The following is a 115,343-nucleotide window of genomic DNA, read 5'->3' as shown; positions in this document are numbered from 1 at the left end:
AATCTTGAACCTTTGAAAAATCAACTTTAACGTTTTCAGCAGTAATACCGATTGATTCGGAATGAACTGCTGTTTCATAACGGTGACCTGCAGAAATTAATGCTTTAGATGGAATACAGCCCACATTTAAACAAACGCCGCCAATGTATTCTTTTTCAACAATCGTTACTTTTTGTCCCAGCTGGGCAGCACGGATAGCAGCAACATATCCTCCAGGGCCGGCACCGATGACTATAGTATCTGTTTCAATTGGGAAATCTCCAACGACCATTTTTTACGCCTCCATTAACAGTAATTCTGGATCGTTCAATAAACGTTTAATATGATTCATTGCATTTTGTGCAGTTGCTCCATCGATCATGCGGTGGTCAAAGCTTAAAGATAAAGCCAATACTGGTGCGGCAACGATTTCGCCGTCACGAACGATTGGTTTTTCGGCAATACGTCCTACACCAAGAATGGCCACTTCCGGATGGTTGATAACCGGTGTAAACCATTGGCCGCCAGCAGAACCGATATTAGAAATCGTGCAAGAAGCACCCTTCATTTCATTTGGAGCAAGCTTGCCTTCACGTGCTTTTCCAGCAAGTTCATTGATTTCATTAGAAATCGTAAACACTGATTTGCGGTCGGCATCTTTTACTACCGGTACTAATAGACCTTTTTCAGTGTCTGCAGCAATACCGATATTATAGTAATGCTTATGGATAATTTCATTTGTAGCGTCGTCAAGGGATGTATTTAATACAGGGAATTCTCTTAATGCGCTAGTTAATGCTTTTACGACATAAGGCAAGAATGTAAGTTTAATACCTTTAGCAGCCGCCACTTCTTTGAACTTCTTACGATGAGCAACAAGTTTAGTCACATCAATTTCGTCCATAAGAGTAACATGTGGAGCTGTATGTTTAGAATTGACCATTGCTTTAGCAATTGCTTTACGGATACCGCTCATTTTTTCACGAGTTTCTGGGTATTCACCTTGTGGAATTGGAGCTGCCTTAGGTGCTTCTGCCTCAGTTGCTGCTTCAGCTTGTGCAGTTGCCGCAGGTGTTGCAGCAGTTGCTCCGCCAGCAAGGAATGCATCAATATCACCTTTTAGAACACGGCCATTTTCTCCTGAACCGGCCACTAAGTGAATATCAACACCCTTATCACGGGCATATTTCCGAACAGAAGGCATCGCAATAATGTGGCGGTTAGGATCTACTACCGCCTCAGCGGCTGCAGCAGGCGCATTTTGAGCCGCAGGTGCTGCTTCCTCTTGCTTAGGTGCTTCCTCTGCATTTTCATCACCTTTAAATTGCAGGTTTTCATACCCTGGTGCATCAAATGTGATTAGAACTTGTCCCACTGTTGCAACTGTTCCTTCTTCTACTAATACTTCTAGAACAGTACCTTCTACTGGAGATGGGATTTCTACTACTGCTTTATCGTTTTGGATTTCGCATAGTACATCATCTTCTTGGACCTTATCGCCTGGTTTAATAAACCATTTGACTATTTCACCTTCGTGAATACCTTCACCGATGTCAGGCATTTTAAATTGAAATGACACTTGGATTCATCCTCCTATTGTAGTCTCTTAACGGACAAGTTTTAGGGATAAGGGAAACAGAGAATGTTTCTGTTTCCCGGCTAATTAAAAGGTTAATACTTTTTTAGCAGTTTCAATTACATCTTTATAATTCGGAAGCCATACTGATTCTGCTTGCGGGAATGGGAAAATAGTATCAGGTGCAGCCACACGAAGAACTGGCGCCTCTAAGCTTAAGATAGCACGATCATTAATCTCTGCTACTACATTAGCAGCTATGCCGGCTTGTTTTTGTGCCTCTTGAACAACAATTGCACGGCCTGTTTTTTCAACAGAAGCAATAATAGTCTCCACATCAATTGGGCTTACAGTACGTAGGTCAATAACTTCAGCGGAATAACCTTCTTTTTCCAACTCTTCTGCTGCTTTTAATGACTCGTGAACCATGGCGCCATAAGTAATAATAGAAACATCTGTTCCTTCGCGTTTAACTTCTGCTTTTCCGAGCGGAATAGTATATTCGCCTTCAGGTACTTCTTGACGGAATGAACGATATAACTTCATATGCTCAAGGAATACAACCGGATCATTGTCGCGGATTGCAGAGATTAAGAGACCTTTTGCATCATATGGCGTTGAAGGGATAACCACTTTCAAACCAGGTGTTTGAGCCATAAGTCCTTCTAAGCTGTCTGCGTGCATATCTGGAGTATGTACGCCACCACCAAATGGTGAACGGATTGTCACCGGTGCAGTGTACTTGCCACCAGAACGGAAACGTAAGCGGGCCATTTGGCCTGCAATTTGATCAAATACTTCAAAAACGAAACCAAAGAATTGAATTTCCGGAACAGGACGGAAACCTTGTAAAACTAGTCCGGATGCTAAACCGCCGATTCCTGATTCAGCAAGTGGTGTATCAAATACACGATCTTCGCCGAATTCTTGCTGCAATCCTTCAGTCGCACGGAATACCCCGCCGTTTACCCCTACGTCTTCACCAAAGACCAATACATTCGGATCATTACGCAATTCAGTCCGCAACGCATCAGTAATTGCTTGAATCATTGTCATTTGAGCCATGACTTACTTCGACTCCTTTGCTTGATATATTTCATATTGTTCTTTTAAGTTTTGCGGCATTTCTTCATACATAATGGACATTAAATCAGTAACTTTTTGTTTTGGAGCAGCGTCCGCTTGCTTAATAGCTTCTTTAATGTCTTCTTTTGCCTTCTCAATAACTTCTGTTTCTTTTTCCTCGTTCCAGAGTCCTTTCTTTTCAAGGAATTTACGGAAACGAACAAGTGGGTCTTTCTTTTCCCATTCGTTATCAAGATCTGCTGTACGATAACGTGTTGGATCGTCACCAGCCATTGTGTGTGGGCCATAACGGTATGTTAATGTCTCAATTAATGTAGGGCCTTCTCCATTAACCGCGCGCTCGCGTGCTTGGCGAGTTGCTGCATAAACAGCCAATGGGTCCATACCATCTACTTGAACACCAGGAATACCTGCTGCAACCGCTTTTTGAGCCAATGTTTTGGCAGCAGTTTGTTTTTCACGTGGAGTGGAGATTGCAAATTGGTTATTTTGAACGATAAAGATGGCTGGAGATTTATAGGCACCTGCAAAGTTGATTCCTTCGTAGAAATCTCCTTGAGATGTACCGCCGTCACCTGTGTAAGTAACCGCAACTGCTTTTTGGCCGCGTCTTTTCAATCCAAATGCCACACCGGCAGTTTGAACATATTGAGCACCAATAATAATTTGAGGATGCTGCACATTCACTCCCTCAGGAATCTGCATACCTTGGAAATGTCCTCTTGACCATAAGAATGCTTGAGACAAAGGTAATCCATGCCAAATGATTTGTGGAACATCACGATAGCCTGGAAGGATAAAGTCTTCTTTTTCAAGTGCGAATTGTGAAGCCAATTGAGAAGCCTCTTGGCCGGCAGTTGGCGCATAGAAGCCTAAACGTCCTTGACGATTTAAAGAGATTGAGCGCTGGTCGAGTATACGGGTATACACCATTCGGCTCATTAATTCTTGAAGCTGCTCATCTGTTAAATCAGGCATAGCTGCTTCATTTACGACCTCTCCTTCTTCATTAAGAATTTGAAGGGTTTGAAATTGATCTTCTACTGCTGCGAGAGATTGGTTTGGATCCTGCACAGCTTTTTGAGTTTTAGAAGCCATCTGGTCACATCTTCCTTTCTTTAAATGCTATATAAAAATAAATTTCACTAAAAAGTAGGTTACCCAAAAAATAAATTAATGCCTCAAATAGCAAAACGCCTTTTTTATTATTTCAAATTGAGCAACCCAGGTTTTTTAGGTTACCTTAGCAAAATCGCCTGTGTTAGTTTTTCACAGAATATGTAAGATAAACTAAAAAATCATTATACTGCCATCGTTTTTCTGTACTATTAATTTTCAAAAAATAATTAGTACAATTAATAAAATCTGTAATTGAGTTTACATCAACTATTTTTATTCGTCAAATACTATGCACAACATTTTTATATTAAATAACAGATTTAATTGTAATCGTTTCACCAAAACCTGTATCAATAAGATATTCTCATCTGTCTTATATGTAGATAAGCTTTTCCAAGGTAACAGGCATAAAAAAATCGACTCGAATTAAGTCGATATTTGTTAAATAAAAACGGTCCTATTATAGTCCAGCCTGTTTATAAAATGCCAATTTTTTCTTATTAAAATCCTCAGTAAGATTATTAAACCTTTCCTTCGCTGCATATACCTTGTTGTAGGATTCATTTACTTTATTTACTTGGTCTTCTAACTCGGTCATGGGTATATTCTTATTTTTAAACATTTTATATAACTGAATATCATTTTTCACGGAGGTCATATACTCTTTATAAAGTGTATCATGGGCCTGATAACGTTCCAGCATGGTCTGATATAATTGGTCCGCCGATTTTCTTAAACTGGATTCGTCAATTCTCCCTTTAATTGACTTTACTTTTTCAAATGTTTGTTGCGATTGTTTTAAACTCTTTGTTTCCTTTTCAAAATATTCTTTTCTCTCGTCCGCAGAATCGATTGCCTGGTCGGAAAGCTTCGCAATCCTGTCGTATTCTTTCATGCCGAGTGAAATAATTTCATCGTAATAGCTTTTTTCTTTGTTCTCCAAATTAATAAGCGGTCTTTGTTGGTCTTCAAACGTTTTCTCCTTTGAAACCACTTGCTCTAGCACATCATGCATTTCTTCGGCAGGAGTCTGTTTCTGGACACATCCCGTCAACATAAATAAAATCATTAATAAATAAATCAGGAATTGCTGCTTACATCCGGACATTACTTTCCCTCCCCAAATTGAATTAACTGCCCTTGTTTATGACTTTGAGAATGTCTAGCTCCACAAGGAATGCTTCGGCTTCATAGACATTGCACGAAGAAAAAGCGTTAGCATTTTCGAGGAGCGCCCTTGCGCCGACTACTAAGGAAAGCTTCCTGGAAAAGGCTTTGCAGGAACAAGCGTTTTGTGCTTGTTCCGAGGGCGCTTCCGCTTTTCTTATTTATCTGATAGACTAATGATGCAAATTATATATATTGTTTCTAGAGGTGAATTACATGATAACAATGGACGATATTATTCGCGATGGACACCCCACTCTAAGACAAGTCGCTGAAGAAGTAGCAATGCCACCGTCTGAAGAGGATAAAGAAATACTTAAAAGCCTTTTAGAATATGTAATCAATAGTCAAGATAGAGAAGTTTGCTCTCGATATGGATTACGTCCAGGAATCGGCCTTGCCGCACCACAGATTAATGTATCAAAACGTATGATTGCTGTCCATTTAACAGACGAAAAGGGCGTGCTCTATAGCTATGCCCTATTTAACCCGAAGATTATCAGCCACTCAGTTGAAAAAGCTTACTTAGAATCCGGGGAAGGCTGCTTGTCGGTGGATGAAGCCATTCCTGGTTATGTACCAAGGCAAGCAAGAATTACAGTCAAAGGCATCAATCTAGATGGCCAAGAGGTCAAGCTTCGTTTAAAGGGGTATCCAGCAATATGTTTTCAGCATGAAATAGACCATTTAAACGGCATTATGTTCTATGACCATATTGATAAAAACAATCCTTTTAAGCGAATCGAAGGTGCAATTGCAATTAACAGATAGCAAATATGGGCTGGCTCATCAGGAGTCAGCCCTTTTTATTTAGGCCAGTTACTTTCTTCCATGATTATCCATGAGAATATCAGCTTTTTCGCCATATAATATTAATATATAAATCCAGATAAAAAAATTTTCTTCAATAATCTCTCATTGGTTGCTTTACATTGGACAAGGATTGATTAAAATAATAAGTAAGGAGATGATCCACTATGTTAAAGAAGCTTAGGAAAAAGCTCTTACGACAGTGGAAAGATTTGCTTAGAAAAAAATCAATTGCTTAATTTTTGAGCCCTTCTACTTGCGAAGGGCTCCTTCATTATTGTAAATTCAAAATAATAGCTTACTTTTTACATACTTGATATGACAAAATCAAAGGTTTCCTAAGAAAATAATGAAAAAGATGCAAATGTTTTATATAATAGAAAAAGTTATGATTGATTAAGGAGCGAAGTTATCATGATTTTTAAAGTATTTTACCAAGAAAGTGTTTCGGAAGTTCCTGTACGGGAAAAAACAAAAACCCTCTTTGTTAAGGGCGAATCCGTGAGAGATGTCCTTTCTAGAATTGGTAAGCTTAGTGTTAACGTTGAATATGTTCAAGAGGTAAAAGGAGCCCATTTGGAATATGAACAACAAAACGAAGATTTTAAAGTATTGGAGATTTGATAATTTATGAAATTTGTTAAAAACGATCAAACTGCTGTTTTTGCCCTGGGAGGCCTTGGGGAAATCGGCAAAAACACATATGGGGTGCAATTTCAGGATGAAATTATCCTAATTGATGCAGGGATAAAGTTTCCTGAAGATGAGCTATTGGGTATTGATTATGTGATACCCGATTACACCTACCTTGTGAAAAATGAAGAAAAAATCAAGGGCTTGTTTGTCACCCACGGTCACGAAGACCATATTGGCGGCATCCCTTATTTACTCCGTGAAGTAAATATCCCTATCTATGGCGGTAAACTCGCGCTGGGCCTCATTAAAAATAAATTAGAAGAACATGGTCTGCTTCGGAGCGCAAAGTTAATTGAAATTAAAGAAGAAGATGTCATTAAATTTCGTAAGACCTCTGTTTCTTTTTTCAGGACCACCCACAGCATTCCCGATTCCTATGGCATTGTGGTGAAAACACCACCTGGTCAAGTTGTCCATACAGGAGATTTTAAATTTGATTTTACTCCAGTAGGCGAACCAGCTAACTTAACAAAAATGGCTGAAATTGGTAAGGAAGGCGTTCTTTGCTTGCTTTCCGACAGTACCAATAGTGAGATTCCGGATTTCACCATGTCAGAGCGCAGGGTTGGTGAAAGTATTCAGGACATTTTCCGCAAGGTGGACGGACGGCTTATTTTTGCCACTTTCGCGTCCAATATTCACCGTCTCCAGCAAGTAACGGAAGCAGCGGTAGCAAATGGGAGAAAAGTCGCCGTTTTTGGCCGCAGTATGGAGGCCGCAATCAATATCGGGTTGGACTTAGGTTACATCAGAGCACCGAAAGACACATTTGTTGATGCATCTCAAATAAATCGATTGCCGGTAGATAAAGTCACGATTCTTTGTACAGGCAGCCAAGGTGAACCAATGGCAGCCTTATCCAGAATCGCCAATGGAACACACAGACAGATTCAAATCATTCCAGGGGACACTGTTGTATTTTCATCATCTCCAGTACCTGGAAATACGATAAGTGTCAGCAGAACCATTAACATGTTGTTTAGAGCCGGCGCCGAGGTAATCCATGGCAAACTAAACAACATCCATACATCAGGGCATGGTGGACAAGAAGAGCAAAAGCTAATGCTTCGGTTGATGAAGCCAAAATTCTTTATGCCGATTCATGGCGAATATCGCATGCAAATCATGCATAAAAAACTGGCTGTTGATTGCGGTGTCGCTGAGGAAAATGTCTTTATTATGGATAATGGTGAAGTATTGGCACTCTCTGAAAATACCGCTCAAGTAGCTGGCAAAATTCCATCCGGCTCTGTCTATATCGATGGAAGCGGTGTTGGTGACATCGGCAATATCGTCCTCAGGGACCGAAGAATCCTTTCGGAAGAGGGATTGGTTGTAGTGGTTGTCAGTATCAATATGAAGGAATTTAAAATCGCCTCCGGTCCTGACATCATCTCCAGGGGATTCGTGTACATGCGCGAATCTGGTGATCTGATTAACGATGCCCAAGCTCTCATAACGAAGCACTTGAATAAAATTATGGAACGAAAAACAAGTCAATGGTCAGAAATTAAAAATGAAATCACCGACACATTGGCTCCATTCCTTTATGAAAAAACAAAACGCAGACCAATGATTTTACCAATCATTATGGAAGTCTAGAAAAGAAAAAGCGGAAGGCCCTAGGGCTTCCGCTTTTCTTTTGTTACAGCATAAGAAAGTTTATCTAATCTTTGAGAATTGTCCAGCTTCACAAGGAAAGCTTCGGCAGCATAGGCATCGTAGGAACAACAAAAAGCGATAGCTTTTTTGAGGAGGCCAGTCGCGCACTGACCACTAAGGAAAGCTCCCTAGAATAGGCTTCGCAGGAACAAGCGTTTTGGGCTTGTTCCGAGGGCTCTTGCGCTTTTCTTATTCCATTACTTTCTTTTCAAATCGGTCGATGTCCGTGTCGGTTCCAATGACAATCAACACATCATTCACATGAATCATTTCCGATGCTAAGGGTGATACAATAATATCGTCCCCACGTTTAATGGCAACTATATTTAGGCCATATTTCTTGCGGATATCCATATCCATAATCGTATGACCGCCCAGTTTACGATTTGCGACAATTTCAACGATGCTGTGTTCTTCAGATAGCTCTAAATAATCCACCACATTGCTGGAGGTCATGTTATGAGCAATTCTTTTTCCCATATCCCGCTCTGGGTGGACGACAAAATCCGCTCCAATTTTCATTAGCACTTTTTCATGATAATCATTTTGGGCTTTTGCGGTAATATAACCGACTCCCAATTCTTTTAATATTAAAGTGGTTAAGATGCTGGATTGAATATCGTCCCCGATTGCCACGATGACATGGTCAAAATTTCGGATGCCAAGGCTTTTTAAAACCGCTTCATCTGTGGAATCCCCAACAGCAGCATGGGAAGCGATCATGGCAAATTCATTAACCCGCTCTTCATTTACATCAATTGCTAGAACTTCCATTCCTTCATCTGCCAAGGTCCGGCAAATGCTGCCGCCGAATCTGCCCAGACCAATTACCGCGAAACTTCTTTTCACCTAGAACTCCCCCAAGGTATCTGTTATTTCTTAAAGGATCTGTTAAATAGGGCTGTTGATTGTAGCGGAAACCGCCCACAACGCCGCTGGCATGCCAGGGAATCCCCTCGGTGCTCTCGGTGCTAGAAGCGCGCTTGCGGTGCCTCCCCAGCCCCGTACTACCTACCGTAGGAGTCGAGCTTATCCCGCTCTATCAACAGAGTTTTAAAATTTAACAATACCGTTTAACACAGCATCCTTATAAAAAAATTGTAGCATTCATTCTTCATTTTATATAGTTCGCTATCATTATTCCGATTTATTTCTATGTTTTCTTCTTCTATATATATATACTCCAGCCAACATTATGACGGCAATAAGCAGCAATACAGGCAAGTTTCCGAAAATGAATATAACCAGTCCTGACAATCCTGCCAATAACCAATTGGTACTGTTCATAAATTGCTGTTTCGTTTTTTCCCATGTATTGAGTTTATCCCCGTCGATATCCGGGACAACCACCTTATCCTCATAAAGGGTTATCATAATGGTGGAATAGGCGGTTTGATTCTCCAAAAATTTTATCTTGCCCTCAATGGTCTCAATTTCTTCTTGAACAGCCGCCAAATCCTCAGAAATCTTTAGCAAATCCTCCGTTTTGGCAGCTCCCTGCAGAAACGAAGTCAGCCGGTCTTCTACTACGCGTTTAGATTTTAATCTTGACTGTAAGTCCACATATTCTTCTGTCACGTCCTGACCGGTGATATTTCTTTGCAATACCTCCGCCGCTGTATCTTCGGCATCATGCAGAAAATCCTGAAAATGCTGTTCTGGGACCCTAATTTTAATGGTACCGCTTAACTGGTCGTCACCTTGTCTATTCAAGGTAGATTCTGCAATATAACCACCGTAGCCTTGGGCTTTTTCTTCCATAGCTTTAATCGTTTGATCAAAATTTTTCACCCTCAGCTGAAGATCTGCTTGATAGATGACCATTTGGTTCGGGACTTCTAAATTATTCTCCTGTTCCACCGTTTTCTCCGCCGGTTGGCCACTAGTGATGGAAGATTGTGCTTCACTGGCCCCTCCTGCTTTTGCTGAATCCATAGAGGCACTATTTTTCTCTTCCCCCCCTGCACTCTGGTCCTTACTGCTTGAACTGCAGCCAGCCAAGCAAATAAGCGCAATCAGGACAAATAGCCATTTTATTGCATTTTTTTTCATTTTTTATAGACCCCCAATTGTCCCATGATATATTACTTTTATCTATACCGACGGGTAAATTGGGGTAAGGTTTCAATAAAGATAAAAAACCGTATGATTCTTTGGTATTAAACACGTTTTCCTTTCATTGTGATAAACTTGGTCATGGTTTTTACTGCAATTTCAATAGCCTCTTCTTTCGGACTAAGTTTTGCATGGTGCAAGCCATATGGGGAATCGACACCGAGCCAAAACATAAATCCAGGGATTTCCTTTAGCATATATCCAAAGTCTTCACCGGTCATAGCCTCTTTACATACATGCAGCCGGATACCCGCTTCCTTATCAAGGAATTCCATAAACTCCCTTGTAAGCGCCCCGTCGTTATACACCTGATAATACATCGATCCATAATCAATCTTGGCCTCACATTCAAAACCGATTTCAATCCCGTTTACCAGTGCCTCTATTCGGTGTTTAACTTTTTTCATCGCTTCTGGGGACAATGTACGGATGGTTCCTTCCAGCCTTGCTCTTTCTGCTATGATATTTTGAACCGTCCCGCCGGTAATTTTACCAATTGTTATCACGGCGCTGTCTAAAGGGTCTATATTTCTGGATATTACGGTCTGCAGCTGACTGACAAGCGCACAGGCTGCAACCACCATATCATTTGTTTGATGCGGGTAGGCAGCATGTCCTCCCTTCCCTTTTAAATCTATAAACAATTCTGATGTGTTGGCGAATAATAAGCCTTCTTTAACAGCAATGGTTCCAACAGGATATTCCGGTGCCACATGGAGAGCAAAAATCATATCTGGCATCCACTTACGCAATTCTTTTGATTGGAGCATTGGCTCAGCTCCGCCAGGACCTTCTTCCGCAGGTTGAAAAATAAATAAAAGATCATCGTTAACTCGATTCTCAACAAAGTAAGTCAGTACTCCGAGCGCAATAGTCATATGGAAGTCATGGCCGCAGGCATGCATACGCAAATCGTGTTTAGAAGAGAATTCTAACCCAGTTTCCTCGACAATTGGCAAACCATCAATATCAGTTCGATAACCTATCGTTTTTTCGGGATCTGTCCCATGTACTTTAACCAATAACCCCGTTTTCCAGGTTTGAATGGAGATATGGTCCTGGGGTAAAGCTTGTATGTATGCTAATAGATAGGACTGTGTCTTAAACTCCTGAAATCCAAGTTCTGGAATTTGATGCAAGTCACGACGGATAGTTATTAAATCCTCCATTGAATAATCTCCCCTTTACAAAAGAAGCGTGGAATCATCCACGCTTGTCTGTGCAGCAAAATATAGCAATCTATTACAGCTGTCTTAGTTCTTGCATTATTTCTGTTTTAGATTTCGTTTTTTCATCAATATCCTTTATTTTCTTAGCAGGTGTACCTGCTACAACTGTGTATGGTGGAACATCCTTTGTAACAACTGCTCCCGCGGCAACCACGGAACCTTCTCCAACCGTTACTCCTTCAAGTACAACAGCATTCGCACCTATCAACACATTATCTTCAATAACAACCGGCTTAGCAGATGGCGGCTCAATTACACCTGCTAACACCGTTCCAGCGCCAATGTGACAATTTTTACCTACTGTTGCTCTTCCGCCTAGGACAACCCCCATATCAATCATGGTTTTCTCCCCAATGACAGCACCAATGTTAATGACTGCCCCCATCATAATGACTGCATTATCACCAATTTCCACTTGATCACGGATAATGACTCCTGGTTCAATTCGCGCATTGATATGTTTGGTATCTAGTAAAGGAATCGCTGAGTTGCGGCGGTCATTTTCTACGACATAATCCTCAATTTTAGCTTTGTTCCCTTCGAGTACTTCCTGGATTTCTGACCACTCACCAAAGACAATTCCTGTATTACCAGTAATAAAAGTTTTGGTGTTACTTCCAAACTCAAGCCCGTCCAATTCACCTTTTAAATAAACTTTTACGGGTGTTGATTTTTTACTATTTTGAATAAAAGAGATGATTTCATTAGCATCCATCATTTTCATAAAGAGTCCCCCCTAAATTTGTACTAAGGATACTTTAGCAAACAAAAGCAGTGAAAACAAGAAAAATGGCATGTCCAGGTTATGAAATAGAAACATATTCCTTAATCAGTTCCAAAAATGCCTGTACCTGCTTCAATTGAAAGGCCGATTCATACCCTAAGAGCCATGTATCCCGCTTTAACGGCTCGCTATTCTGATTAACAAGGGGAATTTTATATATGTCGGGTCCAGCCTTGGTTAAAGTCACCTGGGGCAGGATGGCATAGCCGATACCGTTAAAAGCCATTTGCTTGCAGGTTTCGATTTGGTCAACCACCACGGTTCTCTTTGGTGATGTTTTGAAATTTCTCATCCACCAATCTTGGATTTCTTGATAATAATTCGAATCGCTTTTAAATTGGATAAACGGCCTGTCCGTTTTCAGAACTTGTTCCGGGCTGGAAATTTCCCTGTCAACCAAAAATAACGGATCGCTGAAAAGGTGGATTTTAACCCCTTTCCAGTCGGGTGTGCCTCGAATAATACCGATATGGACTTGGTCATCATATAGACTGTTTAAGATTTCACTGCTCCATCCGGTCACAAGTGAAATTTTAACTTGTGGATAGGTATCAATATATTGCTTTAACACCTGCGGGAGCCAGTTCTGTCCAACGATGGAGGCGACGGCAATTTTTAGCGTTCCGGATATCCCCTCTTGCATGGAAAAGATAGTCTCCCTGACTTTTTCCTGTTTAGTCAATACTTCATTAACAAAATGGATGACATGCTCCCCGGCCGGGGTTAACGACAAGCCCTTTTGTGAACGAATAAACAATTTCGTCCCCCAATCTTTTTCTATTGTCTGCAGGCGTTGGGATAGTGCCGGCTGTGACACAAACAGCCGTTCCGATGCTTTGCGCATATTCATTTCTTGGGCCAACACGGACAATAGTTGAAACTCAGATAACGAGGACATGGAAACACTCCTTAAAAAAAGCACTGCAAAGCATTCATTCAGTGCCCTGATTTTTTTTTGGGATCCATAAGATGAGCAAAAAGCTTAATATGGCAAATGTAAAGACAACATAATAGACCGTATGTAAAGATAGGGTCAATCCATCCTGCAAAATAGCTCGAGCCGAATTTTTTAGCTCATTCCGATCTGCCGCTTTTAAAAGCGTATTGGCATCATCTATCGTTAACCCTGTCTTTTTTTGGATAAGGTACTGACTTAATCGAGTGTTCAGGATTCCCCCTAAAAGAGCCGCCCCAATGGTATTGCCCAAATTTCTCATAAACATATTGGAAGCTGTAGCAATCCCCCTTTGCTGCCAGCTGACGGAGCTTTGTATTGACACGATAAAGGCAGTAGAGGTTAGCCCCATTCCAATGCCGACTAAGAAGGAACCACATGCAGCCCAAACGGGTCCGGAAGTGGCCGACATCGTCACAAAGGCGAGGCTGCCGATGATTAAGAAAATCCCTCCAATGAGTGATGTTTTCCGGTAGCCAATGGCAACCATCATTTTTCCTGAAGTCGCTGAGGCTATGGGCCATCCAATCGACATCGTGGTCAGGGTAAATCCCGCGATAATAGGGGATTGCTCCATCACCCCTTGCACAAACGTCGGGAGGAAGCTCGATATCCCTATCAGCAGGATACCGGTTGCAAGCGAAGTAATATTGGCAATGAGGATGGGTCTTTGCTTCCAAATCGAAAAAGGCATTATGGGTTCACTGGCTCGCTTTTCTTGTAAGTAAAATCCAAAATAACCAATAAGCGCCAATCCAATTAAACCAAGGACCTGCAAAGAATCCCAGGAAAACCGGCTGCCTCCTTCCACGAGAACAAACATGAACGAAGAAATCGTAATGGTTAACAACATTGCTCCAAGATAATCAATCTTGTGTTTCTTTCTTTGCATATTTTCATGGAAACACAGCCACAATCCGGCCAAGGATAATAATCCAAGTGGCACATTAATCCAGAAAACATATTTCCAGCTCACGTACTGAACAAGCAAACCTCCCACTGCAGGTCCGGTAATGGCGGATATTCCCCAGACACTGGATAAGTACCCTTGAATTTTGGCCCGCTCTTCAGTTGAATAAATATCGCCCACAATAGTAGTCGCTATTGGCGTCACGGCACCTGCACCAAAGCCTTGTATGAGCCTGAAGATAATTAACCAATGCATGGACTTGGCAAAACCGCAGAGGATGGAACCAATCAGGAACATGATAATTCCAAATGACAGCACGGGTTTTCTGCCAAATAAATCAGATAGTTTTCCATAAATTAGAACTGTAACAGAATTCATTAACAAATAGGCAGAAAATATCCAACTGTATAGGGCAAAGCCGCCTAAATCCGCCACAATGGCTGGCATGGCGGTAGAGACAATGGTAGCTTCAATGGCCCCCATAAACATCGCCAGCATAACGGAAACCAAGACAAAAGGACGATTGGTTTGTTTATTTTGCCATTTTCCTTTAAATGAATTCTGTGCCGCTCCATCCATACTGATTCTATTCCTCCGCTCCTATTAAAAAATACAGCCTCCTGATAGGAGGCTTATCTTAAACTGATTATCGACTCATGCTTCTAAATAATTTATCAATATGATTTAAAACCGTGCTTCTTGGCAGAATTCCAGCAAAATAATCATCCTCCGTTTCAATGCACAGAAATGGATGATTAACTAACAGCTCTAAACATTTGTCAAATGGCTCCGATATTTTTACCCGCGGTATGGAAGTTTTCATGACTTCTTCCACACGTTTTTGTTCCAACTGTTCAAATTCAATTCTTTCTAAACCCAGGATTGAGTCCATAATAATCGGTGTGCTGATAAGTCCGTGGAGCTTGTAATGGGGATCCAATACCGGGATAGCCGTGTAACCGCTTTTAGTTAAAACCAAGAGAGCATGCTCCAAGTTATTCCCCATTTGGACATGTGCAACCCGTTCAGATGAAATCATTAAATCTTTTATTTTTAGCTCTAGAAATTCCCCGCTGGGAAGATTAATCATCACAGAAAACTCCTCATGTTTGTTTTTCTACAGACCTATTCTATCACAGATTTCGGGATTACGTTATTAAAATTAACAACAATTTCACGCAAAAAAGGAACCAAATCGGTTCCTTTTATTGAATCAAATCAAATATTTCGATGGTAATCATATCAATATTATCAAATTGATATCGTTTTGGCTTTTCCTTGTCGTTATACACTTCCAGTTCATATGTTTCCGTCTTCGGATGGTATGTTACCTGACACTTTCTTTCTCCGTTTACCTCAAAATACCGTTGGGTAGGTTCACCATTATTTGATTGTTCCTGAAGATTCTTCAGTCTTGTTAAAATACCTTGAAGTTGTGACATAACTCCTGCTCCTTTCAATCACAAACAAGCTTCATCTACTAATAGGTTTCTCGAGTTAGCCTGTTTCTATCCTAATGTATAAATGGTTTCCATGAGTTGGTACCATTTTAAAATAAAACGCCTATAAAAAGAATAAATTAATGAATTCCATTTGTCCAAGTATTTTTTTCATTGAGCTCAAAAAATAGGTCTCCACGCTGTGCAAGAGACCATTCAATAAAAGCTGTCGCTATAAAAAAATAATGAATAAGACTAATGCAAAGAAAATGCCATATGCAACAAAAACCGGATTTTTAATATAAACATTTTTTTGAATGGGCTTAGCGATTTGTGTATCCATATTCCCATCTGCCGTCTTGTGCTGCCTGCTGCTGACTAATGTAAATACTAGGGCAATGGCTAGAATACCTGCAATGACAATCGCTAAAGTCAGTTCAAACAGATTCATGAGTCATTCTCCTTTAACATAATTGTAATGTTAAAATGCCTCCTAGTGGTGGAAACTATGCAAATGGATGCTTACAACAACTCATCATGCTCGAAAAGGTAACGATATGAAATATCAATAAATAGGTAATTGTTTTCGTAAACAGGCAGCGAAAAAGTACGGACTGATTCCCCTGTCTCAATATCACAGTATAAATCAGACAATATCCCTTTTCTGTCATTTCTCATTTTAATGATTGTCTCTAAAAAGTACGGCCGCCAGCTCCAGTTTTTATTTAAATATTCCATCTGTGTGTGCCAGCTGTCATTCCCTTTAAACAAATTCCCAGATACTTGGAACCCATCTTCATCACAAATGTACATTCGAAAAGCCATTTCATCCAATTCTTTTGCAATGGCTTTCAGCAAATCCTCATGGTTTGATTTTTTGTTTTTCAGGAAAATTTCCTGCACCTTTCCCTGCAAAGTCTCGGCTGTTGAATAGACAGCCTCCAGTTTTCGCTTCTCATAAAGATTGAAATCATGGAATTTTTCTTTTAAACGATTTTTCAACAAATCATGTGGCACGAAATCATCAGCAGGCGGTGACAAATAGAAACCTTGGTAGTATCGTCCCCCGTTTTTCCAGGCGAACTGCAATTGATAGCTCATTTCAATATTTTCGAACAGAAGATCCGCTCCGATTTTTCTCGCCAAGAGCGAGATGGCGAACAGCACGTCATTAAAGTTTGTACCCGTTGAAGTGGATTTAAGAGCTTGTAAATTAATTTTTAATATGTCCGGTTCCAGCCGCCCAATCCGTGTAAAAGAATGGCTCTCTCGTCCCAGCCGGGAAATCGCTATTTTGATTCCGTATGTCCGGTAATAGTGCAGCAAATTATCGAATTGATCCAGGTCTCCCCGATAATGATAGTCCGATATTTCCAGAACGATCCTGGATAAACTCAATCCCCGTTTCTCAAATGCCAGAAGCTCATGCAAAAATGCCTCTCCGTGGTCAAACATTAACAAATCGGCATCCCGGTTTAGGAAAATTTTGATCTCTTCTTTTACCCCCAGAGCTTTCTCCAGGGCTTTTTTTACTAAAATCAAATCGACTTCATATTTATATTCGTCCGGTATTTGATCATCATTGAAAAATGGTCCTAAGCTTATTATTTCCCCATCTGAATTGTATCTTCCTAATACTTCATAGGCAATCACAAGCATTTCATCGGCACTAAATATCGGCTGGAAATAGGGAAAAACACTGTCGAGATTAGAGAGAATTTCTAAAGCATCCATCCCGGTACCCCCAAAAAAGATTTTCCTCATTATACCATACGCCAGGTAACCATTGCTCGTTCTTTGCCAAAAGAAAACCATTATAACAAGAAACCATCACTCAAACAATAAACCCAAGCTTTCTGGCGGGAAGCAGAAGTTCCTTTCTCCCGCCGGAGCTTATTAAAAGGAGGGTTGTCGTTGAAAAAGCTGTGGTTGGTTGCATCAATCCTTCCGATGTTTGGCTGCAGTCATTTTGATGAAGACGTGAAAACAAAAACAACACCAGAGCAAACGATACAAGAGGCCGGCTCGGTTACGAATAAAAATCCTCGCAAAACCATAGCTGACCTTGAAAACCAAGTCATACAAGTTAAGAACAACGGCACCGCCACACAATCAGTCCTCTCACCAGCAAAAGAGTCAGCTATGCTGGATGTGGTGTTAATCAAACAAAATCCGGAGTTAAGGTACGGCTGCGAAGTGACCAGTCTTGCTATGATGCTTCGATATGCAGGGGTAAACACGAATAAAATGGAACTTTATCGCATGATAAAAAAAGATCCAGACCCGCTGGTAAGGTCTAACGGCGATATCATCCGCTGGGGCAATCCCCAAGATGGATTTGTAGGAGACATGACAGGTAAAACAGCAGGTTATGCGGCCTTTGACGCACCAATGATCAACTTAATTAATCAAAAGCTTCCTGGCCGGGCCGTCAATTTAACCAATCAACCATTTGACCAGCTCCTCCAGCACGTATCCAATGGTTACCCTGTTGTGGTTTGGACCACAGGCGATTACCGGCTTCCGGACCGCTGGGAAGAGTGGTATCATGGAAATGAATACATTAAGACACCTCTTGACTTGCATGTTGTAGTGTTGGTCGGGTATGATGCCTCTCATGTTTATCTAAACGACCCGCTTTCAGGCAGGAAACAAGCAAGAGTCAATAAGAATCAATTTATTGCTTCCTGGAAAGCTATGCAAAGCCGTGCTGTCAGTTACCGATGATTTTAATGCCATTCCATAAAAAAAGAGCATGCACACAGAGCTATTCTAATTCTGTATGCATGTTCTTTTTAAATTTGGAATAAAAAACATATAAGACCATTTTAGTTGTAAAACAAAAAACTAAAGGGAGGTTCGTGAAAAATGACCCAAAATTGGACAAGAAGAACTCTCTTAAAACGATTATTCGGGGCCATACTGGCTGCTCTCGGTCTGGGTTCAGGGGGTTTTTTTTATGCCAATCGAATTGAGCCGTCCCTGCTTAAAATACAAAACCTGCAAATGAATCACCCGTTAATCCCAAAAAGCTTCGACGGGGTCAAAATTGTCCAATTCAGCGATACGCACTTAGGCTTCCAATATACCCTCCAGCAGTTTGACAAATTAGTGGAAAAAATTAATCAACTAAAACCTGACCTCATTTTCTTCACTGGGGATTTAATGGATGAACCCAACAAGTTTACCCAACTCAATGAACTAATACCAATATTAAAAAGACTGACAGCCCCTTTGGGGAAATACTGCATTTTCGGCAACCACGACCATGGGGGTTATGGCTCTGAACTTTACCGCAATATTATGGAAGCCTCTAATTTTACCGTGCTATTGAATCAATCAAGACAAATCAGGCTGTCGGATGGGAGCAGTATTTGCTTACTCGGCATCGATGACGCTATGCTGGGGCATCCCGATTTTTCGCAAACCTTGAAAAATACTCCAAATCGTCAGTTTAAGCTGCTGCTGTCCCATGCTCCCGACCTCGCAGATACAGCCGCACACTACAGGATCCATTGGCAAATCAGCGGTCATAGTCATGGAGGCCAGGTGAAACTTCCCTTTACAGGGGCACTGGTAACCCCTCCCTTTGGACAAACTTACCCCGAGGGACTATATTTAATCGGTACGGGGCATCGGCTTCATCTCTATGTCAATCGTGGGATTGGGACCACCAGGCTCCCATTTCGATTCATGGCAATGCCGGAATTAACGGTATACACCATGAGGGCAGAAGAATATACAGGCTGATTACTGAAAAAGAGAGATTCTGGCGCTTTTTATTCAGCCTTTGTTAAAAATAGTTCCTCCAACTCATTTTCAGGAATAGGTGGTGAATAAAAATAGCCTTGAATTTTATGGCATCCTGCATTTAATAGGAGATCTTTCTGCAGCTGGTTTTCAACACCCTCGGCAATGACTTCCAGTCCCAGACTTTTTCCCAAATGAATAATGGTGGTAGTAATAGCGGCGTCCTTCTCATCGGTCAGGATATCTCTTATAAAAGATTGATCGATCTTAAGCCCATCAATTGGAAACTGTTTTAAATAACTTAAAGAGGAATAACCCGTACCAAAGTCATCCACTGCAATTGATACACCCAGTTTTTTTAATTTGGTCAAGATTGGGATGGTTTCATTTGTATCACGCATGGCCCCTTCGGTAATTTCTATTTCCAGTGAAGCGGGAGAAATTTGATACTCTTCAATTGCCCTCTCGATAAACGGGACAAGATTCGGCTGCTGAAATTGCTTTGGCGATATATTAATGGCTACACGGATATCGGTATACCCTTTATCATTCCAACGCCTTATTCGACTGCATGCTTGTTCAATCACCCAGTAGCCTATCGAAATAATGAGACCCGTGTCTTCCGCTAATGGGATAAAAACGCTAGGAGGAATATATCCAAGATCTTTACTTTTCCATCTTAAAAGTGCCTCGCAGCTTTTCACCTTCCCGTCCATGACATTGACTTGAGGCTGGTAGAACAAGCAAAGCTCGTGTTTTTCAATTGCTTTTCGAAGCTGTGTTTCCAAGGTTACCATATTGGTATAAACAGAATTCATATCCGTCCGATAAAATTGATAATGGGCTTTTCCCCGTTCCTTCACACGAAAGAGTGCTTCATCTGCATTTTTTATTAACATTTCCGCATCCTTGCCATCCAAAGGATACATGCTGATTCCGATACTTGGGGAAATAAAATATTCTTGAGAATTGAGGTAAAAAGATTGGGAGAAGACATTAAACACCTTGCTGACAAACGAGGTTACAGCCTGCCTGTTTGTTTGAAGCAACATAATATGAAACTCATCGCCTCCGGTCCTGTAAATATGGCAATGATGACTTTGAAACTGCGATAATCTTCCTGACACGCCTTTTAAAATTTCATCCCCCGCCAGGTGCCCAAGTGTGTCATTTAAGTGTTTAAACCGATCCAAATCAATGGAAATGAGTGCAAATACTTGTGTTCTCTTTGAAGGAGAGTAAATTTGAGCATTTAAATGCTCAAGCAAGGCCCTGCGGTTATACAATCCGGTTAATTGATCATGGAATGCCATATATTTAATCAATTCCATGCTTTTTGCTTGTTCGGATAAATCTTTTAAAATAACATAAAGCCCGTCGATTTCCCCATGAATAACAATCGGCGCCGTTTTGATATGGACAATAAGTCGCTGGCCCTTACTGTGGGTGATTTTACAATCCATGGATTCAAGCGAGTATCCTGAACAGGTTTTTTCTATCAGGCTTTTGATTTTATCCAGATCGGTGTCATGGATTAAATCATAGATTGATCTTGATGTCATCTGTTTTTCCGAATAACCGGTCAAGGCAGCGGCAGCGGGATTGGCCTCAAGAATTTTGCCTAGTGGATTAATTGTTAATATGGCATCCAAATTATTATCAACAATGGAACGATACCTCTGCTCATTTCGTGCAATTTTTTTATTCTCTAGCGTTCTTTTCGTGACATCTCTTGTCACCCCGACGACATAAGCAACATTGTTCACATCACTATTTATCGGGGTAAGGATGGTTTCACCGTAAACCTCGTTTCCGCCATGAATAAAGAAATGATCGTCAAATTTCACAATCTCTCCACTCTTTAGCACTTTCTCATACTTTCGTTGAAGGATATCCGCCCGATAATCCGGCAATACTTCTTGAAAAGTTTTTCCGATGGCCTCAATCGACAAGTTTGCTTTATGCATTCCAGACTCATTAATAAACATATAGCGAAAATACGGCCCCTCTTCCACTCTCATCACAAAAACCATATCCTTGATATGTTGAAAAATAATATCAAAAATAATCTTTTGTATTTGCGGGCCGAAATTTCCCGTTACCAGTTCATTTTTTAGAAACTCGTTCAAATGGTTCATCTCATTACCCTCGGGATTTTAAATTTGCTTTACTGAATATTTATTTCTTGATTAATATTTATATTTTACAATGAATTCGGAAGAATGTAATTAAGAATGAATGATTGATTATTTTACAAAAATTTATTACAATTTTGAATTATCGCAGGATAATATGGCTAAAATACCGTTAACACCAGAATAACACCATGTTTGATGTAAAAATTCTGGAGCAATATTTCTATTTTCATGAAAAGACGTTATAATATAGTTGTTCTTAACAAAAGAAAGGAGCCCAAATTTTGAATCCCGATCAGAGGCAGCCCCTAAATAAAACAAGTCTAACCATTGATACCCTCGCTCAAGCAGTCTTTACCGTGAATCGTCATGCCAAGACAGCACCAAACCCCAGATTTCTTTACAAACTTAAACAAGAATCATTAAAAAAATTAATACATGAAGGCAAGGCCAAAAAAATTGGTCTTCATTTTTCCAAAAACCCTCGAAACAGCCAGCAGCAGTCAGATGTTTTGGTTGAATGCGGATTGTATCTTTTCCATATTCCTCCTACCAAAACAGACTTTCATAACCTTCCCCATCTGGGAAAGTTAGATGGAAAGGTAAGAAACCCAAAAGCATCCCTATCACTTCATAGCGCTAAGGCTATTTTGCAATCTTATACAGGAATCACGGAACAGGATCAAGATCCAACAAATCAACGAAAAAAACAGCAAACCTATCAAAAACCAATATTCAAAAAGTTAGGAGAGAGATACTCTTAACCAAAAAATATTAAGAGAACTAATGGAATCATATCTTGAAACATAACAGTTGTTCTCTTTCGTTTGGTATTGATTCCTTTTTGAGTTTTCCTCATTTTTATTCCATCATAACTACTGCCTGGATGCAGATTCACTTCTTGAGAATTTTGTGAACGTTATCACAATTTTATAGACGGCTGGTTCACCCGGCCTTACAATAAAATTGTGGGTAAGGTTCCAACTATCTTTCAAGGGGTGTTTCAAAAATGAGTGGTACTGCGATACTTTTTCAGAAAGAAAATGTTACTTTTATCGAAGATATAGATGTATCCGTCTATGAAGAAATTAAAGAACAATGCGGCTGTACAACATGCAGCTGCAAATTGGAAAATAAAATAGTAAATTTAGGTGCGGCTTCTCCTGTTTTCTGGCATCCCGATGAAGTGGATTGGGATTACGGTTATTAAACTTGACATAAATCCAACCTTCGAACAGTCCCAAATAGCGGACTGTTTTTCATTTTTATGGTAGAATCTAATGCAGCAAGATACTGCTGTATTTTAATTCTATAGGTTGGGAAGGATGGACAACTGTTGGAGCATTTGATTAATAATCGAGTTAAAAATATTGAAATATCGGGAATCCGGAAATTTTCGAATATGGTCGCCAATGTTGAGGGGATGATTTCCTTTACCATTGGTCAGCCTGATTTCCCCACCCCAGAACATGTTAAACAAGCCGGCATAGCGGCAATTGAAAATGATTTTACATCCTATACACATAATGCTGGAACTATTGAACTGAGGAAGGCTGCGAGTGATTTTGTTGCCCAAAAGTATCATCTCCATTATACCCCGGAAACAGAAGTGATCGTTACGCTTGGAGCAAGTGAAGCAATCGATGTGGCGTTTCGAACCATCCTGGAAGAGGGAACGGAGGTATTGCTGCCGGGGCCAGTTTATCCTGGATATGAACCGGTTATCCGGATGATGGGGGCGGTGCCCATTCATGTGGATATTCGGGAACATCAGTTTCGATTTACCTTGGAAGCGATGAAACCATATATTACGGAAAAAACCCGCTGTATTGTGCTTCCCTATCCTTCAAACCCAACTGGTGTGAGTCTCAGTGATGAAGAACTAAAGGAGATTGCTGACTTTGCTAAAGGCAGGAACATTTTTATCCTAGCTGACGAAATTTACAGCGAGCTTACTTTTAACGGTGCTCATACATCCATTGCCCGGTTTATAAAGGAACAGACCATTGTAATTAATGGGTTATCAAAATCCCATTCGATGACAGGATGGAGAATTGGTTTCTTATTTGCCCCGGAAGCAATCGCTAAACACATATTAAAGGTTCATCAGTACAACGTGTCATGCGCTAATTCAATAGCCCAAAAAGCAGCCTACGAGGCGCTGACAGCGGGAATCAATGATGCAGAGACTATGCGGCAGGAATACCAGGCCAGAAGAGATTATGTGCATCAGCGATTGCAAGCGATGGGACTTGAAGCTGTACTACCTGATGGGGCGTTTTACTTTTTTGTAAAAATACCAGCTCGGGTATCATTCAACAGTTTTGATTTTGCTTTTGACCTCGCCCATAAAGCGAAAGTCGCCGTTGTCCCCGGAAGTGCGTTTTCCGATTATGGTGAAGGGTATTTCCGGATATCATTTGCCTGTTCAATGGCCAATTTGCAGGAAGGCTTGGACCGCATTGAAAAGTATCTCAAGAACATTTAAAACTCCTCGCATGGCGAGGAGTTTTTTTTTAAGGATTCATTCCTTTGTATTTACCGTTATTTTTGGCCGCTTTTTCCTTCTTGGCCTTATCGTGATGGATTTTATTCGCAGCAGCTGCTCCCATTTCATGGGCAAATTCTGAGTTTATGGCAGCTGAATCAAAACCTTTTTTGTTTTTTTGCTGTGGATCATTTTTTTTGGTACGTTTCGCCATTATCCATTCCTCCTATCTGTATATTAGTTTCAATTTGACAGGAGGTTTTTATGCTTTCCAATTTGTGCACTGCCATTTAGTTATGCCAATATTTATAAAGAGCCTGTGTGCCGCTATTCTCTTCCCCGCGTTCAGCCAATTGGTCATAAAGCGATTTTGCCAATGCCAATCCAGGTACTTCCATACCCATTTGTTCAGCTTCGTCCAGGGCAATTTTCATGTCTTTAATAAAATGCTTTATGTAGAATCCCGGCTTGAAGTCGCCATTTAACATCCTTGGAGCCAAATTGCTTAATGACCAGCTCCCGGCAGCACCAGTTGTAATGCTTTTTAACACCGCTTCCGGGTCCAAGCCCGCTTTTTCCGCATAAATAATCGCTTCACAGACCCCAATCATATTGGTCGCTATAGCAATTTGGTTGCACATTTTAGTATGCTGTCCCGCACTGGCTTTTCCCTGATGGACCATATTGGTTCCAAGCAGTTGAAGTATTGGCCGGACGGCCTCCACTGCCTTTTCTTCCCCGCCAATCATAATCGAAAGCTTGCCATCCCTTGCCCCGATATCCCCTCCGGAAACAGGAGCATCAATCGCGTGAATTCCCCGCTTACTCGCCTCTTCGGAAATTCTTGCAGCTAGAGATGGGGAGGACGTGGTCATATCAATAAAATAACTTCCTGGCTTTCCGTGAGGGATTAAACCAGTCTCCCCAAGATAAACTTCTTCAACATCCGCAGGATAGCCTACCATAGTAATAACGACTGATGCCTTTTCCGCTATTTCTTTTGGTGTTTCAGCCCAAACGGCTCCTCTTTCCAAGAGTTCAGCCGCTTTTTGTTTGGTCCGGGAGTATACCATTACAGAATAACCCGCATTCATGATATGCGCAGCCATGCTTTTTCCCATAACACCTGTTCCGATAAAACCAACTACTGTTTGTTCCGGTGTAAGCAAAATCATCGTTCCTTTCGTTACCATATTCTTTTTCATTTTAGCACTATAACATGAAAGAATGGCAAAAAAAAACCGGGCAAATACGAATGCTCCGGTATGACTGTCATCCCCCATTACAATTCAGAGGAAAAATTGGTCAAATATGCTCTGCCAAAAACTTCTTTATTGTTATACACCTCAATGGAAACTGCTTGGTTATTTTCGATCATGTCATGAATTTCATGAATATGTAAATCCTGTTTTAAAGGAATCGGCTCCATAAAGATATATTTTTCACTTTTGCCTTTGACATCTATATACTTTCCATTTAATACTTGATCTTCACCATAAACAATCTCTTGCTTCCCGATAGCCGCTGCCAGTTTTTCATCATGAATGGTTACTCTTACCTTGTATAATTGATGTCCCTCTATTATGTCATTGTTAATCCGAAATCTAAATTGGAGTTCATTGTTCTTAGTCAACAAGGTATCCGCATACCGGTTCACAATTAATTGATTGGAAAAGATATGACCGCATCCGCTAATTATAGCAGAAGAAGCAAAGACCATTAAGATAAGCAAAAAGATTCGAATATTGGCACCCAAGCTTACCACTCCTTTATATGTTACCATTGCCAAAAACTTCCGCTGATAAACATTAAAAGAGGTTAGACGCTTAAAAGGCTCAGATTGCTTTAACCATACCTCCATCGACCAAAAACGCGCTGCCTGTCATATATGAATTGGCATCGGATAAAAGGAATGCTGCAACATTAGCAAATTCCTCTGGTGTACCATATCGTTTCAATGGTATAGCCGACCTTGCCTGAGATTCGATAACCCCGATATCTACTCCTTGTTTATCAGCATTTATTTGATCGAGATGTTTTACCCTGTCCGTGGCAATCCTCCCTGGCGCTATCGTGTTTATTAGGATATCAAATGGAGCCAGTTCTGATGCCAGAGTTTTGGAGAGCCCAATAATTCCAGTTCTAAATGTATTCGATAGAATTAAGCCAGGAATCGGTTCCTTAATGGAAGAGGAAGCAATGTTGACGATTTTCCCGCCCCGCTGTTTTAAATATGGAAGAGCCTCTCTAATCATCCGGACATAAGATAATAGATTTAATTCAAACGATGCCTGCCATATTTCGTCAGACAATTCCTCAAATGCCCCAGCGGGCGGTCCACCGGCATTGTTTACTAGCATATCAATCCTTCCAAAGGTCTCCACGGTAACAGCTACAAGTTGTTTAATATCGCCAGGATTTGTAACATCCGCAACTTGGAATACCGCTTTTCCAATACCAATACCATTAAGCCTGTCTGTTCCGGCTTTCAATTTATCTTCCTCGCGCCCGGAAATAACCACGTTTGCCCCTTCCCTGACTAGCCTCTCAGCAATGGCAAACCCTAATCCTTGGCTTGACGCGGCAAGAATAGCCGTTTTTCCAGCTAGGTTCAAATCCATAATTGTTTCTCCTCCTTCTATGTCATGAGATTATTATACAATAAATAAGAAAGTGAAAAGCGGGACAGCTCCCTGTCCCGCTCTGTTTTATATCCGTTTAGAAGGTATGGGCAAGGTCTTTGGCTCGTTCAATGGCATTTGCCTTAATTTCCTCGGCCTTTTCAGGAACAGCATTATGTCCTTCGACAAACAATCCCTCCAAGTTGGGAATCCCAAAAAAACTCATCATAATACTGATATACCGGTGCCCCATTTCCAGTTCCGCTGCCGGCCCTTCTGAATAAAAACCGCCTCTCGCCTGGATATGTAATGCTTTTTTGCCTGTTAACAGACCAATGGGTCCTTCTTGCGTATATTTGAACGTCTTACCGGCAACTGCTACGGAGTCAAGATACGCCTTCATAATTGGTGGAAATGAAAAGTTCCATAAGGGTGTGACAAAAATGTATTTATCAGCGGCGACAAACTGGTCACTTAGCTCGTTTAACCTTCCGACTTTTGCCTTTTCTTCTGCCGAAAGGTCATCAAAGGCCTGCCCGGATCGGAGCTTTCCCCATCCGCTAAACACATCTGCATCAATATACGGGATGTTTTCTTTGTATAAATCAAGATGGATAATCTCGTCATTCGGATTTTCCTGTTTGTAGGTATCAATAAATGCTTTACCTACCGCCATACTGTATGATTGCGATTCATCATGAGGGTGTGCTGTAATGTACAATACCTGCGTCACTTGTTAAACCCCTTTCATCTTTATTGATCTAGTTTCCATTCTAGTTTGAAACGAATGTTTAAAAATTAACCGCAAAAAAGCATAAAAGCAAAATTTTTTTCGTTCTAATCAACAGAGTTTAATAAACCATACTATCGTTTAACTGTGCGAAAAAAATATTTTTTGCTACTTTTCAAAATATTAATGTTGCTAATAGGACTTATAGTGTATAATCATAGGCATAAAGGCCTTCAAGTCTTTGTTGCCTCTTCAATAAATGAGGAATAAAGTCAGGTGTTTGCATAAGTAATTTGTATCAAAATGGTACAATGGTACAAGATAAATCTATCTGGAGGTGAATTTAGCATGGAACAAAAACCATTCCATTATGATGGAAGTTTGCAGCCAAGTCCAACAGAAAACAATCATGCTGTAAATGAACCTTTCTTAATGACGGATGAAATGCGAAAAAATATTGGTAAGAATCCTTACTCTCTTGAAACAAACGAGTAATACGGACTGGGATGGATTTGTCAAACGGCAAATCCTTTTTTATTGCCCAAAAAAAGCGGACAAGACCGGCTGCAGGAGCCGGTCTTGTCCACTTTTCTCATTATAGTTTACTTGACTGCAGCATTGACTGCATCGATTACTTGGTCGGTGGTTTGCATATTAATGACTTCTTGAGCCAGTTTTTCCATTTCCGACTTTTTCAGATTCTTGATGAGTGAACGAGCTTTTAAGATGGATGTAGCACTCATTGAAAATTCATCGAGTCCCAGACCTAAAAGAATCGGAACCGCTGTTTCATCTCCAGCCATCTCACCGCACATGCCTGCCCATTTACCTTCTGCATGGGCTGCATCAATTACCATTTTCACCAATCGCAAAATCGATGGGCTATATGGCTGATATAAATAGGATACACGTTGGTTCATACGATCCGCGGCCATTGTATACTGAATCAAGTCGTTTGTTCCGATACTGAAGAAATCGACTTCTTTCGCAAATTGATCAGCAAGCACCGCTGTAGAAGGGATTTCTACCATAATGCCCAGTTCAATGCTATCAGAAACTTTTTGTCCTTCGGATAACAGCTTTTGTTTTTCCTCTTCTAAAATAGCCTTGGCGTCACGGAACTCCCCTAATGTTGCAATCATTGGGAACATGATTTTCAGGTTTCCATAGGTGCTAGCTCTTAGAAGGGCACGAAGCTGGGTACGGAATATGTCCTGTTCTTCCAAACATAAGCGAATTGCGCGGAATCCCAAGAACGGGTTCATTTCTTTAGGAAGGTTCAAATATGGCAATTCTTTATCCCCGCCAATATCCAATGTCCGGACAACCACAGGTTTCCCGTCCATTCCTTCCAACACAGCCTTGTAAGCCTCAAACTGTTCTTCCTCTGAAGGCATCTGGTCTCTACCCATGTAAAGGAATTCGGTACGATATAGTCCTACCCCTTCACCGCCATTTTCGATAACACCTTTTAAATCCTTAGGGGTACCAATATTGGCCACTAATTCCACATGGTGGCCATCCACAGAAACAGAAGGTTCATTCACCAGTTTTGCCCATTCAGCTTTTTGCTTTTCGAATTGGTCATGGACATTTCGGTATTCTTCCACTAATTCTGGAGTTGGGTTAATATGTACTTCCCCTTTAAGTCCATCAACAATGACTAAATCTCCATTATTAATTTCCTCTGTAGCTGTTTTGGTTCCAACCACTGCAGGAATCTCTAGAGAACGCGCCATAATGGCAGAATGTGAAGTACGTCCGCCGATATTGGTTGTAAAACCTTTTACAAATTGGCGATTCAATTGTGCCGTATCGGATGGTGTTAAATCCTCTGCTACAATAATGACTTCTTCTGCAATCATGCTTGGGTTTGGTAATTGCACGCCTAACAAATGGGCTAAAACACGCTTGGTCACATCGCGGATATCAGCCGCGCGTTCTTTCATGTATTCATTGTCCATTTGCTCGAACATCATGACAAACATATCTGCCGTTTCCTTAAGGGCAGATTCTGCATTTACTTTTTCTGATTGTATTTTATCTTCTATGGGTGTATTTAACTCTGGGTCGCTTAGAACAAGCAAATGGGCTTCAAAGATTGCTGCTTTGTCAGGACCAAGATCTACCTTTGCACGGTCACGAATCACTTCCAGCTCTGATTTTGCCTTCGTGATCGCATTACGGAAGCGTTCAACCTCGGCAGAAGGATTATCGATCGTTTTCTTATCGAAAGAAAGATTCGGTTCCACTAGACGGTAAGCTTTAGCAATAGCAATACCATTGGATGCAGCAATTCCGTTTAAAAAAGCCATTATTCAGCCAAACCTTCTTTTTTCAATAATTCCGCTAGGCTATTTAATGCGTCATCAGCATCATTGCCCTCTGCATTAATTTTGATATCTGCCCCTTTACCGATTCCCAATGACATTACACCCATGATTGATTTTAAATTAACTGTTTTCCCTTTATACTCTAAAGTAATCTCTGAATTGTATCTGCTTGCTGTTTGTACTAGCAATGTTGCCGGTCTTGCGTGAATGCCGGTGTCAGCAACCACATGAAATTGTTTTTCTGCCATTATCAATCAAACTCCTTTAAAATAAAATCAGCAAAAAGGGAATTCCTTTTTCTATTTTGGCTTTGATTAGCCATTTCATACAAGTGATAGAATAGCATTTTTCTACATGTCTCGACAACTAGAAAAGCTCAAAATTTGTGAATTAATGAGCGATAATCAATTTCTATTTATATTTTCCTAATTTTGGTACAAAAAACGTTGTTTTTGTAGAATTTTCAAAATATTTCTTCACTTATTTTGGCGAGCTTGCCTGTTTTTTATTTATTTTTTACGAGATCTTTCAATTGCTGTTTTAAGCTTAGAATTTCTTGCTTCATGATGGCTTGCTCTTCTACGGAGGCATGACCTCCGCCGTACCTGACCTTTTGATAAATTTCTTTTGATATTTCGGAACTTGCCACACCAATTCTCTCCCACCATTCGCCTATAGTTTCATATGGCAACCGGCCCAAATGGAGTTTTTCAGCGTATTTTTCCAATTCGAAAATCTCCCTTCTGATACTATCACCAGGGGGGATCCGCTTTTTACGGTTTCGAATAAGTGGGCGTGGAATGGTCTCTTGTAAGATTCCCACCGTGCTTATGGAATTACCCAGCTGGCGGGAATTCCTCCATTTCCTTTTTATCATAAAGAATACGAAAAAAGCGGCTATCAATATGAATAGTATGGTCAACAATTTTTCCGAAAAGAGAAAGGAATGATCAACATATTCCCCTGCTCCCCCCGTTAATTCAGCAGGCTTAGGATTAAATTGACTACTACCATGTTTAAATAGGCTTAATATAAATTGAATCAGTTCAAAAGCAGGGACGACAAGGATAGAAAACAGCCAAGCAACTGATTGTAAAATTCCAAAAAAGCCGATTTGAATCACTTTATAAAGGAAAGTGACCGACAAGCCAACCGACAACATAATCGCCATAAGCTTTGCAAAGTAAATGACAAATTTTGCTTTATCGTTCATAATCGTAAGCCATTTATTCAAAAAGCCGCCAAATAAGACCAAAACCAGTTGATAAATAAGAAAATAAATCAGATAGCTCTGATATGGATAATTTTCCATACTTGAATAAATAATGGCCATCATACCCATTAAAAAGGAAAGTAACAGTATTAATGCATGGGTGTGACGGAAAAGATCTTCATATAATGAAATCCCCCGCCAATAAATAAACAAAGCTAAAAGCGCCAATATAAACAGTGATAGCCCCGTCAGGTTCCCGACAATGAATATAGCAGGAATAAGCAAGAGAAAGAAAATATATCTTGCTTTAGTTTGCATTTTCTCCAAGGCGACAATAAAAGCTACGAAACCGGTAACACCTATAGCCAGAAAAGCAATGATTGGCGGTAATTCTTTACTATTGATAAAAAGTAGGAAGAGACCCAGAATACAAGTGGATAATTCAAGATTGAATTGATAGGTTCGAAGGGCAAGCGCTTTTATCATGGGACTTGCCTCCCTTGCCCTATCCTTAGCGGTTCAATACGCCCCTGCCCATTTTCAATTAGCAGCTCAAATAGCTGGACCCCTTTTTGAAATTCTCTAAATAACAAGGGATTGGTCTCTTCCGTCCTGATGCCGGCATGAATCAATACTGGCTGGCTGGCCATGTGGCGCTGGTGAAACGCCAGCATTGCCTGATAAGGGATGCTGGTACTGTATGTACTAATCGATGCTAAAATCTCAAGAACTCTTTGCAGATGCTCTTTCCCTTCTGCTTTAGGCAAATAAATAAACGGGACTCTTCCGGAGGTCCGCACGTTTATGCATAGCGTATAAGCGATGTTTCTATGAAAGGCAAAATAAGCAAATTCAGCAATGCTGCTCAAGTAGGCTTCAAGATTCCCTGTTATGGAATGGCCATTAGAAATATTAAGGGCAATCATTGCTCCGTTTTCGGTTATCTTTTCATATATTTTAGTTTGAAGAGTTTGCCTTTTGGCCGTCGCCTTCCAGTGAATTTGATTAAAGCTATCCGTAGGGACATAATTTCTGGTTCCAACGTGGCCAAGTCGATGCTCATAAATAGATTGGGAGGCCGGATTTTCCCCTTGACGGACCGAAATCTGCTCCTTCAATCCTTTAACGGGAATAGGATTGGGATAAACGACCGCTTGCTGATTGATAAACGACTCAAACTCTAACCTGGTTTCTCCAAAACCAAACAAACTTGGTATATTCAGTTCAAGCTTCCGGATTTTTGCGATACCTCTGGCTTTAGCCGTAAAAGGGACAACAAGCTCCTTAGTTTGGCCTGTAAAGGCAGAAAAAGGAACAGAAATCTCGTGGTTCCGCAGGCTAGGGCTTGTACTGACCCCTTCAGGAGCCACAAAACAGTCAAAGCTGATTCTCAATTCGCCTTTTAAAATAGGAACCCCCTGATTCCGGAATATGAATCTCCATTTCCCTTTTTCATCAATAAACAACCGGTATTTTTCATTTGAATTATCAAATTCAAACAAATGACCCGCTTTTTTAAGGTAAACACGATTGATGATGACTGCCGAAAGAAAAAAGACAGCCAGAAACAATACTAGTTTCGATTGCATATACAGGCTGATGAGGATCAGGAGAAGCGCCACAGCGATGATTCCGGAAATTTTCCCCTCCTCTATTACATATTTGTTCCATTTCATCCAGTTGCACCTGCTTCAACCGGAACAGGAATCGAACCGATAATTCCTGTAATGACTTCCTCAGGCGTTTTCGTTAACGCTCCTTCAATCGACAGATGGATCCGATGGCCTAAAACAAAAGGAGCCACGTATTTTACATCATCTGGAATTACATAATTTCGTCCGTTCAAAAAGGCTTTTCCCTGTGAAGCCCTCATTAACGCCAGTGTTCCCCGTGGGCTAACGCCCAGTTCAATATCATGATGATTACGTGTTTCTCTGACGATAGCCAAAAGATAAGCTTCTATATCCTCAGAAATCCCGGTTTCATTTACAGCGATTTTTAACTCTTTCACTTCATTAACGCTAAATACCTGGGATGATTCTTCCTTTCCTTGCTTCCCGCGGTGAATCTGCATCATTTTCCGCTCATCCTTATAGGCGGGATAGTCCACTTTAAGCTTCATAAAAAAACGATCCATTTGGGCTGCAGGCAGCGGAAACGTTCCTTGTTGGGATTCGACGGGGTTCTGTGTGGCAATCACCATAAATGGCATTTCCAGCTGAAGCGTGATTCCATCAATTGTTACCTGCTTTTCTTCCATTACCTCTAACAAACTGGACTGTGTTCTAGGGGTCGCCCGATTAATCTCATCTGCCAGCACCACATTGGCCATAATAGGACCTGGCCGCAATTCAAACTCTTGTATCTTCGGATTAAAGAACTGAATCCCTGTAATATCGCTTGGCAGAACATCCGGAGTAAATTGGACTCGGGAAAATTGCCCGCCAATAGCGGCTGCAAAGCTTTTAGCCAGCATGGTTTTCCCTGTTCCAGGAACACTTTCCAGTAAAATATGCCCGTCGAATAATAAAGCAATGGCCATCAATTCTATTTCCAATTCTCTACCTACGATTACTTTGCCTATTTCTTGTTTTAATTGATTTATTTTTTCGGTTAGCAGCATGCATTCAACTCCCATGTTATAGTTCCGTATCCCCATTTTAACAAAATTTATGAATATTCACATACTTCTAGTCACAAAAAACAGGACCTTTCAACCATGGTCCTGCTAGTCAACTCCTTTGTTCCTTCATATATTGGTATAAGACATCGCCATTCCTCTGGGCAATCCCCCGAAAATGTTTAAAATCCATACGTTTAACCAAGACTTTGCGAAAATCCATAAAATCCTCATTTTTAACATAGTACTCGGAAAGTTCCCCTGTCATTAGCCTGTCCAGTACATCCTTAACCAGGTCTTCCTTCACATAAATGCCCCCTTTCCTACTCGTTATTGTAACTTACAAAAGTTAGGGAAGCCATAAAAAAAGCAGTCAAATATCCCTAAATAAATGGTAAGGCTTACATCTTCATCATAAAATAACTGTAAGAATTAGCGAAATTGTAAAAAAATATCCCTTTACGAATAGAAAAAAATGGTGCAAACTGTTACTTAACAGTTAAAAGATTGATATAAAAGGAGAGAGGCAATATGAAAAGAGCAGAAGTAGGGGACATCATAGAATTCCGTGGCGGCCTTCAAGGAATTGTAGAAAAAGTAAACGAAAACTCAGTGATTGTTGACTTAACATTGATGGATAACTATCGGGATTTGGAACTGGATCAGCGGACAGTGGTCAATCATAAAAATTATCGGGTTATTAAAGAAAGCGCTTTTAACGGCTAAAAGTGTAATAAAATACTAAACACAACAACAGGCCGGCCCTGAAAGTCAGGGGCCGGCCTGTTGTTGTGTACAGGACTATTTTTCTTGTTCAGTTTCCTTGGCCAGTTGTTTAAAGGATTGCACTTTTCCATGAGGCTGCTGATCCTGTTTTCTTATTGCCCACTCTCTTTCTTCCTGACTCTTCGACTTACTCAATGCTTTCACCCCTTCGATGGATATTTTTTTGTCCATGCTTTTACTATCTAAGTATTTGGTTAAAATGGAGAATGAATTCATTTTCTTTTTATATATAATTTGCTAAAATGTATTTTATTGATTTTTAAAAAGGAGCTGACTATATGAGAAACCTGTTCCTTGACTTCCGTCTCATCATCGGTATTCTCCTTGCCCACTTACTCATATATTTTTCTTTTCATGATAAGTCGATATTCTGGTATATTTTTTCCGGCTCCATACTTATTTTAATAGCCTATGCCATGTATCAAGGAGAGGTAGACGACCAATTATCCTTTTTCCGATATTTCCTGCACGGACTAATTTCAGGGTTACTATTGTATTTCCTATTTTGGTTAGGCATAAAAGTAATGCATATGATCCATTTGCCAATTACCAGAGACATTCAGCACCTGTACCGATCGTATGCCCCATCGATTTTTTGGGAGTACTTCGCCTTAATTTTAGTAGCGGCACCCGGTGAGGAACTATTTTGGCGCGGGTTTGTCCAAAAAAAACTAATGAATTTTTTCACCCCTGGTTGGGGAATTGTCATTGGATCTGTGCTGTATACATCCGTCCATCTGTACTCCGGTTCCATTTTGCTTATGCTTGCTGCATTCCTATCTGGCTTAGCTTGGGGTTTTCTATATTATTGGAAAAGCAGCATGCCGCTTTCCATTGTCTCCCATATTGTTTTTGACATCATGATTTTTATTATTTTGCCTTTAAATTAAAACAGCTGCCTAAATTTTAGGCAGCTGTTTTTTAATTGTATCTCCTGTTGGTGGAAATGGCTTCATCCAGAGCAAAATAAAGAAGGTCATGCATATGTAACCAAATAAGGGATAGAGATAGGACAATAACGTGCCATAGTTTACTAGACTAATAAGGTAAGACACCGTAAAAATGGCAGTGACTGAAACCAAGGCGGGTACCTGCTTATATTGTTGCAATTGCCTGTCGAGTCCAAATACGTTTCCAATGACAGAAGTAAAAATCTCTCCGTAAATAATTAGGATAAAAATGCCGTACAAATACGGGGCATGATTTTTCATAATAATGGCCATCGGTATTTGGTATAATTCCACATTTGGCAGCATGATTAATGTAACGTGGCTCCCAATTAAGATGAGGGTTAATGCCAGCCCTCCCAAAATACCTCCCCATTTAATGGTCCAATCATCCTTTACCTCAGTTGCAATTGGCACCAAAACAGCCTGCGCCAAGCCTAAATTTAAGGCAGCATATGAAAACGGGGATATCACCGTCTTCCAGCCATCCTCCGCATGGGGAATATACAAAAACTGATGCATGAAATTCGGCATTTTCAACGATAAAACCATAAGGAACAAACTAAAACCAATCATTAATGGCACCACAAACGTGTTTACCGCAAATAACCCCTTCGAGCCCAAAAGCATGACCATATATGAAAGCAAGATAGTCAAAAAAACACCAATATTTTTTGAGAGGCCGAGCTGCTCTTCAAAAACCGCTCCTGCTCCTGAAAGCATTACCGCACTTACTCCAAGGAGCATGACTAGCATAAATAGATTGATCACTGAACCTGCCCACTTGCCAAATAAATAGTTATTAAACTCTTGATACGATTTTGCCCCGATATGGGCAGCTGTCCGCATCAGCTTCGAACCAAGCATGACTAACAGATAGCCGCTCATCAATATACTAATGAAGCCGAAGAAACCAAACCGCGAAAAGAATTCAACGATTTCTCTTCCTGTGGCGAATCCAGCTCCAACAACTGTTCCGACATAAACTGCTGCAATTTGAAAGGCCTGGTTCCAGTTCTTTCTCACACCATCTCCCCCTTATCATCAATATATGAATCATGGGACAAACAATGACGAGCTTTTTCTTAATTGGAAATAAATTCTTTAGGCAAACCTCTTGAAAGTCAAAATAGGTCAGAGTATACTATAACCATAAGGTCAAAGATAGTCAAAGTCAAATTGGTAAAAGCTAAATAACAAGGAGGTTATGATTATGCTTTGTCAACGATGTCATCAAAATCAAGCAAATGTACAATTAAGAATGAATGTTAATGCCCAACAAAAAGAGATTATCCTCTGCCATGATTGCTATGGGAAAGAAAAACAAGCATTAGGCGCTGGAATGGGAATGAATTTCAATCCATTCACCGGTTCCCCACTCGAAGACTTATTCCACAACATAGCTAAAGGTGGGGATCAAGGGGTGGCAGGACAGTTTCAGCCACAAGCCGGTCCTAACTTTTCTCATGGAGGGTTTATCGACCAATTCGGCCGTAACCTAACACAACTGGCGCAAGCAGGTTTAATTGATCCTGTCATTGGCCGTGTTAAAGAAATCAAACAAGTCATTGAAATTTTAAATAGAAGGAATAAAAATAATCCTGTCTTAATCGGTGAACCAGGGGTTGGTAAAACGGCCATTGCAGAAGGCTTGGCCACAAAAATAGCAGAAGGCGATGTACCGGCAAAACTGCAAAATAAGCAGGTTTATTTGCTAGACGTTGCTTCCCTTGTTGCCAATACTGGTATTCGCGGTCAATTCGAGGAAAGAATGAAGCAATTAATCACCGAATTACAAGAGCGGAAAAACATTATCTTGTTCATCGATGAAATTCATTTACTAGTTGGTGCCGGGTCCGCCGAGGGCTCAATGGATGCAGGCAATATACTAAAACCCGCTCTTGCCCGCGGTGAATTGCATGTAGTCGGTGCCACGACATTAAAAGAGTATCGTCAGATTGAAAAGGATGCTGCCCTTGAACGGCGCTTCCAGCCGGTTCATATCCAAGAGCCTAGTGAAGGTGCTGCTATTGAAATATTAAAAGGACTGCAGAAAAAGTATGAAGATTTCCATGAAGTGACTTTTTCAGATGAAGCTATCAAGGCTTGCGTCCAATTATCACAACGATATATCCAAGACCGCTTCTTACCAGACAAAGCGATTGATCTAATGGATGAAGCTGGTTCTAAATTAAATCTCACATCTGATTACAAGAGCAAGGAACATATTGAGACACGCCTCAAAGAAATCGCTTCGGAAAAAGAGGCTGCGCTGAAACAGGAGAAATATGAGCAAGCCGCAAAACTTCGGGATGAAGAGGCAAAACTCGAGAAAGCCTTAAACAATGACTTTAGCTCCGAACGGCCGGTTGTGACGGTTCCCCTTATCCAAGAGATAGTGGAACAAAAAACAGGCATCCCTGTTGGGAAACTGCAGCAGGATGAACAGGCCAAAATGAAAAACCTTGAAGAAACTCTCAATAAAAAGGTAATCGGCCAGGATAAAGCGGTCCATAAAGTGGCGAAGGCCATCCGCCGCAGCCGTGCCGGTTTAAAATCTAAAAATCGTCCTATTGGTTCATTCTTGTTTGTCGGGCCAACCGGTGTCGGTAAAACGGAATTGACCAAAACATTGGCTGAAGAATTATTTGGAACAAAAGACTCGATGATTCGCCTCGACATGAGCGAATACATGGAAAAACACAGCGTTTCAAAATTGATTGGTTCACCTCCTGGTTATGTTGGCCACGATGAAGCAGGACAGCTTACCGAAAAAGTGCGCCGAAATCCATACAGCATTATCCTGTTGGATGAAATTGAAAAAGCGCATCCGGATGTGCAGCATATGTTTCTGCAAATTCTTGAAGATGGCCGCCTAACGGACAGCCAAGGCAGAGTGGTAAGTTTTAAGGATACTGTCATCATCATGACAAGTAATGCCGGTACTGGTTTTAAACCAATCCATGTGGGCTTTGGAACAAGCGAAGCGGTGGAGGAAGCCAATATTCTCGATTCACTTGGCAGCTTCTTTAAGCCCGAATTCTTAAATCGCTTCGACAGCATCATTGAATTTAACTCCCTTGATAAAGAGCATATCCTATCAATCGTAGATTTAATGATCAGTGAACTCCAAGAAACTTTAAGTGAACAAAAAATAGAATTATCCATTGCAGGCGATGTAAAGGAAAAACTGGCAGAGCTTGGTTACCACCCTGCCTTTGGTGCACGCCCATTAAGACGTGTCATCCAAGACCAGCTGGAGGATAAAATTGCTGACTTTATCCTGGAACAGCCAGAAGTGAATAAACTAGCAGCCATACTAGAAAACGGCGAGTTAAAAGTAACTGCAGACGCCGTATCAGTTCAATAAAAAAAGCGAAGCCAGGCTTCGCTTTTTTTATTTAGCTCTTTTCCAAAGGATTGTTGCTTTTTTACATTAATAGACAGCTGGAAGATGTAATATCGATTAACGACTGTACACGCCAAAAAATCACCAATACGGTCGTTAATAGCAATTTATTAACGACCGTTCTCTCAGAAAACTCTCCAGAACAGTAGCTTATACCTATTACAGAATCCCATTTGATAAACGTAAGAAGGAAAACAACAATCTCTACAAAAACAGCCTTTTATTTTGCTACAGTCTTTTATCGTCCACCGAATTCAGCCAGTTTTCAATTTCACCAACCACTGATTCCACACAGCCATTTTCAAAAGGGGAAATTAAATTGGCGGCCTCGACAAGCTTCGTAAATGACATGCTGCCTCCCAATTGGCAAAGCTTAAGATAATCTGACCATGCCTCTTCCATGTTTTCTCTCGACCGCTTCCAGAATTGGAAAGCACAGATTTGGGCAAGGGTATAGTCGATGTAATAAAACGGTGAATTATAAATATGGCCTTGACGCTGCCAGAACCCGCCGCCTTCTAAGTACTCATTGCCATCGTAATCTTTATGCGGCAAGTATTTCTTCTCAATATCACGCCACTTCAGTTTCCTCTCCTCCGGTGCAGCCTCGGGATGTTCGTATACCCAATGCTGGAACTCATCAACTGATACCCCATATGGGAGGAATAACAAGGCATCGCTTAAATGGGAAAATTTATATTTATCGGTATCTTCCTTAAAGAACAGGTCCATCCATGGCCAAGTAAAGAACTCCATGCTCATGGAATGGATTTCACAGGCTTCATAAGTTGGCCAGTTATATTCCGGTATTTCAAAATGGCGGCTCGAATATACCTGGAAAGCATGCCCGGCCTCATGTGTCAGCACGCCAATATCCCCTGAAGTGCCGTTAAAATTTGAAAAAATAAACGGTGCTTTATAATTCTCAATGTAGGTGCAATATCCGCCGCTGGCTTTGCCTTTTTTTGCAACCAGGTCCATCAAGTTATTTTCGCGCATAAAGCGGAAAAACTCACCGGTTTCCTTTGACAGATCCTCATACATGTTTTGGCCATTATCGATAATCCATTCCGGGCTTCCTTTAGGCACCGCATTTCCCGTTTGATAGATGATATTTTCATCGTAATAGTTTAAATAGTCCAAACCGAGACGCTCCCGCTGGCGCTCTTTCAGCTTGGTGGCGATCGGAACGATATAGTCCTTAACCTGTTGACGGAAACCCGCCACCATTTCGGCGTCGTAATCGGTTCTCATCATTCTGTGGTAACCAAGCTCCACAAAATTCTTATAGCCTAATTTTTGGGAAATCTCTGTCCGCACTTTAACCAGATCATCATAGATACGGTCGAGTTCTTCACCATGCTCGGCAAAGAAACCAAATTTTGCTTCACTTGCTCGTTTCCGCATTTCCCTGTCTGTCGACTCAATGTATGGATCAACCTGAGCAAGTGTCCTCTCTTCGCCTTCAAACTGGATTTTAGCCGAAGCTACTAATTTCGTGTATTCGGTCACTAACCGATTTTCTTTTTGGAGCAGCGGCACGATTTCCGGCTTAAATGTTTTTAATTGGCTCTCGGCCAGCGCAAACAGCTGTCTGCCAAACTTGGTTTCCAGCTCCGTTCTAAATTTAGACTCCATAAGCGCTTGATAATACTTGGTTACCAACCCTTCAATTTCAGGCTCAAGCTCATCCATATAATCCTGCTCGGCTTTATAAAATTCATCATTGGTATCAATGGTATGACGGATATTGCATAAATTAAACATCGTCCCAAGGTCATTTCTAATTTGATTGATTTCATCCATGGCAAGGCATTGCCCGTCAACGGAATCGGCATCATAAAAGCGCTTTAATGCCGTTTCAAACCTGGAAGTCACCTCAGCTAAGTCGGGACGGACATATGTATAGTTCTCAAATCTCATTTCCAATTATCCCCCTTGATGTATACTGTTAATCTATACCATTATATACTAATGCCCTTGCCATTTTACAAATAAAAAACGGCCGACGCGGCCGTTTTTAAAATTTACCTGCTGGTATTCCTAATTTTTTCAATAAATCAATAGCGGTTAATTTTTCCGAATCGGTAAGACTGGACATTAACTTATTAATTTGCCCGGCATGTTCGGGAAAAATTTCCTGAATCAAAGTCCTTCCGTCATCGGTTATCGATGCATAGGTAACCCTGCGGTCATTTGGACAGGCGATTCTTTGTAATAATCCCTTTTGTTCCAGTTTATCGACCACATACGTAATACTGCCGCTTGCAAGCAGAATTTTACCGCCAATTTGCTGAAGGGGCTGGTCTCCCTTATGATATAGTAACTCTAAAACAGCAAACTCCGTAGGATTTAACCCATTCGCTTGGATAACTTTATTAACATGCTCATTTATGGCTTTATAAGCTCTTGATAAAACAATAAACAGCTTTAAAGAGGTAGCAGTTGAATCATTTTCCATTTTAAACCCACCTTTTAAGGTTTTGTCAATCGGATTAACATCCTTTAAATATCTCGATTTCAAAATTATTATAAAAAAATTATCAAGCTCTGTCAATTTGCCTCCGGCTTTTCATCGACCCTTCTAACCTTTAAGTGAAGGGCTTTTTTAAATAGGGCATTTGATATCCGCTCCATCTGCTCAGCGAACCATGGGGCATGCCGAGGAGCCTCCTCGGCCCCTACTCCCCCAGGTGTCGAGCTTATCCGCTCTAATCAACAGGTTAAAAAAATCAATAATATCGTTTAACAAAATCCAACCGAAAAAATGACTATTTCTTATTATGGCTGTCAGTAGTAATATAAAAATAGTAAGAATTTTTAGAAAAGGGGAAATTCAATGAGCCGACAAGCCGCATTGCCAACTAATCCTGCATTGCCTAAGCATTCTATACAATACAAAATTCTCATTATACTTGGACTATGCCATTTACTTAATGATGCACTACAATCCGTTGTACCGGCAATGTTCCCGATTCTTGAGAAGTCCATGGGATTATCTTATACCCAGCTCGGTGTTATCGCTTTTGCCTTAAATATGGTTTCTTCAGTCATGCAGCCCGTTGTGGGAAACTATACGGATAAAAAACCTATGCCGTTTGCATTACCTACCGGTTTGGCCTTTAGTTTGGCAGGAATCCTGGGACTTGCATTTGCCCCTAATTTTATGATGGTAGTCATATCTGTCCTTTTCATCGGTCTAGGATCTGCTGTTTTCCATCCCGAGGGTTCGAGAGTTGCCTACATGGCAGCCGGTGCCCACAGGGGCCTTGCCCAATCAATCTACCAAGTGGGCGGCAATACGGGGCAGGCGTTTGCTCCATTAATCACCGCATTAATTTTGGTCCCACTGGGTCAAAGGGGCGCCTCTTGGTTTACCATTATAGCGGCAGCAGCAGTCCTGTTATTAATTTACATTGCTAATTGGTATCATCATAGTTTAATTGACTCTGACCGGCCAAAAAAGAAGAGTAAAGCGAAATTAATGGTTGAAGAGGGAATTCCCAAAAGCGTAAAGAAAGCATTGGTTTTGATTTTATTATTCATCTTCGCCCGTTCGTGGTATATTTCTGGAATGACCAATTTTTACTCTTTTTATGGAATGGAGAAATATGATTTTTCCATTAAACATGCGCAATTTTTCTTATTTGCCTTTTTAGTGGCCGGAGCATTGGGAACGTTCTTTGGCGGCCCGCTTGCCGACCGGTTTGGCAGGAAAAAAATCATTTCCTGCTCCATGTTGGGAACTCTGCCCCTCTCGTTGATGATTCCACATGCTTCACCTTTCCAAGCGCTTATTTTACTGATGTTAACCGGTTTTATTTTAATGACCAGTTTTTCCGTTACAGTAGTCTATGCCCAAGAATTGGTGCCTGGTAAAATAGGCATGATGTCTGGCTTGACAGTAGGACTCGCATTTGGGATGGGGGCGATCGGCTCAGTCGGTTTGGGGTATATAGCGGACTTGATAGGATTAAAATTGATGATCACCTGGCTAGGTGTTTTACCGATATTGGGTTTAACCGCGTTTTTCCTTCCTTCTGACCAAAAATCACCAGAAATCAGCCAAGGGAAATAATGGCGGACAGCAATGCCCGACTTTATTTCCCAATAAAATTTTCTAAAAATTTACACATTTGATACACAAAAACGTTTTATTATTTCATATAATATAGATACAACCATTAAAAGGGAGGTATCCATTGATTGAAAACCCCAAATTATCATGACTTTTATCAAATCGCTCTGGTACCGATGAAAAAAAATGATTTAATCGCGCTTAAAGAGTCTGACACCTTTCATGGCAAAAATTGGACCCATTGGCTGATTGCAGTGGAAGGGGTTCAACTCCCTGGGCCTAAAATTTACTTTCATTGGAAAGCAACGATTTACCCGGCTGATCATGAAGGAGATTTCAACTGGAAAAAACCGTACTATACTTCAGCCGCTACAGAATGCATGGATTTTGCTTTTAACCTTGCCTCTTCTTTTGTCTCTGCAGGTAAAAACGATAACCTCACCTCCTCCACTAAATTAGAAAAAATATCCTAAATTCTCAAAACCCCCATTTTGCTTCACCTTTTTTTCCCACCCTTGTGAAATAAACTACATTTAGTAAAAATAAAAAATGCCGCTTGCAATTGGCAAACAGCACTTTTTGGTGATACATTTTATGCCAAGCGGAACACGATTCCATGCCCGCCTTTTGGATATTCCCATTTAATATTTTGATACGGGCAGCCAATCCGGCAGCTGCCGCATTCGTGACAGCCCTCATAGCCGACCTGCATCCGCGTTCCTTCCCATTTGTAAACCTCAGCCGGGCAAAACACTGTGCAAATTTTATCGGGGCATTTTGTCATGCAGATATCATGGTCAAGCACTGTTAAATGGGACTTGGTATCACACTTAAACCTAATTAGATATTGCTTTTCCTCGATATTCTTCGTGGACATTATTTCACCGCCTTCCAAGCTCGATAAATATCCTGCAACACCCTCAGCCTTCCTTTTTCAGCTGTCACACTTTTAATGATTTGCTTTTGCTTTTCCCGTTTCGGCGTGCCATCCACTGTAAAGAATTTGCTCATGGCCTGATTCATCAACGGTAGATATTCTTTAAAATACTGCGGATAGTTTTCAAATGTATGCGTGGCATCTTTGTATTTCTCCAAGTCCTTGATAATGAAACTATCGAAAAGCTTTTCCCGGTAAAGGTTCAGTGTCGACTCACTAAAATCCCCTCGGCTCTTTGCTTCAACGATTGTCTCTGCTGCAAGCAATCCCGAATGCATCGCCATATTTGATCCTTCCCGATGAATCGCATTGACTAGTTGGGCTGCATCTCCGACGATGACCACGCCGTTTCCAGCTACCTTTGGAACCGAATGGTACCCTCCTTCAGGAATAAGATGGGCCAAGTACTCTGCCGATTCCCCACCTGCAAGCAATGGCTTTACCATTGGATGATTTTTCAAGTAATCCAGGAGTTCATAAGGCTTTAACTTAGCTTTGATCATACTGGACAGGGTTGTGCCCACTCCAATATTCAAGCTGTCTTTGTTCGTATAGAGAAAGGCTGTACCCAAGTTACCCTTCGTTGAATCCCCGAAAATTTCAATGGTGCATCCCTGATTGTCTTCCAAGTTAAACCGCTCATTGATCTTATCCTTAGGAAGGTTGATGACTTCCATCACGGTTAAGGCCACTTCATCGGGGCGAAATTCTTTATGGAAGCCGAGCTGCTTAGATAACAGTGAGTTTACCCCGTCAGCCAATACCACCACATCGGCAAGAACTTCCCCATTCGGACGATCCGTGCGAACACCCACCACCTTACCGTTCTCCACTAAACATTCTGTTACAACGGTCTCATTAATTAATAAGGCCCCGGCCTCTACTGCCTTGCTGGCAAACCATTGGTCAAATTTAGCTCTTAATACTGTGAAATTGTTATATGGCTCCACCCCCCATTCAAGCCCTTTATAGCCAAAGGAAGCTACAGATTCTTTATCCATTATCCAAAACCTTTGCTCAATAACAGGCCGTTCCAGCGGTGCTTCCTTCCAAAATTCCGGAATCAAATCTTCCATTTGCTTTCGGTACAGCACCCCGCCCATGACGTTTTTAGCCCCTGGGTATTCTCCTCTTTCAATCAGCAACACATTTAGGCCGCTTCTCGCACATGTCAAAGCACATGCTGTACCCGCCGGACCTGCTCCGACCACAATCACATCAAATTTTTCAGGCATAGCTTATTTCACCGCCTTTTTCATTTTTAAGCCGCTTAAATTGTTCTATCAATTTTGGCACAATTTCTAATGCATCCCCAACAATTCCATAGGTTGCCACATCAAAAATCGGCGCATTAGGGTCTTTGTTGATGGCGATGATTAAATCTGAATTCTTCATTCCGACAACATGCTGAATCGCACCAGAAATGCCGATGGCAAAATAAATTTTAGGCGTCACGGTTTCTCCCGTCTGTCCAACCTGCTGCTCGTGCGGCAGCCAGCCTGCTTCCACCACATCCCTTGTTCCGCCGACACTGGCACCAATTGTTTCGGCAAACTCATGGATGAGCTGGAAATTTTGGATATCCCCCATCCCCTTTCCCCCGCAAACAATGACATGCGCATCGGCCAGGTTTGTTTTTTTTGTTACATCATTCACAATTTGAAGCACTTTTGTACGCATAGCTTCCTCGTTGAGTGTAATTTTTTCCTCCACTATTTTTCCGATTCTGCTGGAATCAGTCTCCAGAGCCTTCATGACTTTTGGCCGGACTGTAGCCATCTGGGGGCGGTGCTTTTTACAAAGAATTGTTGCCATAATATTTCCACCGAATGCAGGTCTGCTTGCTTCCAAAAGTCTGCTGTCCAAGTCGACGTCAAGCATGGTTGTGTCAGCTGTCAGTCCAGTGACCAAATCTGTTGCAACGGCACTTGCCAAGTCCTTTCCATTAGGTGTTGCCCCGTAAAGAATAATTTCGGGCATATATTTTTGAGCCAGCAGCATGACGCCTTTCATATACGATTCGGTCCTGTAATGTTTTAACACAGGGTGATCAATTACATAAACCTCATCTGCCCCGTAAGCGATTACCTCATTCGCTAACGGTTTAATCCCGCTGCCTAATAAAAATCCAGATAGCGGCACCTTTAACTTATCAGCCAGCTTCCTGCCGGCGCCAAGCAGCTCAAGTGAAACGCCTTCAATTTTTTGATTGTTTTGTTCAATGAAAACCCACACTCCGCGATAGTCATCCAAATTCATGCATACCCCTCCAAACAAAGATTTTTCAATGTTAATTAGAAGACTGTAAGGTGAATAGGTCCTTGCTCTCCAGCAAAATATCCATCAACTGCTTCACTTGCTCATCGGCGGTTCCATCAATTCTTTTTCCGCCTTCAGGTCTTGGAGGTGTAAACATTTTCCCAACGATGGTCGGGGAACCTTTTAGCCCGAGCTGTGCGCGGTCAACATTTTCGAGGTCGCTCACGGCCCAAATAATAGGTTCATAGCGGGCTGCTTTTATCATATTAGGCATTGGGGAATAATCGATTTCATTGATCTCTTTTTCAACTGTCATTAAGCAGGGCAGTTCTGTTTGGATTAGCTCATAACCGTTTGACAATTTCCGTTTTATTAATACTGTATTTTCCTGTTGGTTGATTTCGGCAACCTCAATCACACTGGTTATAGGAGGGATATCAAGCCTCCTGGCAATCCCCGGCCCTACCTGTCCGGTATCTCCATCGATGGCATGCTTTCCACAAATAACCATATCTACAGGGAGATCCTTGCCGATCCGTTCTAAGGCTTTGGATAATGCATAACTAGTTGCCAAGGTATCTGCCCCTGCAAAAGCACGGTCAGTAATTAAATATCCCCTGTCTGCCCCGATTTCTATGCTCTTTTTAATAACAGCTGTTGCTTGTGGAGGTCCCATCGACAGGACCGAAATTGTCCCTCCTGTTTTCTCCCTGATTTTTACGGCTTCCTGGACGGCATGGGCATCATAAGGATTTAAAATGGCCGGGGCGCTTCGGCGGTCTAGCGTGTTCGTTTTCGGATTAATTTTAATAATCTTGGTGTCGGGTACTTGTTTGACACATACAACAATGTGCATCTTCATTTCCCTCCTCCATCTTCAATTCTGCATTGAAAACGCTTGCTTTTTAAATTTATAAAAAATGCTTTTATTAACGATATATGTATCGTAATAGAAGCATATTCCCCAACCATGTGTTTTCTTTTCTTTTGTCTGAAATAAAAAAATATGTGGAGTAAGCATCATAAGTACATTTCTATGAGGGAGTGAAAAACTTATAAGAAAGGAATCTACTATTATGTGGGACCCTGTTGCGCCATTTTACTATGAAATAGCTGCTAAATATACTATAAATGAATAATATACTTGAATTAGAGTCGTTTTTAATTGCTTTATGTTCTCAAGAACATTCTGTGGAATTGTTCCATTCGGGGAATTAAATATTCCTATTGCCAATATTAAAGTTAAAGGCCTTCCGTTTCTCTACCTTTTATTTCCATTATACCGAAGGCCTCGCCTATTGTCCATCATACCAGAACTTTTGGCCAAATCATGATCATCTGTTTAAAAGCAATCTTCACTTCATCATTTGTCCTTGGGGCTTGTCCCATCATCTTATGATACCTATTGATTAACTCATCCAACTCTTGACTGTATTTAACTGTTTCCTCACTTGTATATCCTAAGGTATTGGCACAGTTTATCATAATTTCTCTTTTTGCTTTAATCTCTTCAATCATGTCAATTTGATTACATTGATGACTGCTGTCATTGCTATACTCGTACAATTTTATCCTCCTGCCTTTTACCCTTTTACTGTAAACCATTAAATTAATAGACTACTTGAAGAATTATGACAAGAATTTATATGAATGTAAATACTTTCGCAAAAGTAGACAAAACATTCTAATTCTCTCGATTTTCGACAAATTATTTTATCGCTTTCAGCTTTTTACGACAAACTGCCTATTCTTCAGTGGAATAAACAAATGAAAGCGGATACATCTAACCCAAACTCAAAAGGGAACATATATGGGGCTCAGATGAAGCTTGATTTTTATGATATTTTCCCAGGATATTTTTGGGACAAAATTACTATGTGTCGTTTACAGTAGGATAACAAAAAGAGGATGACCTTACCCAAAGTCATCCTCTTTAAAAATTGGCTTCCTTTTTAACATCAAGCGGAAGGGTGATATGGAAGATGGTCCCTTTTCCTTCCTCACTTTCTGCCCAGATGGTTCCTTTATGTTCCTCAATAATTTTATAACTAACCATTAAACCCAGCCCCGTACCGCTTTCATTAGTGGTATAGAACGGCTCCCCCAGCCGCTTTAGTTGTTCCTTCGGAATCCCTTTGCCTTCATCTTGAATTGAAATGTGAATCTGGCTGCCCTTACCCTGGTTGACTGTCACAGAAATTTTTCCGCCAGCCGGCATGACCTCGATGGCATTTTTTATTAAGTTAATAAACACCTTTTTTAATTGATTTGGTTCACAATAAAGAAGCGGGAGCTGCTCACCATATTCCGTAATAAATTGAATATTGTGAAGGACAGCCTGAGCATTTAACAAATCAATGGTTTCACGCATGATTTGTTTAACATCTTTTAACTGAAACTTAGTGGCCTGTGGTTTAGCCAAAAGAAGAAACTCATTAATAATGATATCTATTCGTTGCAGTTCCATGGTAATGACCTCATAATATAGGGAATGTTCCTGTTTGATACTTCCTTCTAGAAGTTGAATGAACCCTTTTAATGAGGTCATGGGATTTCTTATTTCATGTGCGATTCCAGCTGCGAGTTCGCCAATAACACTCAGTGTATCGGATTTTTGAAGCTTTTCCTGGATCTGTGCAATTTCAGTAATATCCTTCACAACTGAAAGGTTGATATTATCTTCTATTTGATATTGGGAATGATATTCAAAGTGCAGTCTGCTTCCTGTTTGATTTTCAAGAACCAGAACAGACGTACAACTGCCATTTTCCATTGTCTTTTTATATGTGTCTTCATTTGTTCAATCTGATTTTCATGACCAGAATAGGGTTCATATAGCTTCCCGATTAGCTTCTCCCGGGGGCGAATTCCATAACAGCTCTGCCGCTGGATTTGCGTCAATAATCCGATGTTGATTATCCCAAAGGACCAGCCCATCTATGGATACATTAAAAATGTGTTTATACATTGTTTCGACTTTCATACTCTCAATTGTGCCAACACAATTATTAAGAGGTTCAGCATCTTTCTGATTAAACTGCCTTTCCACTAAAATGCCACCCCGCCCACTACAGAATCATGCCTGAATATAAAATATAATTCTATAAGGAAAGAATGAATTCCTTTCATGTTAATACCAATTTTTTTAATTTGTACCGCATTAAATTAATAAAAAAATGCAAAGCTGGCACCAGCTTTGCATTTTTTCAATTCAATTGTCCCGTTTATAGATATGGGTTTTCATGTTTTGCTTTAAGACGCTGCCATCTTTTCTCTACTTCTGTTTCAAATTCTTCTAGTAACGTCTTGTTCTCTTCTTTCAGCATGTGTTTTGTCTTACCCATATATTTAAACCATTCAATAACCGGAACGCGCTTATTTTTTTCTTCAGGGTTAAAAGTGATGGTCGTTACTCCCTGCTCTACCTCGTATAACGGGAAGAAGCAGGAGTTAACGGCAGCTTCCAGGATTGTGGTTCCATAACGGTCATCGGACTTCCAGTTTAATGGACAAGTAATCAGAAGCTTTCCGTATACCGGCCCCACATTCTGTGCATACCACTGTGCTTTTGCCCCCTTTTTCACCAAATCCTGTGGAAATGCTTCAGAACCGGTAAATACGTAAGGAATATTAGTGGCCGCCATGATTTGCACCGTATCTTTGTGGTGGAATGTTTTCCCTTTTTGAGTTTTGCCAACCCCAGAGGTGCTTGTCATATGTCCAAGCGGTGTGGAGTAGGATAGCTGGGAACCGGTATTCATATAACCCTCATTATCGTATTCCAGCATGATTAATTTATGGCCTCGAAGGGCTGTACCAATCGCTGAGCCCATACCGATATCCATGCCTCCGTCACCAGTGATCATGACAAATGTTGCATCATCCGATACTTGGATTTCTCCACGGCGCTTTAATTCCATAAATGCTTCTACCGTACCGGACAATGTAGCTGCACCATTCTGGAACAAGTTATGCATCATGGTTTGTTTATGAGAGCTGTAAGGATAGGCAGTTGTGGTTACATAGGCACAGCCTGTTTGGAACAGCGTGACAATATCCCCTTCAATCCCTTTAAAGAACAGTTCAAGTCCGGCAAAAATTCCGCAGCCTGGGCAGGCTCCATGACCTGAAGCAAGCCGCTTTGGTTTATCAGTTAACATTCTTAACGGCGGAATCTTCACTTGCAGCTTATGGGTCTCTTCATTCATTTTCAATTCAATTAAACCTGACTTGTATGCATCACCGTGCTGCGGTGCGATAACAGGCTTAAGGGCTTTTTCTTGAGAACCGGGAACATGTCCAAAATAATCAAATGGCTTTTCGGCATAGCCTTTTTCCATCGCATCGATTGCCATTTTGAAAAACGCTTCTGCATCGCTTTGGTAGAAGTCTTTGCCCCCAAGGCCAAATACGCGGCTTAACACAATTGTCTGATTATCTTTATCGTCTTGCAGGGCAGATTTAATTTCATGTGTTAGGTTTGGTCCATGGGCACCATAAGAATCAGCACGTTCCCCTACCAATAAGGCTTTTACATTCTTTAATGCTTCCCGTATTTCTTTAGCCGGGAATGGACGAATAATATTCGGGCTGATAACACCCGCTTTAATGCCTTGGCTGCGAAGTTTATCCACCACGTCCTTGGCGGATTCTGCTGCGGAATTTAACAGGAATAAGGCCACTTCGGCATCTTCCATCCTATACAAATCGAGTACCGAATAATTTCTTCCAGACAATACGGCATACTCTGCTGCCACCTCTTTAAATACTTCACCGGCATTGTATATCGCTTCAGATTGCTGGAAGTGATTATTCATAAGATCTTCGCCATTCATATGGGCCCCAATTGTCACTGGTTTTTGCGGATCTCTGATAAAATTGTAATCTGTTGGGCATTCACCCACGAATTGCTGAACCGTTTTCCGGTCCGCAAAATATTTCACCCTCCGCTTTTGATGAGATGTCCAGAATCCATCATAGGCTACAATAACCGGCAGGCGAACCTTGGAGTGCTCAGCAATTTTTAATGCCATGATGTTCATATCATAAACAGCTTGTGGTGTTTTTGCTGTTAAGATAACCCATCCTGTGTTTAAGCCATAATACAAATCGGAGTGATCTCCTCTTATATCAAGCGGTCCGCTAACTGCCCTTGTTACAAGGTTAAGTACCATTGGGAATCGTGTCCCTGCCTGTACTGGGAGCTGTTCAATCATATATAAAAAGCCGTTCGCACTTGTTGCATTAAACACCCGGGCCCCGGTAGCTGCCGCACCATAGCAAATACCCGCGGATCCATGTTCGCCATCAGCCGGTATCAGCTTAATGTCATGTTCACCGCGCGACTTCATCTGGTCCAAATATTGGGCAACCTCTGTAGAAGGGGTAATAGGAAAATACCCCATGATATGATAGTTAATTTGTGCAGCGGCCATGGCTGCCATTTCATTTCCCGATTCAAACGTGGAACTTTGTTCCGCAACACCTGGTGATGTTAATTTCTCCTCTAAAATCGCCATTATAAAGTCCCCCCTGTTACATAAGGAAAGTTTTGCTTCACTCGGTGGGCATCCGCATAGCCAATTATTTCACGCAAATCGCCAAGTGCATCTGTCGGACATGCTTCGACGCATTTCAAACAGCCTTTGCAATATTGATAATCTATTCCCTTTAAAAACATTTGCTTCCTGCCCCGCTTATCCTCGCCCGCTTCCCAAACAAAGCAGAAATCTGGACAAACATTATCACAGGCTGCACAGTTGATGCATTTTTCCAATTTCAGTTCAGGAAGAAATCCTTGTCGAGAACCGCTTAGATCTTTTAATACGCTATTGGCCTGTGAAGAGATCACACCGCCAAGCTCTTGAGTCATATACCCTAACATTGGGAGCGGGCGCTTAAAGGCTTTGCCTTCCGCCTCATCCGGAACTTCATAGGATTTAAATTGCACCTCATTGTATCCGCGTTCAAAGGTCCGCAGGTTCGGTTCAACAAGATGCGGGTATTTCTTTTCAAATGTCCTGGTAATAACCTGTTTCATGTCTTCCGGGTCAAGAAAATCACATATCCGGAATAAGGCACCAAGCATGGCCGTGTTCACTTTGGTATTTTCTTCTACCGCAATGCCTAGCGCATCCACAATGGCTAATGTACCATACTCAATATGTAAATCACTTTTTACATCATCAAATTCCCTCGTACTGTTCACGAGCACAATCCCTTCAGCATCCAAGCCGCTGACAACATTGACTGTCTTGTATAATGCCTCGTGAAATACGCCGACAATATGCGGCTGCTCGATTGGACTATGGTCGCGGATTTCCACATCCGGTTCACAGAAACGGATAAAACTTTTCACTGGCGTCCCTTTTTTCTCGGAACCGTAGGATGAGAAATTGGCCCCGTTTAATCCCAGCCCTAATACACCTGCTTCCGCGAGCATTTTCCCTGCCAGGTTTGCACCTAAACCACCAATTGATTCCAAACGGATTTCAAAAAATCCTAATTCATTTTTTTTCGGCAAAATAGACATACTGTCCCTCCCCCTATTTCATAAACCTTTCACGAAAAAGACTTAAACTTTTGACTTATCCAAATCTATTGTAGGCGTTATCCATTTGATTATCTGTGACAAAAGTCAAACATACATAAAAATTTTTTTATAACACTTTTATTTTTTTGCTAAAAGCGGTTATCTGCCTTGATTTTTACGGTGAAAATAGATGTATAACAGTCATTTAATTTGTTATAAAACAGATGGGTCATTCGGATCGTGCTAATGGATAGACCGACAGGAGACCTCCTTTTGCCTATCTTTTTTGTTAAAAATAAGCTATAATAACTCGTTGTTTTATTATGGAAAAGGGGCTTTAAACATGAATGTGATTTGTTCCACATTAAACGCAAAGTACATCCACACAAACCTTGCGATTCGATACTTGAAGGCCTATGCCGCTCCGGAATTTGACATAAGAATCAAAGAATATACTATTAAGGACCCGATTTTGAATATCGTTTCGGACTTGTATCAGCATAAGCCATCCGTCATTGGATTTAGCTGTTATATATGGAATATCGAAGAAACGCTGAAAGTGATTAATCTGTTAAAAAAAATCAATCCTTCTATAACCATTGTCCTCGGAGGACCAGAAGTGTCTTATGACACGATGGAATGGATGGAAAAATACCCTGAAATCGACTTTATCGTGGTAGGTGAAGGGGAACAAAGTTTTAAACAGCTGCTAACTGAATTATCTTCGCCTGCCGAAAACCTCCGAAATGTCCACGGGGTTGCTTTTCGCGATCATAACGAAGTTGTCTTCACCCCGCAGCGAAATAAGCTGGACCTGAAGGAGCTCCCGTCTCCCTACCGGTTTCCTGAAGATGCGTCCCATTTAAGCAAACGGGTCACTTATATCGAAACAAGCCGCGGCTGCCCGTTTAATTGCCAATTCTGCCTTTCTTCCATTGAAGTCGGCGTCCGTTATTTTGACCGTGAAAAGATTAAGGATGATATCCGCTATTCGATGGCGAATGGCGCAAAAACGATTAAGTTTGTCGATCGGACGTTCAACATCAGCCGAAGCTATGCTTTGGATATGTTCCGTTTTCTCATTGACGAACATCTTCCAGGTACCGTGTTTCAGTTTGAAATTACGGCTGATATTATGCGCCCAGAGGTGATTGAGTTCCTTAATCAGGAAGCGCCAAAGGGACTGTTCCGGTTTGAAATTGGCGTGCAGTCAACCAATGATTTTACCAATGAATTAGTAATGAGGAAGCAAAATTTCGCTAAATTAACGAGGACCGTAACGATGGTCAAGGATGGAGGGAAAATCGATCAGCATCTTGATCTTATTGCAGGACTTCCTGAAGAGGATTACAACTCCTTCCGCAAAACCTTTAATGATGTTTTTGAATTGCGGCCGGAGGAACTGCAGCTGGGATTTTTAAAAATGCTCCGCGGCACTGGGGTGCGCCTGAGAGCCCATGAACATCAATATGTTTATATGGATCATTCTCCATATGAGGTTCTAAGCAATAACGTGCTTTCGTTTGACGATATCATTAGCATCAAGCAAGTGGAAGATGTGTTGGAAAAATATTGGAATGACCACCGCATGGACACCGCAATCGAATACCTTATACAAAATAGTTTTTCGTCTCCCTTTGATTTCTTCCAAGAGTTCGGGGCATATTGGGATGAGAAGGGCTGGTCGAGAATTGGCCACCAGCTGGAGGATTTATTCCTGCGCCTGAGATCTTTTCTTGAGGAAAAGCAGATTCCTGATTTGGAGGTTATCATTGGTCTTATGAAGTATGATTATTTTATAGGCCATAAATACAAACCCAGAAAGCCTTGGTGGGCTGCCTCATTTGATAAGACAGGACGTACCAGCCTATACACCAAAGTGTTGGACAATCCCGCTTTATTGGGGGACGAGTTTGCCACCCTCAAACTGGACGAAAAAGAATTGCATAAACATACGATGCTTGAGGAAATTCCCTTTGATTTACAATTGTATCTAGCGACCGGGAATATTGTAAAACAGCCTTCTTGTTTACTGGCTTACTTTGATCCTGCCAATAACCGGACGGAAATTTTTCCTTTTACCCTGTCTCGGGCAATATGATTATTTTAAAGAGGATGACTCGAGAGTCATCCTCTTTTTGATTTGGCTTTATTTTGCCTCATTTCCGTTTTTGTTTCACGAAGCGGAATACCATTGACTTCACCGTATTCAACACTAAATTCCTCCACTGGTATCCTTGGCGGTGTTTTTCGGCGGCCTTTCATTTAACCTCTTCCCTTTTTACCTAATTTCGAATTTCGATTTTGAAACCTGATGGCATTGTCATCATTGGTAAATTCCGCTGAAAACTCACTTTCTTGGATATTTTTCTTTGGAGTTTTGCTGTATTTATCTACCGCATCAACTTCTGCCTTTCTTTTTGCCATCTTTCAAACCTCCCTGAAGTTTTAATACAGATATAGTGTGAAACAAAATCGTGTCAATCATTCGCTGGCGGATTTTACTAATATAAATATCTAAAATTCAGCAGAATATATAAACAGAGGTGATGATGGTTGAAAAAACAACACAGCAATTCTAATCCCTCGCAAATTAGCATTGAGGAAACGATGCCTCACCAAATAAATGCCCCCAGTTTTAAAGGGACCGGCATAAAAATGAAAGCCCCATTTGTCAATAAGTATGGGGTCGTAATCGGTGATAGTCACTACTCATCGGACAACTCACCTTTGGAGAACTGGTCAAAGGATACCGATCCCGCAATGATGTCGGGGGATGATTGGGTGCATCCCACCAATGATATTGGGTGGAATACCGCGGAGAACCACGAGCTGCTTGAAAGTAAAAAGAAGCCACAGGCTTACCCCTTCATGCATCCAACTATTGATGTCAGTAAGGGCAGTGATTGATCTTACCCATTTACGAAAACTACCACTTATGATTCAGGAAGAAAAATAAAATAATATGGAGACTAGAGGATAACCTCTTAAACAATACGCTCTGTTTAAGGATATGGTTGATTTTTATAACACTCTGTTGATTGGAGCGGAAAAGCTCGACTCCTGCGGGAGTACGGGCTGGGGAGATCTCGCAGGCGCTTCCAGCGCCGAAGAGGCTCCTCGGCACGCCCGCGGGTTCGCTTGAGCAACTGGAGCAAAAATCAACAGCCATATCTAACAGAGCCAAACATTAAAGGAGTGAAAGAAAATGCCGAATAGAAATAAATTATTAGTACCTGGTGTCGAACAATATTTGGAACAAGTAAAGTATGAAATTGCTCAGGAATTTGGGGTACAGCTTGGGTCCGACACGGTTTCACGTGCAAATGGTTCAGTAGGCGGCGAAATCACCAAGAGACTTGTTAAGCAAGCCCAAGCTGATCTTTCCGGCCAATTTTCACAACAATAAATAAATGGCATAATAAAAAGTCCGGTTTCCACCGGACTTTTACTTCTTTCCATTATTTTGAGCCTTTTTGGGCTGACTATTTTGACTTGATGCGGCTTTTTCTCGCTTTTTCAATTGTCCTGGGTTTTGTTTAACTGGCTGTTCTTCCATCTTCTTCAGTTGTCCAGGTGGAATATTGCTCGTTTGGGCTTCAGTACTCCCCGCGTTATTTTGCTGGCTATTATCTGCGCCGGAATCTTGAGGCGGGCTTGTTTCTGCTTGTTTTTTCATCTGGCCCGGCGGGACTTTTGCTTGTGGGTTTGCCTCTGCTTGTTTTTTCATCTGGCCTGGAGGGTTGGAAGTGGAAATTGATGTTTTTTGATTCTTCCCATCAGACTTGGATTTTTTCTGCTTTTTTTGATCCTCACTTTGACCCAACTGGTATTTCCCTGCCGTCATTCCAAGTTCGTGGGCTTTTTCAAGTTCCTTTTCCGTTGTCGAAACAACCTTCAGTTTTAATTGCTCTTCCGCTACTGACGATTTAATCTCCTGCACATTATCCTCTAGCTTCTGCTCTAAATCTTTTTCCGATTGGTCGGGAACCACAGTGGAAATAACAATCTCTTTCTTATTTTCCAAGTAACCTTCCGCTTTTATCTCATCAATGATTTTCCCTGTCACAACTGAAACATCTCTTTTTTTCCAGTCCATGAGGCGGGAGACCACCTTTTTCCCTTCTTTATTGAAACCGGTGACTTCAATAACCTGCATTTTTTTATTGACCCCAATTTCAATACTTGGATTCACATCAATCGACATGTAAGCATAAGCCTTATTACTTTGGTAGACAGGAAATGCAGAACCCGTAAAAATAATAAATACGGCAACGGTGATTATCCATATCGGTTTATTCAGTTTAAACCTTGAAACAAAAGAAGGTTTATAAGTTTTTGTTTCAATGGGAAAAAACAAAATCTCTTCTCCTATTTCATAAGGCTGTTTCTGTTTCCTTGCCCGCAGAAATTCACCTTCAGGGGTTAAAAGCGTTAGAAATGCGCCATCAATTTGCATTACAATTCCTTTTTTCATGGTTCCAGCACCCCTTTTATATACTCCTTCATATAGACAAAATCCCCCGAAAGTATGAGGGCGATAGCAATGATATATTTACGGTTCCGTTCTATCGTTTTTCGGCTAACATTCACCATTTTTTCTAATTGTTTAATCGGAAGCCGCTTTTTTTCCAGCAGTACATTTCTTAATTCTTGATTCTCAACTAATACTTTTGCCGCCTCAATGGCATTTTTTCTGGCATCTGCATGTTTTGGGGCATTTTCGACCAAATCAGTGAAGCTTACATCAAAACCGGCCAGGGTCGACTGGAATCGGAGAATTTCTTCTCTCCTTAGCTGTTCATCGGTCTTTTTTTGATATTCATCAAGAGAGAGTTCATTCACAATCGCATTTCCAGGAGAATCCTCTTCTTGAGATGGATTGGTAATGTCAATACTAATATGCTGATTTTTTGACTGTTTTCGTATATAGTCAATTACTCTCCGTTTAATAATGACCTCGGCAAAACTTAACAGCGATTTCCCGCGGTCCGGGGAATATTTTTCTATGGCTTCATTAAATGCAATCAGGCCTATGCTAAATTCATCATCCGTTTCATGAATATAACGTTTGCAAACAGACGAAACGGTTTTTGCAATGAAAGGTTTGTAGGAATCAATCAATTCATTAAGCAATGACCGGTCGCCCTGTTGTATCAAGAAAATGGTTTCCTCTAATGTCTTTTTCTTCTTGGTCATAAACAATAAACTTAGCATGTGCTCACCTCTATTCGACCAATTATAACATATAATGCTAGGGTTTTGGTCTTTACAGGGCAAAGCAAAGGACGACCAAATGGGTCTATTGTTTGAATGCACATATTAAGCCATTTTCTTTCTCTTCTTTGCTGAATATACGTACTTGATATTCACATTAAAAAATTACGAATATTACATACAGGTTATGGGGGTACAAAAAATTTTTTTCAATTAAAAGACGCTAATCAAATCAATTATCGCCAGTTTTAGATAAAACAAAAAATGGCGGGATTCCCGCCATTTTAATATATAGATCTTATGATTAATCATGCTGGTCCATTGGATTATAAAGTTTTACATCTGGATTTTTTTCTTGGAACCACCGGAGCGCAAAGTCGTTTTCAAATAAAAACACATAATTTTCGTAACGGTCCCTTACCAGTAAGCTGCGTGAGCTGGATAAATTTTCATCGACTTGGTTGTTTTCAACCCATCGGCCCATTTTAGAACCTAACCGCTCCATAAAAACCTCGGCATTGTATTCATTTTTCATCCGGTGTTCAAACACTTCAAACTGAAGTTGTCCCACGGCTCCCAATAAATATTCATCCGTTTTGACTGTTTTGAACAGCTGGATAGCCCCTTCCTGGACGAGCTGGTGGAGTCCCTTATAAAATGATTTTTGTTTCATGACATTTTTCGCGGAGACCCGGACAAATAACTCAGGGGTGAATTGAGGCAGCCTCTCAAATTGAAAGTTACTTTTACCGGATGTCAATGTGTCTCCAATTTGGTAGGTACCGGTATCATATAAGCCGATAATATCGCCGCTTACTGCCTCTTCTACTGTATTCCGTTCTTCGGCCATAAATGAGGTTGACTGTGACAGCTTTAATTGTTTGTCTAACCGCGGAAGATTGACTGACATTCCGCGTTCAAATTTCCCTGAACAAATCCGGACAAAAGCAATTCTGTCCCGATGGGCCGGATTCATATTCGCTTGGATTTTAAATACAAATCCAGAAAATTGATCGGAAAGAGGATCCACTTCGCCATTTGATGAGTTCCTTGGTTTAGGTGGCGGAGCAAATTGCAAATACGTTTCCAGGAATGTTTGAACACCAAAATTGGTCAACGCACTGCCAAAGAAAACAGGTGTCAAAGTTCCTGCCGATACTCTTTCAGCCGAAAATTCGTTTCCAGCTTCATTAAGAAGCATAATTTCTTCCATCATTTGGTCATAGAGGCCTGAAGATTTTATGGGATGATCCCCCTCAATTTCCCCATCCTCGTTTAATGGAATAAAACGTTCATTTTCTTCGACCCTGAATTGTTCCACTCGATCGTAATAACGATCATATATTCCAAGAAACTCTTTACCCATGCCAATTGGCCAATTCATTGGGTAAGATTCAATTCCCAGAACTTCCTCCAATTCAGCCAAGAGTTCCAAAGGCGGTTTGCCTTGCCGGTCAAGCTTGTTCATAAACGTGAAAATCGGAATGCCTCTCATGCGGCACACTTTGAAGAGCTTGAGTGTTTGTTCCTCAATACCCTTGGCTGAATCGATAATCATAACGGCGCTGTCAACGGCCATTAATGTACGGTACGTATCTTCACTGAAATCCTGGTGGCCAGGAGTATCTAAAATATTGACACGGAATCCATGATAATCAAATTGCATCACACTGGACGTAACGGATATTCCCCGTTGCTTTTCGATTTCCATCCAGTCACTTGTTGCAAATTTCCCTGTTTTTTTTGCTTTTACCGTTCCTGCATCCCGAATGGCACCGCCAAATAACAATAACTTTTCTGTAAGCGTGGTTTTCCCTGCATCCGGGTGGGAAATAATTGCAAAAGTCCGACGGGATAATACTTCTTTTTTAAAATCGGTACCCATCTTGTCTTCCTTTCTAAACCTTTATTAATCATTTTGTCCATAAGTTTAATCATATCTCGCAAACGGAAACTTTGCAATATTTCTGCGGCTGCAAATGATTATTTCTTTTAACTGATAGCCAAACAGATTATAATTATTGAAGGATCCGACTACTGAATATAATCTGGAGGCAATATGGTCATTACAAAAATTGACAAACCTACCATAGAATTAATGCAAAGAGCATTTCAAATTGTCCTAGAACAAAATCACGTCCCCTACAAGAATATTGGAATCGCTGAACAAGGAAATCAGCTGTTATTTTTGTATGAAGGAAATGACACGAAGGTTCATGTATTTAAGTGGAGTAAGCAATCGAGTATTGGTGTTGATTTCGGCACTCTGGCCCAAAGTGTCTTAACACCCATCATCCCCCATCTTCGCCTGCTATCATAAAACGTGAAAAAACACTTACTGTCACTGCACGTAAGTGTTTTTTAGCGACTCGAGAGCCACCCCCTTTGTTTTCTCCCACTGATTACCATATCCATTTTAATGGGAATCCTTTTATAATGGAGGAGTACTCTGTAATAAGGAGGCTCATTGAATGAATCAAAGCAAAAAAACTGTTATTAAATTAATACCGCTTATCACAGCGTTTATATTTATTATTGCAGGCATAGCTTGGTATATGACAACAACAAGCAACGATGAGACGATTCCATTTTCAAGCGTCGAAAAGATTATTCAACAGCAGGAAGGAAAAACAGTTTCTCTGACCGAACAGCAGGATGGCCAGATTTTCCTAACAGCTGGAGATAAGGAATATCGCTCCCACGTGCCGCCCAATAGCCAGATGATTGACAAATTAGTGGAAAACTACAATATTAATTACTCCTACTCTACAAGCAGCCGTTATGGCAAATGGGTAATAGGAGGAGTCTTAATGCTGCTCGCCGTTTCCGCATTCTTTTTGCAAAAATCTAAGGGCGGTTTTGGGCTTCGTTCGATGAAAAGCAGCGTCAGCCAAGCAAGGCCGCTTCCTGCTATCAGCCTAAATGATGTGGGCGGACTTGGTGAGGAAATGAAACAAGAAATTTTGCAGACTCTATCTTCACTTAAAGAACCGGATCGTGCGCAAAAATTGGGAATTAAACCTCCAAAAGGCATTTTGTTGTATGGTCCTCCAGGGACTGGAAAGACCTTGCTTGCCCAAGCGATTGCCCATGAATTGCAGGCTTCATTTTTTTCTGCCAGCGGATCTGCATTTAATGAATTATTTGTTGGCGTAGGCGCCAGCCGGATCCGCTCCTTATTCCAAGCTGCAAGAAAACAGCGCCCAGCTGTGATATTTATTGATGAAGTGGATGCCCTAGCGGGTAAAAGAAAACCGCATGGCGGCGAAGAGGCAGAAAAAACTTTAACAGAACTTTTGGTACAGCTAGATGGCGGTTTTTCAAATGAAGGAATCCTATTTATTGCGGCCACCAACAGAAAAGACATGCTCGATGATGCTTTTCTCCGTCCGGGACGGATTGACTTTTCCTTTCAGGTACCACTTCCGGACACAAAAGGAAGACAGGAAATCATTGAAATTCACACCAAAAACAAGGCATTGTCACCGGATGTGCTGGCATCACTCGATCGTTTGGCTGAAAGTACATCGGGCCTTTCAGGCGCGGATCTTCACTCCTTATTCGAATCAGCCAGCAGACGAGCAGTTTTAAACGGGCACGATACGATTCAAAAGGAAGACTTGGATTATGCACTGGACCGGACCATATTAGGAAGTTCGTCCCGTACCCTAACAGACAAAGAAACCAAGCGCCGGGTTGCCATCCATGAAGCAGGTCATGCCCTTGTAGCATCTTTGACAAAGCCGGGTTCTGTCCGGAAAGCAACCATTATCCCGCGTGGTGAAGCACTAGGATATGTAGCCCCTATTCCAAAGGAGTTGCAACTATCCACAACCAGTGATTTATTGGATCGGATTGCCATGATTTTAGCGGGAGGTGTGGCGGAACGGGTTGTGCTTGGTGAACATAGCATCGGCGTGAGTGGTGATGTCCAACAGGCAAAGCAGATCATTGAACACATGGTTGAAATCGGCATGCTGGAAGATCATTTTTTATTAACTTTTAAAAAACAGGATAAAGAAGAAAAAATGCAGGAACTTTTCGAAACAGCTTTAGCAAGGGCTGAAAATTTAATCATGAACCATCAGCCTGTCTATCATAAATTAGTAAACATCTTATTAAAAAAAGGGAAACAATCGAAGGTTCCGAGGTAGAGGAAATCGTACGCGGAATTGAGAACACATCACAGTCTGACCAGTTAATTTTTGCTTAAACAGTAATACAGGGGCCACCCCCAGGACATCTGCCCAGGATCCGGTTATCCGGACTCCTGGGCATTTTTATTCCGGGGACTGCCCCTAGAGGGTGAAGAGAGTTCTCGGGGGCTCGGAGATTTTTATAAGAGACGGGATAAATAGGATAAATAATACGACAATTAGTACAAAGCCGCCATATCCATAACCGAATCCACAGCCGCCGCCATATCCATAACCGCCAAAGCCGCCGCCAAAACCGCCATATCCAAACATATGATTACCTCCTTTTGTATTTAAAAGATATTAATAAACCCAAGCCGCCCCAACGATGATTAATAAAATAAACAGAACGACAATCAGGGCAAATCCTGCGCCATATGCGCCTCCTGCACCAGACATATTCTATACCTCCTTTTCAGATTTCAATATATCCTATTCACCCATGTGCTAATGTGCAATAGACATTTATCCCTATTCAGCGCTTTTCAGAAATTGGCTAAGCCCGTTTCTGAAATAAAGGCTATGTTTAATTTTGGCGGTTGGTTGCAGCGAAAGAAGCTCAGCATCCCCCTTCTCCCGCTGAAGTGGAGCTTGTTGCCCCATTCAACAGAGTTAAAAAAATCAACATTATCGTTTAACAGATAAAAATAAAAAAACCACAAACCCATATTACAGAGTTTGTGGCTTTTATCGTTTTTTTCCATATGTTAGGCTTCTCAATGATGTTCATACTCCTAAGCTGCAATTTTATGGTATTGATTCTGGTTGGCTGAAAATTGTTTATTTCGTTTTTACAAACTCTTTTACACCGCTTTTTCCGCGTTCGAGAAGATTTAATTGTGTCTCTCTGGCTAGGCTAACATACTCTTGTCTTACTTGTTTCCATGCGTTCCTGCGCTGGCGGGAAAATTCCAAATTAGAAGCGATTGTTTTTTCTACATTCTCTTCCACTTGGTCGGCAATTTGAAATACGGATTTAATCGGTGTCAGAGCCAGTTTCTCCAATTGTCCGGAAATCTCTGTCAGCTGATTCTTAAGAGCTTCACGGTTATTCAATGATGCAGCCTCGTCTAGTGCTTCTTCTTTGCCTCGATTGAGTCGCTGCACGAGTTCGTTGACCATTTCTTTGTTGGTCTTTCTCGTTTGCTGATATAGGGTTACAACGGTCTTTCTGTACTGTTTGTTAAACTTGGCTACTTCCCTTATCGCATTGAGATAAGCCTCTTCCCTGTTTTCACGGAGTTTCTCTGCACGTTCGCGAGTAAGTTCGTATTGATCCCATAAAGTGTTAACAAAAGTACTTGCGTTCCTAGCCTCTTCCACTGCAGGAATTATTTTTTCTTCAGCAGCAGGGACTGTATCAGTTTTCTTCTGTGCCATCTTCAATCCTCCCTTTACTTTTATTTACTTTCTCTATTGAATCCTTCTTATGAAATGAAGGGATATAGAGCTCAAGAACACTGGTATACATGTTAAAAAATTGATCAAGCAAAGATTGATAAGATTCTAGTTGATTAGCATACCCCTTTAAGTATTTCATGCCGGCTGTTGTAATAAAGTACTTTCTTTTGGCAGGACCCGTTCCGGTTGTATCCCATTCCGATGAAACCAGCTCATCTTTTTCCAGTTTTCTTAACATCCTGTACAAATTTCCCTGGTCAAGGGTTTTAAAGCCAAAGGATTCGAGTTTTTGGCTAAGTTCATACCCATGAAGAGAAACCCTGCTAAGAAGCAATAAAATAAATGGCAGGACAAAATTTTTTGATGGATTAACCGATTGGTTGTCTTCATTTACCATATCTTTATCACCTCACCTATATGTAGTTTACATCTATGAGTCATATTCTGTCAATCATATAAATAAATTTTACTATTGATGTTAAATATTTACAAGTTGGCCACTTTGGTTATAAACTAATAAAAATGGAAAGGTGGTGTCATATGATAGCAAAAATCAGTAAGAAGGGAATCCCTTATCTAAATTTTGGAAAGGGAGAACCATTATTGTTAATCCATGGTTTAGGTGAAGTAAAAGAAGGCTGGATGCATCAATTTGAATTGTCTGAGCACTATGAATTGATTATCCCTGATTTGCGTGGGCATGGAGAATGTAACAAAACCGAAGGAATTACCATTCAAAATTTTGCCACTGACATCATTCAATTATTGAATGAACTACAAATTGTAAACGCCCACATTCTAGGACTGTCAATGGGTGGAGCCGTCGCACAGGAAATCTACCGCCAGTCACCCTCTAGCTGTCGTTCTCTAGTATTAGCAAGTTCATTTCATTTTTTTCCAAAAAAATTTAAAAAGCTGTTGTTCGAAAACAGGAAAGCAAAATTTGAAGCCGTAACAGCTGCCGGCAAAGAAACCGAATATTTAGCCAGAATGGCTCTTTACTCTTGGAATCCCGAAACAGTTACCGATTTTAATCAGTTGTTTAAGCCCAAAAAGGAAATCTTCATTGACTCCCTAAAGTCCTGTTTGGAAGTTAACAATATATCTTTATTAAAAAAAATAAAGGTTCCTGTATTAATCATCGGCGGACAATATGACTCTGTATTACCGGTATGGATTCAGGCTTGCATGCACAAACAGATTCCACATTCTAGCTTTGTAATTTTGAGGAATGCAGGCCATCTTGCCAAACTTGAGGCAAAGGATCATTTCAATCATTTATTAAGGTCTTTTTTAAATCAGCAGGTATCCGCTTAAAAGAAGAGGCTGTTTTATATAGCTGTGATTGCTGTGAAAAGAAGCCCAGCAAACCCGCGGGAGTGTAGGGAGGGTGCCTCCACGGTCCCTTACTCCAGCAGGAGCCGAGCTTATCCGCCCCCCAATCAACTGAGTTTTAAAAAATCAATAATATTTGTTTAACATAACAAAAGAAAAACCCGGGAAGTCACGAGCCTTCCCGGCTTTTCACGTCATTTTAACTTATCCTTCCGCGTGTGACCGATTATAAAGCCAATGGTCGGCAAATTCAGCAAATTGTCCTGTTAATGCCAATGAAACATGACCACCTTCAAAGACTTCATAGGTTTTATCCAAGCTCCCTACCATGTCCATCACCGGCAAACTTTGCTTCTCTAAAACCAGCGTGTCGCGCGAGCAGGAGAAAACGAACAATGGGCATTGAATATTTGAAAGGTCAACCTTCCTCCCGGCAATGACCAGTTCACCTTTCAATAATTTGTTGTCTTTGTACAAGTCGCTAAACATTTGCTTAAAGGCGGAACCGGCAAAGGAAGCTGTGTCCTTCGTCCATTTATCCATCCGCCGCCACTTTTCAACATACTGGTTATCATGCGCTCGGGTAACCAAGTTAATCATCGGACTATTATAAACAGGCGACAGCATTCTAAACATCAAATACAGGAACTCCGATGGTATCGTTCCATATGCATCTGAAAAACGGTTAAAATCCACTTCTCCATTTTGAAGCCCTTCGAGCCACTTGTCTGGAACGATTCCGATACTGAAATCAATGGGCACAGCTGCCAATATTAAATTTTTGATGGGCAAGTCAGTAATGGAAGCAAGGATAGCTGAAATGGTCCCGCCAAGGCAGTAGCCAAGTAAAGAGATGCCCTTTTGCCCTGAATGGCGAATCGCCCTCTTTAGTGCGGCTTCTAAATAATCAATGATGTAAACATCAAGAGTCAGGTCACTGTCTTCTAAACCAGGGGAGCCCCAATCAAGAAGGTAAACATCATACCCCCGCTCTGTCAATCCCCCAACCACACTGCTGCCTGGTCCAATATCCAATATATAGGCTTTATTTAAGAGTGAATAAACCATAAAAACAGGAATGTCGTATTTCTTTTCCTTGGCCGGATGGTACCACAAGGTTGATTTATTTTTTTTCCAGATTCTTTGTCCTGGTGTTGAAATGATATCCGGTTTGGGCTCGGTCATAATTTTTACTACTTGATTCCACCTCTTGTTTTCCTTCTCTAAATCAAGTAATGGAATAAATGGTGTCCGAAAAGCTTTAGCAGTCATTCTTTATCCCCCCATTATCCTTTGGAAGCTCCGGCAGATGACAGTGCCAGCTCCTTGTCGATTTCCACGGTATTAACCTGTTCGCCTTGAAGAGAATTTTTCATGGCTGCCAGTTCCAGTTTAATATCTGACAGTTGGGCAGCCTCTTCTTTCAACTCTCTTATTTCGCTTTGGATTTGCGTTAGTTCCTTGTTGTTTTTCAATTGTTTTAGGTCTGATTTGATACTTTTAAGACTATCAAATTCTTTCCGCATCTCTTGCACATGAACTTGAATGATTTTTATGTCCAATAACCCCTGCTTCAGTTCCTGCAGCTCTGTTTTTATTTTTTCAGTTTCAGCTATTTGGTTGACTGCATGTTGAAATTCATCCTTCATTTGTTGAATAATAGTTACTACCTCTTTCACCATTTCAACATTTTCTTGATTTAGGCTCCCTAAGCTGTCCTGAAGGTTCCACATTTGTTCTTCCAGAAGATCTATTTTTTCTTCCGCTTGAACGGATAACTTCGCAACATTTGCGACGTCCTTTTTTGTTGGAATATTGAGGAATCCTGCCATTAGTTCCTGATTTTTGCGCAATAGCTCCATATATCGGGAATGGGCATCCAAACCAGCCTTCATGAACCGGACTGTTTCACGGTTATCAGTCATCCTATAAAGCAATCCATTCAACTGTTTTTCCCATATTCCGCTAATCCGTTTATAGACTTCTAATGGGTCATAATTCTTTTCATTTGTCAATGTAATCTCCCCTTGCCATCATGACTTTCTTAACGTTCTGCCTTGCTAAACCTGAATTCAGGCGGTTTCACTGATGATCACGATTAAATTAATGAACTCTTTCCTCTTCTATCCTCATCATTCTTCTTAACAGTTTTCCAACTGAGGATTTAGGTAGTTCATCCAGTATTTCAATTTCCTTGGGAACCTTATAGGGAGCGAGGTTTAATTTGGCAAATTTAATTAGCTCGTCTGGTATTGCCGCCATTCCTGGCTTCAATTTGACATATGCCTTAACTGTTTCACCTCTATAGGAATCGGGAACCCCTATCACAATTGCCTCTTCGACAGCTTCATGCTGGTATAAAACCTCTTCTACCTCACGCGGGTATACGTTGTAACCGCTGGCAATAATAATATCTTTTTTACGGTCCAAGATATAGAAATATCCATCTTCATCCATTTTTGCGATATCTCCCGTGAACAGCCAACCATCCTTCAACACCATTTCCGTATCTCCCGGACGTCTCCAGTAGCCTTTCATGACTTGTGGGCCCCTTAAAATCAGTTCACCCGCTTCTCCCACAGGTACATCTACATATCCGTCCGGCGTTTCTTTAACAATTCTAGCTTCTGTTCCAGGTAGAGGAATGCCGACACTTCCCAATTTTCTTGGAAGGAACGGCGGTGTGGAAATGGCTGACGGAGCTGTCTCGGATAGCCCGTATCCGTCCGACAATCTTATTCCTGCTCTTTTTTCAAAAACTTTCACCTGCTCAACCGGAAGCGGGGCTCCACCGCTGCTTAAATAGAAAATATCTCCAATATTGCTTTCTTCTAATTTCGGATGGCTGTTGAGAGCAAAAATCATTGTTGGAACAGCCGTTAATTGAAAAGGTTTCTCGCGTTTGATTAACTCTAATAATTCGTTTACTTCAAAACGTGGCAGAATCAGTTGATTGCATCCAATTCTAATGGCTGATAATGCATTGCAGGATAGGCCGTAAACATGAAACATCGGCAGCACGCTGATAATTTTAAAGTTCTCTGGCTTCTCATCAACAGCATTATAAGTGAAATCACAAACTTGGATAATATTAGCAAGCAAATTGTAATGAGTTAGCATAACTCCTTTGGATACCCCTGTTGTTCCGCCAGTATATTGCAGTAGAGCTACATCTTCAGCAATATTAATCGAGGGTTCCGGGATCACGTTGTCATAGGTTAAAAAGTCTTCAAAATACAGGTCCCCTTCGCTTAACGGGATTTTGTTTCCGCCAAACCCGACCACAATGATTCTTTTTAAAGAAGTTTTGGATTGAACTTGTTTAACTCTTGGATAAAATGCTTCAAATACCACCATGTACTCTGCTTCCGAATCATTGAGCACATATTCGATTTCCCGCTCCACATACATTGGATTGACTTGAACCGCAATACCGCCTAATCGGAAGGCTGCAAAAAGACTGAAAATATATTGGGGGCAGTTTGGCAGCATGATAGCTAGCCGGTCACCTTTTTGGAATCCAATACGGTAAAGTGAAGCCGCCAGCCATTCAGAGAGCATCTTGGTTTCTTTATAGCTCCAAGACCTTCCATAAAAAGTAAGTGCAGGATGATCACCATGAATATTGGCAGCCTGCCTTAAAAGATCAAACAAAGAATCATACTCAATTGATACGTGCTCACTAATTCTAGGGTCATAAAACTTTAGCCATGGTTTCTTCTGGTACACCACACTTTTCCCCTCCTTGATTTCCTCCAGCCAAACAGAGATCAGATACCTACTCTATACAAACCTGGAAGTTGCTGTTACCAATTAAATTATTGTTTTAAAAGAGGGTTTTGTAAACGAGCCACTTTCGACAGGAATTGCCGTTTTTCACTTCATTTAACCCGCGTTTGTTGATAATTCGACACGAGTCAACAAAAATCCCTATCATTAGATGTATTCTTCGAGCCTTTTTCCTGCCTGTTCACAAAATATTCGGTATTTGCCATCCTAGCCGGATCTAGTCAATAAGATATTTAATAGTCTTTTAGATGATTTTATCTTTCTTTCCAGTTCATGGTTTATTGGCAGGCCTTACGGAACAAATCTTCTAATTCCCTGACCAGTGGCATTTTTGGATTCGCAATAGTATCCTGGTCATTAAAAGCCCGTTCCGCCAGTTCCGCCACCTTTGTTTCAAACTCGTGCCGGTTCACACCTGCTTCATAAATGCTTGTTGGCATTTCCAACTCTCTTGTGAGATTGCTTACTGCTTCAATTAGGCTATCTACTCCTTCCTCAACCGTTTGTGCGGGCAGACCAAGCATCCTGGCGATTTCCGCATACCGTTCGTCGGCAATAAATGACTCGTATTTAGGGAATGTCATTATTTTGTTCGGCTTTTGGGCATTAAAGCGAATCACATGCGGGAGCAAGATGGCGTTTGCCCGTCCGTGTGGTATATTAAATTCGGCACCAAGAACGTGAGCCAAGCTGTGGTTAATGCCGAGAAAAGAATTGGCAAATGCCATTCCGGCGATTGCCGAAGCATTATGCATTTTTCCACGTGCCTGTTCATCCGTCCCATCGTGAAAGGCCCGCGGTAAATAGGTAAAGACCATCTGGATAGCCTTTAACGCCAGCCCGTCGGTATAGTCATTGGCGAGTACCGAAACATACGCTTCAATCGCATGGGTTAACACATCCATGCCTGTGTCTGCCGTGACGGTTTTAGGGACTGACATGACAAATTGTGAATCGATGATCGCGATGTCTGGTGTTAGCTGGCTATCCGCCAACGGATATTTGATATTTTCCTGATTATTTGAAATGACCGAAAAGGAGGTTACCTCTGAACCTGTGCCAGATGTAGTGGGAATAGCGAGCATCTTTGCCTTATTTCTAAGTGCCGGAAATGTCACCACCCGCTTCGCCGGGTCAAAGAACTTTTGTGTAAGGCTATCAAACTCTGTTTCCGGATGTTCATAAAACAGCCACATTGCCTTTGCGGCATCGATAACAGAGCCGCCCCCAAGGGCAATAATTAAATCCGGATGAAACTTGGCCATTTGTCCGGCGCCTGCCTTTACCGTTTCTATGGACGGCTCCTTTTCAACAGATGAATAAATTTCAGTTTGGATCACCGCGGAATTCTTTTTCAAATAATATAGGACTTTGTCGACATAACCGTACTTCAGGCTGCTACCGCTTGTAACAATGAAGACACGGGAAATACCTGGAATGGACGCAAGTGTTTGAATAGAATTTTTCTCAAAGAAGATTTGTGATGGAACCTTAAACCATTGTGTCATGTTTCTTCTTTTTGCCACTTTTTTAATATTGATTAAATTGGCTGCCCCGACATTTTGTGACACCGAGTTCCCTCCGTAAGTACCGCATCCTATCGTTAAGGATGGTAAGGATGTATTGTAAATATCGCCGATTGCCCCGTGTGTTGATGGGGTATTGACAATAATTCGGCCTGCTTTCATCCGCATTGAAAAAGCATTAATGGCAGCCTGATTGGATGTATGGATGACTGCCGAGTGTCCAAGTCCGCCATATTCGAGTGTTTGCTCTGCAATCATCAATCCTTTTGCAAAACTATCAACCTTGTAGCATGCCAAGATTGGACTTAATTTTTCACATGATAGCGGGAAATCCGGTCCGACACCATTTAACTCGGCAATCAAAATTTTCGTATTTACCGGTACATTGAATCCCGCCATTTTTGCAATTTGATAAGCAGAAAGGCCGACTATCATCGGGCTAAGAGCATGATATCTTGGGTCAATCGCCACCCGTTCCACCATTTGCTTCTCTTGTTCATTTAGAAAATAGCAATGATTGACGATTAATTCCTTTCTGACTTCATGATAAATTTCCTGATCCATAATTAACGCTTGCTCCGAAGCACAGATCATACCGTTATCGAAAGTCTTGGAAAGAATCAAATCATTTACGGCACGTTTGATATTGGCCGTTTTCTCGATATAGCAAGGGACATTGCCTGCACCAACACCCAGTGCGGGTTTGCCTGAACTATACGCAGCCTTCACCAGATTTGGCCCGCCGGTTGCCAAAATCAGCGATACTTTAGGATGTTTCATTAATAGTTGAAACGCCTCATGTGAGGGGGTTTCAATCCACTGGATCGAGTGCTCGGGGGCCCCCGCTTTTACGGCTGCATCACGGAGCAGCTCTGCTGCAGCGGTACAGCATTTTTGCGCATGGCGCGGAAACGCAAAGATGATTGGATTTCTGGTTTTTAAAGAAATTAAGGATTTAAAGATTACCGTTGAGGTTGGATTGGTTATTGGAATAATGCCGGCAATCACCCCGACTGGTTCCGCTATCTCAATGAATCCTTCATTTTCATCTTCCCGGATGACTCCGGCTGTTTTCATATTCCGTATATTGTTATAAATATTTTCTGTAGCGAACATGTTTTTAAAAATCTTATCCTCATACACTCCGCGTTGTGTTTCCTCTACCGCCAGTTTCGCCAGATCCTTATGATGTTCCAATGCCTTAAGTGCCATTTGTTTTACAATTTCATCTGTCCTAAACTGATCATAACAACGGAATTCCTCCAATGCTCTAGAACCATTTGTGGCAAGTCTGTCAATCATCTCGAAGATTTCCTGGTTATCGCGAATCGCCTTTTCTTTTATTACCACTTTCCATCCCTCCTTTAATTGTTCAGAGTTGCACCAAGCAATTTCCTGCCCGCCCTTGGATAGAACTATAACATGGGATTTTAGTAGAATTTGTCGAATTTTGCGTAAAAATGAATGAATAGCCATTCATTTATCAAATGTTCATAAAAATTTCAAAATCTTCTGTTCCCACATACCTTCTAAATGAAAAAAACGCCATAATCTCCATTGTAAGAGTTTATGGCGTCTAGAATCAGCCCGTATTACGAAGTCCTGCGGAAATTCCGCTAATGGTTAACAAAACTTCTGTTAACGTTGCCTGATCCAACCCTTCTTGGTTTCTAAATTGCTTAATTAACTCCACTTGTAAAAAGTTTAGCGGGTCAACGTATGGATTCCTTCTGTAAACTGAATCCTTAATGTTCGGAGTGTGATCCAGTAATTCCGTATCACCGGTAATTTGCAGCAATACGGCTTTGGTACGTTCATACTCTTCTAATATATTTGTAAAAATCCGATTAGCAATCGCTTGATCCTCCACAAGAGTCACATATTCACTGGCCGTGGTAATGTCGGCTTTCATGAGGGCCATTTGCAGGTTATCAATGGTTGCTTGGAAAAACGGCCATTTTTCATACATTTGTTGAAGCAATTTTAAATTTTGCCCGCTTTGTGACGCAAAGCCTTCCAATCCGGTTCCGGCCGCATACCAGCCGGGAAGCAGCTGGCGGCTTTGTGTCCAGGCAAATACCCATGGAATAGCCCGTAAATCTTCAAAGCGATTCCTATTTTTGCGTTTCATCGGTCTTGAACCAATATTTAATTCCCCCAGCTCCTGTAATGGGGTAGCCTGTTGGAAATATGTTAGAAAGTCCGGGTCATGGAAGACTAAGGATTGGTATTTTGCCAATGCCGCTGCTGATATTTGCTCCATGGCCTCTTCCCATGTTCGTTCTCTAAGCTGCTTCGACTCTCCTTCGTTCGAAACATGAGCGGCGGTTAAAATCAGCGTGGATGTCGCCTGTTCTAAACTACGATAAGCAATATCCTCAAGTAAATACCTTGCGGATAATACTTCACCTTGTTCAGTGATTTTCACCCCGTCGCCAATCGTTTCAACTGGCTGGGACAAAATACTTTTATTTAATGGCCCGCCGCCCCGGCCAAAGGAACCGCCTCGGCCATGGAAGAATTTCAAACCAATTCCATATTGTTTGGCCAAATCATGAATTTCAATTTGGGCATTATAAAGTTTCCAGTTTGCTGTTAATGTCCCGCCGTCTTTGCTTCCGTCTGAATAGCCAAGCATGATTTCCTGCTGGTCACCCATTATTTTTAAATGCTGGCGGTAGACAGGCATATTAAACAGCGTCTCCATAATTTTCGGTCCGGATGTCAAATCCTCGATTGTTTCTAAAAGCGGGGCAACATGCAGATGACTTTCCAGAGTCCCATCCACATGCAGCCGGTATAGCCCTGATTCCTTTGCCAAAACCAGAACCTCTAGCAAATCACTCGGCGACTTCGTCATGCTCACAAGATAGACGGAAATTGATCGTTTCCCGAATTCTTCATGGGCTCTTTTGATTGTTTGGAAGACTTTAATCATTTCCTGCGTTTCGGGAGAATAGTCTTCGTGCAATAGCAGCAATGGACGTGGATCTGACAAAATGTTTACCAAAATGCCGGTTTTTTCGGTTTCAGAAAGAGCCGCATAATTATTTGTCATTCCCACTTTTCTTAGGATTTCACTTATTGCCGCCTCGTGCTCCCCGCTATGGTTCCGTATATCAAGTGTCGCCAAATGGAAGCCAAACAATTGAACTTGACGAATCAATTTTTGGATAATCTTTAATTCATGCGCGGACGGATGATGTCCTTTTAAGCTTCGTTTGATCACAGAAAGGTCTTCTAATAATTCCTCTGCCGATTGATAGCCAATGGCAGTTTTCCCCACTTGCTCAATCCGTTGAATGATAATGGCAAATGCCCGGCGGTATATCTCTGTTTGATTGGGCCATTTTTTATCAGGCGTTAAAAACAGGTCTTCTTTTTCCTCAAGAAACGCTAACAGTTCTTCGCTGACACCAATTCTTGTCATCGAATGACTGTACCTTTTCATCAATTCAACCAATACTTGTTTATATTTCTTAAGAACAAGCCGCCGCTGCCTGCCCAAAGTCTCCCAAGTTACCTCATGGGTAACATTCGGATTTCCATCCCGGTCACCGCCAATCCATGACCCAAAGCTTAAAAAGTTAGGCACATTCCATGCGGTATCGGGATAATTTTTCTCCAGACATTCAAACACTTCCTGATGTACCTCCGGAAGGACGTCAAAAAGGGTCTCGTCAAAATAATACAATCCATTTCTGACTTCATCCATGACCTTAGGCTTATTCTGGCGCAGTTCATCTGTCTGCCAAAGAATCGCCACTTCATTAAACAATGCGTCCTCTAGCTTTTTCCTTTCTCTTCTTGAAAGCAACGGGTGATCAAGATTTTTAAGAATATCGGCAATCCGTTTTTGAATCTCAAGAATCGACCGTTTGGTTGCTTCAGTTGGATGAGCTGTAATGACCAGCTCCAGTGACAAAGTATTCAGTACCTGCTGAATGGTTTCTTCAGACAAATGGTTTTCCCTCAAAGATAAAATGGCGCTTTCAATCGAGCCCGGTTGTACGACGGTATCCGCTTGAAGATGGTATTGCCTGCGCCGCCGGATCCGATGATTCTGCTCGGCAGCATTGATTAAATGAAAATACATGGAAAACGCCCGAATCACTTGCTCCCTTAATGGAGGGGTGAGCGTTGTAATTTCTTCCTTTAATGCCGAATATATTTCCTCATCGAAATGGGTCCTAAGTGACTTGCACATGAGCCGGATTTTCTCGACCCGTTCAAATAACTCAGTACCGCCATGATTAATCAAAATTTCCCCTAGCATTTTTCCTAAAAGCTTCACATCCCGGCGCAATGGAAGACTGCTGTCATTTGTAACTGTTTCTGCTGCCATTCTTTCACCTTCCCTTTTGTACAAAAAATTCTATAAATTTTTAAATATTAATATAACATAAAATTGACTTTTTTTTAAAGAAAAAGTTTTATTCCATAAAGTGGATATGAAAACAACCCGCTCAAGCGGGTTGTTTTCACGGAAGTATTAATTTTTATCAAATACCAAGACATAGGTTTTCCGGTCATCATCACTGTAGTTAACTACAACAGATATCACCGTCTTTTTGTTTTCGTTAAGTTGGATCGTTTGACTTGTACCGCCTTCAATTACGATGGAAGAACTACTGTATACCGCATTAGGTGTGATGGTGACAGTATTCACATCGTTGGACACACTGATATGGTAGGTATACTCGTCTGAGGAAAACTCACTATCCCATGTACCTTCTGAGACGGACAAACTGGATAATTTAGCATTACTGACCTTCTCCGTTACAGTAGAGGTTCCCTGAGTCCCGGCAATTTGGTTTGCACTGGATACAGCCCCAGACATTTGTGAGAAACCCGAGGCAGATATTGCGCCAGTTCTTGCAATTCCGCTCAAGTCTGTGCTCGTGGTGCTGGACTTTTCATTTGCCGCGGATGCATTACCAGTGCTTGCCGATGCTCTTGTAACGGATAACGTATAGGTCTTCTGCGCTCCATTTTCAGCAGTTACAACGATAGATATAGTGGATGTCCCAACTGGAAGGCTGACCGGCATGCCGCCCTCCGGTACTGCATTCCCATTTACCTTAACAGTCGCTGGTGATTCCACTGTTGTCGGATTAACTGTAATGGCAGAGTATTGGTTATCGACTTGTACGGAATAATTGGTTGTTTCCTGTGAAAAGCTTGGTGACAGCACCCCAGTGGAAAGTTCGATATTTTTCAGCAGGTTGTTTGTACTGCCTTGTCTTGTTACGGTCAGCTGATAAGCGGGGCCATCATTCACTATGATTGTAAAAATATTTTGGCCTGTATTAAGCTGGTAATCTTCAGCTGTCCCACTAAGGGCCTCTTTCCCATTAATCGTTATTTTTGCATTAGGGCTTGTACCTTCCACAAGTAGATTGATAGAGCTAACTTGATTGGCCACGACAGCAGAATATTCTTTCACACTCGGCGAAAATTCCTTATCAAGATCAATGCCCGCTATTTTCATAGCGGAAAGAGTATCGGCTGATTGACTCGCTACTGTTTGAGAAACACTTTCTGCATGTACGGCCGGTATGGATGAAAAAGGCCCCATACTAAGCAGCGTCACAGTGAGAAGGAAAGTCACTCCTTTTTTCTCTATTTTGCTAAACATTTCTCCAGCCTCCTGTTGCTATCCTTGGGATAACAGATTTTAAACAAACGATACCACCCAATGCTTAATTTTTTCTTAATTTCAAAAAGCCCCTAAAAATAAAAAAGGAGGATGACACCGCAAGTGAAAGAGACATTTCGACACCTGCTCATTGGGTCATCCCCTGCATGCAAGGGAAGCTATTTATTTATTAATTCAACCAACTTGGACGAAATGGCATTTGACATCTCCTCAACCGCTTCCGGCAAAACAGATTCCAATTTGGAATTTACCGCTGAACCGAGCTTTCCATTGACGTTAACTTCCAAATAGCCAGTTAATTTTGTCTTTACAGGATTGATTGCATTTGCTTGAAAGTAACCTTCTCCGGAATATTTTTCGCTTTGGCCCTTTAAGGTAAAATAAACCTTGGTCGGTTCGACCCACTCTTTTATATCTATCAATAAACTGATTTTCTTTTTCAAAATTCCGATATCACTCTTAAATTCCCATGTGGACGTACGATCTGTTATTTTTTCGTGTGTGATATAATTCGGAACGAGCGGGGCCCAATTATCCATATCTTTCACGAAATTCCATATAACATTAATCGGCACGTTGATTTCTACCTGATGCATTCCGCTTGGCATAGCTTCCCTCTTTCCCATAAGAAGTAAAAAAGGATGACTCTTGTGGGGTCAGCCTCTTCATTAAAGGTATATGATGAAGCATTGATTTATAGAAGTATTCTCAGAAAACTTGAACTGGGCAGGAATCGTATTCCGGTAAAAAAGGCTGTTGACAATCATGGAAGTAGGTGGACAACTTTCCTTCAAAGATTAATTCCAAGGAAGGACAGTCCTTAATATCATGCGGGGTTACTAATGAAAGCGGCTTGTGTTGTTTGACTATGACCCCTGTTTCGTCTAAAATGGAAGCCACAAAATGGGAACAAAAATAGGCATTTTTACGATTCAATTCAACGTTCAGCATCACCGCAATCAAACCAAGAAGGTTATACCTGTATTTATTTTTTTGTTCCTCAAACTCCCTGATTCTACTCATCATTTTATGAAACTGCATTTCTGTCAAGCTTAAGCAATAAATCGCACAATCGGCATTCCTAAACGGGCTGCCTCGCAAATTTTCTTTTACAAAGCCTGCAAAGAGAGGGTTGTTGGGATTCTTCCGGCCAAAACTATACACTAAATCAAACTGTTGATCCAGGACTAAAGAAGCGTGATTATATGGTTCCTTGGTATATAACTTAATAATTTTGGTGAATACGGTTCCGGTATCTGTTAAAAGGACATATACTTTTTTATGCATTTTAATAGCCTCCTAGGTCCACCTTTTCCATCAGGATAAAAGTTTTCACGCATTTCCCTCTACCATAATCATAATCCATTTCGTTAAATGTGGAACAATCTGGAGAATGAACTTCTTCTAAGACCTAAGGCTTATTATTTTTTAATGCAATCTTTTATCAAATCTTCTACTCTTCAATTATAAAATAATTACTTATGCACTGGGTCAGATAAATATGGCTGTTGATGCAGCGAAAGAAGCTCAGCAAACCTGCAGGCGTGCCGGGGAGCCTCCTCGGGCGCTGGAAGCTCCTGCTGGGTCTCCCCAGCCCCGTGCTCCCACAGGAGTCGAGCTAATCTGCTCTAGTCAACAGAGTTAAAAAATCAACATTATGGTTTAATAGACCCTATGCATTAGATTAATAGTTGGGGGAAATTTACGTATTATTCCCAAATAAGAACCATCAAAAGATGGTTCTTATTTGGCATTTACTTCAGGGCCACATTTCTTGCAGTGCTTGTCTAAATAATTGATTGAGTTCCGGGGTATAGTCATGGTCCTTTCTCGGCTTCATTAAAGAGTCGTTGCTTTGCTGTAATTGGCCAATAGCGATTGGGAAAAATTCATCCAAAGCATTTACATGTTCCCTTTGGACCATTTTATGCCCTTTCATTTTTTCTTGGAGTAATAATTGAATTTGAAGCTTTATCCGCCCATTCTCCATCAAGTCGTCGACCAGCTTTTGAAAGCATACAGGCGGCGCGGAGTGATGAGTGGCAATCCATTTCCCTGCCAAAATTGGCCTGATTATATTTAAATATAACTTTATGTTTGCCTCTTCCCCTTGAAGTCCTTTTCGATAATTTCCCTTTGCCATGTTTAAGTAATGGAACAAGGAGGCCTGTGGAAAAAAAAGTTTCGGCTGCATGTCTTTCATTTTCGCTGCCAGAGAGGAGGCTTGGTAATAAACGATATCAGTATTGAGCCATTCCATAAGGGAAGGATTGGACTTATTAAACAATCTTAGTGCCTTCCGTAACTCCCACCCGCTCATATCAAGAGATTCACTTGTGGGCCGTTCGATTACCTCTCTTTGCTCTTCAATTGATAAATACCAGGCCGGTTTGTGAACATAGATAAACCGGACATCGTAATCACTGTTTCTTGAAGGATATCCCCACGCCCTGCTCCCGGATTCAACCGCGTAGCATATTTTTACTTCTTTTTGCTCCTCTAATCGACGCAGTTCATTTATAATCACTTCACGCATATACATCTCTCCAATAACGATAGCATGCCCGTTTTTTCTGATTACTCGCCGATACAGGCAAGCCCACGATTCGATTAACAAACTATTTTTACGGCCAAGAAGCCCTGTCCTTTTCGGACAGGGCTTCTTCTTAGAGTTAGCGGTAATAGGAATAAGTTAGCAAATCTTCTTTAATTCTTCCGTCAATTTGAGAAACAATTCTTTGTTTCCCTCTTGCAATGTTTGGTCGATTTCCTTGCGGATTTTCTCCCTTTTAAACTCAACCAGGGCATTTTTGAGGAACATCTCAGCAACAAAAGAATCAGTACCTTCATCCGAATGTTGTGGTGAATTAAGCAATTTCTTATCCATGGAAATCAACTCCTTGACCTTTTTATCATTATACAGTTAGTTTTCGAAAAATTCAAACATTTTATTTGAAAAAATATAAATTTTTTTGCCGCTTTTAAATACCAAAAGGGTTGTAAAGCAAAATCCTTAGGGAACATTAATGACATCTGTATATCACATAACAAATCAGGAGGAAGGATTGATGGAAAACAATTTACTATCCGGGCATAAGTCAGTCAATAACATAGAAGTTTATTATGAATTTTACCCAAACCCGTCCACTGATCAAACCTTCATTTTATTGCATGGTTTTCTTTCTTCCACGTTTACGTACCGCCACTTAATATCATTATTAAAGAGGGATTATCAGGTGTTATCAGTTGACCTTCCCCCATTTGGCAAAAGTGCGAAATGCAACCGGTATGTTTATTCATACAGAAATTTGGCAGAAACCGTCATTCAGCTAATCGAATCATTTGGATTGAAAAAAATGATTTTTATCGGCCATTCGATGGGGGGACAAATTGTCCTGAATATCCTGCATTTACGTCAGGAGTTGGCGGACAAAGCGATTTTGCTCTGCAGCTCGGCCTATTTAAAGCGGTCCAAATTGCCACTCATTCTTACGAGCTATCTGCCATTCTTTCATCGGTTTGTTAAGTACTGGTTTGCCAGGACCGGAGTAAAAAAGAATCTGCAATCTGCCCTGTATAACCATTCGCTCATCAATGAAGAAATGATAAACGGATACTTGCAACCATTTCTACAGGATGAAATTTTTATCGCTCTTACCAGAATGATTCGCGACCGTGAAGGGGATTTACCACCTGAAATCCTTAAGCAAATTCATACCCCTTGCTTGTTAATTTGGGGGGACCATGATAAATCAATGCCGCTGGAAGTGGGAGAAAAACTGAACCGTGATTTGGTCAATTCTGAACTGATTGTGATTAAAGAAACAGGGCATGCCTTGCCCGAAGAACGTCCATTTGAGGTATACGAGTTTATAAAAAGCTTTATCAGTTCTCCAAAACCTTTGTTAGCAGGAAAAGATTAATAAGATAGCAAAACGGAACGGTGACTCTGCTTTTAGCTTCAACCGTTCCGTTTTTGAACATACAAATCTCATTTAAACCAGCCTTTTTCTTTTGACTGGGTAATCGCCTCGATTCTGTTCTTTACTTCTAATTTGTCAAGGATAATGGAAATATAGTTCCGAACCGTGCCGGCTTTAATTTTTAATTGATCAGCAATTTCCTTGGTATTTTTGCCATCAGCGACAAGTTCCAGAACTTCCTTTTCCCTGTCGGTTAGCGGGTTTTCCTCTGCATATACATCATCCATTAATTCCGGCGCATAAATACGCCTTCCTGCCATGACACTTCTAATCGATGCAGCCAATTCTTCACTGGGACTGTCCTTTAACAAGTAACCACTTACTCCGGCCTTTACAGCCCGTTGAAAATAACCTGATCGCGCAAATGTTGTCAATATAATGACTTTACAGCCACATTCCTTCAGCTCTTCCGCAGCTTCAAGGCCGCTTTTTCCAGGCATCTCAATATCCATGATGCACACATCGGGCTGATATTTCTTAACTAAAGCGACAGCTTGCTCCCCGTTCTCCGCCTTTCCAACCACTTCCATATCGTCTTCTAAATTGAGCAATGACCCGAAAGCACCTAACAGCATTTTCTGATCTTCCGCAATAACGATTCTAATCATCCTATTTCCTCCTGATTATGCCGCGCTTTTAAAACATTGGGGACCTTTATGATTAAAGAAGTTCCTTTGGTTGTGATAATATCTAAGCTGCCATTAATAAATTCGAGCCGTTCCTTCATGCCAATCAGTCCATGCCCGTCCGTCTGCTGGTGGCCTGACCCTTTGAATCTGCCATTATCCCGGATTGACAATTCAATCCCCTGGTCGCTATGATCAATGGAGATTAAGCAGTTCTTTGCTCCGCTATGCTTAACTACATTGTTAACTGCCTCTTTTAAGCACATGCTCAGGATATTTTCGATAAATAAAGAAGCATTTGGTAAAGTAAAGTCTCCTTTTAGTTCCAAGTCAATCTGGGCCGCATGTAAAATTTCTTTGATTCGCTGAAGCTCTTCTTTAAGCCGGATTCCCCTCATCGATGAAACCATCTTTCTGACTTCACTTAATGCGGTCCGTGCCGTTTGTTGAACCTCTTTCAGTTCATTTCGTGCCTGTTCGGGATCTTTTGTGATTAATTTTCTGGCTAAATCTGATTTTAACCCAATCATCGACAGTTTTTGACCGAGTGTGTCATGAAGATCACGGGCAATCCGCTGCCGCTCTTCCAACTTCACCAATTCGGAAATACGCTTATTTGCATCCTCCAGCTTTTCCTCCAGCTGGTCTCTTTCCTTGCGATTATGGATGCTAAAAGGCAGTAAAATCGCACTGATCCAAACGATTATAACGAATGGCAATTGCTTTAAAAAAAGTTCCTCCTGCATCACGATGCTGTAATTAATTGAAACAGAGGTGCTGACCAAGTGAATGAAATATAAAGTAAGGAATGGAATCCTGTCTTTAATGTTACCTAAAAAATAAGCAAGAAAAAATACAAAATAAACATAATTGAACAAACTGGTGGCTGTAATCGAAATGGCAATCAAGATTAACGTCCATACATATACCAGCCATCCTTTTGATAGGAATGCAATCCGGTAAAGGATAAAGAATGATAAAGTCAATAAAATCCCGACCACAATGTGGGCGGTAGATGGTGCCTGGAAGATAAAGTAAAAAGGCAGAATACAAAGAATCGTCCAGATATATGGTGCTATTCCATTGCTTCTCTGAAATGTCATATATTTTTTAATCATGAACGGCTCCTTTTGGATAAACTATTCTACCCCATCTTAACTTAAATTGGACTCAATTTCCTTTAAACACTCTTTATTTTAGCTGAAAATTTAGCGTCTTTAAACCCAATAAAGCGTTTATTATGCTCGTCCCATAGATGGAATTTCAACGAGGACAGGCTTGTTGCCAATGTAATCGTTGGCACATTTTTCAAGACGGGGGTTTGATTATGAACCTGTTCCAGCTTATAATTGGGTACCCTTGGACTTAAATGATGAACATGATGGTACCCGATATTCCCTGTCATCCATTGCAGCCATTTTGGCAGTTGATAAAACGAGCTTCCTTCCACAGCAGCGCGTACATATTCCCACTGCGGGTCTCCCTCAAAATAAGAGTCTTCAAACGTATGCTGGATGTAAAACAACCAAATTCCAGCTGAACCGGCAATAAAAAAGATGGGTCCCTCAACTAAAAGGAATGACTCCCAACCTAACAACCAGCAGAGAGTTCCAGAAACGACCATTATACCAACATTTGTAAGATGCGTATTCAACCGCTCTTTCATGCGGGCACCCTTCCGGTTAAATCGGTTTTTTATAACAAACACATAGATTGGCCCTAGAACAAACATCACAAAAGGATTTCTATACAGACGGTACTGCAGTTTTATCCAAAAAGTGGCCGCATTATATTCCTCCACCGTCATCATCCAAATATCCCCGGTTCCCCTCTTATCCAAGTTACTGCTTGTAGCATGGTGAACTGAATGTTCATATTGCCACTGGCTGTATGGAAACAGCGTTAAGATACCTGTGAATGTCCCAAGAATTTTATTTGCCGTCCTATTTTTAAAAAAAGAGTGGTGACAACAGTCATGAAAAATAATAAATATCCGTACCAAAAAACCTGCCGCCGCAATGGCAAATATTAGCGTCAGAACATAGGAATACGACAGACTCCAATAGCTTAGAGCCCATAAAAGGAAAAAAGGCAGGAGGGTATTCATGATCTGCCAAACGCTCGCTTTTGAACTTGACTTTTCATATGGGGCGACCTGTTTTCGTAACGTTTTAACGGTTTCTTTGTCCATCTTTGATTCCCCTTCATTATTGGATACCAGAATTATAACGAAAAGGAATTGCCAGCGGCAGTCATACATGTCATGCAAAAAACATGATAGATGTCATGTCCAAAAGATTTTAACGCTTGTCTTTATATGTAATTTACATATATGATTAATAATTTGCCACCTTCTAAGATATAATGAATTAATCGTCATGTTTTTAATGTTTGCACTGGGGTAAAACTGGAAACATAGTTTAATAAAAACCAATGGGAGGAATTACGTTGAGTATAGTATCGAAAGACAATGTCGAGATACCTTATATCCGCCTTGGTACAGGAGAGCCTCTGGTGTTTATTCACGGTCTTGGAGAAGTAAAAGAAGGTTGGGTCAGACAATTTGAATTGGCTGATCAATATGATTTAATTATTCCGGATTTAAGGGGACATGGGGAATATAAGAATCCAGGCGATATTTCCATTAAAAACTTTGCCCATGACGTCATTCATTTACTGAATGACCTTGGGATTGAAAGCGCTCATATCTGCGGCTTATCCATGGGCGGCATGGTCGCACAGGAAATTTACCGTCAGGCGCCCGGTATGTGCCGGACATTAATGCTTGTCAGTACCTTCCATTATGCCCCCAAAAATTTAGGAGAATTATTTGTCAGGTATAGAAGGGCCCGTGCCCTAAACAAGTCCGCTGAGACAATACGAGAAACGGCTGCAAAAGTATGTCTGTATTCTTGGTCATCAGAAAATATTAATACCTTTTATCAATACTATCAGCCAAATAAGGATTATTATTTCCAGGCAATGGAAGCTTGCCTGAATGTGAACAACTTAGGCTTATTGCCCCAAATAAAGGTACCCACACTCATTATTGGCGGTCAGTATGATTCTGTCATTCCCGTGTGGGTACAATTCTTGATGCATAAACAAATCCGCCACTCGGAGTTCGTCATTTTCCGGAATACCGGCCATGTGGCCAAACTTGAAGCGGCAGATGCGTTTAACGATGTATTGCGAAGCTTTTTATTGAAGCATCGGACTGCCAGTTAAAAAAGAAAAGCGCAAGCGCCCTGGTCAGCGCACGACAAGCCTGGAGGGCTCCAACTGAGATAAAGAAAACACGAAGAGCCAAGCAACTACCTGAATAGGCTTAAAGGGCTTTGCGACGAGCTGAACAGCCACTTCCTCGAATATGCTTTGGCGCAGGAGCAGGAGGCGCATTCGAGCTTGACTTATCACAAGCGCGGAGACCGAAGGCGTCTCGGCGCTAGGGCGCTGTAGCTAGACAACTTGAAAGGGATAGGTCCTTCCTCTCCCTTTCCCCGATTAAATATATATTACATGGTACAATCTTTTATGACACAAACTCAATTTAGGGCATTGGAGCGGCTGGCTGCCCATTGGTCAACTATTTTTGCAAATAATCCCGACAAGGCCAAACCGACATGTCCCGTTTCAACAACGATATAAGTTTTATCGCTACTAGAAACCAAGTCCATGATTGGCTTGCTCTGCTCCTCCAAAATCAAATTGTCCCTTGAGCCCGAAACAACAAATAAATTGGCCTTGATGTTCTTAAGATCCACCTTCTTATTTCCAATCACAAGTTCCCCTTTGACCAGTTTGTTCTCTTTAAACAAATCGGTCGCCAGTTGACGATAAGCTTCCCCGGCAAACGGAACCTGATCTAACGTCCATTTATTCATCCGACGCCATTTGTCCACATAACGGTGGTCGTGGGCACGATGCAATAACATGGTATAGTTGGTAAAATAAATCGGGGCTCCAATGGCCCTAAACATTCCTTCCACCAATTTAGGGGGAATATTTCCATATACGTCAATAAAATGGTCAATGTTAAAATCACCATTGCGCAATCCTTCGGCCCATTTGTCTGGACCCATGAATGCCGTAAAATCGATTGGAACAGTGGCAACGATTAAATTTTTAATCGGCTCATCGGCAACTGATGCATAAATGGACGCGATAGTCCCGCCCAAGCAATAGCCAACCAATGTAATTTCCTCCGCACCCGAATGGCGAATCGCGCGTTTCACGGCTGTTCTTAAATATTTATCAATATAAGTGTCCAGACCGGTGTTTTTGTCCTCATAACCTGGTGAACCCCAATCCAATAAATAAACTTCATACCCCATTTTTGTCAAACCCTCAATCACGCTTGCCTTTGGGGCCACGTCCAAAATATAGGGTTTATTGAACAAGGAATAAACAAAAAATAACGGTATTTCATATTTGCGCTGTTCAGCGGGATAATGCCAAAGAACTGATTTGTTTTTTCTCCATACTTCCACTCGTGGCGTATGCCCCATCTTTGGTTCGGGCTCTGTGAATATTTTATAGACGTTTCTCCAACGATTTAACTCTTTTTCGTATTCCAAATTTGGTAATACGTTGTTCAATGATGTGCCTGCTGCCATTTCCTGCCCTCCCGTTTTTTACTTGGATGAACCTGCCCCTGTCAATTCAGGAGCTGGTGCATTTTTTTCCATAAGGCTTCTTAAATTGTCAAGTTCCTCTTTAAAGCTGCCTAATTTCATTAATTCAAATTTCATTTCTTGAAGCTCTTCGTGCAGATTTTTCGTATCTGAGATTTCCTTCTTTGTTTTTACCAGTTCTGTTTTAAGCTGTTTGGCGAGTTTAATAATTTCCTTGGAAACCTCTACTACACTTTCAATGTCTTTGGATTGGGCTTTGACAGAATCTTGCAAGTCCCAAACTTGTTCCTCCAATGCCTCAATCTTCTCTTCCGCTTGGATAGTTAAATTGGCCACATTGGTTACATCACTTTTGGTTGGCAAATTGAGCACACTAGCAAGTGCTTCTTGATTTTTTTTCATGGATTCCAAATAGCGGGAATGGATTTCTGTTCCTACACTAGTCATTTTCACAAATTCATTGTTGTTGGTCCAAAGAAAGATAAAATCATTAATTTGCTTTTCCCACAATAAACTTAACTTATGGAATGCTTCATATGGGTCGTAGGTTTTATTATTATCCGGCATTTGCATTTCACCTCATTATGATTTTGCTGGCTCAGTTGGGTTCTTCATATATTTTTGGAATGGAAAGATCGCCGCTTTTACTTGCTTTGATACTAAATCGACGAATAGTTTTTGATTTTCATATAGGATATTCGTTGTCTTCTTCACACTGTCGATAAATTTTTCACGGGCGTTTTTCCTGAGCCTCAAATATTTCTCCACAGTTTGCAAATACGTGTCCAAGGCTTCCCCGCAATTCAAAGATTTAACAGGAGCCAACAGGATAGAAGCAGTTTTCTCTTGAATTTCATCTGCAGCCTTATTGATCTGTTCATACGATTTTACCGGGAAAAAATGTTGTAAAGTAGTCGTAGTGACAAGCAATTCCTCACGGGCATTTTTTTCCCATTCCTTCAATTCTTTGCTGAATTGTTCAGTGAGAGTTTTGACATTTCCCTGGTTACGTTTGGCCCTGTCCACAAAACTTTTTACCGCGTTTAAAAACAGTTCATCCCGCTTATTAAAACGGTCAGCCCAAGCATCCAATTCATCAAAACCCATTCTCCAGATTAGGTCAAGACTGGAAAGGCTATTCTCTTCAGCAGCCAATTCCTCTATTTCTTTTTCATTTTTTTCAGTCATGGTTCATTCTCCTTTATCTTCGATTTGAAATAACCGTTTTAAGTCGTTAAGCTCTGCTTGCAACGAGTGGATGTTATTTTTCTTTAACTCCTGCACTTCCTCTTTTAAAACAGATCTTAACTCCTGCCAGGATTGCCTGACCATTTTTAGCTGGCTTACAGCCCGGTGATGCTCTAGGTTGGTCCAATAAACCACTTCATCCAATGTATCCGTCTGTTCGACCACACGTACCATCCGGTGGGAAATTTCGGCCAATTCATCCTTGTTTGGCAGGTCCATTTGATTTAACCATTTAGTGGTCATTCTTTTGTAAACTTCTAATTGAATCAAATGCTGCTCCATGGCCTTTCCGAATGCGGCTGTAAAGGTACGGCAATTCGTGAGCTCATGGATTTTTTTATTAATTTCAGCCTCTAATTCCTTATAACTGGCATGGTAATCTTGATGCATGGTTCGTGTCAGACCTTTCCAGTGTGCGGTTCGTTTGCAGTAGTAATCAATAAATCGTGTTCATCCAGTATGTGCTGCTTACAAATGCTTATTGAACTCCAGCAGTCGTTCCGCCGTCCACAACCAAAACATGACCGAATACATAATCAGAAGCCGCTGATGCCAAGAACAGCGCCGGTCCTTTCATGTCGCTGTCTGCGCCAAAACGGCCAGCAGGTGTCCGCTCAAGAATTTTTTGTCCTGAATAGCCCAATATTGCTTTCGTCATTTTGGTCGGGAAGAAACCGGGTGCAATCGCATTAACATGAACGTTGTAAGGCGCCAATTTGACGGCTAAATCTTTTGTGAAGCTGATAACCGCTCCCTTGCTGACTGAATAGCCAATAGCATCCATAACCTGCGGGTCCTGACCGCCTATACCGGCAATGGAGGCAATATTAATGATTTTTCCCGAACCTTGTTCCTTCATTATTCTTCCAACCATTTGGGAGAACAGGAATACCCCTTTCAGGTTAATGTCCATGACTTTATCCCATTTATCGGCAGGCATTTCCAGAGCCGGTGCTCCCCAGCTTGTTCCGCTATTATTCACTAAAATATCAATCCGGCCGAACTCCTTCATGGTGGCATCCACCACTTGGCGGATGTCATCCTGATTGGAAACATCACATTTTAGGGCCAAGGATTTTACGCCTTTTTGGTTTAGGCTTTCGCTTAGTTCTTGGCAAGCTTCCACATTTCTTGAACAAACCACCACATTAGCTCCCGCTTCCGCAAACACCTCCGCAATTTGCTGCCCCAGTCCGCGGCCTCCGCCTGTCACAATCGCCGTTTTTCCTTTTAAACTAAATAGGTCTCCACTGGTCACTTCAATCCCTCCAATCTATTAAACTTTTACTTTCTCTTGGTCTCTTAACACTCTTCTTAGCAGTTTGCCAACAGATGATTTTGGCAGTTCAGGAAGGATTTCTACGTCTTTCGGCGCTTTATAGGGTGCTAGATTGTTTCTGCCGAATTGTTTAAGATCATCCTCTGACACAGCAAAACCTGGTTTTACCTTGACATATGCCTTCACTGTCTCACCTCGGTAAGGGTCAGGTACCCCGACAACCAAGGCTTCTTCCACTGCTTCATGCTGATAAAGCACTTCCTCTATTTCGCTTGGATAGACATTGAAACCGCTAGCAATAATCATGTCCTTCTTGCGGTCCACAATATAAAAGTAGCCATCTTCATCCATTTTTGCGATATCGCCTGTAAACAGCCAACCCTCTTTTATGACCGCTGCCGTTTCCTCGGGGCGGTTCCAGTAACCTTTCATCACTTGGGGGCCTTTAACAATCAGTTCCCCAGCCTCGCCTACGGGAGCTTCCACGTAACCATCATTGGTCTCTTGAACAATTCTTACCTCAGTACTTTGGACTGGGATTCCGATACTACCATATTTTCTTGGCACAAATGGCGGGTTAAAGATAACGGTAGGGGATGCCTCGGAAAGACCGTAGCCATCTAAAAGCCTAGCACCCGTTCTTTTTTCAAATACTTTTGCGGCTTCCACTGGCAATGGTGCACCGCCACAGCTTATGTAATAAAATTGGTCAAATCCGCATTCTTCAATGCCAGGCATGCTATTTAAGGCAAAAAACATCGTTGGGACACCTGAGAATTGAAATGGCTTCTCCCGCTTGACAATCTCCATGATTTCCTTTGGATCAAAGCGCGGAAGAATTATCTGATTAGCCCCTTCACGAATTCCGCACAGAGCAGTGCTCGACAAACCGTAGACATGAAAAAATGGCAGGACGGTAATCATTTTAAAATCATCTGGCTTATTTTCGCACGCCTTATAAGCAAAATCACAAACTTGATTGAAGTTAGCCAACAAATTTTTATGGGTAAGCATGACCCCCTTTGAAAGTCCGGTTGTTCCGCCGGTATATTGGAGAATGGCCACATCCTCTTGCGAATCAATTTTTACATCCGGAACACTTTCACCGGTCTGGAGGAACTCGTCGAAATAAACATCCCCGTCATCAAGCTGCAGCCTGTCACTGCCTAAGTTGACCGCAATAATCTTTTTTAAAGAGGTATTGGCTTGAATCTTTTTTACCTTCGGGTAAAGTGCATCAAGAACTACCATGTATTCGGCCCCAGAGTCGTTTAGTACATGTTCAATTTCTCTTTCCACGTACATCGGATTTACCTGAACGGCAATCCCTCCCAAACGAAACACCGCAAATAGCGTGAAGATGTAATGCGGGGAATTGGGAAGCATGATCGCCATCCGATCTCCTTTAGCCAGGCCCGCTTTATGTAAAGCAGCAGCCAATCGATCAGTTAATAGCTTGGTTTCATTGTAACTCCAGACATTTCCATAGAATGTGAATGCAGGTTTTATGTTGTAACGTTCCACTGCTTCCCTAAGGAAATCATATAAGGAATCGTGCTCAATTAAAACGTTTTCATTAATCCTCGGGTCATACACTTTCAACCACGGCTTCTGTTGATAAACCATTTTTTACTGGAGCCTCCTTTGGAATTTGCTATTAACATTCCAGTTAACGGTGCGCCATTCTCAGAGGTTTCGACAAAAATAATTAGAATATTAATATAATTTTAATTATTGTGGTTTAAAGCCAATTTGTAAACCTAACGTTATCGACAAAATTCTTCATAAAATCTCTAGTTTCTGGAATGATTCAATAGTCCAAAGGAACCAACACTTCTATATAATGCCATTAGTAAATAGACTGAAATTAAAAGAAAAATGAAAATATCCTCGAAAATTGTCGGAATTTTTTTGGATGCTCGGATGATTCCAATCGAATTATTGCAAGCGCTTTCAATTTTTAAACACAAATTAATATTTTCCTATAAAAATGTCCAGTCAAAGCCGACCGGAGATTTTATCGGTACAACAAATGTTTCCGTGGCGGAATAATTTAAAATCTGCCCGACCTAATAATTGACAACAACAGCAAAAGGAACATCACAATAACAACGGCCAAGCCGATTTCCACAATTGGAAGATTGGAAAACAACGTAATTTTTTGACCCGATAATGTGGTTCCAGTGATAATCCCGACCATAAGAATGCAAAATGACAGCAAAACTATGCTAAATGAGATACGGTTACTGATCCGGTTTAATTTTTTTACAAACGAATCCAGTTCAGGGGTCGTAAGGTCAATTTTCATTTTTCCATTTTTCATGATAGTGGTGATGTCTTTTAATGTTTTAGGAAATTCGTTTAAAATCTCTCCATATTCATTTACCTGACTCCATACTTTTCCCGCGACATTTTTGGGACGTATCCGTTCCAAGATTAATTGTTTTCCAAAAGGTTCCGCTATTTTAATAATACTAAGTTCGGGGTCAAGATTCTCCACAACCCCTTCGATGGTCAACAGCGTTTTTCCCATTAATGTTAAGTCTGTCGGAAGCTTAATTTGATGCCGGATGGCAACTGAAAATAATTCATTGACGGCCCCGCCCACGCTCATATCACTAAATGCAACATTGCTGTATTTTTCTCTCAGGTGATCCACGTCTATTCGCAATTGATAAAGATTGACACTCTCCGGAACTAATCCCATTTTGGTAATCGCCCTGATAACTTCGTTTGTATTTTGGTTCATCATGGCAATCACAAAAGTTGCAACATAATCGCGCACTTCCGGACTGATGCGTCCGACAATCCCAAAGTCCATAAAGGCAATCTTTTCCTCCGGCAACGCAAGAATATTCCCTGGGTGCGGGTCGCCATGGAAAAAGCCCTCAATTAATATTTGCTGCAAGATAGAATTCACCACTGTTTCAGCAAGGTTTTTTGTAGTATAACCTGCTTCTTGAAGCGCTTTTTCTTGATTCAATTTAATACCCTCAATGAATTCCATTGTAAGAACTTTTGAAGTTGTATATTCCCAATAAACTTTTGGAATGATTACTTTCGGGTCGTTTTCAAACTGTCTGGCAATCCTTTCCGAATTGCGGGCTTCGTTTTCATATTCGAGTTCTTGCTTCAGCGACTGGGCCAACTGCTCAACTACATCGCGAACTTGATATTTTCTTGCCCATTCCAATCGGTTTTCGGCCAATCTGGCCAAATCTTGAAGAATTTCCAAGTCTGTTCCTATTACAGTATCCATATTCGGACGCTGTATTTTGACAGCCACCCGTTCACCCGTCATTAAAACGGCATCATGAACTTGTCCTATGGAGGCAGCGGCAATCGGGGTTTCATTGAAGGATGCAAAACAATTCTCTAGGGAATCGGCCAATTCCGACTCGATAATTTTTTTTACCTCTTCAAATGGAAAGGCAGAAACTTGATCTTGGAGTTTCACCAACTCCACAATAATTTCAGCCGGTATGATGTCGGGACGTGTACTGGCGACTTGGCCGATTTTGATAAAGGTTGGCCCCAATTCCTCTAAAAACAATCTGATCCGTTCACCGGTCGATTTGCTGTTTATCGTTTTGTTTCCCTCCAAAAATAACCTTTTAGGAACAGCCAGCAAGTCAAGCAGCCCCAATTCTTTCATCACATATCCGAATCCATGGCGGGTAAAGGCATAGACAATGTCCCTTGATCTTCCTAAATGTCGTATCCTTTTCTTAATCATAGTCATCTGCTCCGTCTTTTGGGGAATTTATTATAATGAACATCTCACGGATTTTCCAAGAATTCAAGTATATTAACCAGTGTTCCCAAAAAGTTCAATTCTTGGACTACTGAAAAAGGGACGATCCGTTTTCTTGGACCATCCTCTTCTCTGATAATGGATTAAGTTCGGCAAGTTTTCCGTTGTGCTATTCATACCGTAGTGATTCAATTGGATCCAATTTCGAGGCTTTATTGGCAGGCAGGATGCCAAATATAATCCCAATCACCATGGAGAATAGCACGCCGCCCAACACCACCTGCCAGGGAACCAATGATGGCCAACCGGCAAACAGACTGACAATTTTGGCCGTCCCCCACCCAAACACTATGCCCAGAATCCCACCAATTAAAGTCAGCGTCATCGATTCAATTAGAAACTGGGTCAGAACTTGCCCCCTTGTGGCTCCAAGTGCCATTCGAATACCGATTTCCTTCGTCCTTTCCGTGACAGACACAAGCATAATATTCATGACACCAATCCCGCCTACGACCAAAGAAATCCCAGCGATGCTTCCAATAATCAATGTCATAATTCGAGTAACCTGGCCGATTCCTTGAGAGATTTCCTCCATGTTGATTACCTGATAGGACTTTTCCGTATTATGCAGTTTATTCAGCAGGATGGACGCCTTTTTCCCGGCTGTCTGCAGCTTTTCAGCCGAAACCGCCTGGATGGTCAGCTGAGTATAATCACTGCTGCCATAAATAATTTTCCATGTTTGAAATGGCAGATAGACTTCCATTGTGCCAAAGGAAAGAATTCCTGTTGGTTTTTCAAGAACTCCAATAATTTCGACAGGCTGATTGGCGATGGATAAAATACTTCCGACTGGATTTTTCCCTTTAAACAATTCTTCCTTAAGTTTATTACTGATGATAACTGCCCGTCGTCCGCTTAGAAAATCGGCGGATGTGAAGTTTCTTCCGGTTCCTATTATTAAATCATTTAACCGTAAATAGGCTTGATTAATCCCCGTCACGGAGATATCCTTCGTAATCTTTTGGTATCTGGCACTAGACATGGTCGTACTTGACGCCACGACCTGTTTGACCTCAGGCAATTGTTCCAGTGCACGAATATCTTCCTGTTTAAACGGAGCTTGCAGCAAGATATTAGGATTGGCCCTTATTTCCTCGTCAGAAGGCTGGTAAAAAACCTGGATTGAATTTCCCGATCCGGTAAATTGTGATTTCAGCATGGCTTCTCCGCCCTGCCCAATGGCAACTACAATAATGACTGCACCAACCCCGATGATAATGCCAAGCATGGTTAATATACTGCGCATTTTGTGCATTTTTAAGGAATTTAACGCCATCAGCAGATTTTCCATGAAGCTCATGATGTGGCCCCCTTATTGACCGTTGACGGAGGCTGGATGAATCCATCTCTCACCATAATGGTCCTGCTCGCATATCCGGCCACTTCCGGTTCGTGTGTAACAACGACAATTGTTGCACCCTCTTGGTTTAATTCGGAGAAAAGCTCCATAATTGCCATGCTGGTCCTTGTATCAAGGGCCCCGGTTGGTTCATCTGCTAATATCAGTTTCGGATTATTCACCATCGCTCTGGCAATGGCAACGCGCTGCTTCTGCCCTCCAGATAACGCATTGGGCAAGTGGTCAATCCGATCTGCAAGACCCATTTTTTCTAACGCACGCTCCGCCCTCTCATACCGTTCTGTTCTCGAGATTCCCGCATAAATCATCGGGAGTTCGACATTTTTTATGGCTGTCAGCCGGGGCAAAAGGTGGAATTGCTGAAAAACAAAGCCGATGGATTGGTTCCTGACATGGGCTAATTCTTTATCATCGTAATGGGATACGTCCTGTCCACCGAGAAAATATCTGCCAGTACTCGGTTTATCTAAACAGCCAATTATATTCATTAATGTCGATTTCCCCGAGCCTGAGGGCCCCATAATGGCTGCAAACTCACCTTCGCCAATCGATAGATTAATATCATTTAAGACATTTACCCGTTCTTTTCCGAGTAAAAAGGACTTGGTAATGGACTCAAGTTGAATCATTTTATTGTCACATCCATCCCATCCTTCAACTGATTAGGGCCGTTGACGATGGTGAGATCATCCATGGATACTCCTTCGGTTATTTCTATCTTTTTCCCAGATGAAATGCCAATTTTGATATTTTGCTTGCGCGCCTTCCCATCTTTCACAAGATAAATATAGGGTTGGTCCCCGTCGTCATGTACCGCATCGATTGGCAAGACCTTGGCTTTCTTTTTATCGGTTTCTATTTCCATTACGACTTGGAATCCCGGTTTTAACATTTGGGCATTATCGGATATTTTTACTGTAACGGGGTATTGAACTGCCTGGCTTCCCGTTTGACCAGCACCAACCGCTTGGCTTTGCTGTGGAAGTATGCTGATGGCCGTAATTTCACCGTGCCACTCTTTTCCTGCCACAGCATCGGACTTAAGGGTTACTTTCTGGCCGACATTGACCTTTAACGTATCATATTCTGACAAAAATCCGGCAGCTACCATACTATCCATTTTGCCGATTTGAATTAGCGGCTCAGTTCCCCCCGCAATAGTTGAAACTGTTGTTTTTTTGGCGGTTAAAACAATGCCGTCCATCGTACTCTTGACTTCTAATTCACTTTGCTTCTTTGCCAGCAGGTCTTTTTGCAGATTGGCCTGTTTTAGGTCCAGATTGGCTAATTTTTTCTCCATATCCAGGTTTTCCAGCTGGGAATCCACCTGGTTCTTGGCTTCCTCCTCACCAATCTGGCCTGTTAATGTACCTTTTTTTTCCTTTAACTGTTTCATTTGTTTATCAAGGTTGGCGGCTTTTAAATTTGCCGATTCAATGGCTATTTTGTTTTGCTCAATTTCCAATTCCAATTGTGGATTATCGAGTTTTGCCAATACGGTGCCAGCTTTCACTTCTTGGCCTTCCGAAACAAGCAGTTCCTTCACTTCTCCCTTATCCGGCGACGCGTAAACTTCCTGCTCCTCCTGCAGCTTTACTGTTCCAGGCACTAAAAGCAGCGACGAAATTTCCTCCTCTTTTAGCATGGCTGTACTCACAGATGGCCCTTTTGCAAAAACCTGACGATAAACACTTACCGAAATCATGACTAGCACTAAGCTGATGATTCCTATTGCAATCCATATTTTCTTTTTCATAGGTTACAGACAAGAGAAGTGGATGTTTTATATCGCAAACCTCTTGTCCTTTTCTCCTTTCCCTTCGCTGGTCTAAAGTGAATGAAAAACACTATAGAGCTGGGGCCTCGGAAAGTAAACCTCCCACGAAGCCTAAACCAAAACTGAATAAGAAGAAAATAATCGCAACGGTCCAAGCAAGCCCCTTGGAAAATCCTGCTGTTTTGTTTAATCCGATCGCTGTTAAAATGGTTGACCAACTTCCAAATACTTCGATGGACCCCCAACCGCCCGGCTTATCCAGATTGAGCAATCCAGCCAGACTGGTAACATATGTTTCTGGATTCCCGCCGATTGTTAAACGAATGGCCATATTTAAAATGATTCCAACGGCTCCGACCACCATAATAAATGTATTCATGGAAAGCAGTTGTTTAAATGAAACTGTTGAACTGGCAATCTTGGCAAAAATCAAATGAATGGCACTTGAAACGAGTACACCAATAATCGGCGTGATAATTCCAGTTATGGCAACGGTCACTTTAGTAATGCCTAAAACCAATTCAGCTTGATCTTCCGGTACACCCTGATCAATTAAAGTCGATGCATCCATTGACGATACCATTAAAAATAACCCTATCGCATAAAAAATACTGATTATGACCATCGGAATCCAAAACTTTGGATTCTCCTTTATTTTGATAAATTGTTCGCTTGGACTGGTAAACATGCCAATTAAACTTGGAATCTCTTTCTTTGTCTTCACTTCTGTTTGCATCTCCATTCAAATCCCCCCACATTTGGTTTATATGTATATCGTGCAATAAATTATACGACAAACAAAAGGAAAAAGATTCAAATTTTTACAAAGTATGTGACAATACTGCAAATTCAGCGAAACAAAAAAAGTGCAGTTGCCTGCACTTTTTTGTTTCTATTATTCTGAGATTTTTTTAGCAAAACGAAGATCGGGTTCCGATAATTCCGCAAAACGGATTCCTTCAAACTTTTTGCTGACCAATGCATTTTGAGCCGAATAATAAATCGGCAAAATTGGAAGTTCATCCATCAAGATGTCTTCGGCTTGGTGAAGAAGCTTATATCGTTTGGCTTCATCTTGCTCAACGGTAGCCTGTTGAATTAAAGCATCATACTCTGGATTGCTCCAATTTGAGAAATTGTTGGAATCGGTGGAAGTATAATGATGAAGCACGCCAATCGGGTCTAAAAAGTCCCCGACCCAGCCCATCCGTGCTGCTTGGAAGTTCTTTTGCTTAAATGTATCGATAAAGGTCTTCCATTCCTGATTCTCCAGTTTCACTTCGACACCGAGGTTTTGTTTTAACATTTCCTGGAGGGCTTCGACAATTTTCTTGTGATTGTCGGCTGTATTGTATTTAAAGGTAACTGGAGGCAATTCGGTCAAGCCTTCTTCTTCGAGCCCCTCTTTTAATAATTGCTTGGCCTTTTTCGGGTTAAACTGATAATATTTCTCAGCTTCATCACGGAAATCCTTGCCTGAAGCCGTTTTGACACCGTTTGGCACATAACCGAATGCCGGTACTTCGCCTGCTTTTGACACGCTCTCAGTAATGGCTTTACGGTCAATCGCATAGGAGAAGGCTTGCCTGATTTTCTTATTATTAAACGGCTTTTCATTGACATTAAAGGTATACGTATAAACGCTGAATTGCGGATGTGAAACGAATTCCGGCGTGCTCTTTTCCTGCTCAATCGAGTCGATAGGCAACTGTTTGATTAGGTCCAGTTCACCTGTTTTAAACATTTGATAGTAGGTAGTCGCATCTGCTACCATCTTAAAGTGAATGTCATCCATGGTAATTTCTTTGGCATTCCAATAGGTTTGACTCTTAGTAAGCGAAAGCTCTGCATCATGCTTCCATTCTTTGACAGTATAAGCGCCATTCGTGACAATTCCCGCTGCTTCGGCTGCCCAGTTTTTGTCGGCCTCCACCACTTTGGGATTAACCGGCAAATAAGCTTCACTCATCATAATTTTAGGGAAAAATTTTAACGGGTTGCTTAACTCCACTACTAGGGTTTTATCATCTGTAGCTTTAATACCGACATCTTCCACACTGCCTTTTCCAGTATTATAAGCTTCCGCTCCTTTAATATAATACATGGAAGAAGCGTCATAGGCTCCGGTAGTTGGATTCAACACCCGTTTCCATGAATATTCAAAATCTTTTGCGGTCACCGGGTCTCCATTGGACCATTTTGCCCCGTCACGGATGGTAAACGTATAGGTATTTCCATCTTCGGAAGTTTGAATTTTGCTAGCAGCACCTTCCACGATATTACCTTTCTTATCATAGGTGTACAGACCTTCATATAAATGGTCAATGACCCAGAAAGACGTGGTGTCGGATGCAAACGCAGGATCCACGGTATATGGTTCACCTGCAAGGTTTGTCGTGATCTCTTGCTTAATGTTTTTAGCTGCTTTGCCTGATGCCTGTTTGGCCTCTTGTTTCCCGCAGCCTGCAAGTCCGGATACAATCATTAAAATGGCTGCAGCCAATACAATCAAAGCTTTTTTCATGTTGTTACCCCCAGGAAGTAATATTTGTATTAATATTAGAGTCTGAAGAATCAAAATACTATTTATTGAATAATATTTTGATTCTCAGACCTACTAACAAATTAAAAAAATCCTCTCCTTGATAGGAAGAGGATTATCGCACACTAAATAGGTACTTCTCTTCTTATCTATCAGGCGAAACCTGATGGAATTGGCACAGTGTTCAAAAGAACCCGCTGCCGAGACTTCATAGGGCCATTTCCCTCCGTCTCTCTCGATAAGAGATTACAATATGCATTTGTTACAAAAGTAAGAATAATACTTTTCTTAATTACCGTCAATATATTTTTCTAAAAAAATATTCTTGTCCGTAAATTCGCAACATTTCAGTCTTTTGTCCGCAAAAAAAGCAGAAGCAATTCTGCTCCCGCCTTATCAATTTACGGCACCATATTTCCTGCTGCTTTATAAATTTGATACCATTCCTGTCTGGTCAATTTAATTTCTGACCCCTGGCAGGAATCTTTTAATCGCTGCTGTTTCGTTGTGCCAAGGACCACCTGCATGTTGGCCGGATGGCGTGTAATCCATGCGACCGCAATGGCAGTACTGGTGACTCCGTATTTCTCAGCAATCTTGTCTATTGTTTGATTCAATTCCGGAAACTTTTCGAAATCCCCAAGGAATACTCCCTCAAAAAATCCATGCTGGAATGGTGACCAGGATTGGATAGTGATATCATGCAAACGGCAATACTCCAAGATACTGCTGTCGCGGTTAATCGATTGGTCCACCTTCATGTTTAAGGTAATGCCAGAATCAATCATAGGAGTATGGGCGATTCCAAATTGCAGTTGGTTAATCACGAGCTTATAAGGTAAAGCCTTTTGCAGCAGCTCAATTTGAGCGGGATTAAAGTTGGAAACCCCAAAATACTTCACTTTACCGCTTGTATGAAGTTTCTCAAATGCGGCAGCCACTTCTTCTGGTTCCATTAACGGATCGGGGCGGTGCAACAAAAGGATATCAAGATAATCTGTTTTCAGCCGTTTTAAGATTCCGTTAACAGAATTGATAATATGTTCCTCGGAGAAATCAAAGCATCCCAAATCTGGACGAATGCCACATTTACTCTGAAGTATCATTTCATCACGGATTTCAGGATTCATTTGGATGGCTTCAGAAAACAATTCCTCGCATTGGCCCCTTCCATAAATATCGGCATGGTCAAAGAAATTAATTCCTTCATCCATTGCGGTGCGAATCAACTTTTCTGCATCACCTGCGGACAGTTGGTTAATTCGCATATTTCCCATAATAATGTTTGAAGCATTTAACTCGGTGTTGGCAATCTTTATGTATTTCAAGAATATCCTTCCTTTCGAAGAGTTTCTTCCTTAGCTTATCATAATATGATGTCCTGTTTCTGAAAAAATTTTATCACTCACTATTTCCTTACTCAAAAGATAGGGAGCGGCGTGGCTATGCAGAGTTCCAGCCTTATGTTAAGCGGGCTTCTCGGCTGGCCTTGCATACTAATCTCATTAATCCTTTGTGCAAGGCTGGAAACACCGTGAAAAGAACATCCTTTGTTCTACGCATTGAAATTGGAGCTATAAGAAGTTTATTTTCATGTACAGCATCAAGGGTTATTTTTGCTAGTTGTTGGGGCGTCATTATCTTTTACTTTTTCAATAGTCTATTCAAGATAGAACGAACGATTTTAATGGATCCCGCTTTGTAAAAAATAGGAGTTTCCTGCTTATCAACTGCACCTATTTTAATAAATTTATACGGTCGTCCTTTACGGGCTTTTCCTGATTTCATACACTATAACGAATGCCATAATAAGGAATGCAGAAAAATTAGCTGCTAATTTTTATCGTTTGCCAATTATTCTACTCAAACCACAGTTCTGCATCTATAAATAATAAACAAGAAGGTGATTTTTTTGGAAGAGAATTATAAATTTCATGAAGAAAGTAGTGATTATGAATATACAGAGTGTTGTGAAACTGATAATATGGTAGACCCATCAATACCTGCTACAATCCCGAAATTTGTTGATGAACTGCCAATTCCAAAGGTTCTAAAACCAGTATCGCGAGGGAATGATTATGATTATTATGAGGTTGAAATGAAATGTACGAAGCATAAATTTCATAAGGACTTCGGAGAAGCCCTAATCTATGGTTATAACGGTAAGTATCCTGGTCCTACTTTTGAAACAATGAAAGGACATGCCGTTAGAGTAAAATGGATTAATAATCTTCCCTTAAAACACTTTTTACCAGTGGATAAAACCTTAGATAGTGCGATTGATGACCCCGAGGTTCGTACAGTCGTGCATCTCCATGGCGCCAATGCAGCCCCTGACAGCGACGGCCACCCTGAGGCCTGGTTTACGCGCCATTTCGAATATAGGGGTCCAAAATATAACAGACAAGTCTATGAATATCCCAATCAACAACAAGCAGCCACACTTTGGTATCATGACCATGCAATGGGAGTGACAAGACTGAATCTTTATGCTGGTCTTGCAGGTTTCTATCTTATTCACGATTTTAATGAGCAGAGCCATGACCTTCCTAAGGGGAAATATGATATTCCGCTCATGATACAAGATAAATCCTTTAACCCCGATGGCTCGCTTTTTTATCCAGAAAATTTAACCCCTAGAAATCCGCTTGTCCATCCTTCTGTCGTCCGAGCTTTTATTGGGAATACCATGGTGGTCAACGGAAAGGTATGGCCCTATCTTAATGTTGAGCCAAGAAAGTATCGCTTTAGGATGGTAAATGCTTCAAATTCGAACGGTTTTACTTTTAAACTTTCAAATGGACAATCTTTCTGGCAGTTAGGCACTGATGGCGGGTTGATCAGTGTATCTAAGCCGATACAGAAATTTCCTCTCGATCCTGCTGAACGAATAGATGTCATCATTGATTTTACTGGTCTAGAAGGACAGACTATCACTCTTCAAACAGAAGAATTAGATCTTCAGGGGAATCCAGAAATCCATAAAAGAGAGGTTATGCAATTTAGAGTAGGCCGGAAAGGCGGGGATCATATTACGTTGCCCCAAAACCTTCGCCCCTTTGACAAATTAGAAGAAGGAAAGGCAATAAAAACAAGAAGATTTGTTATGAGTCAGGAAACGGATGACTATGGAAGGATTAAGTTAACATTAAATAACCTTGAGTTTAGTGATCCTGCAACAGAATTTCCTGAGTACGATACGATAGAAATTTGGGAATTTGCAAATCCTGTTTTTAATCCTAATAGTCCCATCGGCATTCCCCCAAACATTTCTCACCCTATTCATCTTCATCTTGCACAATTCCAGGTACTCAGCCGACAGCAATTTAATGTCAACACCTTTAATGCAAATCAATGGATTAACAACGGTACAGGCATAGATTTTGGACCTAATCCAGTCCTCGAACCAGACCCGAGTGAAATAGGCTGGAAAGACACTGTTAGAGTTGAAGCTGGTCAGGTTACGAGAATCATTGTCCACTTTAAAAATTTCACAGGAGAGTATGTATGGCACTGCCACATACTTGAACACGAAGATTACGAGATGATGAGACCTTTGATAGTTATTAAAAAGTATTTAGATTAGGTATTACAAGAGAAGGCGTTTACTCTTTTCCTATAAAAAATACAAATATCCAGGTCCCGATAATTCCTCCAATAATTAGATTTCTTCCTTTATCGCTAACAGCTATTGGGAGACGACACGATTTCTACTTATCAGAAGGCTCTGTTAAAGATGGCAGTTGATTTCCGCTCCAGACGCCCGCGGACCTTAGGTCGTGCCGGGGAGCCTCCTCGGCCTCGTACTCCCGCAGGAGTCGAGCATATCCGCTCCAAACAACAGAGTATATACAAAATCAACAATATCGTTTAACGGAGCATATCAAAAAAAGGCATAACTTAGTTAATTATCCTAGTTATGCCTCCCTATTTAATGTGCTTCGGTAAGAGAATAATTTTCCTCGTGTTTTTCAATTTTGACGGCACATGCCTTAAACTCAGCTGTACCGGCAAGTGGATCGGTAGCATGATTGGTTAGTTCATTCGTACTGACCTGGTCTGGAAAATGAAAGGTCATAAACACTAAGCCCCTTGGCTGTTTATTGCTTATTCTTATTTTCGTGACCACACTTCCCCTTCTGGAGCTTACCCTCACCAGATCACCGTCATTAAAACCATATTGAGCGGCGTCATCCGGATGAATTTCTAGTCCTTCCTCCGCATTCTTCACCTTTTTATAATTACTCGTTTGCACCCCGGTATTATAAAATTGCAGCCGGCGTCCTGTTGTCAGTATCAACGGATATTCTTGATCAGGCACCTCCGCAGGCGGCTGGTAATCGGCAGGCACAAATTTCGCTTTCATGCCCACATCTTTTGACCATAAACGGCTATGAAGTAATGGCGTCCCTTTATGGTTTTCATCAGGACATGGCCATTGCAGGCCTCCTTCTTCATCGATTCGCTTGTACGTTACACCGGCAAAATTAGGTGCGAGCAAGCGAATTTCTTCCCAAATATCCTCTGCTGATTGGTACTTCCAATTAGCCCCCATTTTATTCGCAATGGCCTGGACAATTTCATGATCATGACGGGATATGCCGGGTCCTTTTATGGCTGGACGCACCCGTTGGATCCGTCTTTCAGAATTAATCAATGTCCCATCGTTTTCAGCCCAGCCTGTCGCCGGAAGGACAACATCAGCAAGCATCGCCGTTTTCGTCATCAAGATATCTTGAACAACCAAAAATTCAAGATTTTCAAATAACTTCTGGACATGATTTCCATCCGCATCTGATTGGACAGGATTTTCACCAATTACGTAAAGGGCTTTAATTTCTTTCTGTTCCATCGCATCCAGCATTAAAGTCTGATGCTTGCCTATCTTTTCAGGAACCGGCTCGCCCCATACCTGTTCATGGAGCTTCCTTCCTTTAGGGTCATCAACATTCCAGCCGCCGACCAGGCGATTCGGCAAGGCGCCCATATCTCCGCCCCCCTGTACATTATTTTGGCCGCGCAACGGATTAAGTCCAGAGCCATATTTACCAATATGACCAGTCAGCAATGCCAAATTAATTAAAGAAAAGACATTTTCCGTTCCATTATGATGTTCGGTTATGCCTAACGTCCAGCAGATGGTTGCTTTATCAGCCGTTGCATAAAGGCGGGCAACTTCACGAATGTCCTCTGCAGGAATGCCGGTAATGGTTTCAGCATATTCCGGCGTATAGGATTGGACAGCTTTTTTATATAATTCAAATTGCTCGGTTGCATTTTGAATAAAGTCTTGATGAACGAGGTTTTCTTCGATTATGACATGTCCCATGGCATTGGCAAGCGCAATATCAGTCCCTACACGAACGGGCAGATACTTATAAGCAAGTTTGGTTTGGTCGATTCGGCGGGGGTCAATCACCACCATTTTGGCACCATTTTTTATTCCGCGGCGCATATGGTTAAAGATAATCGGGTGACATTCCTGTGTGTTGCTTCCCCAGACAAGAATGACATCGGTATTTTCTAACTCATCGTAGGAACCTGTAGCTGCACCTGTTCCAAACACAGTCACCAGACCGGTGACACTAGGAGCATGTCACGTTCGGTTGCAGCTGTCGATATTATTCGTGCCAATGACCGTCCGCATAAATTTCCCGGCAAGGTAGTTTAGTTCATTCGTAGATCTCGAAGAACTGAAACATCCAAATGCATCTGGACCATGCTTTTGTTTTAGCTTCGAAAATTTGTCGGCTATCAGTGTCAATGCCTCATCCCAGCTGGAGGGCGTAAGCTTTCCGTTTTTACGTATCAGCGGCGCGGTTAATCTTCGGTCGCTGTTGATATATTCCCATCCAAGTGCTCCTTTGACACAGGTTTCCCCATGGCTGGACGGATTCTCTTTATATCCTTTTACTTTACTGACCTTGTCGTTTTCCACCTCAACGACAAGACCACACCCCGTGCCACAGAAGCTGCAAATGGTTTCGACTTGGTTTGCATGAGTTTCCATAAAATTACTCCTCCTAATCTAGCTATCTGGCGAATTATGATGCAACATACATTATTTTTTTTAACATTCAACAATCCTATCACTTCGTGTATAGACATTAAACGAGTTATTTCGTATAAAACCAACCGTTGTAATGCCTAATTCTTCAGCAAGTTCGAGGGCTAAATCCGTAGGAGCCGATTTGGATAGAACAACCTCACATCCAATCTTGGCTACTTTCGTTAAAATTTCAGAGGAAATACGGCCGCTAAAGACAAGCACTTTATCTTTTAAGGATATTTGATTACGCAGACAATAACCGTATATTTTATCAAGTGCATTATGTCTACCAATATCGACACGGGATAGGATCATTCCATCTTTGTTGCACAAAGCGGCATTGTGAACACCACCCGTTTTTAAAAATACACTCGAGCTTGTTTGCATTTCATCCATTAAGCGAAAACATTCTTCATACGTTAATTTTACGTTCACATCGTTAAAATAGTGTGACATTCTCGCATCATTGAAAAAAACGAAACCTTGCCTGCTTTTTCCGCAACAAGAGGTAATATAGCGTTTGGAATGAAACTTTTCGTAGAAATGATTGAGATAGTTGGTCTTCACATGAGCAAATCCTTCTTTTGTTTGAATCCAAATATCATCAATATCCTCAATCCCTCTTATGACCCCTTCTGACGCTAAAAAACCGATGACCATATCCTCCATGTATTCTGGGGTACAGACAAGTGTAGCGAATTCATTTTGATTTAATTTGATGGTGATGGGCTGTTCGGTAACAATCGAATCCTCTTGTTCTGTAATGTTTCCATGTGAATAACGGGTAATGGTTCGTATAATAGTGGTACTCTTCACCTCTGACTGCTGCCTCCCCGTTTTTTATCATAATAATCAGTCATTAATGACCAGATTTCGCATGCTCATGAATTAAGCTGTTATTCTGGTCTCTTTTTGTTTGCGCAGCTTTGAAATGTCCATTCGTATTAATAATGAAATAATGAAAGCAACAACAAATAACCCTGCAAAGATGTTTAAGCTTCCCGCGTAAGTTCCGGTCGTATCTTTAATATAGGCCGCAAACATCGGACCTACGAGCCCGGCTGCTGCCCATGCTGTCAGGATATAACCGTGAATTGCGCCAAGCTGTTTTGTTCCAAATAAGTCCCCGATATAGGCTGGAATGGTTGCAAATCCCCCACCGTAACAGGTATAAATAACAGCCAGCATCACTTGGAACAACACCACATTTGTCGTATGCGGCAATAAGAAGAATAATCCAATCTGAAGAACAAAAAATGTGGTGTATGTATTAGGACGACCTATATAATCAGAAGTGGAGGCCCACCCGATACGCCCTAACCCATTAAATACTCCAATCGCTCCAACAAGGGCCGCAGCTGCAGTCGTATCAATGCCAATCGTCTCCATCGCCAATGGTTTCGCCACAGCCAAAATAGCAATACCGCAGGTGACGTTGATAAAGAGCATCAGCCACAGATACCAAAATCGGCTTGTTTTCACAGCTTCATTCGCAGTCAATTGGGATAAATCCAGACTAGATTTTGCTGCACCAGATTTCACTTTTTCCTTATATCCCTTTGGAGCCCATCCTTCAGGCGGTCTTTCCAGATATAACGAGGATGCGGTCATCAGCAAGAAGTAAGCGCTTCCTAGAATAAAGAAAGTTTTGGCTACCCCTACATTTGCAATTAAACTATTCATAATAGGACTAGCCACAGCCGCTGCAAAGCCAAATCCCATAATAGCAAGACCTGTAGCAAGCCCGCGGCGATCAGGGAACCATTTCACCAATGTTGATACCGGAGCGATATACCCCACACCAAGTCCTATTCCGCCTAACATTCCATAAAACAGATAAAGCATAAATTTCGAACCTGCCAAAACCGCAACACCTGAACCTGCAATTCCTATGCCAAAAAAGGCAGCTGCCAGTAGTCCTGATTTTCTGGGTCCATGTTTTTCAACAAAATGGCCTAAAAAGGCTGCTGATAATCCCAGGAATAAAATCGCAATACTAAATGTTAACGCTACCTCAGAGTCTGACCAGCCAAACAAGTTTTTTAGCGGGTTTGTAAAATTGCTCCATGCATACACGGATCCGATGGAGATGTGAATCCCTACAGCTGATGCCGCTATAAGCCATCGATTCTTTTTCGTTTCTGCCATACAGCAAATCCTCCTTTTTATTCTTTTTGCCGCCCACTTGGCAAGCAATAACATTTAATCGTCAGGCATTCACTCCTTTATCTAACCGTATGGCATAGAATTCAAATCATGATTAACGAGTCACCAGTCAGATAATTTTGACTATTAAAATAATAGTAACACACAGTTTTTTCCATTATCAACAGGAATATCGTCATATCTAACACTGGACTTAAAGAAAGGCTGCCCTGAAAATATGCAAGTTTAAAATAATGTCCAACCCTTATTACAAGTTCGCTTATTTTCATCCCATCGTGCAATTTTTTGTGCATGGGTCCCTCTGTTAATCGGAGCGAAAGAAGTTCAGCAAAAATGCCGGGGAGCCTCCTCGTTCGGGCGCAGAAAGCGCCTTCTGGGGCCCCACAGAGTCAGCTTTTCCTCTCCGTAGGCAATTGGAGATTCTAAAGTAAAAAAAACGGCAAAAATTCTTGATTTATCAAGAATTTTTGCCGTTAATGATGATGACCTGTTCAGGGCTCGATCCTGTCCCCCCTGTCAAGGTGAGGAAGTCAGTTGGGTTATAACAGTTTGAGTTTTTTTTATGTTGATTTAATAGGCTCTTATGTTAGTATCCTATGATTAAAACAGATGTTATTGGTGGCAGTAAGGTGGGTTTTACCAACCACTGAATCCCTCGGCACATAAGAGTTTAGGCCTTAATAACCACCCAATATAAAACTATCTGCAACCTCTAATTTCATTTTGCAGCAAGCTACATTTTCACCGGAAGACCTCCCACTATTTTCCATTCTCTATGTTTCGTAACTGCCTGCCACACTACGGCATAGAATTTAAGAGTTTAACTTGTTGTGTTAATCATTAAGGACGATGGTTTTTATAACTTCATTTGGGTTTTTACTTGAGTATTCAAAGGCTTCAGAAATCTCATCCAGTGAGAATCTGCCTGTAATCAGATCTTTTACATTTATCCTTCCGTCGGAAATCCACTTAATGGCTGTTGGAAAGGCATTGGCATATCTATTGACAGCAACATAATCTAATTCCTTATCCAAAAATGTTGCGATATTCATATCAACAATATTTCCACCTGGCCACCCTACCTGAACAACACATCCACCAGGACGGCAATAATGGAACGTCGAGGCAGTGCCTTTGCTTGAACCGGCAGTTTCAAAAACAACATCCGTCACCGCTTCTAAACTAGGATCTGATGGAACGGCCACCTTGTCAATTCCTATCTTTTTGGCGAAGCTAAGTCTGGATTCATTAATATCAACACAGATGACTTCTCCTCCACCAGCGGCTTTAAAGGCTTGAGCAGTTAATAGCCCAATTGGACCAGCACCTATGATAATAGCAGTATCACCATTTTGGAATCTTGCACGGTTTACAGCGTGAACCCCTACTGCCACAGGTTCTACCAATGCTGCTTCTTCAAATGATAGGGTCTCAGGTATATGAAATACCATGTCCTGTCTTATTGTTATGTAATCACAGAAAGTACCATTGATTGGAGGGGCTGAAAGAAATACCACATCAGGGCATAAATTGTATCTACCCGACTTACAATAACTGCAAGAACCGCATGGTATCCCCGGCTCAATAACAACGTGGTCACCTTTTGAAAAATCTTTTACACTACTACCCACTTCTACAATAATTCCGCTGGATTCATGACCAGGTACATATGGACGATCTACAACAAAATTACCCAGCCTGCCTTCCCGATAAAAATGTATGTCAGATCCGCAAATACCGTTTGCTTTTATTTCAATCAATACTTCATCGTCTTTAGGTGAAGGTATATGATCTTCTTTTACTGAAAATTTGTGTTCTTTATCGAGAAATGCCCTTCTATTCATTCTTTTCATACAGCAACTACCTCCTCAAGTTTCAATCCTTCTGTCAAAAGCATAAGTGTTAACGCCTGTCCATAGGTCATCGGGCAAATAGGAACATCCTTGTACTTTTGAGGATCGTCACAAATGGCCGTACCATAAGAAACCTCAGTGACTGTGCCATCTGGTGAGATTCTCTTGATAATAGCCTCTAACGCTTTGATTCCGCATTCTCTGTACTTTTCAGGAATATAACCTAACCTTACCGCCTTTAATATTCCGTAAGCGAAACCAGCTGTAGCAGATGCTTCCACATAGGATTCTTTATCTGTAATCAAGGTATGCCACATACCGTTTTGGTTCTGATACTGTTCTAATGCTTGCACCTGTGCGTGAAGTGTATCCAGCAGAAACCATTTCACTCCCATATCTACTTCTCCAAGGATGTCTAAGTAATCAACCACACTTGAGGTATACCAACTATTTCCCCTCGCCCATTGAATTTCACCGAATGCATGGCGTCCATTAAAATCAAAACCGTGATCGAATAATCCGTTCTTTTTATTAGCCAAGTATTTAATATGTAGTAGATATTGTCTTACTGATTCGGCCTTATAATCCTCCCGGTCAAGCAACTTGCCCATCCTAGCCATAAACAGGACTGTCATAAACAGTGTATCAATCCAAATTTGTCCTTGATTTTCTTTTTCCGAAACAATGTGCTGCAGCCCCATTTCTTCGGTTCGCGGCATTTCCTTTATAACCCATTCGGCCCATTCCTTGCATATATCCAAATAAATGTCTTGTTTTGTATATTCATATACATACGTAAGAGTCAAAAGTGGGCACATGGTGTTCACGTTCTTAGCTGGTAAACCCTTACGGATATTGTTATCAAACCAATCGATAAGAAAATCCAGTACTTCTTGCTTCCCGGTTTCAGCATAATATTTTTGCATTCCGTACAACCCAACACCCTGAGCCCATTCCCAGGTATCCATATCTATTATGCTAATTGGGCAAATCTCAGTTACACCAGTTTCGTTATCCAGATTTTTCATTCGATTGTTGACGTTTTCAAATAAATATAGTAAATCATTTTTCTCCATAGATGGCCCTCACTTTCAAGAAAATAGATTCAACAACATATTTACATTATAGCTAAGGCATAAATATATATATTGCAATAATGTCTTGTTTTATTGCATTTTTGTTCATGTGCATTTAAAATTGAGATATCATGGCCGAGAGGAAGATAATGGGATAATGGATAGGTTTAAAAAAGTTAGGGAGCCCTATAATGTGGACTTTCAGCTGGATCATAGTATAGGCACAGACAAGGAAGTGATGAATTATTATCATTTTCACAATGTATATGAAATCTATCTGGCAATTAATGCAGGGGCTGAAATGTGGATTGGAAACAAGCGATATATAATTTCCCCAAATGATCTTTTTCTTTTAAGCTCAAGTGATCAACACCGTGTGATTGTGAATGATCGTAAGTTCTTTGAACGGTATATTCTGTATTTTAATCCATTATATATCCAGAGTTTTAGCACTTATAAAACCACCTTACTGGAATGTTTCGGAATAAATGGTTCAAACCGTACACACTGCCTTAAATTAACTACAGAGGAAACTCAAGAGCTAACCTCATTATACTCCCGCCTCTCTGATTTAAAGGAAAGCAGTGACTCTTATGCATGGGAAATCAAGCAAAAAATACTCCTTTCAGAAATTCTTATCATTATTAATGAAATATACATGGAGGGCATACGAAGAAGAAGCGCAGAAAAAATAACCTCAACAGAACACCAATTATTGATACCAATAATGGAATACATTGGTGTAAATTACGACAAAGATTTGAATGCCCAACAAGTTGCCGAGTTATTTGGCCTAAACAGGCATAGTCTTAATGGGCTTTTTAAAGATATTACAGGTATCTCTTTTCACAAATATTTGGTTAACACTAGAGTTATCATAGCTCGGGAACTGTTAATGCAAGGTGACATATCCATTACTCAGGTATGTTATGAAAGTGGATTCAATGATTATGCCCATTTTATCCGTACATTCACTAATACGGTAGGAATTTCACCTGGCAAATATGCAAGGCAGTTTCAAAAGGTCAAATGAGCCATTTCATGTAGAATCTTATTAAATTTTCATTTTGTTATTTAAGATTGCCACATATTACAACCAAATCATCAGATTTCTACATAATAAAATGTTTGTAATAATAAAAAACCTTGACAACACGAGTGTTTATCAAAGTTCCATACATAGTCTACTGTGACAATTACAGCTATCAGTGGAATTTAGAAAGGTTGGCCCCTATTCAATATGGGGGCACTGAAAACAATAAGTGCAAAATTAGGCATTCTAAAATAAGACTAACCATCAATCTTTATGGTCATACCCTTGAAAGCACAGATGAAGCTGCTGCAAGTCAACTTGATTAAATTATTAACAAAAAAGAAAAGGCTTGAAATATGTACCATTTGTTAAAATATGAAATAAACTTTCTATTTTGCCACCAATCTGCCACCAATTCATCTGTATTCCTTCAAAGTTAAATTCCTGTTATATAGAAAAAGCCTTGACAACACAAGGGTTATCAAGGCTCTGTTATGATGACCTGTGCAGGGCTCGAACCTGCGACCCCCACCCTGTCAAGGTGATGCTCTCCCAGCTGAGCTAACAGATCGTTTAACTTATTTATTTCGCTTGGTACAAATATAATTATATTAAAAAAGCTAAGAAAGTCAATAAGATTTTTCTTTTTTTATAAAAATTATTTCAAAAAGAACATATGTTTTTATTTTCCCTTGAATAAAGAACAAACGTTCGGTTATAATAAAAGTAGGAACAAGGAAGGGTGCGATCCATATGGATAGTCTAATTACACGGTCTATGGAAGAACATATTCCGCTAGAGATGATTTATCTTGCCGACAACCAACAAATTACCCAGAGAAAACTGATTGTAACAGAAGTGAATGATGAATATATCCGGGCGTATTGCCTGCTTCGCCAGCAAATACGAACCTTTAAACGTGACAATATTTTAGCTATCATGCCGGAATACCAAACCAAGCAACGCTTCCTCCACTAATCGTCTCTCGATTCTTCCTTTTGAACTATCCCTTATAACATTTCTCTGCTCTTTATGGTAAAATGCATTTGTATCTGGAAAAATAAGGTGGGAAGACAGATGGAAATACCAAAAGGCGCCAGAAAGGAAATCACTTTTTATAGTCATGAACTGAATGAAGAACTGAAGCTTCTCATTTACTTGCCTGCTAACTTCTCTCCATTATATAAGTATTCCTTGTTGATTGCCCAAGACGGCCGTGACTATTTTCAGCTTGGCCGCATCGGCCGATTGGCAGATGAGCTCCTTTTTAAAAAAGAAATCGGAAAAATGATCATTGTTGGGGTACCCTATTCAAATGTGGAAGATCGCCGAAAAAAATATCATCCAAAAGGTGACTTGCATCAAAACTATATCAGGTTTCTTGCCCATGAATTAGTACCTTTCCTCGACCGGGAGTTTCCTACCTATCAAATGGGGTCAACAAGAGCCCTGATTGGAGACTCATTGGCAGGCACTGTTTCTTTTATGGCCGCCCTCCAATACCCGCACACTTTCGGGAAAGTGGCCATGCAATCACCCTACGTGGATGATTCTGTCATACAGTCAGCCGTGAACTTTCCGAAACATCATGTAGTGGAAATTTATCATGTGATTGGCAGCCAGGAAACAAAAGTCCAGATGACCAATGGTGAAACCGGCGATTTCTTGACTCCCAACCGTGAACTTTCCAAAATTCTTTCTTTAATGCCATTGACTTATTTTTACGCAGAATTTGAGGGCAGCCATACTTGGACCTATTGGCAGCCTGACCTAAGACGTGCCTTAAGTGCCATTTTTCAAGACTCAAACCAATAATTTCATCAATTTTGAAAATTTGATATAATAGGATGATACTGAATGTGTCTTGTCGAGGATTGTTCATCGCAAAAGCTATCATAACGGAGGTAATCCTATGAAATTTGGAGTTGTTATTTTCCCATCAAAAAAGCTTCAAGATTTAGCGAATTCCTATCGTAAGCGCTACGACCCGCACTACTCGTTAATTCCTCCCCATCTGACTTTAAAAAGTGCTTTTGAAGCAGCAGAACAGGAGGCTTTAGCATTTGCTGGTAAGCTGCGGCAAATTGCGCAGGATACCCAACCATTTTTATTAAAAACTTCCAAAGTGAGTTCTTTTTTTCCAGTAAATAATGTTATTTATTTTAAAGTAAATCCCACGATTGAACTAAGCAATTTACAGAAAGAAATCAATCAGGATTTTTCCAGCCAAAACCCGGACTATGGTTTTGTTCCTCACATTACAATTGGGCAAAAGCTTTCTAATGATGAGCACTCCGATGTTTATGGATCACTCCGGATGACCCGATTTGACCATGAAGAAACTATCGACAGATTTCACTTGCTATATCAATTGGATAATGAATCTTGGACAGTATATGAAACATTTCGTCTTGGAAAGGAATAGTTAATGGTGACAGTCAAAATTGTAGAAAACAACACAGAACTTGAAGATGCCTATTCAATCAGAAGGACCGTTTTTGTTGAAGAACAAAACGTTCCGATTGAAGAAGAAATTGATCAGTATGAAGATGACGCCATTCATTTTGTCATGTACGATAATGGCGCTCCAGTTGCCGCAGGACGTTTCCGCAATGTCGATGGCTATGGAAAAGTGGAACGCATATGTGTATTAAAGGATGCCCGAAAGCTTGGGGCCGGTAAAGCAGTTATGGATAAAATTGAGGCTTTCGCACAAGAAAACGGGTTTCATAAGCTGAAGCTCAATGCCCAGACCCATGCCATTCCTTTTTATGCCCGGCTTGGCTATGAGATTGTTTCCGAAGAATTTCTCGATGCCGGCATTCCCCATAAAACGATGGTAAAAAATATTTAGAACTTGAAAAAGGCCTGTTTCCATTAAAGAAAACGGCCTTTTTGCTTACTTTTTATTAATCATATTAGAAATGGTATTGAAATCGAGGCTTTTGCCATCTTTAACGATCGTTTTGACAATCTGATCCTCTAAGTCTTTGCTTACTGGTTTTTGAGCCAGCTTCGAGACTTTACGAATGACACCGCGCACTGTTTTTTCATCATTAAAGTTGGCATTCTGCAGCGAATTAGCCAATTCAAAAATATCTTGCATATTAACGCCCGTTTTCTTTTCTATGTTCTTGAAGAAACCATTGTCCACGTCTCTTTCACACTCCTTCATAAACTACTTTATTGTATGAAGGGCAGGTAAAATGGTGAATAGAAAGGGCTGGCCATTTATTGGACCAACCCTTCCATGGTGTTCGCTAAAGATTAATACCAGCTTGCACCCACAATGATTAAAAGAATAAACAATACAACGATCAACACGAATGTAGAACCGCCGTAAAATCCGCCACCACCGTAACCGTAGCCGCCAAAGCCGCCGTAGCCAAAGCACATAAATGATTCACCTCGCTTTAACAGTTTCAATATAGGATATGAAACCGCCAAAGAAAGTGTATAGGCACTGGCAAGCATAGTAAGAAAATCAAATAAAAATGAGCAAATTATCCTTTAGGCTTAAAGACTAATGCACCGATAAACCCAAATATAATGGCTGCCGAAACACCTGAGCTTGTGACCTGGAACATCCCGGTCAACACGCCGATCAATCCATGACTTCTGGCGTCCTGAAGGGCACCATTGACTAACGAATTGCCAAAGCTTGTAATGGGTATGGTCGCTCCTGCACCAGCGAAATTAACAAGTGGCTCATATAATCCAAAACCAGCCAATATAGCACCCAATACCACTAACAAGCTTAATGTATGTCCAGGTGTCAATCTGGCAACATCAAATAAAAGCTGACCTATGACACAAATCAAGCCGCCAATAACAAAGGCCCAGAAAAACATAGCTAACACAAGGATTCCTCCTATCAATCATTCATTTCGATGGCAACAGCATGGGCAATACAAGGTATGGACTCTTTTTGTTGAAAACTTAGGGGCGATAATAGTGCTCCTGTGGCCACTAATAAAATGCGTTTAAACTTTCCCTGCTTCATCTGATTTAGCAAATGCCCATATAATACTGTGGCCGAGCAGCCAGCTCCACTCGCACCGGCTTGCACAGGTTGATCTTCTTTATAAATTAATATCCCACAATCTTTAAATTGTCCCTGCTCCAATTTAATTCCGTTCTTTTTCAACAATTCTGCTGTGGTAACATGGCCAATCCTGCCTAAATCACCTGTAACAATTAAATCATAATAAGACGGTTCCAGCTCCATGTCACGGAAATGGGCCTGGATGGTATCCGCAGCAGCCGGAGCCATTGCCCCGCCCATATTAAATGGATCTGACAATCCCATATCGACTACTTTTCCAATCGTTGCTGAGGTAACCACCGGATTTTTCTGCCCCATCTGATGCTCCTGAACCAGCGCTACTCCGGCACCCGTCACTGTCCATTGTGCGGTGGGAGGCTTTTGTCCGCCATACTCGGTTGGGTAACGAAACTGTTTTTCGGTCGCCGCATTATGGCTGGAAGCCCCAGTAAGAACATTTTTCGCCCCTTGGTTGTTCACCACAAACGAAGCTAATGCCAGCCCCTCCATGGAGGTGGAGCAGGCACCGAATAAACCGAAATAGGGAATCCCAGCAGTTCTTGCTGCAAAGCTTGAAGGGGTAATCTGATTGATTAGGTCCCCGGCAAACAAGAAATCTATCTGCTCCTTTTTCATATTCGCTTTTTTTAAAGCAATGTCGATAGCATTCTCCAACAACACGCGTTGCGCTTTCTCATATGAATCCTGTTCGAGCCATAAATCCTCGTACAATCGATCAAAATCTTGTGCCAGATTTCCATTTGCCTCAAACGGCCCACCCGTTACTCCGGTGGAAGTAATCATTGGCCGATTGGCGAACACCCAAGACTGCTGTCCCTTTAGCAATTATAATACCCCCCAAATACCAAGCAGTGTTTTAATGAGTGCAACCACAAAAGCGGCAAACACACCGAAAAGGAGCACAGAACCCGCAAGCTTAAACATATTGCCTCCGACACCAAGGACAAATCCCTCTGTCCGATGTTCAATGGCTGCTGAAATAACCGCATTTCCAAATCCCGTAACAGGAACTGCGCTGCCAGCGCCGGCAAATTGTCCAAGCCGGTCATACACCCCAAAGCCGGTCAAGAGCATGGACAAAAAAACCATCGTGGCAACTGTTGGGTTACCGACACTTTGTTCCGTAAAATTAAAGAAATAAATATAAAAGTAACTAATTGCCTGCCCCACCGTACAGATTAGCCCACCAATAAAAAAAGCCTTGATACAATTTTTCAATACGGGCCGTTTTTTCTCGTGCTTTTGCTGCAATTGTTGATATTGCTGCTGTTCAGAAGTCATGTTTTTTTTGTTGGCCATCATCTATCTCCCTTTCTACTTCATGTCTTCCGTCATTTTTACAATTTCATTAAATCGTTTTTCCGCCTTTTGATCGGATAATCCTTGCTGCATCCTTTCATTCAGCCTTACAACTTCTAGAAAAATTTTATAATCACTGGAAACAGTGAACTTTTCTTTCGAATACTCAGCTTCGAGTTTCTTTGTTATGTTTTGTTCAATTTTTCTCATGTTAAACCGTTGCATATGTTTTACTTTATAAGCAACAAGCGTCCCTTGTTTACCTTTAACCACTGCCACATCGTAAATTTCAGGGAACGAACTGACCTCATGTTTTATTTTCTCTACCTGGTCATTGCTCTTTTTTCCGTCCGTCACTATGGGCTTTGGGTCAGTAGTTTTCATCAATGCGAGCTGGCTGTCCTTCATTTGTTGTTTTTCGGAACAGGCGGTAAGACCGGTTAAAAGGAATAGGGCCGCCATTAATCGAATCCAGTACATGTCATTTCCACCCTCTATGTAGTTTCATGTTTAACTAAATGTAGTTTTTTCTGATTTGATTTAAATTATGAGTAGCTAAAAAAGCGTATAAAAAAACTGCCGGCTTCTCCCCAGCAGTTTAAAAAATTACTTATTGCGCTTTTTACCGCAGCCACAACCTTTTTTTCTGGTTGGCGTGGCTGTCTGTTTAGTCTGTGCGGCCGTCAATTTTTTCCGATTTTTCATCACCAGCTTCTCCCCCTCCCATATTAATTGAATGTTCTACTATTCAAAATATGAGAAAAAGGCCAGTCTTGTCAGGGTAAATCCCTAATTTTCAAGAATTCTCTGGACAATGGTTTCAATAATGGCCGCTAGTCCCGCTACTGCCAAACCAAGAATGAATGGATTAGACCAGCTTGAAAATTGAAATTGTAAGAAGATAAGGGCCCCGGTTGCCCATATGCCAGTACACCAATAACAGCTTAGCAGTTCACCCAGAAACCGTCTGAATCCGGATTTTTTGGGAATGTAGTATATTTCCCGCTCGCCATTTTCATTCTCCTCTTCTATTTCTTCAAAAAATGG

The 115,343-nt window shown here is 41.1% G+C and carries 115 protein-coding genes, 1 tRNA gene, 1 pseudogene and 1 riboswitch (2 of these 118 cut by a window edge); of the genes and pseudogenes, 28 read left to right on the top strand and 89 right to left on the bottom strand.

The genetic code is table 11. The features are described from left to right. The 5 genes from lpdA to ACY8D0_RS03545 all read right to left on the bottom strand — a co-directional run. Nucleotides 1–271: the beginning of a dihydrolipoyl dehydrogenase gene (lpdA, locus tag ACY8D0_RS03565; RefSeq protein ID WP_462409111.1), read on the bottom strand. 1,145 nt of this gene lie to the left of the window's left edge; only the first 271 of its 1,416 coding nucleotides appear in the window; its start codon is at nucleotides 269–271; the stop codon falls past the left edge of the window. Nucleotides 272–274: 3 nt separating this feature from the next. After that, nucleotides 275–1,558, bottom strand: coding sequence for a dihydrolipoamide acetyltransferase family protein (locus tag ACY8D0_RS03560; protein WP_462409110.1), 1,284 nt, complete (start codon nucleotides 1,556–1,558; stop codon nucleotides 275–277). A gap of 84 nt (nucleotides 1,559–1,642) precedes the next feature. Continuing rightward, the gene (locus ACY8D0_RS03555) at nucleotides 1,643–2,620 is read right to left on the bottom strand and encodes an alpha-ketoacid dehydrogenase subunit beta (protein WP_462409109.1); all 978 of its coding nucleotides are present in this window, start codon (nucleotides 2,618–2,620) and stop codon (nucleotides 1,643–1,645) included. Between the two features lie 3 nt (nucleotides 2,621–2,623). Beyond that, nucleotides 2,624–3,739: a pyruvate dehydrogenase (acetyl-transferring) E1 component subunit alpha gene (pdhA, locus tag ACY8D0_RS03550; RefSeq protein ID WP_462409108.1), complete on the bottom strand. Its 1,116-nt coding sequence runs from the start codon at nucleotides 3,737–3,739 to the stop codon at nucleotides 2,624–2,626. A 481-nt stretch (nucleotides 3,740–4,220) separates the two neighbouring features. Then, nucleotides 4,221–4,868, bottom strand: a complete 648-nt coding sequence (locus tag ACY8D0_RS03545; protein ID WP_462409107.1) for a YkyA family protein — start codon at nucleotides 4,866–4,868, stop codon at nucleotides 4,221–4,223. A 275-nt stretch (nucleotides 4,869–5,143) separates the two neighbouring features. On the opposite strand from ACY8D0_RS03545, the gene def reads away from it, so the two are divergent. From def to rnjA, 3 genes are all read left to right on the top strand, one after another. Continuing rightward, on the top strand, nucleotides 5,144–5,698 hold the full coding sequence (gene def, locus ACY8D0_RS03540; protein ID WP_462409106.1) for a peptide deformylase: 555 nt from the start codon (nucleotides 5,144–5,146) through the stop codon (nucleotides 5,696–5,698). A gap of 453 nt (nucleotides 5,699–6,151) precedes the next feature. Beyond that, nucleotides 6,152–6,361, top strand: a complete 210-nt coding sequence (locus ACY8D0_RS03535; RefSeq protein WP_462409105.1) for a DNA-dependent RNA polymerase subunit epsilon — start codon at nucleotides 6,152–6,154, stop codon at nucleotides 6,359–6,361. Nucleotides 6,362–6,367: 6 nt separating this feature from the next. After that, the gene (gene rnjA, locus ACY8D0_RS03530; RefSeq protein ID WP_462409104.1) at nucleotides 6,368–8,035 is read left to right on the top strand and encodes a ribonuclease J1; all 1,668 of its coding nucleotides are present in this window, start codon (nucleotides 6,368–6,370) and stop codon (nucleotides 8,033–8,035) included. Between the two features lie 249 nt (nucleotides 8,036–8,284). On the opposite strand, the gene ACY8D0_RS03525 is transcribed toward rnjA, so the two are convergent. The 10 genes from ACY8D0_RS03525 to ACY8D0_RS03480 form a co-directional block, all read right to left on the bottom strand. Beyond that, nucleotides 8,285–8,944: a potassium channel family protein gene (locus ACY8D0_RS03525; RefSeq protein ID WP_462409103.1), complete on the bottom strand. Its 660-nt coding sequence runs from the start codon at nucleotides 8,942–8,944 to the stop codon at nucleotides 8,285–8,287. Nucleotides 8,945–9,232: 288 nt separating this feature from the next. Beyond that, nucleotides 9,233–10,147 (bottom strand): DUF4349 domain-containing protein, encoded by a 915-nt coding sequence (locus tag ACY8D0_RS03520; protein ID WP_462409102.1) that lies wholly within the window; start codon nucleotides 10,145–10,147, stop codon nucleotides 9,233–9,235. 107 nt (nucleotides 10,148–10,254) lie between these two features. Then, nucleotides 10,255–11,379: an N-acetyldiaminopimelate deacetylase gene (locus ACY8D0_RS03515; protein ID WP_462409101.1), complete on the bottom strand. Its 1,125-nt coding sequence runs from the start codon at nucleotides 11,377–11,379 to the stop codon at nucleotides 10,255–10,257. Between the two features lie 73 nt (nucleotides 11,380–11,452). Then, nucleotides 11,453–12,163 (bottom strand): 2,3,4,5-tetrahydropyridine-2,6-dicarboxylate N-acetyltransferase, encoded by a 711-nt coding sequence (dapD, locus tag ACY8D0_RS03510; RefSeq protein ID WP_462409100.1) that lies wholly within the window; start codon nucleotides 12,161–12,163, stop codon nucleotides 11,453–11,455. A 79-nt stretch (nucleotides 12,164–12,242) separates the two neighbouring features. Continuing rightward, nucleotides 12,243–13,121 carry a transcriptional regulator CcpC gene (locus tag ACY8D0_RS03505; RefSeq protein ID WP_462409099.1) on the bottom strand — a complete coding sequence of 293 codons (879 nt, stop codon included), beginning with the start codon at nucleotides 13,119–13,121 and terminating at the stop codon, nucleotides 12,243–12,245. A 34-nt stretch (nucleotides 13,122–13,155) separates the two neighbouring features. Further along, complete coding sequence (locus ACY8D0_RS03500) at nucleotides 13,156–14,667, bottom strand: MDR family MFS transporter (protein WP_462409098.1); 1,512 nt, start codon at nucleotides 14,665–14,667, stop codon at nucleotides 13,156–13,158. 67 nt (nucleotides 14,668–14,734) lie between these two features. Then, entirely contained in the window at nucleotides 14,735–15,178 is a 444-nt protein-coding gene (cbpB, locus tag ACY8D0_RS03495; RefSeq protein WP_462409097.1) for a cyclic-di-AMP-binding protein CbpB, read from the bottom strand. Between the two features lie 115 nt (nucleotides 15,179–15,293). Beyond that, entirely contained in the window at nucleotides 15,294–15,530 is a 237-nt protein-coding gene (locus ACY8D0_RS03490; RefSeq protein WP_042455977.1) for a YkuJ family protein, read from the bottom strand. A gap of 229 nt (nucleotides 15,531–15,759) precedes the next feature. After that, nucleotides 15,760–15,978 carry a hypothetical protein gene (locus tag ACY8D0_RS03485; protein ID WP_462409096.1) on the bottom strand — a complete coding sequence of 73 codons (219 nt, stop codon included), beginning with the start codon at nucleotides 15,976–15,978 and terminating at the stop codon, nucleotides 15,760–15,762. Between the two features lie 71 nt (nucleotides 15,979–16,049). Then, nucleotides 16,050–17,261: an EAL-associated domain-containing protein gene (locus ACY8D0_RS03480; protein ID WP_462409095.1), complete on the bottom strand. Its 1,212-nt coding sequence runs from the start codon at nucleotides 17,259–17,261 to the stop codon at nucleotides 16,050–16,052. Between the two features lie 180 nt (nucleotides 17,262–17,441). Between ACY8D0_RS03480 and ACY8D0_RS03475 the strand changes: the two genes are divergently transcribed. Next, entirely contained in the window at nucleotides 17,442–18,254 is an 813-nt protein-coding gene (locus tag ACY8D0_RS03475; protein WP_462409094.1) for a C39 family peptidase, read from the top strand. A 141-nt stretch (nucleotides 18,255–18,395) separates the two neighbouring features. Then, complete coding sequence (locus tag ACY8D0_RS03470; RefSeq protein ID WP_462409093.1) at nucleotides 18,396–19,277, top strand: metallophosphoesterase; 882 nt, start codon at nucleotides 18,396–18,398, stop codon at nucleotides 19,275–19,277. Between the two features lie 29 nt (nucleotides 19,278–19,306). Here ACY8D0_RS03470 and ACY8D0_RS03465 read toward each other — a convergent pair whose 3' ends face one another. Continuing rightward, nucleotides 19,307–21,415 carry an EAL domain-containing protein gene (locus ACY8D0_RS03465; RefSeq protein ID WP_462409092.1) on the bottom strand — a complete coding sequence of 703 codons (2,109 nt, stop codon included), beginning with the start codon at nucleotides 21,413–21,415 and terminating at the stop codon, nucleotides 19,307–19,309. 281 nt (nucleotides 21,416–21,696) lie between these two features. Between ACY8D0_RS03465 and ACY8D0_RS03460 the strand changes: the two genes are divergently transcribed. The 3 genes from ACY8D0_RS03460 (at nucleotide 21,697) to ACY8D0_RS03450 (ending at nucleotide 23,900) form a co-directional block, all read left to right on the top strand. Next, nucleotides 21,697–22,176 (top strand): YkyB family protein, encoded by a 480-nt coding sequence (locus ACY8D0_RS03460; protein ID WP_462409091.1) that lies wholly within the window; start codon nucleotides 21,697–21,699, stop codon nucleotides 22,174–22,176. Between the two features lie 245 nt (nucleotides 22,177–22,421). After that, a complete protein-coding gene (locus ACY8D0_RS03455) occupies nucleotides 22,422–22,622 on the top strand; it encodes a hypothetical protein (RefSeq protein ID WP_462409090.1) in 201 nt (66 codons plus the stop codon). A gap of 126 nt (nucleotides 22,623–22,748) precedes the next feature. After that, the gene (locus ACY8D0_RS03450) at nucleotides 22,749–23,900 is read left to right on the top strand and encodes an aminotransferase A (RefSeq protein ID WP_462409089.1); all 1,152 of its coding nucleotides are present in this window, start codon (nucleotides 22,749–22,751) and stop codon (nucleotides 23,898–23,900) included. 28 nt (nucleotides 23,901–23,928) lie between these two features. Here ACY8D0_RS03450 and ACY8D0_RS03445 read toward each other — a convergent pair whose 3' ends face one another. The 5 genes from ACY8D0_RS03445 to ACY8D0_RS03425 form a co-directional block, all read right to left on the bottom strand. Next, the gene (locus ACY8D0_RS03445) at nucleotides 23,929–24,114 is read right to left on the bottom strand and encodes a hypothetical protein (RefSeq protein ID WP_462409088.1); all 186 of its coding nucleotides are present in this window, start codon (nucleotides 24,112–24,114) and stop codon (nucleotides 23,929–23,931) included. 76 nt (nucleotides 24,115–24,190) lie between these two features. Continuing rightward, nucleotides 24,191–25,105, bottom strand: coding sequence for an NAD(P)-dependent oxidoreductase (locus tag ACY8D0_RS03440; protein WP_462409087.1), 915 nt, complete (start codon nucleotides 25,103–25,105; stop codon nucleotides 24,191–24,193). Between the two features lie 77 nt (nucleotides 25,106–25,182). After that, nucleotides 25,183–25,683, bottom strand: coding sequence for a hypothetical protein (locus ACY8D0_RS03435; protein ID WP_462409086.1), 501 nt, complete (start codon nucleotides 25,681–25,683; stop codon nucleotides 25,183–25,185). 52 nt (nucleotides 25,684–25,735) lie between these two features. After that, nucleotides 25,736–26,521: an SDR family oxidoreductase gene (locus tag ACY8D0_RS03430; protein WP_462409085.1), complete on the bottom strand. Its 786-nt coding sequence runs from the start codon at nucleotides 26,519–26,521 to the stop codon at nucleotides 25,736–25,738. A gap of 97 nt (nucleotides 26,522–26,618) precedes the next feature. Further along, on the bottom strand, nucleotides 26,619–27,254 hold the full coding sequence (locus ACY8D0_RS03425; RefSeq protein WP_462409084.1) for an FMN-dependent NADH-azoreductase: 636 nt from the start codon (nucleotides 27,252–27,254) through the stop codon (nucleotides 26,619–26,621). A gap of 345 nt (nucleotides 27,255–27,599) precedes the next feature. Between ACY8D0_RS03425 and ACY8D0_RS03420 the strand changes: the two genes are divergently transcribed. Further along, nucleotides 27,600–27,746, top strand: a complete 147-nt coding sequence (locus ACY8D0_RS03420; RefSeq protein ID WP_462409083.1) for a hypothetical protein — start codon at nucleotides 27,600–27,602, stop codon at nucleotides 27,744–27,746. A gap of 107 nt (nucleotides 27,747–27,853) precedes the next feature. Here ACY8D0_RS03420 and ptsP read toward each other — a convergent pair whose 3' ends face one another. The 6 genes from ptsP to ACY8D0_RS03390 form a co-directional block, all read right to left on the bottom strand. After that, a complete protein-coding gene (gene ptsP / locus ACY8D0_RS03415) occupies nucleotides 27,854–29,566 on the bottom strand; it encodes a phosphoenolpyruvate--protein phosphotransferase (RefSeq protein WP_462409082.1) in 1,713 nt (570 codons plus the stop codon). After that, a complete protein-coding gene (locus tag ACY8D0_RS03410; protein ID WP_462409081.1) occupies nucleotides 29,566–29,832 on the bottom strand; it encodes a phosphocarrier protein HPr in 267 nt (88 codons plus the stop codon). Before ACY8D0_RS03410 ends, ptsP begins: the two co-directional genes overlap by 1 nt. A gap of 257 nt (nucleotides 29,833–30,089) precedes the next feature. After that, nucleotides 30,090–31,283: a hypothetical protein gene (locus tag ACY8D0_RS03405; RefSeq protein ID WP_462409080.1), complete on the bottom strand. Its 1,194-nt coding sequence runs from the start codon at nucleotides 31,281–31,283 to the stop codon at nucleotides 30,090–30,092. Further along, nucleotides 31,280–32,473 (bottom strand): DUF58 domain-containing protein, encoded by a 1,194-nt coding sequence (locus ACY8D0_RS03400; protein ID WP_462409079.1) that lies wholly within the window; start codon nucleotides 32,471–32,473, stop codon nucleotides 31,280–31,282. The genes ACY8D0_RS03405 and ACY8D0_RS03400 overlap by 4 nt, the downstream gene beginning before the upstream one ends. After that, nucleotides 32,470–33,420, bottom strand: a complete 951-nt coding sequence (locus ACY8D0_RS03395; RefSeq protein WP_462409078.1) for an AAA family ATPase — start codon at nucleotides 33,418–33,420, stop codon at nucleotides 32,470–32,472. Before ACY8D0_RS03395 ends, ACY8D0_RS03400 begins: the two co-directional genes overlap by 4 nt. A 109-nt stretch (nucleotides 33,421–33,529) precedes the next feature. Then, nucleotides 33,530–33,724: a hypothetical protein gene (locus tag ACY8D0_RS03390; RefSeq protein ID WP_462409077.1), complete on the bottom strand. Its 195-nt coding sequence runs from the start codon at nucleotides 33,722–33,724 to the stop codon at nucleotides 33,530–33,532. A 224-nt stretch (nucleotides 33,725–33,948) separates the two neighbouring features. Here ACY8D0_RS03390 and ACY8D0_RS03385 point away from each other — a divergent pair, with 224 nt between their 5' ends. Further along, complete coding sequence (locus tag ACY8D0_RS03385) at nucleotides 33,949–34,143, top strand: YkvS family protein (protein ID WP_462409076.1); 195 nt, start codon at nucleotides 33,949–33,951, stop codon at nucleotides 34,141–34,143. Nucleotides 34,144–34,218: 75 nt separating this feature from the next. Here the strand turns inward: ACY8D0_RS03385 and ACY8D0_RS03380 are convergent, their stop codons facing one another. Further along, nucleotides 34,219–34,347 carry a DUF6254 family protein gene (locus ACY8D0_RS03380; protein ID WP_462409937.1) on the bottom strand — a complete coding sequence of 43 codons (129 nt, stop codon included), beginning with the start codon at nucleotides 34,345–34,347 and terminating at the stop codon, nucleotides 34,219–34,221. Between the two features lie 134 nt (nucleotides 34,348–34,481). Here ACY8D0_RS03380 and ACY8D0_RS03375 point away from each other — a divergent pair, with 134 nt between their 5' ends. Further along, entirely contained in the window at nucleotides 34,482–35,093 is a 612-nt protein-coding gene (locus tag ACY8D0_RS03375; RefSeq protein WP_462409075.1) for a CPBP family intramembrane glutamic endopeptidase, read from the top strand. Nucleotides 35,094–35,102: 9 nt separating this feature from the next. Here the strand turns inward: ACY8D0_RS03375 and ACY8D0_RS03370 are convergent, their stop codons facing one another. Continuing rightward, a complete protein-coding gene (locus tag ACY8D0_RS03370; protein ID WP_462409074.1) occupies nucleotides 35,103–36,176 on the bottom strand; it encodes a YkvI family membrane protein in 1,074 nt (357 codons plus the stop codon). A gap of 187 nt (nucleotides 36,177–36,363) precedes the next feature. Here ACY8D0_RS03370 and ACY8D0_RS03365 point away from each other — a divergent pair, with 187 nt between their 5' ends. Then, nucleotides 36,364–38,520, top strand: coding sequence for an ATP-dependent Clp protease ATP-binding subunit (locus tag ACY8D0_RS03365; protein WP_462409073.1), 2,157 nt, complete (start codon nucleotides 36,364–36,366; stop codon nucleotides 38,518–38,520). A 267-nt stretch (nucleotides 38,521–38,787) separates the two neighbouring features. Here the strand turns inward: ACY8D0_RS03365 and ACY8D0_RS03360 are convergent, their stop codons facing one another. Both ACY8D0_RS03360 and ACY8D0_RS03355 read right to left on the bottom strand, forming a co-directional pair. Next, a complete protein-coding gene (locus tag ACY8D0_RS03360; protein WP_462409072.1) occupies nucleotides 38,788–40,482 on the bottom strand; it encodes a M3 family oligoendopeptidase in 1,695 nt (564 codons plus the stop codon). Nucleotides 40,483–40,579: 97 nt separating this feature from the next. After that, nucleotides 40,580–41,020 carry a MarR family winged helix-turn-helix transcriptional regulator gene (locus ACY8D0_RS03355; RefSeq protein WP_462409071.1) on the bottom strand — a complete coding sequence of 147 codons (441 nt, stop codon included), beginning with the start codon at nucleotides 41,018–41,020 and terminating at the stop codon, nucleotides 40,580–40,582. Nucleotides 41,021–41,398: 378 nt separating this feature from the next. Between ACY8D0_RS03355 and ACY8D0_RS03350 the strand changes: the two genes are divergently transcribed. Further along, the gene (locus tag ACY8D0_RS03350; RefSeq protein WP_462409070.1) at nucleotides 41,399–42,637 is read left to right on the top strand and encodes an MFS transporter; all 1,239 of its coding nucleotides are present in this window, start codon (nucleotides 41,399–41,401) and stop codon (nucleotides 42,635–42,637) included. Between the two features lie 128 nt (nucleotides 42,638–42,765). Next, nucleotides 42,766–43,110, top strand: a complete 345-nt coding sequence (locus ACY8D0_RS03345; RefSeq protein ID WP_462409069.1) for a hypothetical protein — start codon at nucleotides 42,766–42,768, stop codon at nucleotides 43,108–43,110. Nucleotides 43,111–43,229: 119 nt separating this feature from the next. Here ACY8D0_RS03345 and ACY8D0_RS03340 read toward each other — a convergent pair whose 3' ends face one another. The 9 genes from ACY8D0_RS03340 to ACY8D0_RS03300 all read right to left on the bottom strand — a co-directional run bounded on the left by ACY8D0_RS03340 (nucleotide 43,230) and on the right by ACY8D0_RS03300 (nucleotide 52,365). Continuing rightward, nucleotides 43,230–43,514 carry a ferredoxin family protein gene (locus ACY8D0_RS03340; protein ID WP_462409068.1) on the bottom strand — a complete coding sequence of 95 codons (285 nt, stop codon included), beginning with the start codon at nucleotides 43,512–43,514 and terminating at the stop codon, nucleotides 43,230–43,232. Further along, complete coding sequence (locus ACY8D0_RS03335) at nucleotides 43,514–44,809, bottom strand: FAD-dependent oxidoreductase (protein WP_462409067.1); 1,296 nt, start codon at nucleotides 44,807–44,809, stop codon at nucleotides 43,514–43,516. The genes ACY8D0_RS03340 and ACY8D0_RS03335 overlap by 1 nt, the downstream gene beginning before the upstream one ends. After that, nucleotides 44,802–45,833 (bottom strand): electron transfer flavoprotein subunit alpha/FixB family protein, encoded by a 1,032-nt coding sequence (locus ACY8D0_RS03330; RefSeq protein ID WP_462409066.1) that lies wholly within the window; start codon nucleotides 45,831–45,833, stop codon nucleotides 44,802–44,804. The genes ACY8D0_RS03335 and ACY8D0_RS03330 overlap by 8 nt, the downstream gene beginning before the upstream one ends. 31 nt (nucleotides 45,834–45,864) lie before the next feature. Next, nucleotides 45,865–46,689, bottom strand: a complete 825-nt coding sequence (locus ACY8D0_RS03325; protein WP_462409936.1) for an electron transfer flavoprotein subunit beta/FixA family protein — start codon at nucleotides 46,687–46,689, stop codon at nucleotides 45,865–45,867. A gap of 449 nt (nucleotides 46,690–47,138) precedes the next feature. Continuing rightward, nucleotides 47,139–47,399 carry an aspartyl-phosphate phosphatase Spo0E family protein gene (locus tag ACY8D0_RS03320; protein ID WP_462409065.1) on the bottom strand — a complete coding sequence of 87 codons (261 nt, stop codon included), beginning with the start codon at nucleotides 47,397–47,399 and terminating at the stop codon, nucleotides 47,139–47,141. 367 nt (nucleotides 47,400–47,766) lie between these two features. Further along, nucleotides 47,767–48,606, bottom strand: coding sequence for an ATP-binding protein (locus ACY8D0_RS03315; RefSeq protein WP_462409064.1), 840 nt, complete (start codon nucleotides 48,604–48,606; stop codon nucleotides 47,767–47,769). A gap of 57 nt (nucleotides 48,607–48,663) precedes the next feature. After that, the gene (locus ACY8D0_RS03310) at nucleotides 48,664–48,801 is read right to left on the bottom strand and encodes a PAS domain-containing protein (protein WP_462409935.1); all 138 of its coding nucleotides are present in this window, start codon (nucleotides 48,799–48,801) and stop codon (nucleotides 48,664–48,666) included. Between the two features lie 256 nt (nucleotides 48,802–49,057). Next, a complete protein-coding gene (locus ACY8D0_RS03305) occupies nucleotides 49,058–51,352 on the bottom strand; it encodes a thiamine pyrophosphate-dependent enzyme (protein WP_462409063.1) in 2,295 nt (764 codons plus the stop codon). Next, nucleotides 51,352–52,365, bottom strand: a complete 1,014-nt coding sequence (locus ACY8D0_RS03300; RefSeq protein WP_462409062.1) for a 2-oxoacid:acceptor oxidoreductase family protein — start codon at nucleotides 52,363–52,365, stop codon at nucleotides 51,352–51,354. Before ACY8D0_RS03300 ends, ACY8D0_RS03305 begins: the two co-directional genes overlap by 1 nt. Nucleotides 52,366–52,708: 343 nt before the next feature. On the opposite strand from ACY8D0_RS03300, the gene ACY8D0_RS03295 reads away from it, so the two are divergent. After that, nucleotides 52,709–54,466: a B12-binding domain-containing radical SAM protein gene (locus ACY8D0_RS03295; protein WP_462409061.1), complete on the top strand. Its 1,758-nt coding sequence runs from the start codon at nucleotides 52,709–52,711 to the stop codon at nucleotides 54,464–54,466. Nucleotides 54,467–54,492: 26 nt separating this feature from the next. Here ACY8D0_RS03295 and ACY8D0_RS03290 read toward each other — a convergent pair whose 3' ends face one another. Both ACY8D0_RS03290 and ACY8D0_RS03285 read right to left on the bottom strand, forming a co-directional pair. Then, nucleotides 54,493–54,630 carry a hypothetical protein gene (locus tag ACY8D0_RS03290; RefSeq protein WP_462409060.1) on the bottom strand — a complete coding sequence of 46 codons (138 nt, stop codon included), beginning with the start codon at nucleotides 54,628–54,630 and terminating at the stop codon, nucleotides 54,493–54,495. Beyond that, entirely contained in the window at nucleotides 54,631–54,792 is a 162-nt protein-coding gene (locus ACY8D0_RS03285; protein ID WP_462409059.1) for a hypothetical protein, read from the bottom strand. It lies immediately after the preceding gene. 129 nt (nucleotides 54,793–54,921) lie between these two features. Between ACY8D0_RS03285 and ACY8D0_RS03280 the strand changes: the two genes are divergently transcribed. Together ACY8D0_RS03280 and ACY8D0_RS03275 are read left to right on the top strand one after the other, a co-directional pair. Next, nucleotides 54,922–55,275, top strand: coding sequence for a DUF3905 domain-containing protein (locus ACY8D0_RS03280; protein ID WP_462409058.1), 354 nt, complete (start codon nucleotides 54,922–54,924; stop codon nucleotides 55,273–55,275). 298 nt (nucleotides 55,276–55,573) lie between these two features. Continuing rightward, nucleotides 55,574–55,774, top strand: coding sequence for an alpha/beta-type small acid-soluble spore protein (locus ACY8D0_RS03275; RefSeq protein WP_462409057.1), 201 nt, complete (start codon nucleotides 55,574–55,576; stop codon nucleotides 55,772–55,774). Nucleotides 55,775–55,813: 39 nt separating this feature from the next. Here ACY8D0_RS03275 and ACY8D0_RS03270 read toward each other — a convergent pair whose 3' ends face one another. The 3 genes from ACY8D0_RS03270 to ACY8D0_RS03260 form a co-directional block, all read right to left on the bottom strand. Then, nucleotides 55,814–56,842, bottom strand: coding sequence for an anti-sigma factor domain-containing protein (locus tag ACY8D0_RS03270; RefSeq protein WP_462409056.1), 1,029 nt, complete (start codon nucleotides 56,840–56,842; stop codon nucleotides 55,814–55,816). Further along, a complete protein-coding gene (gene sigI / locus ACY8D0_RS03265; RefSeq protein ID WP_462409055.1) occupies nucleotides 56,839–57,582 on the bottom strand; it encodes an RNA polymerase sigma factor SigI in 744 nt (247 codons plus the stop codon). The genes ACY8D0_RS03270 and sigI overlap by 4 nt, the downstream gene beginning before the upstream one ends. A 304-nt stretch (nucleotides 57,583–57,886) precedes the next feature. Then, nucleotides 57,887–59,467 carry a peptide chain release factor 3 gene (locus ACY8D0_RS03260; RefSeq protein ID WP_462409054.1) on the bottom strand — a complete coding sequence of 527 codons (1,581 nt, stop codon included), beginning with the start codon at nucleotides 59,465–59,467 and terminating at the stop codon, nucleotides 57,887–57,889. A gap of 174 nt (nucleotides 59,468–59,641) precedes the next feature. Between ACY8D0_RS03260 and ACY8D0_RS03255 the strand changes: the two genes are divergently transcribed. Both ACY8D0_RS03255 and ACY8D0_RS03250 read left to right on the top strand, forming a co-directional pair. Further along, nucleotides 59,642–59,902: a hypothetical protein gene (locus ACY8D0_RS03255; RefSeq protein ID WP_462409053.1), complete on the top strand. Its 261-nt coding sequence runs from the start codon at nucleotides 59,642–59,644 to the stop codon at nucleotides 59,900–59,902. A 151-nt stretch (nucleotides 59,903–60,053) separates the two neighbouring features. Beyond that, on the top strand, nucleotides 60,054–61,736 hold the full coding sequence (locus tag ACY8D0_RS03250) for an AAA family ATPase (RefSeq protein ID WP_462409052.1): 1,683 nt from the start codon (nucleotides 60,054–60,056) through the stop codon (nucleotides 61,734–61,736). Nucleotides 61,737–61,880: 144 nt separating this feature from the next. Here ACY8D0_RS03250 and ACY8D0_RS03245 read toward each other — a convergent pair whose 3' ends face one another. The 4 genes from ACY8D0_RS03245 to phaQ form a co-directional block, all read right to left on the bottom strand. After that, nucleotides 61,881–62,051, bottom strand: a complete 171-nt coding sequence (locus tag ACY8D0_RS03245; protein WP_462409051.1) for a hypothetical protein — start codon at nucleotides 62,049–62,051, stop codon at nucleotides 61,881–61,883. Between the two features lie 30 nt (nucleotides 62,052–62,081). Then, nucleotides 62,082–62,177 (bottom strand): YjcZ family sporulation protein, encoded by a 96-nt coding sequence (locus ACY8D0_RS03240; RefSeq protein WP_462409050.1) that lies wholly within the window; start codon nucleotides 62,175–62,177, stop codon nucleotides 62,082–62,084. 381 nt (nucleotides 62,178–62,558) lie between these two features. Next, nucleotides 62,559–63,158 carry a hypothetical protein gene (locus tag ACY8D0_RS03235; protein WP_462409049.1) on the bottom strand — a complete coding sequence of 200 codons (600 nt, stop codon included), beginning with the start codon at nucleotides 63,156–63,158 and terminating at the stop codon, nucleotides 62,559–62,561. Continuing rightward, a complete protein-coding gene (phaQ, locus tag ACY8D0_RS03230; protein ID WP_462409048.1) occupies nucleotides 63,139–63,576 on the bottom strand; it encodes a poly-beta-hydroxybutyrate-responsive repressor in 438 nt (145 codons plus the stop codon). Before phaQ ends, ACY8D0_RS03235 begins: the two co-directional genes overlap by 20 nt. A gap of 143 nt (nucleotides 63,577–63,719) precedes the next feature. On the opposite strand from phaQ, the gene ACY8D0_RS03225 reads away from it, so the two are divergent. Then, nucleotides 63,720–64,496, top strand: coding sequence for an alpha/beta fold hydrolase (locus tag ACY8D0_RS03225; RefSeq protein ID WP_462409047.1), 777 nt, complete (start codon nucleotides 63,720–63,722; stop codon nucleotides 64,494–64,496). 222 nt (nucleotides 64,497–64,718) lie between these two features. On the opposite strand, the gene ACY8D0_RS03220 is transcribed toward ACY8D0_RS03225, so the two are convergent. From ACY8D0_RS03220 to ACY8D0_RS03175, 10 genes are all read right to left on the bottom strand, one after another. Continuing rightward, a complete protein-coding gene (locus ACY8D0_RS03220) occupies nucleotides 64,719–65,786 on the bottom strand; it encodes an alpha/beta fold hydrolase (protein WP_462409046.1) in 1,068 nt (355 codons plus the stop codon). Nucleotides 65,787–65,800: 14 nt separating this feature from the next. Further along, on the bottom strand, nucleotides 65,801–66,529 hold the full coding sequence (locus ACY8D0_RS03215; protein WP_462409045.1) for a polyhydroxyalkanoate biosynthesis repressor PhaR: 729 nt from the start codon (nucleotides 66,527–66,529) through the stop codon (nucleotides 65,801–65,803). 88 nt (nucleotides 66,530–66,617) lie between these two features. Next, nucleotides 66,618–68,246 carry a long-chain-fatty-acid--CoA ligase gene (locus ACY8D0_RS03210; protein ID WP_462409044.1) on the bottom strand — a complete coding sequence of 543 codons (1,629 nt, stop codon included), beginning with the start codon at nucleotides 68,244–68,246 and terminating at the stop codon, nucleotides 66,618–66,620. A 335-nt stretch (nucleotides 68,247–68,581) separates the two neighbouring features. Further along, nucleotides 68,582–71,179 carry a bifunctional acetaldehyde-CoA/alcohol dehydrogenase gene (gene adhE, locus ACY8D0_RS03205; RefSeq protein WP_462409043.1) on the bottom strand — a complete coding sequence of 866 codons (2,598 nt, stop codon included), beginning with the start codon at nucleotides 71,177–71,179 and terminating at the stop codon, nucleotides 68,582–68,584. A gap of 232 nt (nucleotides 71,180–71,411) precedes the next feature. Further along, complete coding sequence (gene ppc, locus ACY8D0_RS03200; RefSeq protein ID WP_462409042.1) at nucleotides 71,412–74,174, bottom strand: phosphoenolpyruvate carboxylase; 2,763 nt, start codon at nucleotides 74,172–74,174, stop codon at nucleotides 71,412–71,414. A gap of 147 nt (nucleotides 74,175–74,321) precedes the next feature. Then, nucleotides 74,322–75,467: a cadherin-like beta sandwich domain-containing protein gene (locus ACY8D0_RS03195; RefSeq protein ID WP_462409041.1), complete on the bottom strand. Its 1,146-nt coding sequence runs from the start codon at nucleotides 75,465–75,467 to the stop codon at nucleotides 74,322–74,324. Nucleotides 75,468–75,646: 179 nt separating this feature from the next. Continuing rightward, on the bottom strand, nucleotides 75,647–76,096 hold the full coding sequence (locus ACY8D0_RS03190) for an SRPBCC family protein (RefSeq protein WP_462409040.1): 450 nt from the start codon (nucleotides 76,094–76,096) through the stop codon (nucleotides 75,647–75,649). Nucleotides 76,097–76,196: 100 nt separating this feature from the next. After that, a complete protein-coding gene (locus ACY8D0_RS03185; protein ID WP_462409039.1) occupies nucleotides 76,197–76,775 on the bottom strand; it encodes a hypothetical protein in 579 nt (192 codons plus the stop codon). 472 nt (nucleotides 76,776–77,247) lie between these two features. After that, the gene (locus ACY8D0_RS03180; protein WP_462409038.1) at nucleotides 77,248–78,024 is read right to left on the bottom strand and encodes a nucleotidyltransferase domain-containing protein; all 777 of its coding nucleotides are present in this window, start codon (nucleotides 78,022–78,024) and stop codon (nucleotides 77,248–77,250) included. A gap of 156 nt (nucleotides 78,025–78,180) precedes the next feature. Continuing rightward, complete coding sequence (locus ACY8D0_RS03175) at nucleotides 78,181–78,375, bottom strand: IDEAL domain-containing protein (RefSeq protein ID WP_462409037.1); 195 nt, start codon at nucleotides 78,373–78,375, stop codon at nucleotides 78,181–78,183. Nucleotides 78,376–78,556: 181 nt separating this feature from the next. On the opposite strand from ACY8D0_RS03175, the gene ACY8D0_RS03170 reads away from it, so the two are divergent. After that, nucleotides 78,557–79,411, top strand: coding sequence for an alpha/beta fold hydrolase (locus ACY8D0_RS03170; protein WP_462409036.1), 855 nt, complete (start codon nucleotides 78,557–78,559; stop codon nucleotides 79,409–79,411). 68 nt (nucleotides 79,412–79,479) lie between these two features. Here ACY8D0_RS03170 and ACY8D0_RS03165 read toward each other — a convergent pair whose 3' ends face one another. The 3 genes from ACY8D0_RS03165 to desA form a co-directional block, all read right to left on the bottom strand. After that, the gene (locus tag ACY8D0_RS03165) at nucleotides 79,480–80,079 is read right to left on the bottom strand and encodes a response regulator (protein WP_462409035.1); all 600 of its coding nucleotides are present in this window, start codon (nucleotides 80,077–80,079) and stop codon (nucleotides 79,480–79,482) included. Beyond that, a complete protein-coding gene (locus ACY8D0_RS03160) occupies nucleotides 80,076–81,215 on the bottom strand; it encodes a sensor histidine kinase (protein WP_462409034.1) in 1,140 nt (379 codons plus the stop codon). Before ACY8D0_RS03160 ends, ACY8D0_RS03165 begins: the two co-directional genes overlap by 4 nt. A gap of 62 nt (nucleotides 81,216–81,277) precedes the next feature. Next, nucleotides 81,278–82,288 carry a Delta(5) desaturase DesA gene (gene desA, locus ACY8D0_RS03155; protein WP_462409033.1) on the bottom strand — a complete coding sequence of 337 codons (1,011 nt, stop codon included), beginning with the start codon at nucleotides 82,286–82,288 and terminating at the stop codon, nucleotides 81,278–81,280. A 257-nt stretch (nucleotides 82,289–82,545) separates the two neighbouring features. On the opposite strand from desA, the gene ACY8D0_RS03150 reads away from it, so the two are divergent. Next, nucleotides 82,546–83,325, top strand: a complete 780-nt coding sequence (locus ACY8D0_RS03150; protein WP_462409032.1) for an alpha/beta fold hydrolase — start codon at nucleotides 82,546–82,548, stop codon at nucleotides 83,323–83,325. Nucleotides 83,326–83,642: 317 nt separating this feature from the next. Here the strand turns inward: ACY8D0_RS03150 and ACY8D0_RS03145 are convergent, their stop codons facing one another. From ACY8D0_RS03145 to ACY8D0_RS03085, 13 genes are all read right to left on the bottom strand, one after another. Then, a complete protein-coding gene (locus ACY8D0_RS03145; RefSeq protein WP_462409031.1) occupies nucleotides 83,643–84,713 on the bottom strand; it encodes an alpha/beta fold hydrolase in 1,071 nt (356 codons plus the stop codon). Between the two features lie 18 nt (nucleotides 84,714–84,731). After that, on the bottom strand, nucleotides 84,732–85,298 hold the full coding sequence (locus ACY8D0_RS03140; protein WP_462409030.1) for a polyhydroxyalkanoate biosynthesis repressor PhaR: 567 nt from the start codon (nucleotides 85,296–85,298) through the stop codon (nucleotides 84,732–84,734). Nucleotides 85,299–85,313: 15 nt separating this feature from the next. Continuing rightward, nucleotides 85,314–85,919 carry a hypothetical protein gene (locus ACY8D0_RS03135; RefSeq protein ID WP_462409029.1) on the bottom strand — a complete coding sequence of 202 codons (606 nt, stop codon included), beginning with the start codon at nucleotides 85,917–85,919 and terminating at the stop codon, nucleotides 85,314–85,316. Nucleotides 85,920–85,922: 3 nt separating this feature from the next. Continuing rightward, the gene (locus tag ACY8D0_RS03130; RefSeq protein ID WP_462409028.1) at nucleotides 85,923–86,369 is read right to left on the bottom strand and encodes a hypothetical protein; all 447 of its coding nucleotides are present in this window, start codon (nucleotides 86,367–86,369) and stop codon (nucleotides 85,923–85,925) included. A gap of 88 nt (nucleotides 86,370–86,457) precedes the next feature. Then, a complete protein-coding gene (locus ACY8D0_RS03125; protein ID WP_462409027.1) occupies nucleotides 86,458–87,237 on the bottom strand; it encodes an SDR family oxidoreductase in 780 nt (259 codons plus the stop codon). 18 nt (nucleotides 87,238–87,255) lie between these two features. Next, nucleotides 87,256–88,884: a long-chain-fatty-acid--CoA ligase gene (locus ACY8D0_RS03120; RefSeq protein WP_462409026.1), complete on the bottom strand. Its 1,629-nt coding sequence runs from the start codon at nucleotides 88,882–88,884 to the stop codon at nucleotides 87,256–87,258. A 427-nt stretch (nucleotides 88,885–89,311) separates the two neighbouring features. Further along, a complete protein-coding gene (locus ACY8D0_RS03115) occupies nucleotides 89,312–90,994 on the bottom strand; it encodes an ABC1 kinase family protein (protein WP_462409025.1) in 1,683 nt (560 codons plus the stop codon). Nucleotides 90,995–91,181: 187 nt separating this feature from the next. Then, nucleotides 91,182–92,375, bottom strand: coding sequence for an ABC transporter permease (locus ACY8D0_RS03110; RefSeq protein WP_462409024.1), 1,194 nt, complete (start codon nucleotides 92,373–92,375; stop codon nucleotides 91,182–91,184). Then, entirely contained in the window at nucleotides 92,372–93,064 is a 693-nt protein-coding gene (locus tag ACY8D0_RS03105; RefSeq protein WP_462409023.1) for an ABC transporter ATP-binding protein, read from the bottom strand. The genes ACY8D0_RS03110 and ACY8D0_RS03105 overlap by 4 nt, the downstream gene beginning before the upstream one ends. After that, complete coding sequence (locus ACY8D0_RS03100) at nucleotides 93,061–94,191, bottom strand: efflux RND transporter periplasmic adaptor subunit (RefSeq protein ID WP_462409022.1); 1,131 nt, start codon at nucleotides 94,189–94,191, stop codon at nucleotides 93,061–93,063. The genes ACY8D0_RS03105 and ACY8D0_RS03100 overlap by 4 nt, the downstream gene beginning before the upstream one ends. Before the next feature lie 91 nt (nucleotides 94,192–94,282). Beyond that, on the bottom strand, nucleotides 94,283–94,954 hold the full coding sequence (gene yknW, locus ACY8D0_RS03095) for a YknW family membrane protein (RefSeq protein ID WP_462409021.1): 672 nt from the start codon (nucleotides 94,952–94,954) through the stop codon (nucleotides 94,283–94,285). A gap of 153 nt (nucleotides 94,955–95,107) precedes the next feature. After that, nucleotides 95,108–96,736, bottom strand: coding sequence for a peptide ABC transporter substrate-binding protein (locus tag ACY8D0_RS03090; protein ID WP_462409020.1), 1,629 nt, complete (start codon nucleotides 96,734–96,736; stop codon nucleotides 95,108–95,110). A gap of 160 nt (nucleotides 96,737–96,896) precedes the next feature. Then, nucleotides 96,897–96,999, bottom strand: a riboswitch (SAM riboswitch). Between the two features lie 156 nt (nucleotides 97,000–97,155). Continuing rightward, the gene (locus ACY8D0_RS03085; protein ID WP_462409019.1) at nucleotides 97,156–98,082 is read right to left on the bottom strand and encodes an aldo/keto reductase; all 927 of its coding nucleotides are present in this window, start codon (nucleotides 98,080–98,082) and stop codon (nucleotides 97,156–97,158) included. A gap of 584 nt (nucleotides 98,083–98,666) precedes the next feature. Here ACY8D0_RS03085 and ACY8D0_RS03080 point away from each other — a divergent pair. Then, the gene (locus ACY8D0_RS03080; protein WP_462409018.1) at nucleotides 98,667–100,340 is read left to right on the top strand and encodes a multicopper oxidase family protein; all 1,674 of its coding nucleotides are present in this window, start codon (nucleotides 98,667–98,669) and stop codon (nucleotides 100,338–100,340) included. A gap of 345 nt (nucleotides 100,341–100,685) precedes the next feature. Here the strand turns inward: ACY8D0_RS03080 and fdhF are convergent, their stop codons facing one another. The 6 genes and pseudogenes from fdhF to bglB all read right to left on the bottom strand — a co-directional run bounded on the left by fdhF (nucleotide 100,686) and on the right by bglB (nucleotide 107,898). After that, nucleotides 100,686–102,596, bottom strand: a complete 1,911-nt coding sequence (gene fdhF, locus ACY8D0_RS03075; RefSeq protein WP_462409934.1) for a formate dehydrogenase subunit alpha — start codon at nucleotides 102,594–102,596, stop codon at nucleotides 100,686–100,688. A gap of 3 nt (nucleotides 102,597–102,599) precedes the next feature. Beyond that, nucleotides 102,600–102,764: pseudogene (locus ACY8D0_RS03070) on the bottom strand (hypothetical protein); the annotation flags it as partial. A 60-nt stretch (nucleotides 102,765–102,824) separates the two neighbouring features. After that, on the bottom strand, nucleotides 102,825–103,619 hold the full coding sequence (gene fdhD / locus ACY8D0_RS03065) for a formate dehydrogenase accessory sulfurtransferase FdhD (protein WP_462409017.1): 795 nt from the start codon (nucleotides 103,617–103,619) through the stop codon (nucleotides 102,825–102,827). A gap of 72 nt (nucleotides 103,620–103,691) precedes the next feature. Next, entirely contained in the window at nucleotides 103,692–104,951 is a 1,260-nt protein-coding gene (locus ACY8D0_RS03060) for an L-lactate MFS transporter (protein ID WP_462409016.1), read from the bottom strand. An 851-nt stretch (nucleotides 104,952–105,802) separates the two neighbouring features. After that, nucleotides 105,803–106,822 carry an NAD(P)-dependent alcohol dehydrogenase gene (locus ACY8D0_RS03055; RefSeq protein ID WP_462409015.1) on the bottom strand — a complete coding sequence of 340 codons (1,020 nt, stop codon included), beginning with the start codon at nucleotides 106,820–106,822 and terminating at the stop codon, nucleotides 105,803–105,805. Continuing rightward, complete coding sequence (gene bglB / locus ACY8D0_RS03050; RefSeq protein WP_462409014.1) at nucleotides 106,819–107,898, bottom strand: beta-galactosidase BglB; 1,080 nt, start codon at nucleotides 107,896–107,898, stop codon at nucleotides 106,819–106,821. Before bglB ends, ACY8D0_RS03055 begins: the two co-directional genes overlap by 4 nt. 193 nt (nucleotides 107,899–108,091) lie before the next feature. Between bglB and ACY8D0_RS03045 the strand changes: the two genes are divergently transcribed. After that, nucleotides 108,092–108,931 carry an AraC family transcriptional regulator gene (locus ACY8D0_RS03045; RefSeq protein ID WP_462409013.1) on the top strand — a complete coding sequence of 280 codons (840 nt, stop codon included), beginning with the start codon at nucleotides 108,092–108,094 and terminating at the stop codon, nucleotides 108,929–108,931. 498 nt (nucleotides 108,932–109,429) lie between these two features. Here ACY8D0_RS03045 and ACY8D0_RS03040 read toward each other — a convergent pair. Continuing rightward, nucleotides 109,430–109,502 (bottom strand) — tRNA-Val (locus ACY8D0_RS03040). A gap of 182 nt (nucleotides 109,503–109,684) precedes the next feature. On the opposite strand from ACY8D0_RS03040, the gene ACY8D0_RS03035 reads away from it, so the two are divergent. From ACY8D0_RS03035 to ACY8D0_RS03020, 4 genes are all read left to right on the top strand, one after another. After that, nucleotides 109,685–109,909, top strand: coding sequence for a hypothetical protein (locus tag ACY8D0_RS03035; RefSeq protein WP_462409012.1), 225 nt, complete (start codon nucleotides 109,685–109,687; stop codon nucleotides 109,907–109,909). A 99-nt stretch (nucleotides 109,910–110,008) separates the two neighbouring features. Continuing rightward, nucleotides 110,009–110,746 (top strand): alpha/beta hydrolase, encoded by a 738-nt coding sequence (locus ACY8D0_RS03030; protein ID WP_462409011.1) that lies wholly within the window; start codon nucleotides 110,009–110,011, stop codon nucleotides 110,744–110,746. Between the two features lie 97 nt (nucleotides 110,747–110,843). Then, a complete protein-coding gene (locus tag ACY8D0_RS03025; protein ID WP_462409010.1) occupies nucleotides 110,844–111,356 on the top strand; it encodes a YjcG family protein in 513 nt (170 codons plus the stop codon). 6 nt (nucleotides 111,357–111,362) lie between these two features. Continuing rightward, nucleotides 111,363–111,785, top strand: a complete 423-nt coding sequence (locus ACY8D0_RS03020) for a GNAT family N-acetyltransferase (protein WP_462409933.1) — start codon at nucleotides 111,363–111,365, stop codon at nucleotides 111,783–111,785. Nucleotides 111,786–111,830: 45 nt separating this feature from the next. On the opposite strand, the gene spoVIF is transcribed toward ACY8D0_RS03020, so the two are convergent. The 7 genes from spoVIF to ACY8D0_RS02985 form a co-directional block, all read right to left on the bottom strand. Then, nucleotides 111,831–112,085: a sporulation-specific transcription regulator SpoVIF gene (gene spoVIF / locus ACY8D0_RS03015; protein WP_462409009.1), complete on the bottom strand. Its 255-nt coding sequence runs from the start codon at nucleotides 112,083–112,085 to the stop codon at nucleotides 111,831–111,833. A 113-nt stretch (nucleotides 112,086–112,198) separates the two neighbouring features. After that, the gene (locus tag ACY8D0_RS03010; protein ID WP_462409008.1) at nucleotides 112,199–112,327 is read right to left on the bottom strand and encodes a YjcZ family sporulation protein; all 129 of its coding nucleotides are present in this window, start codon (nucleotides 112,325–112,327) and stop codon (nucleotides 112,199–112,201) included. Between the two features lie 107 nt (nucleotides 112,328–112,434). Further along, on the bottom strand, nucleotides 112,435–112,791 hold the full coding sequence (gene spoVAE / locus ACY8D0_RS03005; RefSeq protein ID WP_462409007.1) for a stage V sporulation protein AE: 357 nt from the start codon (nucleotides 112,789–112,791) through the stop codon (nucleotides 112,435–112,437). Nucleotides 112,792–112,805: 14 nt separating this feature from the next. Further along, nucleotides 112,806–113,822, bottom strand: a complete 1,017-nt coding sequence (spoVAD, locus tag ACY8D0_RS03000) for a stage V sporulation protein AD (RefSeq protein ID WP_462409006.1) — start codon at nucleotides 113,820–113,822, stop codon at nucleotides 112,806–112,808. Next, complete coding sequence (spoVAC, locus tag ACY8D0_RS02995; RefSeq protein WP_462409005.1) at nucleotides 113,823–114,296, bottom strand: stage V sporulation protein AC; 474 nt, start codon at nucleotides 114,294–114,296, stop codon at nucleotides 113,823–113,825. It abuts the gene before it with no gap. 15 nt (nucleotides 114,297–114,311) lie between these two features. Further along, nucleotides 114,312–114,776: a YhcN/YlaJ family sporulation lipoprotein gene (locus tag ACY8D0_RS02990; RefSeq protein WP_462409004.1), complete on the bottom strand. Its 465-nt coding sequence runs from the start codon at nucleotides 114,774–114,776 to the stop codon at nucleotides 114,312–114,314. 309 nt (nucleotides 114,777–115,085) lie between these two features. Continuing rightward, a protein-coding gene (locus ACY8D0_RS02985) for a DUF1360 domain-containing protein (protein WP_462409003.1) crosses the window boundary here: on the bottom strand, nucleotides 115,086–115,343 show its 3' portion. It continues 99 nt past the right edge of the window; only the last 258 of its 357 coding nucleotides appear in the window; its start codon lies off the right edge, out of view — the gene reads right to left on this strand; its stop codon occupies nucleotides 115,086–115,088.

The organism is Neobacillus camarae (assembly GCF_054950115.1).
Note: the sequence above shows the minus strand (reverse complement) of the source record. Positions and strands in the feature narration are given on the sequence as shown.

Excerpts from the sequence above, each read along its gene's own strand:
- ACY8D0_RS03555 (WP_462409109.1), bottom strand. The coding sequence starts at position 2,620 with ATGGCTCAAATGACAATGATTCAAGCAATTACTGATGCGTTGCGGACT.
- pdhA (WP_462409108.1), bottom strand. The coding sequence starts at position 3,739 with ATGGCTTCTAAAACTCAAAAAGCTGTGCAGGATCCAAACCAATCTCTC.
- ACY8D0_RS03545 (WP_462409107.1), bottom strand. The coding sequence starts at position 4,868 with ATGTCCGGATGTAAGCAGCAATTCCTGATTTATTTATTAATGATTTTA.
- def (WP_462409106.1), top strand. The coding sequence starts at position 5,144 with ATGATAACAATGGACGATATTATTCGCGATGGACACCCCACTCTAAGA.
- ACY8D0_RS03535 (WP_462409105.1), top strand. The coding sequence starts at position 6,152 with ATGATTTTTAAAGTATTTTACCAAGAAAGTGTTTCGGAAGTTCCTGTA.
- rnjA (WP_462409104.1), top strand. The coding sequence starts at position 6,368 with ATGAAATTTGTTAAAAACGATCAAACTGCTGTTTTTGCCCTGGGAGGC.
- ACY8D0_RS03520 (WP_462409102.1), bottom strand. The coding sequence starts at position 10,147 with ATGAAAAAAAATGCAATAAAATGGCTATTTGTCCTGATTGCGCTTATT.
- ACY8D0_RS03515 (WP_462409101.1), bottom strand. The coding sequence starts at position 11,379 with ATGGAGGATTTAATAACTATCCGTCGTGACTTGCATCAAATTCCAGAA.
- dapD (WP_462409100.1), bottom strand. The coding sequence starts at position 12,163 with ATGAAAATGATGGATGCTAATGAAATCATCTCTTTTATTCAAAATAGT.
- ACY8D0_RS03505 (WP_462409099.1), bottom strand. The coding sequence starts at position 13,121 with ATGTCCTCGTTATCTGAGTTTCAACTATTGTCCGTGTTGGCCCAAGAA.
- ACY8D0_RS03500 (WP_462409098.1), bottom strand. The coding sequence starts at position 14,667 with ATGGATGGAGCGGCACAGAATTCATTTAAAGGAAAATGGCAAAATAAA.
- cbpB (WP_462409097.1), bottom strand. The coding sequence starts at position 15,178 with ATGATTAATCTTCCCAGCGGGGAATTTCTAGAGCTAAAAATAAAAGAT.
- ACY8D0_RS03490 (WP_042455977.1), bottom strand. The coding sequence starts at position 15,530 with ATGTCACAACTTCAAGGTATTTTAACAAGACTGAAGAATCTTCAGGAA.
- ACY8D0_RS03485 (WP_462409096.1), bottom strand. The coding sequence starts at position 15,978 with ATGAATCTGTTTGAACTGACTTTAGCGATTGTCATTGCAGGTATTCTA.
- ACY8D0_RS03480 (WP_462409095.1), bottom strand. The coding sequence starts at position 17,261 with ATGGATGCTTTAGAAATTCTCTCTAATCTCGACAGTGTTTTTCCCTAT.
- ACY8D0_RS03470 (WP_462409093.1), top strand. The coding sequence starts at position 18,396 with ATGACCCAAAATTGGACAAGAAGAACTCTCTTAAAACGATTATTCGGG.
- ACY8D0_RS03465 (WP_462409092.1), bottom strand. The coding sequence starts at position 21,415 with ATGAACCATTTGAACGAGTTTCTAAAAAATGAACTGGTAACGGGAAAT.
- ACY8D0_RS03455 (WP_462409090.1), top strand. The coding sequence starts at position 22,422 with ATGAGTGGTACTGCGATACTTTTTCAGAAAGAAAATGTTACTTTTATC.
- ACY8D0_RS03445 (WP_462409088.1), bottom strand. The coding sequence starts at position 24,114 with ATGGCGAAACGTACCAAAAAAAATGATCCACAGCAAAAAAACAAAAAA.
- ACY8D0_RS03440 (WP_462409087.1), bottom strand. The coding sequence starts at position 25,105 with ATGAAAAAGAATATGGTAACGAAAGGAACGATGATTTTGCTTACACCG.
- ACY8D0_RS03435 (WP_462409086.1), bottom strand. The coding sequence starts at position 25,683 with ATGGTAACATATAAAGGAGTGGTAAGCTTGGGTGCCAATATTCGAATC.
- ACY8D0_RS03430 (WP_462409085.1), bottom strand. The coding sequence starts at position 26,521 with ATGGATTTGAACCTAGCTGGAAAAACGGCTATTCTTGCCGCGTCAAGC.
- ACY8D0_RS03420 (WP_462409083.1), top strand. The coding sequence starts at position 27,600 with ATGGAACAAAAACCATTCCATTATGATGGAAGTTTGCAGCCAAGTCCA.
- ptsP (WP_462409082.1), bottom strand. The coding sequence starts at position 29,566 with ATGGCTTTTTTAAACGGAATTGCTGCATCCAATGGTATTGCTATTGCT.
- ACY8D0_RS03410 (WP_462409081.1), bottom strand. The coding sequence starts at position 29,832 with ATGGCAGAAAAACAATTTCATGTGGTTGCTGACACCGGCATTCACGCA.
- ACY8D0_RS03405 (WP_462409080.1), bottom strand. The coding sequence starts at position 31,283 with ATGATAAAAGCGCTTGCCCTTCGAACCTATCAATTCAATCTTGAATTA.
- ACY8D0_RS03400 (WP_462409079.1), bottom strand. The coding sequence starts at position 32,473 with ATGAAATGGAACAAATATGTAATAGAGGAGGGGAAAATTTCCGGAATC.
- ACY8D0_RS03395 (WP_462409078.1), bottom strand. The coding sequence starts at position 33,420 with ATGCTGCTAACCGAAAAAATAAATCAATTAAAACAAGAAATAGGCAAA.
- ACY8D0_RS03385 (WP_462409076.1), top strand. The coding sequence starts at position 33,949 with ATGAAAAGAGCAGAAGTAGGGGACATCATAGAATTCCGTGGCGGCCTT.
- ACY8D0_RS03375 (WP_462409075.1), top strand. The coding sequence starts at position 34,482 with ATGAGAAACCTGTTCCTTGACTTCCGTCTCATCATCGGTATTCTCCTT.
- ACY8D0_RS03365 (WP_462409073.1), top strand. The coding sequence starts at position 36,364 with ATGCTTTGTCAACGATGTCATCAAAATCAAGCAAATGTACAATTAAGA.
- ACY8D0_RS03360 (WP_462409072.1), bottom strand. The coding sequence starts at position 40,482 with ATGAGATTTGAGAACTATACATATGTCCGTCCCGACTTAGCTGAGGTG.
- ACY8D0_RS03355 (WP_462409071.1), bottom strand. The coding sequence starts at position 41,020 with ATGGAAAATGATTCAACTGCTACCTCTTTAAAGCTGTTTATTGTTTTA.
- ACY8D0_RS03350 (WP_462409070.1), top strand. The coding sequence starts at position 41,399 with ATGAGCCGACAAGCCGCATTGCCAACTAATCCTGCATTGCCTAAGCAT.
- ACY8D0_RS03340 (WP_462409068.1), bottom strand. The coding sequence starts at position 43,514 with ATGTCCACGAAGAATATCGAGGAAAAGCAATATCTAATTAGGTTTAAG.
- ACY8D0_RS03335 (WP_462409067.1), bottom strand. The coding sequence starts at position 44,809 with ATGCCTGAAAAATTTGATGTGATTGTGGTCGGAGCAGGTCCGGCGGGT.
- ACY8D0_RS03330 (WP_462409066.1), bottom strand. The coding sequence starts at position 45,833 with ATGAATTTGGATGACTATCGCGGAGTGTGGGTTTTCATTGAACAAAAC.
- ACY8D0_RS03325 (WP_462409936.1), bottom strand. The coding sequence starts at position 46,689 with ATGCACATTGTTGTATGTGTCAAACAAGTACCCGACACCAAGATTATT.
- ACY8D0_RS03315 (WP_462409064.1), bottom strand. The coding sequence starts at position 48,606 with ATGGAAAATGGCAGTTGTACGTCTGTTCTGGTTCTTGAAAATCAAACA.
- ACY8D0_RS03310 (WP_462409935.1), bottom strand. The coding sequence starts at position 48,801 with ATGTATAAACACATTTTTAATGTATCCATAGATGGGCTGGTCCTTTGG.
- ACY8D0_RS03305 (WP_462409063.1), bottom strand. The coding sequence starts at position 51,352 with ATGGCGATTTTAGAGGAGAAATTAACATCACCAGGTGTTGCGGAACAA.
- ACY8D0_RS03300 (WP_462409062.1), bottom strand. The coding sequence starts at position 52,365 with ATGTCTATTTTGCCGAAAAAAAATGAATTAGGATTTTTTGAAATCCGT.
- ACY8D0_RS03295 (WP_462409061.1), top strand. The coding sequence starts at position 52,709 with ATGAATGTGATTTGTTCCACATTAAACGCAAAGTACATCCACACAAAC.
- ACY8D0_RS03290 (WP_462409060.1), bottom strand. The coding sequence starts at position 54,630 with ATGAAAGGCCGCCGAAAAACACCGCCAAGGATACCAGTGGAGGAATTT.
- ACY8D0_RS03285 (WP_462409059.1), bottom strand. The coding sequence starts at position 54,792 with ATGGCAAAAAGAAAGGCAGAAGTTGATGCGGTAGATAAATACAGCAAA.
- ACY8D0_RS03275 (WP_462409057.1), top strand. The coding sequence starts at position 55,574 with ATGCCGAATAGAAATAAATTATTAGTACCTGGTGTCGAACAATATTTG.
- ACY8D0_RS03270 (WP_462409056.1), bottom strand. The coding sequence starts at position 56,842 with ATGAAAAAAGGAATTGTAATGCAAATTGATGGCGCATTTCTAACGCTT.
- sigI (WP_462409055.1), bottom strand. The coding sequence starts at position 57,582 with ATGCTAAGTTTATTGTTTATGACCAAGAAGAAAAAGACATTAGAGGAA.
- ACY8D0_RS03260 (WP_462409054.1), bottom strand. The coding sequence starts at position 59,467 with ATGGGTACCGATTTTAAAAAAGAAGTATTATCCCGTCGGACTTTTGCA.
- ACY8D0_RS03255 (WP_462409053.1), top strand. The coding sequence starts at position 59,642 with ATGGTCATTACAAAAATTGACAAACCTACCATAGAATTAATGCAAAGA.
- ACY8D0_RS03250 (WP_462409052.1), top strand. The coding sequence starts at position 60,054 with ATGAATCAAAGCAAAAAAACTGTTATTAAATTAATACCGCTTATCACA.
- ACY8D0_RS03245 (WP_462409051.1), bottom strand. The coding sequence starts at position 62,051 with ATGTTTGGATATGGCGGTTTTGGCGGCGGCTTTGGCGGTTATGGATAT.
- ACY8D0_RS03240 (WP_462409050.1), bottom strand. The coding sequence starts at position 62,177 with ATGTCTGGTGCAGGAGGCGCATATGGCGCAGGATTTGCCCTGATTGTC.
- ACY8D0_RS03235 (WP_462409049.1), bottom strand. The coding sequence starts at position 63,158 with ATGGCACAGAAGAAAACTGATACAGTCCCTGCTGCTGAAGAAAAAATA.
- phaQ (WP_462409048.1), bottom strand. The coding sequence starts at position 63,576 with ATGGTAAATGAAGACAACCAATCGGTTAATCCATCAAAAAATTTTGTC.
- ACY8D0_RS03225 (WP_462409047.1), top strand. The coding sequence starts at position 63,720 with ATGATAGCAAAAATCAGTAAGAAGGGAATCCCTTATCTAAATTTTGGA.
- ACY8D0_RS03220 (WP_462409046.1), bottom strand. The coding sequence starts at position 65,786 with ATGACTGCTAAAGCTTTTCGGACACCATTTATTCCATTACTTGATTTA.
- ppc (WP_462409042.1), bottom strand. The coding sequence starts at position 74,174 with ATGGCAGCAGAAACAGTTACAAATGACAGCAGTCTTCCATTGCGCCGG.
- ACY8D0_RS03195 (WP_462409041.1), bottom strand. The coding sequence starts at position 75,467 with ATGTTTAGCAAAATAGAGAAAAAAGGAGTGACTTTCCTTCTCACTGTG.
- ACY8D0_RS03190 (WP_462409040.1), bottom strand. The coding sequence starts at position 76,096 with ATGCCAAGCGGAATGCATCAGGTAGAAATCAACGTGCCGATTAATGTT.
- ACY8D0_RS03185 (WP_462409039.1), bottom strand. The coding sequence starts at position 76,775 with ATGCATAAAAAAGTATATGTCCTTTTAACAGATACCGGAACCGTATTC.
- ACY8D0_RS03180 (WP_462409038.1), bottom strand. The coding sequence starts at position 78,024 with ATGCGTGAAGTGATTATAAATGAACTGCGTCGATTAGAGGAGCAAAAA.
- ACY8D0_RS03175 (WP_462409037.1), bottom strand. The coding sequence starts at position 78,375 with ATGGATAAGAAATTGCTTAATTCACCACAACATTCGGATGAAGGTACT.
- ACY8D0_RS03170 (WP_462409036.1), top strand. The coding sequence starts at position 78,557 with ATGGAAAACAATTTACTATCCGGGCATAAGTCAGTCAATAACATAGAA.
- ACY8D0_RS03165 (WP_462409035.1), bottom strand. The coding sequence starts at position 80,079 with ATGATTAGAATCGTTATTGCGGAAGATCAGAAAATGCTGTTAGGTGCT.
- ACY8D0_RS03160 (WP_462409034.1), bottom strand. The coding sequence starts at position 81,215 with ATGATTAAAAAATATATGACATTTCAGAGAAGCAATGGAATAGCACCA.
- desA (WP_462409033.1), bottom strand. The coding sequence starts at position 82,288 with ATGGACAAAGAAACCGTTAAAACGTTACGAAAACAGGTCGCCCCATAT.
- ACY8D0_RS03145 (WP_462409031.1), bottom strand. The coding sequence starts at position 84,713 with ATGGCAGCAGGCACATCATTGAACAACGTATTACCAAATTTGGAATAC.
- ACY8D0_RS03140 (WP_462409030.1), bottom strand. The coding sequence starts at position 85,298 with ATGCCGGATAATAATAAAACCTACGACCCATATGAAGCATTCCATAAG.
- ACY8D0_RS03135 (WP_462409029.1), bottom strand. The coding sequence starts at position 85,919 with ATGACTGAAAAAAATGAAAAAGAAATAGAGGAATTGGCTGCTGAAGAG.
- ACY8D0_RS03130 (WP_462409028.1), bottom strand. The coding sequence starts at position 86,369 with ATGCATCAAGATTACCATGCCAGTTATAAGGAATTAGAGGCTGAAATT.
- ACY8D0_RS03120 (WP_462409026.1), bottom strand. The coding sequence starts at position 88,884 with ATGGTTTATCAACAGAAGCCGTGGTTGAAAGTGTATGACCCGAGGATT.
- ACY8D0_RS03115 (WP_462409025.1), bottom strand. The coding sequence starts at position 90,994 with ATGATTAAGAAAAGGATACGACATTTAGGAAGATCAAGGGACATTGTC.
- ACY8D0_RS03110 (WP_462409024.1), bottom strand. The coding sequence starts at position 92,375 with ATGAGCTTCATGGAAAATCTGCTGATGGCGTTAAATTCCTTAAAAATG.
- ACY8D0_RS03105 (WP_462409023.1), bottom strand. The coding sequence starts at position 93,064 with ATGATTCAACTTGAGTCCATTACCAAGTCCTTTTTACTCGGAAAAGAA.
- ACY8D0_RS03100 (WP_462409022.1), bottom strand. The coding sequence starts at position 94,191 with ATGAAAAAGAAAATATGGATTGCAATAGGAATCATCAGCTTAGTGCTA.
- yknW (WP_462409021.1), bottom strand. The coding sequence starts at position 94,954 with ATGGAGATGCAAACAGAAGTGAAGACAAAGAAAGAGATTCCAAGTTTA.
- ACY8D0_RS03090 (WP_462409020.1), bottom strand. The coding sequence starts at position 96,736 with ATGAAAAAAGCTTTGATTGTATTGGCTGCAGCCATTTTAATGATTGTA.
- ACY8D0_RS03060 (WP_462409016.1), bottom strand. The coding sequence starts at position 104,951 with ATGGCAGAAACGAAAAAGAATCGATGGCTTATAGCGGCATCAGCTGTA.
- ACY8D0_RS03055 (WP_462409015.1), bottom strand. The coding sequence starts at position 106,822 with ATGAAAAGAATGAATAGAAGGGCATTTCTCGATAAAGAACACAAATTT.
- bglB (WP_462409014.1), bottom strand. The coding sequence starts at position 107,898 with ATGGAGAAAAATGATTTACTATATTTATTTGAAAACGTCAACAATCGA.
- ACY8D0_RS03035 (WP_462409012.1), top strand. The coding sequence starts at position 109,685 with ATGGATAGTCTAATTACACGGTCTATGGAAGAACATATTCCGCTAGAG.
- ACY8D0_RS03030 (WP_462409011.1), top strand. The coding sequence starts at position 110,009 with ATGGAAATACCAAAAGGCGCCAGAAAGGAAATCACTTTTTATAGTCAT.
- ACY8D0_RS03025 (WP_462409010.1), top strand. The coding sequence starts at position 110,844 with ATGAAATTTGGAGTTGTTATTTTCCCATCAAAAAAGCTTCAAGATTTA.
- ACY8D0_RS03010 (WP_462409008.1), bottom strand. The coding sequence starts at position 112,327 with ATGTGCTTTGGCTACGGCGGCTTTGGCGGCTACGGTTACGGTGGTGGC.
- spoVAC (WP_462409005.1), bottom strand. The coding sequence starts at position 114,296 with ATGGCCAACAAAAAAAACATGACTTCTGAACAGCAGCAATATCAACAA.
- ACY8D0_RS02990 (WP_462409004.1), bottom strand. The coding sequence starts at position 114,776 with ATGTACTGGATTCGATTAATGGCGGCCCTATTCCTTTTAACCGGTCTT.